Here is a 115,343-nt window from a genome sequence, read left to right as displayed (position 1 = left end):
CCCTCACCGTAAGCTTCAAAAAACAATCTAATTCTTTGTTTTATACGGTTAGCATGCAGTAATGAATTATAATAAACCTTCTCACCTGTTTCAGAAAGATAAAATCTACTTAAGGGGACACAAGTATAAAGAGTATAAGCTATGTCCCAAAGTCTTGGACCAGGTCCAGCAACATCAAAATCAATAATACCTTTTGGTCTACCATGACTAAAAATAATGTTATATATTGCAAAATCATTATGGCATAGTACCTCGAATGGTTGGGGGGTGTTATCTATCGATTGCCAGCTATCATCAAATGGAAAATCACTCACAGAATCATGATAAAGACGGAGCATTTTCGCTATTTCAATTAAGACATCATTAGTCCACATGTATTCTTTTAAAGGATAATTACCAGCTTCTCCTTCAATAAATGATAATATCTCTCTTCCTTTTTCATCAATACCTAAAAACTTTGGTGCATAACTGAAACCCTTGTCCTCCAAATGCTTGAATAGCTTATGAATTTTGGTACTTTCTGGCTTTAATTCTCGTCGCACAGTATCTCCTGAACGATAAACGTTAGAAACATTCCCTCCTGTTAACATTTTTTCATTTTCATGGTTAGACTTCTAAATATCCCCCTTAATAATCGCACCCAGTTCGCATAAGAAACATCAATTATTTTTATATTACTATTTAAAACTTGGTCATCATCTAGACTTTGAAATTCTCTTTTAAAAAGATACAACTGTTGAAATACTAATACCACACAAATCACGGTTAGTATTAACCCTGAAATTGCTATGATTTTCAAAAAGTCTTTACTTCCTATTCTTAACTCTTGCTCCCCGTTGAATCATCTCTTTCCTCCTAAAATAATAATCTACATCATGCCTATTCTATATATTTACAAATAACCCTTCTTTAGAAGGATACCAACATATATTCCGAGGGTGCGATGGATTGATTCTCCTCATTCACGCAAAAGAAAAAACCACCAGCCGTCCCTATGGTTTTCGCCATACCTGAATAAAAGTTGACATAAAGGGTAGTATACATTCATGAGGTGATGGAAATGTCTAACATGTTGAAACAGGAAGAAATGGAAACATTAAGAGAGTTAATCAAAGACGTAGACACGGCCATGTTGACTACGGTCACTGAAGAAGGGCTTGTTTCTCGTCCTATGAAAACACAAGAAGTAGAGTTTGATGGTGACTTATGGTTTTTCACTAAAAAAGAGACTGATAAATATGAAGAAATTTTACATGATCATGATGTCAATGTGGCATATGCAGGTAAATCCTATGTTTCCGTCCGTGGAAGAGCGGAAATCGTTGAGGATTTAGGTAAAAAAAAGGAATTGTGGAGCAAAGCATATGAGAAAATTATGCAAACGTCTTATGATGATCCTAACGTGGTCTTGATAAAGGTAAATGCGGAAGCAGCCGAATATTGGGATACCGGTAATTTTACGAAGAAAATCGCCTTTTTCTACAAACGCATGACAGGGCAAACTTCTAAATCCACTGATGTTAATGAAACGGTTGAAATGAATAAATAACAGCAAAAAAAGGTTGTCAGTCCATTTGCTATGTTGATCCCTTTGGAGCTAACGATGGTATCCGATTTTCAATAGAGTTCTCTGAGTGAAACCGGGACGATTCTCGTAGTCCTTCAGAACACTTCGAAGAAACCAAAATGTTCCCTTGCCATCCTCTTCTACATTTAACTGGGAATATTTTTGTATATAAAGTAAATATAATAAAAAGAGAGAAGTGTTTTAGCACCTCTCTCCATGCAACCTCTACCGTCAGGGTAATGGTTGTCAACCTAGTTTATTTATGAGAATCACCCTATTGCTTGGGGTGGTTTTCTTGTTTTCTAGAAAATAATCTAGTCAAAGTAGCTTGTATTCCTAAAATAATTGCGATGATCAACGTTCGATTTGGTGTAAAGTTATATTCAAAAGAACACTTGTAGGAATTTATCAGCGATTCTGCCAATATATCAGCGATTTTCCACTTTTATCAGCGAATACTACACTATTTTAGCAAAGAGCCTAATTTTATCAAAAGGAGGGCGTAAAAATGGAGCAGCACCATGCACTAACAAAATTAAAAAACTACGCTAGAAAACTAAAACAGAATTTATTCCTACTATATTTATCATATAAAGATAGTAGAGTCCCCTGTTATGCTAAATTGGTGGCTATTTGTGTAGTTGCTTATGCTTTTAGTCCAATAGATCTAATCCCTGACTTCATTCCTATATTAGGCTATCTCGATGACCTTATTATCGTTCCACTGGGAATCTCACTAGCTTTAAAATTAATACCGCCTTTCATTATTGAAGAAAACAGAGCAAAAGCGGAAGAAATTAGACAAAAAGGAAAACCAAAAAATTGGTTTGTTGCCGTACTCTTTATGTTGATATGGCTATTCATTGCCATTTGGATTAGTAAGTATTTCGTTGATAATAAGGGCCGCTAAGATCATAAAGCTACAAATTTCAACTATTTTCCTAATTTGCTATACTAACTAAACGTTTAATTAAAAGAAGCATGAATCGCACCCTATACATGTTCCCAGACAAAAATCATAAAAAGATTGTCGGTGACCTATTTGTTTGCTCCGCTACCAATCCGCAAAATCCTTGTTTTTTCTCTTCAACCGACTCAATTCTGTTACTTTCGCCCTTTTCCGATACTATTCAAACGATTAATTAAAAGAAAGTTACGTCCTAGTAAACATTGATTTCTTGCTTTTAATTCATCAAAAAGAATGTCGACTACTGATGGATGTTTTCCGACGGTGACAGGCACAGGGATTTTTTCTGTTACTTTAAATGGAAATGATCACCTCCCTCCCTAACAATATTTTAAAAAAATCCACATTTTAACCAGACTGTTTGTCCAATTCTTATTACATTTATTGAATACATTAACTTTGTATCTTGTTAGTTTGGAGGTGAAAAAATGCGTATTCAAAACGAACAAAGCAATAGCGAATTTAGGTGGTCCGCACCGATCAGAAACACAAATGATCCTAGTGGTGATCAAACAATTCAGCAATCAATCACTGCTTCACAAAGAGAAATCCAGTCATTAGTGGTCCGCAATTCCCATAACATTAATGTTGTCCAAACTGAAGCTCAGGCATTAGTTGTTGTTCAGGCCGCTTTACAGGCAGCCATCGAAGCAGCTATTGCATTGCTAGGTAGTAACAACAGCGATGTTACTGCACTTCAATCGATTTCACAACGTCTATCAGCGCTCCAATCAGAATCTCAATCAGTCACTATTGACAATTCTAACGCCATTACTGTGACTCAAACTGAGCTAGAAATTACTGCCGTTGTACAAGCTGCTATTAATTTATTAGCTGAATTATCTTTAAGAGTTGGTTAAAGGGACGGTTCTCCTGGTTCTAACTAAGCCCAGCTGACCGTCCCTTCCCCTATCTTCCGTCACTTTTTTATCATTTTCCCTATAAGCTATACTAATTAAACGTTTAGTTAAAACGAGCATAAACTCAATAATCTGGCTAATTCACATCAAAAAAGGCATAAAAAGATTGTCGGCCAACATTCCGAGAGTTCCCCTCTTATTCTACAAAATAGGAGTTAATTTGCTCTAATTGACATCCTTCCCTTTTCTTCAACCTAATTCGATTGTAATCAAACGTTTGGTTAAAAGTAGGATAAATACTTGCTAGCAATGGATCCTTTCAGCGAAAACAATAAAAAAAAGGTCGAGAAAGGGACAGTCCCCCGCTGCTTTAAAGCGCCGGGGGACTGTCCCCAAACATCACAAGTCACCAAAAAGCTGAGGAGAAAAAACCACCAGAACCATCCACTTGGTCTTCCCTTGGTCTTTAGTTTCTCATTCTCACTGCATAAGGATAAATGGGATCCTTTAATTGAAATTCATACGTAACACCATCGACAATGCCAACTACTTTTTCGCTATCATAAAGATCAAGCATAAATCCAGCCATTTCTTTCGCTGTATGGTATTTAAGTAGAAGTCCTTCGAATTTCACATTTTCCTCTAGGTCATTCGATACTTTTGCAAATTCCGTTTCAGTTGCAGCAGGCGCTAATACTTTTGCTTGCATGCTTGCACCTTGTTCTTTTAATTCATGTGCAAGTCCCTCCGTAAAGGCACTTACATAGAATTTAGAAGCACAATAAGTGATGGCATTTCCAACAATCGTATAGCCTCCACCTGAAGAAACGTTAATTACTTGCGTTCCTTCCACGGTTGAATAGTCACGCACATAAAGTGAAGTTAAAATTGTTAGAGATTCAATATTTAAATTAAGCATCGTCTCAATTTTAGTTAAATTTTGATCGCCAACGGATGCGAAATTACCAAACCCTGCATTATTGATCCACGTTTCAATTTTGTATTCCTTTAACTCTTCATATAAGGTATACGCATTTTTCGTATGAGATAAATCCACTGTTTTTATAACCACTTCAAGTTCTGCATTTACTTTCGCGATTTCTGATTTTAGTTTTTCAAGCTCCTCTGTTCTTCGTGCCACAATGACTAAATTTTTTCCACGACCTGCAAATGCAAGTGCTGTTTCATATCCAATCCCGGAACTTGCACCTGTAATAACTGTATATTTCATCATTTCATTTCCTCCTACTATTTTTTAAATACTCATAAAAATGAATTGTTTAACTGATACGGGTTTATTATATTGGTTAGAGTACACTCTAAGGCAAACTATTTTTCATTAGATTAGTATTGGTTAAATATGGAGGTTGTTATGTATACAATTGGAGAAGTGGCACAACTAGTGGGAGTCAGCGCACATACATTACGTTACTATGAAAAAGAGAAAATTATTCTCCCAGATCGGAATGAACACGGAGAAAGAACATATTCTGAAGCCCATCTTCAATGGCTGAAATTTGTCTTATAGTTAAAAGAGACGCAAATGCCGCTCACAAAAATAAAAGAATATGCCTACTTGTATACGGAAGGAGAACATACAGTAATTAATCGATTAAAACTCTTAGAAGATCATAAACGTTCGATCGAAAGCCAGCTAAAGACACTGGAAGAAACAAATAAAATATTAGAACATAAAATTACTTCCTATAAAGAGATGATCCTGAAAAAATAATTTCAAAAAAGGGGACAGTCCCCCGCCGCTTTAAAGCAGTGGGGGACTCTTCCTCTAGGCGCCACAGGTACGGTTCTCGTGGCATTGGCCGGGACCCACGCAACCGTACCTATCCTCCTATCATTCGTCCTTTTTCAATCATTTTCCCTATAAACTATACTAATTAAACGTTTGGTTAAAACAAGCATAAACCCAATAATATCGCTATTTCACATCACAAAAGGCATAAAAAAAATTGTCGGCAAACTTTCCGCGACTTTCCACCCTATTTTACAAAATAGCCCTTATTTCTCTCTGATCGACTTCTTTCCCTCTTCTTCCCCTTTATCCGATACTAATCAAACGTTTGGTTAGTAGAAGGGCAACTCCATGCCAGCAATGGTTTCTTACTGCGAAAACTATAAAAAGAATGTCAAGAATTGGCCCTTAGTATTATTTCTACCATTTAACCCCTTCAAAAATCCTATCAATCTTCCAATCTTCCTTAAATTCGAAAGGTGCCTGGCACTAGAACTCCCCCTACATGCAAAAATCCCGGCGTATAGCCAGGATTAGGTATCTTTCTCTCCAATTACGTGTTGATTACCTCTTGATGACTCGTTAAAATTGCCCTTTTTGTATGATTTCCTTTCTTACTCGTCACTTTCGGTCTTTTACTCGCCAAATGTATAATTTACTCGTCAATTTTCCTATTTTACTCGTCAACTTTCATACTTTACTCGTCAATCCCTCCATTTTACTCGCCAACCACTAAACTACACCCACTCCCCCATAAAAAACACCACAGTTATCAAGGACTGTGGCGGGGCAACTCCAGGTTAATTAAAAATTAAAGTATATTTGATACTTTTCTAAATGAAATGCGTCTTATTACTAAAGGGGCGATGAATCTTGAAAAAATTTACCTATTTAATTGTTTTTATAGGAATCATTTCATTGTTTACAGCGGGTTATTTCGACGGAATGAAGAATGAAGAGCAATATATTGAAGTAAAAAAGCGTGTTGGTGATGAAAATAATTATGAAGCCTTCAAAAAAATCACTACCAATAACCAAGTTCAAAAGGTGAAAGATACATTAGAAGATAGTGATTGGAAAAATGCAAAAGTATCTATGGTACGCCCTCCTGATTACAGATTTGTATTTCAATTTAAGAATCCTGAAATAGAGGCAAAAGCAGTGTTATACGAACTTTGGATCAGTCCCCAAAAGGACCAAGTTGAACTGGTAATAGACGCTGAAAGTAAATATGTTCAATTGGACAAAAATAAATCAGCAGAACTTATCGAAATACTCACTGGCAAGTAATTTTATTTTTACTACCAAATTCAAAGTATTTTTATAATTTCCCTCCCCCATCTTTATATATAATACAATATAAGAATCACAGACCTTAACGAAAAGCAGAAAGGAGATCATAAATGGAGAACATGTATCTGTTTGTCCTTATGTGTATTTTTTTTATCATTTTACCCGGGCCTGATACCGCAATTGCTACAAAAAACACTGTAACCGTCGGGAAAGCCGGGGGTGTTAATACAGTTTTAGGTACTTGTTGTGCGCTTCTTATCCATACCACCGCTGCTGTATTTGGACTTTCCGCCATCATTATGAAATCAGCATTAGTATTTTCTGTCTTCAAATATGTGGGTGCAGTTTACTTAATGTATCTGGGGATCAAGACATTATGGTCTTTAAGGAAAAAGGAAGACGAAGCAGGCGTTGAGTTGAACACAAAAAGCCAGTTTGGAAACACTTCTTGCTTTAAACAAGGGTTCCTTACCAATCTCCTAAATCCCAAAGTGGCGGTCCTTTTCTTAACATTTTTGCCTCAATTCGTTGACCCTGGAAGCAGTACCTTTTTACCGTTTCTTATCATGGGGATCACTTATACTGCAATGACTGCCATGTGGTCTTTTACTTACGTTTATTTAATTAATCGAATCAGCACGTTCATGAAAAAACCGAAAACACAAAATATTATTGAAGGACTAACAGGAACCATACTGATAGGTTTCGGAATAAGACTATTTCTTGAAAAGGCACATGATTAATTGAGTTGCCAGAGGGACAGTTCTCGTGGTTTTTTACCACAAGAACCGTCTTTTTCGCCATAAAGTGACGCTTTTCCGTATATGCTATACTATTTAATCGTTTAGTTAAAACGGGCATAAACTTACTTATAAAGCTATTTAATTCACAAATCGCATAAAAAGATTGTCGACCAACTTTCCGTAAAATTCTGCTCTTAATCTACAAAATAATCCTTATCTCTAATCGACTTCTATCTCTTTTATTCCCCCACATTCGAAAGTAAACAAACGTTTGATGAAAAGAAGGGTGAATACTTGATATCATTGGCCTAAGGCATCAATAACAACAAAAAATTGTCGAGAGTTGGCTACGTCCTCATATAAAAGTGCCACCAGAACCGTCCCCTTGGCTTTTGCTTACTTAGCTGTCACCAGAATCTCCTCATACGAATAAACAATAATAAATTTACTTTTCAGTTCAAACTCTTTTCCCACACGATTAGCTTGGAGGTTCGTAACCGCACTTTTAGGGACGATATTATAGCGCGCTTTAAATGGGGCAGAAAAAATCATTTCCATTCCCCTCTTCATTTGATCCTCTAAATCATGAGAACTAATCTTTAAATCCGAAGTATCAACAACCAAATAATACTCACTTAAGTCTTTCCCTGATAGGTTACTCTCCAATTCTGCTGAGTAAGCGATACTTTCCTCCATATTTAGTGACCCCTCAAGGGTGATCATAAATTGTTTTTTCTCATGATCTACTTCAATCTTATACATACGAATCCCTCCATAGTTAATTTCATTTAAAAGTGTAATATATTACCTATTTACTAGATATAATAATCGTCTTTTCTTAACAAAACCTTAATACGTTTATTAACAATTTTCGACAAAATTCTTAAACCGTAGATTTTCCAATTTAGCATGTATCATTACCCTTCATCCTCTTGCATTCTTGATGTATATCAAGGAAATGCAATTCTCTTTTTGTAAAAATAAACAATATAAAAGAAAAAGGAGATTTCACCCATGGAGATTTTTACGTATGAAGATTTAAAAAAGATTGATAGACCCACCTTAGGCAATATGATTCCCCTCGAATTATTTAGAACCATCCGACTAATTGGGATGTATCAAGGCTTACCGATGAATGGGAAAAACACGACTATGGCTGTAGGAAGAAAAATTGGTCAAAGCCTCCCGGTTCAAACCATCGAGGATGCGTTACAAATATTTAAGGAGCTAAAAATCGGCATTCCAACCATTATCCATGCCACAGAAAATGAGATTCATATTAAGATTGAAGATTGTTTCTGTAAAGGCCTTCCCATTCATGAAGGGAATATGACATGTGATTTAGAAGGGGCTATTCTAGAAGGCGCATTTTCCCTAATTTATGATAAAAAAGTGATTGTTCGTGAAGTGAAATGTAATGTAAATGGCGATGAGCATTGTGAATATATGATAAAAATACTTGGTTAGTGGATAGGAAGTTCTGGGGGAGTGATTAAAAGGGTGTATTTTTACTGCCCTTTTATTAATACTTACACATTTCCCTTTAATAAATCCTTTAACAGCACATTACTTAACGATGTTTTAGAGGTTTATCATCTGGAAAGCGTTTTGTTCTAAACTTGGATAGTACAAGCCGCGGGGACGGTTCTTATGAGTTACATATAATTAGGAAGTAGTAGGACCGTCATGCTGCTCCCCTACTTCCTAAGGATTAATCAAACAAAATATTCTTTAACAGTTCTATTGAGTGCTTGCTCTTTGATTCTAATAAAATCTCTTCTGTTTCATTATCTTCATAGACTACAATAACAGATTTAATTTTACGGCGTTCTTGAACGAACTCCGCTCGACCCTCTGAGGTTATCTCTGTTTTTATGAGCGGGGTAGCTGTATCCAATATTTCAGTCATCTCAGGTTCCTCAATAATCATCGATTGTATATTAACCGATTCTCTAAGGTCGGCAGGTGATTTATCAATTAAATGATTGCTAGACTGATAAGCCAACTTATATTGCTCTAAACATTGCTTAAAATAGTTTTCATAATTACTTATGATGGTATCGCTAATTTGATCAATTCCTTTTTCTTCTCTTTCTTGGTATTCTTTTAATATTTTTTCATGACTCAAATTTTTAATAGGCCCTTTCAAGTCAGATGTTTTTCCATACAGAGCAAACTCTCTGATATGACGGTCTATTGTGTCGATATGTCTTTTTAAAATGCCTACTTTTTCAAAGTTAAGATCCCTCTCAAGAATTCGATATAAACTCGTACATAAATGACGTATTTCATCGTAATCGTAGATCGCAAGTAGACCAGAATTTCTTCTATCGTACTCCTGTATTTCCCTTAAGCCTTTACTTGAAGCCTGCTTCAGCTTCCTACTAATATCATCAAATTTTTCTGTTTCACTGATATCTAAGTCCACAAGCTCAGGCTTTTTGATTTCATGATCCAGATTAGGAAAGGGTTTTCCTTCTAATTGAAAAAGCTCTTGGATTTCACTATGAAAGGCCGTGGTATATAAATCCAACCTTTTATTGATTAAGCTAATATTTCTGGGATTGGCTATCATACTTTTCTTCTGTTTCGTTAAATACTGTGAGACATCGTTTAAGATTTGAGTAAAATCCACTTGATCACCTACATAATCCAAACAATAACATGTTGTTGTTTTTGCTTGGCCTTTTCTAGAAAGTAGGTTAAATTTTTCAACACATTTATTTCCTGCTGCTCCATGAAAACCAGAATTAGTTCTTCCAGCTGCGAATATGCGATAAAATTTGAATTCAGCTGTACTGCCAGCTTTTCATCCATGGACTGAATTTGAGCATGTAGTTCGTCCACTTGCTCCTCCGTTAGAAATCCTAGAATACTCCCTCCTTCTAACAGTTTAGTTTGTATCCATTGTCGCAATTCATCTTTTTTCTGTTTAATGACTAGCTTCTCGTCCCTTGCTAGTTCTTTGTTAAACATCTCTTTTGTGAGTTGAATATATTCCTTTATATATTCCTCTAACTCCTCGAAAAGGATAGAATCAACTCCATAATAGGTTTGTCTCATGTCCACTCAACCTTTCTTATAAGCGAAGACTACTAAATAGCCCCGCACTGATGTCTGTTGAATATACATCTGCCACATAAATATGACTGCCCTTTTCAGCAAGCCTACTCTCAAAATCCGAACGGATATTTGGATTAATATCAAAATAATCCTTCGTCACGACTACTAAGGAATTGCCCTCATGCCCTTCTACTTGCCTTAACATATGCCCCATTTCGCTTCGAATATAGTCTGCTCCTCCACACTTTGCCTCAATAAAAAGATCTTCACCCTTCTTTATTTCCAGGTCTCCAATTTCCATATTTTCCAAAGCACCACGAGCAATGACATCTGGTTTCGTTTCGCCCCAATCAGTTTCAACGATACGCTGTTTATCCTCTACAACCTCAAACTTATCTTTAAGGGTATCCTTTAATTCATGTTCAAAAATCGTCCCTTTATAACGTTCCAGTTTTTCATCGACACGTTGATAATTTAAATCAGAAGGGTCTTCTGTTAAAGATCTTTCATATTCAGATAACACTTGGCCTACCTTTTCATTTTGATCCCTAATCTCATTAATGTATTCAGGATCCCCATATTGAGCAGTTTTTTCACTTAGCTCAATATTATCATTCATATAACTCCCCTCTATAGGCTCCAGTTTTTCCTGCTCAAATGTAATTTCTTGAGGGGGGTGATATCTTTCTACTTCTTCAAATTTCACATCTTCCGTATTTATTTCTTCATTATCTAAGTTACCTAGCTCCGCCCCTGTCTGTTTTACAAACTCTCCCACTTCTTTAGCCTTTGCTACTCCCTCAGCCAATGCTGTGCTGAATTCAATCAAAGTGTCCCGCTCCTAACCTTCTTTGATTTCTTTCTAACAATGTGTATTCCTTCTTATGTGTTTCATAATCTTTAGTAATTAACTCTAAACAGCATTCCAAATAACGTTCCATAAGAATTCTCTTATTAATTTGTTTCCTTATTTTCTCATCTTGCTTGACTAATCTGTTTAACCCTTCCTTTACAAAAGAGTATGTAAACTCATCCGTATCAATACTCATATCAAATCCAGCTTCCAATGCTGAGTATGTGAGATTTTCTTGAGTTGTGCGGTAAATATCCCTTACATTTTTCAATGGCTGCTTTAATAATACTTGATAAAAGTCATTCAGAATCCTTTCCATTTGAGGATACCCATTAGATAAGTTCTGCATAATCACTTCTGTTAAGGGGTGAATATACTTGGTTGTGTAAACGGAACCGTTGTAAGCTTGAGACGATAAACGTAATTCCTGATCAGGTACCGTATGGGTATGTTCTTTCCCATACAGAATTTGCAAATGAGCAGGAGAGCTCATCCCATCTGAAAAGTAGAGGGCGGCACCATTTGTTAATTTGCTAATAAAGTTAACTTTATCATCTGTTAAACCTAACGAATTCGCCACATATTCACAGTCATCTCTTGATACAATTCGGTGAATGATTTTTGTATTGGTATTTTTCAGCACATCCGGAGCAAGCTTTGTTGGTACTTGATCGATTATAATCATGCCTTCTCCGTAAGCACGGATTTCAGAAAGTATATGACTCAGACTTTCTACTGCTTTTCCTTTAATATTCACATCTTCCTGGCTTCCACTTTGTGTCACATTCGTAAAGATTCGATGGGCCTCTTCCAATATCAGAAGATGTTTCAGTTCACCGGTAAAATCAGTTTCATTTGCCTTTAAATATTCGTAAATTGACATCGAGATCAATCCGATAACAAGCGATTTCTCATCATCATCTGCAATAGCCTCTAGCTCTAATACAGTTGGATGTGATAGCAATTCTCCAATATCCATCGTTTCCACCGAATTAAGTAAAAAGCCTTTTCCACCGGTCATTAAGCTCTTTATTCGTGTCAAAAGAGCTGCTCGAATATTTTGCATTTGTTCCTGTGCATATCCTAGTTCTTTTGTATAACTATCAATCTCGTAATACAAATCCTCAATAGTAGGAAAATACTTTTCGTATAAAAGATTATCATGATCGCCCATATAAATATTTTTGGATGTGGTTAAGCTCCAGCCCTTCTTAATATAAACATTAATAAAACACTGCTCCAATATATTGGGCATAGATGCATACATCGTAAAGGAGGCATTAAAAATGACCTTCAAATTATCGATATGCTGCTGGATGCTTACATTTTGCGGAAAATAGAAGGGATTAATCCTTAAAGGTGAAATCTGTTCATTTCCCAATGTGTATACCCGTAAATCTGGAACGATCTTGTTCAATCTTCTGTATTCCTTTTTTGCTGGTTCAATAATTAAAAACGGAACATCAATGCTTTGTATTAAGTTAAAAATGGTATTCGTTTTTCCGCTTCCCGTGATCCCTGCCACGAGCATATGCTTTACCAGCTGGTTTGAATCAAGTTCATAAAGAGTAGGTGTAGTCTTGTCCCCATCATAAATATGACCTAGTGGGATTCCCGATAGACTAGGTGCACTTTGTCCAAAACGAGGAGATTGTGAAAATTCATAGCCCTTATATTCCTCTTTTGGAAAATCAAACACGTAAGAGAGCTCTTTGCTTGTCAGAAAAGAATACTCTCTAAATTGTTCATGGAACAAATCAATGTGTTGACTTGTACGAATTGCCGTTTCATGCACGCCAATCATAGAATAAGCTTGCCTAAGTTTGAACGCTTGATAAGGTTCCAATGACTCTTCTTTATACGTAGACTGATAAACTTCACAAGCTTGAGAAAGCTCCTCTTTGCTCTTTGTATAAATTGAAATAGATGTTTTCCACAAACCGGTGGATAGTGCTTTTTGCATACGGTCTAAATACGTTTCTAAAAAACGGTCCAGCTCGGCTGCTTGATGTTTTGTTTCCTCAATGTTTTTCGTATTCGTTTCCGTTTTCCCATTCGCATCTGAACTGGAACTCGTTCTGCCTTCACTACGATTATTACCTTTATTAACAAAAACCAACCCACCACCGCTGTTTTCACCATCCGTAAAGGTTTCACCTTCATTATAAGTATTGGTCTCTGAGTAAGCGGTACTTTCAGAGTGACTTTTCTTAAGATGAACAGAATTAGCAGTGCGAATGTCAGACAATCTCTCCAAATTCTTCACGATCTGTGTCCGATGAATCGGAGAAGCCACAACTTCTAATATCAAATCCTTGCCTCGTGCTAATCTAACAAATGGCTCTAAATAAGAAAAAAACTTCGTTTCGTTTTCCTTAGGGATTCCCGTAATAAATGCCTGTGACTGAAAGCCCTCAAAAAAATGCTCCATGTTCACTTCATGATAATGAACCCCCTGAAAATACGAGCTAAATCTCTCCGCAATCGATTCTCCTGGTTTCTTTTTAACGCCTATTGAAAAAGAGACACTATTGTCCAATCTGTTACTTTTCAAGCGAAAAATAACAGGTGAGAAAGCATGCGAGAGTGATAACACAAACTGTTCGATCGAACGATTGACATACCGTTGAAGATCCTCTTTCTCCAATTCATCTGATAACGTCAATTTATTTATCTGAATAAATTGATAATCTGTTTCATTAAAATTGTAATTTCGTAAACCTTCTTCTCGTAAAGGTGTTTGATACCGTTTTAAATATAAAAGTTGATCTAACATGGAGTAAAAAACCTTCTTCCTATTTCAAAATAGGCTGACAAACCTCAATTAATTGTTGTAAATATTGTTGAAATAGCTTCGTTACGTTCGCTTTTCTAACTTGTATTACTTTTTCTACTTTACGGCTATTTACCTTCCCGTACGTTTTTGGGGCCATTTGTGGTCGGTTTTCCTGTCGCCGTTGAGTTTGTTGAGGGACAGATTGATTAGCCCTAATCGAATGTCCAACAATTCCCCCTACAACCGCACCACTTACTGTACCAAGAAGAATAAGTGGGATCGATTTGGTGACTACGATGCCGATTCCCAGACCAACTATTCCACCCACCGCTGTTCCTATATTTAGAGCCCCAGAACCTCTCTGGCTTCCCCGGGATACTGGGACAGAGCTAGTTTCTATCGTTACAACATCGACACATTCTTCCTCTTTTAGCTCGTAATGAGGAATCGTAAATTGGCTATGAATTCGATCAAGTTTAGAAACAAGATTGTTTTTTTCTTCCGTTCCCAAGCCTTTATAATAATCAGTTTGTGTTAATTCATTTTTAACTTCTTCTTTTATAGCAAAAGAGTAATTGGACAACCTTCCCGCTTCTAATTGAAAGCTTTTATGATAAACTTGAAAATCACTAATTCTCTTACTGTCTTTGATTAATTTATCGTAAAGTTTTTCCAGATAATTACTGAGGGATTGGTTCATGCTGTTGTAGTTCATGGCTATGATCCTCCTGTTGAAGTTGTTGTAAATTACCCTCAAAACGATGGTTGATTTCAGATACACTTGAGATTTTTTTCTGTTTTTTCAAAATCGAAGCTAGCTTTTCTTCCTTATTGCTATTCATCTCTGCAATTAAGCTATTGAGGACATTGCTCTTAATTTTCACTACATTATTGATAATGGTCGACACTTCTGAGTTAATGTCCTTTACAATGCCTTTAGACATCTCGATGATTGGAGTAGCAACTGCGGTTTCACTATCCATTACTCTCACCTTCATCGTATCTGTCAAATCATTAATCAAGCGATCCAGCTCTTTCTTGTATTGGAATAAGTCAAATCTTTCTTCATATTCTGCAGAGCCAAACAGGCCCTTAAACCAATTAACAAAACCACCTTTTTTAACCTCATAAATCGAATTATCATAGGCCCCCTGTACCTTTTCCTGACAATCCTTTGCAATTGAAACAATGATCGTTGAAAACTCCGTTTCAATTTTCTTCATCGTTGACCCAACCAGGTTTTCCACGTTAAAGCTTCCAATCTTCTCCATTCTAGTTCCTAGGTTTTTCACTTCGGCTGCTTCCAGCTTTTCCGTTACTAGGTTCAATTGTTCTTGAATTTCACTTATGAGACTAGCGATAATCTTCTGGATATCCAAAAATAAGTCTTTTACGAGTTCCTTTACCTTTTGCACTAAATACTCTTCCGCATCTAGAATCGTAGCTTGAACGATCTCCTCCGCATTGTAGCGATCAATCCGTACCTTCGCTCTTGACCATTTCTTGAATACTTCTCTTTCGATATCCATTGAAATATCAACTAGCTTGTCTTCAATTTCCTCTGTTAGCTGGTTATCTAAACTAGCTCCCGTGATACCACCCACAATGGTCTTCGTTACTAAGCTGTTAATCTGCTGAACCGTTCCCTCTTTAATTTCTTCAATTTCTGCTTTTAAGTTATTAATTTTTTGAATATAGACCGCTTTATCTTCATTAATCGATCCGTTGATTTCATGAATTTCAAATTCGAGCTTATGAATTGTATCAGATAGAACACTACGAATGCTTCCAACCACGTCGGAAATTAAGTATTGGTTCTTACTTTGCAAGTACTCGCCAAGTGCGTTTTCTAGCTTTCGAATCTTTGAAAATTTGATAATATCTTGTGCATGTTCTTCTTTAATTTGTTTACCAGCGATCGTGTAGTCTGGATCTTCTGGATCAGGAATGCTGATTTTACGATCCTTTTGAATCGTTTGAATGTCAAGATCCTTCGTTAATAGCTGTTTACCTCTCATTCCAAAATACGCAGAAACCTCATGGATATTAGGCTTTAAAATTAAACCTGAAAGCACCTGTTCCAACTCATGTCTTGCCTTTGCGATGTCTTCTTCATTAAAAACGTCAATTTTGTTTATAACAAAATATATATGACGGCCATCTTCCTCTAAGCTAGAGGTCTTGGCCGAGTTTACATAGTTTCTAATTTTATCAGTAAAGTGCTCTTCCCCAACACTATCTGGGTCAATCATAAAAATAACAGCGTTCACTTGTGGAATAATGTTATTGGTTATTGCTTCATGCTTTTCATGTCTTGAAAATAGCCCTGGAGTATCAATCAATTCAACATTATCGCGGCAAATATCTAATGGACAATATACAATAACCTGTTGAATTTTTTCTTCATTGGTTTGATCACGAACAGTCGTAATTTTTTGTAGAATTTCTTTACATGTATCGTAGGTTAATGCATTGCCCTGCTCGTCTCTTTCGAAAACATCTACTTTGTTATTTTCAAAATAGGTAACTTCAATTCTAATTTCCTCTGAATAAGCAATCTTGGTGATAACAGACGTTTCTGCCCGAATGTCCATACTTAACAAGTCTTTACCGATAATTGAGTTAATAAAGGTAGATTTTCCCGCACTAAAAGGAGCAACTAGCGCAATTTTAAAGTTTCCATTTTCTAAACGAACAATTTCCTGCTCAAGCATGGAGTTTTCAATAATATATGGATCAATATGGCTTGATTTTTCCAATTCCTTCTTTACCTGTAATAGGAACTTTTTCGTTTGGGTGTATCTTTCTAACATCTGTTTGTCACTCCCAGTTTAGTAGTAATGGTTGAAAGCCCGAATGAGTAAGTAATAATTCTGGAAGCTTTCGTTTATTTCTTTCTTTTGATATTGGATAATTAGAGGAATCAACTAAAATAATTTCTGGATTCTCGATAATCTCTTCTATGCTGATTTCTTCATTTTGTAGTTTGAGATATTCCCTAAAGTAATAGGCTGAAATAAAGTAAATCGGATCACTTGTATAACGGCGAATGTCCTTTGTCACTTCCATCGTTAATAAGCTTTGACTATTGTATTCATACATAAAATGATCAATCTTATTGACTAAAATGATTTTCTCCAGGCCCACATAGGTAGAATAAATTTCCTCTAGATATTCCAAACTGCGGTATCTATCTAAATCCAAAACGAGGATCAATCCATCATAATAATCCTCCACTCTACTCTGTTCCGACAGGGATTCCATGACTGAGACACTTTCTCCCAACTGATTCTGGAGTAGCTCTGTAACAGTGCTTCTACCGGATTGCTGTGGGCCGACTACGAGCCAATTCTTCTTTGTAACATCAATTCCTGTACTTTTTATTCCTTCAGAGAAGCTTTGATTTAAATCTACCAAAGAATCTATTCTACTAATCTCATATAAGTAAGATAGATGCTGATGTGTAATCGTTCTTCCCGTAACCCATTCACCTTCTGCATCAAGGAACCTCAATTCACGATTCCGTTGCAATTCTTCTAAAGTAAGGTCTTTCTTCTCATAGCGAAAAGCAAGCTCTGCATAATAAGAAGAAACCAAAAAGATAGTCGGTTGTGAGATCAACGGTTTTACTGCTGTTTTTAACTCTAAAAGGACTTTAGACACTTCATCTTCGCTGAGACGATAATACTCATCAATTGCTAAAAAAATCGTTTTGCTATTCTTTCGTATACGAAGAATTTCATTTAAAGCATCGATGAAAAAACGATTTCCTATTTGTGTAGCTGTGATTAAAAAGAACACCATATCATAAGAAGGTAATGTTTGAATTTCACAATCACTTTGAAGCGTAACTTCCTTATAATGTAGATTTGATTTAAGATAGCATAGGGACTGCAGCTGTCTCTCGTTCTCTACAATCCAAATCGAATTGGTTTGTATGATACTCACCTCTTTCTCTGATAAAAGTCTCTAAAAGATGAATGGAACTAAAATCAATTAACGACTGGGCATGATGTTTTTCCAGCCCACGTCCCATAATAATGTCATCTTCTTCAATAACAAATAAACTTCTATTCCTTCTCACATCTTGGACATCTATTTTCCCTTCGGCTAATAGCTTCCCATAGAGAGCAAAGAACCCTGAAATAAATAGCACCTGACTAAGAGGATAACTAGGCGCAAGATCCTTCAATACATGCTCCATTTCCTTCATAATCACATCGTAATCTTCACTGTGTAAATCCAGTCTCGACAGAATAAAGCCAAATTTTTTGTTTTGCTCCTTAATCTCCTGAAGAAATTCTCTAATTTGCACTGAAAAATTGGCATTTCCAATATGTGATGGATTAATTAAAAAGAGAGCTAAATCACTAAGTTGTAAGGCTTCAAATGCTTTTTCATCATGATCATCATGACGGGAATGTAGCCCCGGAGCATCAATGATGGTGACACCTGGAAGATGGTCAAGCTTACAAAAAATTTGTACCTCAACTGGTGCTTGTGTGCTACGTACACCGGTTAAATCTTTTAACATTTCCCTTAACTGTTCCTCATTCTCATAGGTATACATTACCACCCGCTGGTCGGCGTACTTCACAAACAAACGGGAATCTGGAGCGCTAACTATTTTAGTAAGAATGGCTGTTTCAGCTCGTATGTCCATATTTAACATTTTTGAGCCTATTAGACCATTTATTAAGGTAGACTTCCCATAAGAAAATGGACTTAAGAAGGTGACTTTAAACTGATCATCATACAACTTGTAGAGAGCTTCGTTAATTTCCTGATTATTCTTGTAGCTATATTGGTAGATAGAAGTAAGTTTCTTTAAGGCAGGAAGATCGGTAGTCATTTCTTCGTTAATGACAATAACCTTTGATTGAATTGGATCGACTATCTTCAGTGAAACTTTCGATTTGCCAATTCTCAGTAGTCCATCTATATAAAAAGGAATGTTTAAAAAAATTATTTCATAGATTTTATCGTACAACCCCCCTCTGACTTTCCCACTTCGAATCAATTCATTAGCTATGACTGAGGAAAATGCATTATAGAGATGTTGCTTTAATTCATCAGGCAGGATCCTCCCTGAAATATTTCTACTTTCTTTCACCACAGCAGAAGGTAGGTACTTTTTTATAGGCAGCATTAAATGTTTGCAAAGTGGATCCACATCTACCAAAAAGGATTCCACTTTATACTTGTGAACTAGATACTCTTCTAGCTTTTTAAAAAAGCTGGCTTGCAGCTGTTCATTTTTTTCGAGAAAAACATTATATATGTATTTGTAATATAGATTAATAGAGTCTTGAACTTGTTTCCCAATCACGATACTGTTTTTATTATAGTAAAAATATGGAGGTAAAGTTTCTTTACCTTCATTACTAATAATCAAGATATCTTTGCCTGTAAAAACAACTTGTACTTTCATGATTTTCTCCTTTTAAATAAAGTACCCTAAGAAAATAAAAATGATTAAGAAGATAAACCATTTTCGATGACTCTTTTTAAGTATCTGGTGTTGCTCCAGCATAGCTTTTGTTAATTTATCACTTTCAATCGTCACGGTTGTCCTTAACTCCGTTACTAAGTTTGATAACTTCTTATGATTTTTTTCTGTTTTATCAAAGCCATCTCCTATTCTTTCATTCAGATATAGAATCATATCTTTTTGAGTCTTCATACTTTCCTCGAGCATGCTGTATACCTTTTGGAAGGATTTCACTTGCTCCTTTTGGCTTTGTGAAATAATCTCCTTCGTTTCTTGTATGTTAGCATCTAACTTTTGTCGAAGGTCACTATGTTCATTTTTAAGCGAAAGATTCGTGAAGCTAGATGTTTCCTTCAACTTTTGTTGCAGATTCGTTTCAAGCTTTTGGACTTTAGTAGAAAATTGTGTCTCTATTTTTTTAATCTCTTGTTTTACATCTTCGTTTATTTTAGTAAGTTCCTGAACTCCGTCTATTAAAGCTCTCTTACCCTCATCTGCCGCACGCTTCGTGTCATTCATATTTGAATTCAATAACAATGTTACTTCATTTATTTCTGATAGAGTTTTTTCCGTATCAATCACCATTCACAAGACTCCCCTTTGATTTAATGCCATAACTTGAATACATCTGACAAACTTTAGCTATATATCTACCTAACATAGGAAATCCATTTTTCAAATATTAGGTGAATTCAGAAGGTAATTATTCGTTTACAACACAAAAAAACCTATTTATCCAAAAATAGGTTTACTACATCTAAATCCATCTTTGGTTGTTACCAATCTACCATGCAATTTTTTGCCTGTGTCTTTGAGCCACTACCTATCTGAATTTAGCCCCTATCAATATCCATATTTTTCTTTAGTATTATTTTACTATTTTGTTAATCATGTTTCTACACTATTAGCCATTTTGTTACAATTTTCGAACTTTAAGTAGTTAAAGTGTCATTATTAATTTTCGGAAAAAGCAATTTTATATTTAATTTTATGATTTTGGGTTGAACCGTATCTTCTCCTAGTTTCTAAAATTCCTTTCGGGAGTTCTATAGATATACACTATTTTTCCTAGTTTCGACAAAAATCGAGTGAATCAGACAAAAAGAATATGGTATAAACTAGAAAGATATAGTTAATTTGTCGTATTAATAATAGGGGGAAAATATAAAATGTTCATTTTCATTTTAATCATTATTGGTTTATGGCTTATTTTTTCCTCTAGTTCTGGTTCATCCAGTACTAGTAGAAATCAAAACAGTTATGTTCAAACGACATCATCAAATACAAATTTCATTAATATATACGGGGAATTTGAAACTGGTTCCTATTTGGAGGATGTGAATGTTTATGTAAAGGGGCCGGTGTATAGTTATCCTCTAAGTCAAGGATTTTTTTGGGGATACGGTGCCGGCACACTATCCATCCAAAATTCTAGTGGTCAGTTATCTATCAACCTAGTAAAGTCAACAGATAATAGAATGGTTCCTACTTCCTTTACCATTAATAACGAAAAATTTTCCGTGATTGAAAAGAATGGTCAGTTCTTTAGTCACAAATCTTATCGTGATATTAGCCTTGCAAGAACCATCAATTATATTTTAGACGAGCAAGCCCGATTGAATATGGATGAAAAAAGTCAAAAAACTACCTTTGAATTTTTAATAGGACTTTTGGTATTTAATATGATGCTGAAGAGGAAGATCATCTTCCGGCATGGAAAAGAAGCAATTGAAGTTGGAGAGACTACGAATTTAGAAGTAGAATATGAAAAGATATGGTCCATTGCTGTAGATTTAGTAAATAAATATTCCCACGATTATTTGTTAGAAAGAACGAATAACAATATTGAACAATTACTAACTATACTTGAATTACCTTCAAATGAAAGAGATCTAAACGTCATAAAAAAGCAATACAAAGTGCTGGCTAAAAAATACCACCCGGATGTTTATTTGAAGTCAGATCAAAAGTTCAAAGAAATTAATAGTGCATATGAAGAACTGTGTACATATTTAAATGCCTCCTAAATCCTTAGCTTTTCTCATTCTTAGGACGATCACGAAACTATTAAATATGGGCTCCATGCGGTGTCAAGGATAAGTGTTAAGCGGGTATTTGTGATGGCGAGGATATACTAGACATACCACAGGGACGGTTCTGGTGGCTTTAACTAATGCCACCAGAACCGTCCCCATGGTTTTTGAAAAGCCAAGCGTGCACCCAACTCCCATTCCTGTTATGAGTTCAGCCAGCCTTTGGAACCAACAAATGATTACCGTCATGTTGTCCATATTGATCCTGATCATATCCAAAAGGTCCATTATGATTCCCCTCTTGTCCCCTTCATAAACAGGTCTCCTTATTCAGGCACCCATTCCGAATCAAAGCCTTGATCATCTTTATACACCTTAAAATCCCCCGAATTCACGAATAGCCTGAAATCGCCAGACCCGTCGTCTCTTGTGCAGTAAAAGGCATAATAGGTTTGACCATTGGTATCTAAATCCCCATCATATGCAACAATGCTGGCAATCCCTTCAATCTTCTCATTTACAATCGCCATGGCCTTATTGAGCGCTGCATTCTTCTCATCTTCATCCGTCGTAGTAGGCTCCGTCACAGCAGGCTGCTCCACAATCTCATTGACTGGTGCCTCCGTTTGAAAGTTCGCTTTCATTTCAAGCCCCGAAACAAAGTCAGACACATACTGTTGGAAGTCAGAATTCCTATCAAATTCAAGAATATCCGGGTGATCATTAACCAGTTCAGCCACCACAGCCAGCATCGCTAAACGAGTAGCAATCTCCTCTTCCCTCCACGATTCATCTTCCTTGTCCCCTTTTTCATACTTCTCTCGATACCAGTTGATTTCATCAATGATGGTACATACCTGTCCATGAAAATAGAGATCTTTATTTGAATTTGGAATAACGGATCGAAACCCATTCAACTCATCTTCCAGTTTATCCATCGCCGTAATGGGATCCTTTTTCACTTGAGTGATCGAATTATACCGTTTCTCAAAATCCTTATATAGCTTAAGATAGCCCTTATGTGAAACCTCCTCTTCTGCATGTCTAAGGCTATAAATAAGATCGTGACTGGATATAATCTGTGGCTTTTCCTCCCTAGTATACGGTGTGGTATTAAAGGTAGGATCGATGTGATTCACCATCTCAATCACATCCTCAGGAAATGCATCTCCTTGATCCTCATACACACTCCAAGTCCTTATTGCCTCCACAATATCTGTATTGACCCTGACCATATCTTCCTGCTTGGTACACCCCACTACTAAGCTTAAAAGCAACACAGCGACACTGCACCCTTTTACAAACTTCCTCACTTGCTATTCCCCCCAAAGTTGTCAATCTTCTCTATCTAAACCTAGCTTATTTTAAAGTAATCGAATCAAATGGCGCACCGGAAGACGCTCCATCACTTCTATGAACAAAAAGTGTGTGTTCACCAATCGTGTAATATAACGTGTACGAGGAGTCCGTTTCACTCATTCCTTCCTCATCTGGTTTACCTAAGGCATGAATCACCTCATCATACGATAGATGAATAGGTAGATTAAGAGTATACACCGGAGAGTCAGGATAACCCTCATAATCATAATCCACACCTAACCCGCAATGACAGTTCTTATATAGAAGCACACGCCCACCTTCTGCATCTCCTATCCCATCAGGCGTACCCATGACATTCTCAATCGCCGGTCCAATTGGGTCACCAATGGAAACCTCAATTCCCTTAATCTGCCCCTGGCCAGCAAGGGTCAAAAAATCAGAAGCCATCACCTTTATATTATTGGCTTTCCAATCATCCTTACCAAAATCAACCGCTTCGGTTTCAGCCGTACCCTGAGAGGAAGCCTCGCCTTGATTCTCATCCTTAAACCCATTCTCTAAAAAACTATAAATAGCCGCATTATGAAACTCATAGGAATCATCCAATAAATACTTCCATTTACCATCCTCTAAATGGAAAAACCACTCAAACTTGAACTCTTCCGGCTCATCCAACCCCTCATAGTTCTCCTTATAATAACTGCCTTTGACTCTAATTAATTGGTCATGCATTTCTGGAGAAAGAACATTATCCTCTTCATCGATATGTAAATCATCAGTAATCTCTTTAATCGTATAAGAGACCATGTTTCCTTCAGATTGCGCAAACTGATCACCGATATCTTCAAGCGTTTCTCCCTGCTGCTTATAAAAATTAGAATAGCTTGCCGAAATCGCTTCTGCATCCTGATCCTTTAAAGCTTGGACATAAGCAAGAGCAGCCTCATAGGCATCCGGCTTCCATGTGACACCTTCTTGATTATCCATAGCGAAGAATTTCCATCCTCCTTTTTCCTTATGAAACCAAATCTTCTCACCAGCCCATTTGACATCCGACTTTTCATAAGGAGAATACTCCTCTCGTGTTTCTCCCTTTGAATCAAAAAATAAAGACACGAGATAATATTTCTCCTCTTTATTCGTTTTTGATGTTTCTCTAGGTAACCGATCTCTCACTCCTATAACGCTTATCTTATAACCTTCGAGATTAAGAGTTGATTGATCTATGTCCGATGTAAAGTCATCTATAGTGACACCAGCTTCTTTATATACGTCTGATACCATTTCATATGCCTTTTGATAGTCTTTGCTTTGTATGGCTTTCACATAGGAAACCGCTTGTCTGGCAATCTCTTTCTCCGTCGATGACATATTCGGATTAACATCATCTTTACCTGTCTTCTGAGATGAATGGGAGCATGAAGTTAATATTACTAGTATAATCAAAGCCCCCATACATTCGATCCATCTATTCAACAAAAATCCCCCTAAACTTTTAAAACTTTGTATCCCTTTATTGTGTCGGAAAAAGGTACTAATTGTTTAGAGATCCTATGGGGATGGTTGTCCTTTAATTATCTACCCGGAGCCTGTTGTTCGAATAGCATCCCCTAATTATGTGAGCTCATTAATAAAAGTTTCCAAGTAAAATAGTTAAATTATCAACGTAACAAAAAATGGATATTTTTAATAATACCTATTACAGTAATAAAGGTTTATAATATCAAAGTACTAATTTGAAAAAATTGTAAAATACTTTCGGACCATATATTATTGATAGATTAATATACATCTTGGAGGATTTAAAGGATGAAAACTGAAAAAAAGAAGAGAAAATGGCTTAAAGTAACGGGAATTATCTTACTAATTCTCTTTATCGGTGTTGGAATTTACACTTATTCTGTCTATCATTCTCTTAAAAATGCGGTAGAAACTATGCACCAACCAATTGAGCGTAAACAATCGGAAAAACGTCAGGGGCCTGTTGAGTTATCGAAGAAGGATCCTTTCTCTGTATTAATGTTAGGAGTGGATGAACGCAAAGGTGATCGTGGTCGGTCAGACTCGATTATTGTGTTAACTGTTAATCCGAACAATCATTCTGTTAAGATGCTAAGTATTCCACGTGATACTAGAACAGAGATTGTGGGAAAAGGGAAAGAGGATAAAATTAACCATGCGTATGCCTTCGGAGGCGTTCCAATGGCCATGGATACTGTTGAAAACTTCCTTGATATCCCGATTGACTATTATGTACAAATTAATATGGAAGGCTTTAAAGATATTGTTGATGCGGTTGGCGGAGTATCCGTACAAAATGATTTACAATTTACTGAGGGTGGATATGAATTCCCTAAAGGTGCGATAACTTTAAATGGTTCGAAAGCATTAAGCTACTCAAGAATGAGACATGAAGATCCAAGAGGAGACTTCGGCCGACAAATGAGACAGCGCCAAATTATTCAAGGCGTTATTAAGGAAGGCGCGAGCTTATCTAGCTTAACTAATTACTCAAACATATTCAAAGCACTTGGTAGCAATGTAAAAACGAATCTTACTTTCGAACAGATGCTAGACATTCAAAAGAATTATAAAGACGTAGCAAACGACATTCAGCAAATGGAAATAAAGGAACAAGGAACTAAAATCAATAAAATTTATTATGGAATTGTATCTACAGAGGAAAAACAGCGAGTACAGAGTGTTTTGAAGAAACAATTAGAGATAGAAAATAAATAATAAAAACAAGGGTTCAGTTCACCGCTGCAGTAAAGTAGCGAGGGCTGACCCTTTTTTAGGACCTTAGATGCAGTTACTCTCTTAACACTTAAATATAATGGGATAATCCCTTCATTGCTTTAATAAGATTTTAAATTTATAGTTAGTTAATTTCAGCAATCTATTTATATTGAAATAGGTGTAATTGATAAGCAGGAGTTCTTTAGTTAGGTTATTTTAAGGTAGGCTACCAATATCCCGTTACCCCACCCTTTCACAAAATCATTGTTTCTTCTCTTCAATCGACTTATTCCTATTACATTCGCTCTTTTTCGATACTAATCAAACGTTTGGTTAATAGAAAGGTAAGTCCTAGTAAACATTGGTTTCTTGCTTTGAAATCGTCAAAAATAATGTCTACTACTGACTGTTGTTTTAATCTTTCCATTAATTAAATTGATCCCAAGGTGGTGATTACGACGTTTATTTAACAGAAACAACCACCACAACAATATTAAGCTGCAACTTTATCAATCCCACAGCTTGAAGCCCATTTTACGAACCCCTAACCTCGTTAATTTTCTATAAACCTACAAATTTCTTCTATTTTTATTATCTGCTTTACCAACTAAACGTTTAATTAAAAGTACCATGAATCGCTCCCTGTACATATTACTGACCAAAATTATATAAAAAGAATGTCGATGATCTATCCACGAAATTCCCTACACTTCCACAAAATCCAAGTCTTTTCTCTTCAACCGACTTCATTCTAAAACATTCGCTCTTTTCCGATATTAATCAAACGATTGGTTAATAGAAGGGTAAGTATTAGTAAACATTGGTTTCTTGCTTTGAAATCACCAAAAAGAATGTCGACTACTGACTGTTATTTTGATTTATGCTTTAAAGATGAACTCAAGATGGTGACTGCCATAATTGTTAAGCAAGGATGCCACATGGACGGTTCTCTTGATACATAAAACTGCTCAATGAGGAAAAAAGCCATCAGAACCGTCCCCGTGGTTTCTTCCTTTTTCCGTTAAACACTCTTCTTCCGGCTTCATTTTCACCTGTTTCCACTTTTTAGAGCCTTTTTTGCGAAATTGTGCGATTTCGATGTCAGTTCCATTTGTTAATGTAAAGAATATAAAATGATAATCAGCGCCATCGTTACCGTGAAAATAAATATGCTTAACATACCCATTTTTTATCGTTGGGTATCTTTTCTGTACCAACTTGCACCAATATCCATATTTAATATCAATAACTGCTTCTGCATCATGCTGCCAAAGATGGTACGGTGCGCATAGAAAATCCTCCGGAAACTGCTGCAAATCTGCAATCCGATACCCTTCTTGTCCGTGAACAAGCTGAATAAATCCGTAAGAATAACCAAAATACTCCGCTCTCTTACCATTAAATCCTTCAATTGTCTCAATCTCATAAAAAAAACGTATGCCTCGTTTTCCATCTGGCACCCGACAGAGCTTGATCAAACTCGTATGCCCAATCCCAGCAAACGAATGAAAATAGTCTTCATAAGGTAACTTTTTTTGATACTCTTTAGATAAAAAATTGTAGGCCAGTGGAAATGGAGTTCGTGCATGACCAACCGTTCCGCAGCTTCGCCCTCCCATGTTCTCGGCCTCACGCAAAATACTAAAATAATTGAGAAGAGTGTCTTCAGGGGTTTGAGTCCATTCTGCAGGCACCTGAATTGGGTCGTGTGTTTTTTCAACAAACGGTTGCAAGAACTTCGAAGTGGTAAATCTTAAATTTAAAGCTGGTAAACTAGATGGACGAAAATATTTTTGATGATAGGCAGCTTGGTCCGTTTGATTCCGTAGTAACACATTCATCACCCCACCATCAGTTTATGGGCAAATGAATAATAGGTGAAACAGGGACAGTCCCCCGGCGCGTTAAAGCGCTGGGGGACTGTCCCCACTCTACTTATCTACAGCAGGAAGAGTAACTACAAAGACTGTTCCTTTTCCTACTGTACTTTTAATTTTTATGGTGCCTTTTAGCTCCCGAATAATACTAAATGAGACCATAAGTCCAAGACCTGTTCCTTTTTTCCCTTTTGTAGAAAAATAGGGCTCGCCTAATCGGTTAATCTGTTCTTGTGTCATACCGATCCCAGAATCAGTAATCTGTATTTTCACTTCGTTATTTAATACTTCAGTATCAATACATAACCTTCCGCCATTTGGCATAGCCTCTATACAATTCTTTACTATATTTAGGAAGCATTGACGAAATCGATTTCTATCACCAAGTATTAAGCAAGGTTCAATGGTCTCAATGCTTAGCTCAACTGAATTCATATTTGCCATTGGTTGTAAGGATTTAATAATCTTTCTCAGTCCTTCAGTGGGATCAAACCTCTCAATGGTCTGCAAAGATGGTTGTCCAACTGTTAAATAATCCTTTATCACTTGTTCAGCAGCATGAAGTTCTGTCAACGCGATGTGAATATAACCCCTTGTATTGTCTTCCATTTTCGGATCTTCTAAAGCAAGCTGTAAAAAACCATTAACAGCTGTTAGTGGATTCCGAACCTCATGAGAGATAGCTGCACTCATGTGACTGACCAATTCAATTTTTTGTGACTTCACCATTTGTTCAGTAAGAAACTTATTTTGTTTCATTTCCTCAATTAAGTAGGAAATCATACAGGTGCCGATACACTGAATAATAGTGGTGATCATAACATCCTTAAGCCCATCAGCAGAATGTCCAGTAATCAATAGACCAAAATAAATTAGTATGTTCATAATCACTGCAGTGGTAAGCACGACGCAAAGTCTCTTTTTTGCGTTTTGCTTAAGGAACCACGGGTGAGCATACTTTAAACAAATGGCTAAAAGGATATAAAGCGGTAGAACGCTCCAAAAAGCACTGTCAAATCCAAAAAACACCCCTCTAAAAAAGAGCGAAAAGAAAGTTAATAGTGGCCCAAATCCAAAATAAAACCCACCTATAAGAATGGGAATTTGCCTTAAATCTACCATGACTCCATAATGTCTTGTTGAAAATATTAGACAAATCATGATTGATAAGAGAAACCCAAAAATACCTAAAACCTTTGGAAGGGAATTCTTATAGTACCGTTCAACCCAAAGATTAAAAATAAATAATAGAAGCATGATGATTGCAAGATTGAAGGACAGATCCCTAACCAGTTCCACATAGCCACCGCCTAAAAACGTTGTTATCCCTTTATTTTAAGACTTTCCTATCCTTCCAACAATCTAATTTAATAAGGAATTTAGTGGAATTTTTAATATAATACTCTTTTACTCTTCATTGTTGATTTACGTGAATTCATAGGCGGAGAAATTCCGTCTATTCTATAAAGTGGTAGCTTAAGAGGATCAAATAAGCGGAGAAATTACACTTAACTGCTCTAAATAAGACAAAATACCAACGATTTTGATCATATAAGCGGAAAAACTCCCCTTATTTTTATAGAAATAAGGATATTTCCCAACTTAAGCGGAAATTTTCCGCTTATTTTTCCAAACACAGGTAGAATTTCAAGAAATGTTTCCATGATTATAAATTCCGGGTTTTGCCTGGCACGAAATCTAATACAGCAGCCAGAAATCACCTTCTCAACAAGAATATTTTTTTGTATAATGGATATATAATAAAAAGGAGAAGTGCGTCAACACTTCTCCCTGCAACCTCAACCGTCAGGGTGGTGGTTGTCAAATAGCTTATTGATTTTCTTGAGAACCACCCTTTAGCTTACGACGGCGTTGGGCGGTTTTCTTGTTTTCTAGAATGTTTTTCCGAAAGAAATAAGCGCTCAATTCACGCGTAGCCCCCTTCAGAACTTCTCGTAGAATGTCAAGAAATGTTTCCATGATTATCACCTCCTTTCCTAAAATAGAAAGAAGATTAACAACCAACCACCCCAACAATATTCAGCTGCAACTTTATTCTATCACTTTCCACCACTCTTATAACCTATCAATCTTCGACAAATTCTGAGGCGTGACAGGCACCGGAAATTAATAAATTAATCATTTTTCGAAAAAATTCGGGTGGTGCCTGTCACAGGATTGATTTACAGACTTCACCCTTTTCCCCTATCTGCTATACTAATCAAACGATTGATTAAAAGCCCCACAAACCGCTCCCTGTACACATTCCTAGCCAAAATTACATAAAAACAATGTCGATGATCCATCTTCTACATTTCCCTACAATTCCACAAAACACAAGCCATTTCTCATCAACCGACTCCATTCGATTACATTCACTCTTTTCCGAGACTAAACAAACGTTTGATTAATAGAAGAGTACACCCTAGTAAACATTGGATTACTGCCATGAAATCTTCAAAAACAATGTCGACCACTGACGCATTTTTTTAAAATCTTCTTTTATAAAAATGAACCCAAACCAGTGACTGCGAAGCTTGTTAAGCAGCGACCTTGAAAGGTCACAGTCACCCCATTTCCTCCCAGGTGCGATAGATCAGACTCTCCCCTTATAGCCAATGAGAAGACTAGAATTACCTTCTCACCACTGGTATAATTTTCATATAAATATATTTCTATAAAAATGGTTCTATTAACATTCATTGCTGATTTTTGTATAAGAATGAATTCATAAGCGGAGAATTTTCCGGCTATTGTTTATAGAGGACACCTAAGCAGCAGAAATAAGGGGAGAATTTCCCCTTAACTGCTCTAAATAAGACAAAATCCAGCGCCTTTTGATCAAAGGGGAAAAACTCCCTCTATTTTAAGGGAAATATGGGTATTTCCCTATTTAAGCGGAATTTTTCCCTTTATTTTTCAAACACTTGAAAACATCAGTTATAACTGAGCCCAAATACGATGTAGGAGACCAGACCATCATGCGAAAAAGAACAATGAAACTAATCCAAATTGATTGGGAAGGCCCATTTACATTAGATGAGTTACATCTCTTAACCAATAATTCTCATGACTATGGAATCTATCAAATCTACGGGAAACACTTAGTCTACGGAAAAGATGTTTTATTATATATAGGTAAAGCCGACCAGCAAACCATTGGGAAGAGAGTGTCACAAGAAAATTGGTGGAATACCAACGACTCCAACCACCTTAAGATTTATGCTGGCCGTCTAGCTGGGGAACATACACCCGCGGAGGCCATTTGGTCAAAGGAAATAGATCTGGCCGAAAAACTCCTAATCCATGTACACAAACCAGCCTACAACTCAAAGAGTCTATCACTTATACGGGATGCCGAGCTACAGGATATTCATATTTTGAATTGGGGAGATCACAGAGACCTGCTACCTGAAATTTCGGGTTTACGATGGACAAGCAAATTAGACACGATGACATACGAGATTTATAGCTATACCATTAACGAGTAGCTTTACGATTGGGAACATTTGTGAAGGAGAGCGCCGATTATGCCATCTATGATCATTGGAAAACTGACAATCCCTTATGAGGAAGAACTACTTCAAAGTTGGAAGAAAAGAGACTAATCCATTGTCCCCTCCTTCATGCTTGCATGGAATGGCCCTGGTGTAAGCAACGGCTATGGTTTTGGAGAATGGGTAACGGAGCAATATTTTCGTGATAAGGGGTTTTATACAATCACCAACGAATTTAACCTTTTATCCAGAACCTCTAAATTTAAGAGATACAATGACATCATTTCTCTTATGACCGGTCAGGAAAAACTCAATCAGTTCAAAGATGCCGTTAAAATATTGGTAGAGACGGACTACTCCATTGAAAATCCAGATATGTTCATATTCAATTTGGAAACTTGTTTCTTTGAGGAGGTAAAGAAGGCAAAGGATGTGCTTAGAGTTCCACAGATGCGTTTCATGTACCTGGCTCAGTCTATTTTAGGAATTCATTCAATACTAATCTATTTGTCCGATTACGAAGATACGGAATTTCAACAGTCAATTGAGATAGAGTTTGATATTCCAAAGGTTCTTGAAAACACTATGAATAATTGTTAATTTTGTATCATGAAAAAGGAAACCCTCCAACATCAAAGTGCCATGCGACGGTTCTCTAGGGGATGAAACTGTCCCTATCATTAAAGATCCATCAGATCGGTCCACTTGATGCTAATTCGGGGGGTGCCAGGCATGGAAATACACTGTTATACCATCTAAACGTTTAATCAAAAGTTGATGTATAATGAATAAAAATGGACAACAGGAGGAACATCATGAGCAAATTAATTAAATCTATAGCTTTCGTTATATTCGTAGTTGGGGTTATTTGTCTTATCGTGGCATTTAATACATACAACGACACTACTGCAATTGCATGCTTAATCACCGCATTAAGTAGCCTAATAAGCGGGTTTTTATTCTTAGCATTGGCGAAACTAATCGAACAGAACGAAGATCGTATTGAACAGAGTGAGCAATTAAACAAGCTACTAACAGAAGAATTAAGACGGGTAATGGTAAAATTAACGAACATAGAAAATAAATAATGGAGTCGAATAAAGTAGGTAAACCTCTCTCTCAGGATTCCCCTTATCAACCCGTACATGACCTATGCAGGCATAAGGCTAACGAAGTGTTACATTAGGAATCAAAGAGTGAAGATTCTGAAGGCACTTGGGAGTATGTATTAAAATAAATAAGTCCTATATAGGGCTTTTTATTTTTGTCGTTGTTGGAAAAAAGAGCGACGTAAATGTAATAATGCAGCTCTACATTCCTCTTTAAAACATATCAAACTTTATGTCGTCTTTGGCATGAATTACGATAACTGAACAAAACTCAACTAGTACTGATTATTTCGCAGTCGTTTATCAGCCAAATTATTTAGCAGCAAGCTATGTACAGGATTCCCCATTTTTCCCAACTAACATCTCCATGTGAAACATTTCTGTTAATCAAGATTTTTCAGGCGGTGACAGGCAAGGTATCCAATTCCACAGCTTGAAGCACATTTTCAGAGCCCCTAACCTCGTTAGTTTTCTATAATCCTACAAATTTCTTCTATTTTCATTATCTGCTTTACCAACTAAACGTTTAATTAAAATGGTTACGAATCGCTCCCTTTACATATTCCGAACCAAAATCACATAAAAAGAATGTCGATGATCTATCCACGAAAATTCCCTATCCTTCCACAAAATCCAAGTCCTTTCTCGTCAACCGACTATATTCTATAACTTTCGACCTTTTCCGATACTAATCAAACGATTGGTTAATAGAAGGGAAAGTATTAGTAAACATTGGTTCTTGCTCTGAAATGAACAAAAAGAATGTCGACTATTGACTGTTATTTTGATTTTCATTTATAAAATTGAACTCAAGGTGGAGACAGCGATGATTGGTATGCAGAGATCAGGAATCGTCCCGTTGGTCTTCGGGGCGTGACTAGGCACCAAAACTCCACAAATCCCCCTATATGCTATACTAATCAATAGTTTAGTTAAAAAGGGCATAATCTCCACTATCTTGCGCTTTCCTTCCAGATAGGAATAAAAAAGAATGTCGGTACCCTACTCGCCATTTTCTCCTCTAATCAACAAAATAATGGTCTTTTCTCTTTAAACGACTTTTTTCTCGTTTATCTCCTCTCATCCGATATTAACCAAACGTTTGATAAGAAGTAGCTAAAGTCCTTGAAAGCACTTCATTCTTGCTGCAATAACTGCGAAAAAACTGTCGAGAGCTGGCTGCATCTACTGAGAAAACTTAAACAGAAACCGTCCCCACAGCAACTTTACTCGTCACTTTCAGAGGTTTACTCGTCTAAATTTACGATTACTCGTCTATTTCTCATTTTACTCTTCAACCTTCATACTTTACTCGTCACTATCCCTATTTTACTCGCCAACTACTAAACTATATCCATTCCTCCATAAAAAACACCACAGTATCAATACTGTGGTGGGACAGAATAATATATCTTTCAATGTTACGAAACCACAAAGAGAGGATTCTCTAAGCCCACAAATAAAACCACCAGAACCGTCCCCTTGGTCTTCCTCATTAATGATATGGATTGGTATTTAATAAGGTGGCAACATCTACTAATTCAAACCCCCTCCTTTTTAGTTCCTTTATAATCGTCGGAACTGCTTTTGTGGTTTCTGTTTTGTCATCATCACTATGCATGAGTATGATATCTCCGTTACGTACGTTATCAAAAATATTTTTTTCGATATGTGCTTGTTCTTTCTGTGACCAATCCAAGGTATCAATTGACCAAATAATTACTTTGTATTGTTGTTCCTGCGCAACAGTAATAACCTTTGTATCGGTATCTCCAAATGGTGGCCTTAATAGAGCTGGTGACTTTCCAATAACTCCACGAATAGCCTTAGATGCGTTAATTAAATCTTTTCGGATACCTTCAGTACTTTCTTTTGTCAATTCATGATGACGGTAACTATGACTCCCAATAACATTTCCGTAATCATAAGCTGATTTCACGATATCTGGGTTTTGTTGGACTTTTTGTCCTATGAAGAAAAAGGTTCCCCTCACGTTCTCTTTTTTCAATGCAGCAATAATTTTAGGAGTATTGATTCTATCCGGACCATCGTCAAAGGTAAGAGCCACCATCTTCTTATTAGGACCATTGACAAATACATCATGAGGGTAACTCTTAGGAAAAGAGAGTATTAATTGACGCCAATTTAACATACTTTCCCAAGCAGAAGAGGAAAGATTTTGGGAAGTTCCTTTTATGGATAGAATATAGCTCTCAGGGACATTGGAAAGTTCGACCTGGCTATATACTGAAATATGATCTACTTTATTAGTAGATGTAGGAATAATCCACTTTAACTGATAGCGCTTATTAAGGTTGTAGGTGTAAATTTGGTCATTTTGGAAAGATGTCGTACTTGTCGGGTTTCCCATTGCTTTTTTAATATCAGCTAAAGTAAGGTCTTGAATAGAGGGCTCATTGGTACGTACGTCAAAAATCTGATCTTCACGGGTATAGCCAAATACAGCAAACTTTTTGTAATAGGTTGCGTAATAGCTATTCCCAACCTGGTCTACCTTGTCAGGCTCACCCCAGGCTTTTTTCACTTGAGAAAACGTTGATTGGAGGGAAGCAAAAGGGTTATTAATCACATGGCCAGTAGATGCTAAAGAAACAATTTGTTGAACCGTCACAACGGTTTGCGGCTTCGATGATTGGCTTTGATTTCCCTTACTTTCGTTTTTATTAGGGTCTATATTTTCATCCTGGTGCTGCTGTTCGGCTTTTTGACTATTATTTTTTACGCCATCTGGGTGCCCACAACTAACTAGAAGTAAAAATAACAAAATGATAATTGAGGTTATTTTCATATAATCCCTCCACCTTATTGATCTGCACACTGCAACAACTTTTTTTCCGTTAAAAAGATGATTAGGAGAAAGTTCTTCTTTAATTTTTTATTAAGAAAATCTGCCTTGCTTTCATCAATTATCAACCAAGGTTCATCATTAAGAAAATCTTTTAGTTTATCCTGCATAATAACCACCAATTGTATTATCTTAGGTTAATTTCGATGTTTTATTATAACATTCCTTCTTCAACTCCCTCAGTTTGATACGAAAATCTCTATACCACAGGGACGGTTCCTTTGGCTCATAAAAATCCTCGAAGAGGGTAAAGCCACCAGAACCGTCCCAGCGGTCCATTCCCTATAAACCTACATATTTCACCTATTCTCCCTATCAGCTATACTAACTAAACGATTAATTAAAACAAACATGAACAGCTCCCTATACATATTCCCGGACAAACATACTTAAAAAGAATGTCGGTGATTGATCCGCTTATTACCCTACCATTCCACAAGATCCTTGTCTTTTCTCTTCAACCGACACATTCCTGTTACTTTCACTCTTTTCCGATACTAATCAAACGTTTAGTTAATAGAAGGATAAATCCTAGTAAAGACTAGTTTCTTGCTTTAAAATCACCAAAAAGAATGTCGATTACTGACAGTTTTTTTGATCTTTTCTTTCATTAAAATGAACTCAAAGTGGTGATTGTGACGATTATTAGGCAGGGACCTGGAATGGTTCCCATGGCTCTGTCCACTCCCGATAGCTTAGATAATAATTTATTCCTAAAGCGCCTTACTACTTACGTTTATTTCATCCCTTTCGGGATTTTACTTTAAACCAAAGGAAACCACCAGAACCGTCCCTCTGGTCCAAGTTCATATCAAAACGGTTCAAGTTTGCAAAAAACAGCTTCAAATTTGTTTTTTGTGGCCAAAAGGGACTCTTTTCCTCCGCTTTTCCCTTTCAAAAATGAAAAAGCTCGATTCGATTAAAACTTTTATTCTCGTTATCTTTAAGCTACCTAGGAATAAACCGGAAGCATGCTGTCCCGAAAGGATCCAGCAATGGATAGCTTTAATCAGTTAGTCGAGCAGTATAACCCTATGATTCATAAAATCATGCACTCTCTTCATCTTTACCGCAACCTGGATGAATTCTATCAAGCAGCATTAATTGCCCTTTGGGAGGCAGACAATCGCTTTAACCCAGAAAAAGGAAGCTTCACCAACTATGCGTATACCTATATAAAAGGGAAACTCCTAATGGAGCTGTCACAAAAAAATAAGGATGAGACCATGGTCACTTATCCAAAAGAAGAGTATTGGGAAACTGTACAGGACCAAAATCCTGACATCCCTTTTGATGCTGAGATTCTGCTTTCTTATTGCCATGGACTGACAGAAAAAGAAACAAAATGGGTGGTGGGTGTCATCCTCCATGATCAATCCATGAAGGATCTGGCGGTTGAAGAAAACGTGTCTGTTTCAGCCGTGAAGCAATGGAAGATAGGGGCATTACAGAAATTAAGAAATATGCCTCTGAACTAAACCATTCTTACTTAGGAAACAGTCTATGAAAACGGGGTAAATCTCAGGCTTCAAGAGCTTTACCCATGGTTCTTTTAGAAAAATTCATAAATTTGTAATATTCTACTTTTCTTTCATACCAAACAACTATTGGGGTGATATATGCATTTTCAAAGGATTTAATTGGTCCATTTTAAAATAATTATCCTGTTTACGGGTCAAAACTTTACCTTAGGAAACTATTTTTACCATCACCAAATAATGTAACCGTGGCGACGTGTCTATCTAATCTTATAAACTATTTAATGGTCTTAAAAAGGAGAAATCCAATTGAAGAATCACGAGACCATTGGGGAATTAATCGTAAGGTTACGTATGGGGAAACGTAAAACACAAGATGAAATAGCAGACTGTTCCGGGGTAAGCCGTAAACATTTGAGCAATCTTGAGAATAATAAAGTCTTACCCAATTATGACGCCATTATGAAACTAGCAAGGATTCTAGAAGTTCCTCCTTCTACCTTTACAGATATAGTAGGAAAAATGTTGGACAAACGATACGAAGAGGGGGATTTTCCTGAAATAGGAGATATTTAACTAGAGGCAAGGACGTTTTCATAGTATAGAAGGGTGGTGAATGAAGCTAGTTAGCAATACCTTAAAAAACCCACTACCCGTAGTTCCGTTTAAAAAAATTCCGCAGAATGGCTGCAAAAGGAGCAACCTTGTTTGTTTATGGAAAAACAGTATATTATCACACCAGATTACATGTACATGAGGGGACATAATGACCGCTTTGGGAAAACATGCACGGAGGTTCACGAAACTAATCGGACCTTCCTTGTCGACATGTCCCCGTTAGAAATTCTCGCTCTTAGTATCAAATGTATAGGGTATAATTTAAGCGGAGCCATTGAAACATCTAGAGATCTTCTTGGTGATGTTTATATGTGTCCCATTCTGGTCAATCCCATCGACCGGATCGTCGTGTTTCCAACCAGAACACACAAGCATGAAGATACCATCTGGTTCAACCCCTTCCACATCAAGAGAACGAGAAGCTTAACTCTAAAAACAAACGTTCTACTTAGCAACGGTTCTTCTATACTCGTTCCAACTAAACTCTCATCATTCAACACAAAAATCCAAAACGCAGAGCAGTTACAAGACCTGACCGTTGGCCCACCTAAACATCCGGTCGTCTTTCTTCTTGATCCAAAGAAACGAAAGAAAGGGAGAAAGAAACAGCATTGAACACCACAGGGACGGTTCTCCTGGCTTTTTTAGACATCACGAAAAAGGAAAAAACCACCAGAACCGTCCCCTCGGTCTCCTGCCACTTTTAAATGGGAATGTTTTTGTATATAATGGATATATAATAAAAAAGAGAAGTGCTCTAACACTTCTCCATTGCAACCTCTACCTTCAGGGTGATGGTTGTTTAAGGTTTATTTTTTGTGAGAATCACCCTTTTGCTTCCTACGGCGCAGGGTGATTTTCTTGTGTTCTAGAATTGTTTTCCGAAAGAAATATGCACTAACTTCACGCATAATCCCCTTCAGAACTTCTCGTAGAATTTCAAGAAATGTTTCCAAGATTATCACCTCCCTCCCGAATCGGAAAGAAGCGCAACAATCCACCACCCCAACAATATTCAGTTGCAACTACATTCTATCACTATTAATCCACATAAAGGTCTATCATTCTTCGACAAAATTCGGGCGGTGCCTGGCACGGGAACTACGGGTGGTGCCTGGCACCATAGCCACTGTGGAACAATTTCTGTGAAACAAGATTTTTCGTACTAGGCACCGGAATTCCGCGAAAAAACCCCTTTGTAGAAGACTTGTTTGTTCAGGGAACATAACAAAGGTCTATACCTTCTACAATAGGAGTTTTTTTATGTTCAGTTACTACTTTTTATTACATTTTTGTGTTATTTTTCAATGCGTGCAAAGCCAGTGTTCTGACCCTACTCAGCTTAAACCTTAATTCTCTCCTCAATTTCCTGAATTTCAGGATAGCGATTTTCTTTTCTGGAAACAACAATACTTGCTAAGGCATTACCGCACGCAAGAGAATCCGAGAAACTGCCACCATTCAGAAGTTTGTAAATAAAACCAGCATTAAAGCTATCTCCTGCCCCAGTTGTATCATAGGCTGTCGTCGGATATCCCTCATGGTGAAGTGCTTCATCATCCCTATATAGGGATGCTCCCTTACTGCCACGTTTCACCACAACCTGTTTTGCACCATTAGCCATTAAGAATTTGATTGATTCCTCAATACTATCTAACCCTGTAAGAAATAGTAATTCCTCATCATTCGGCATAAAGTAATCGATATAAGGTAATAGTGAAATGATTTCTTGTCGGCTTTTTTCACTCCAGCCATCAATAGCCGAATTGGCATCAAAGAAAGTAATCTGGCCGCAAGACCTTGCACGTCTTAGGCAATCGGCAGCTGCCTCCACACCGAAATTCGGAATGAGGAAGTATCCATAAAACATCGTAGCTCTTGCCTTCTCAAAACCAGGTGCCTTTTCCACAATCTCTTTAGTAAAATCAAAAAGATTGCCACCATACGTAACAAAATAACGAGACCCTACATGGTTAACCACGGACACAGATAAAGCGGTAGGAATGTCTGTCCTGGTAATGCTATCAACAATGAGGGGCTGTAACTCCTGATAAATCTTTTCGCCGAATTCATCTTTTCCTAATGAAGAAATGACATTTTGCTTAACACCTAATTGTGCCAAGGGGAAAATGGTGTTTGCAAGAGCACCTGGGCGAATGATCATATCATCAACCATGTGCTCCTCCCCAAAGTCTGGTCGATCCTTAACCTGTGCCAAAATTAAATCCGCAGTTAAGCATCCAATTAAATTAATCATAGTCTATTCCTTCCTTGTCACTTTACTAATAAGTTCAGCTTCGCCTGCAACTAATCCACGCTGACTTGAAAGCTCCACTGCCGCAAGCTGTATAACGAACGAATAAGTAATCACGCTGACAAACTCATTAACAGACGGAATGACAATGGAAGAGATATTTTCGTGTTCAAGTGCTTCATCTGAAACATAAAGAACCTTTGCACCTAACTCTGCCATTTCAAGGACATATTTCTGATTAATATCATGAGTGATTCCTTCTGGATTAAAGAAAATAGCTTGTAAATCTTCTTTAATTAATTCAAAAGGACCATGGCGGAATTGTGGGGCTGACAAAGCTTCCACGTACATTCTAGCAGTTTCCTTAAGTGTTAAAGAACCTTGTCTTGCCGTATAAATACTAGGTCCGCGTCCTAATAAAACTAATGGATGATTTGGGTTAATAAATTTTCCAATTTGTTCTTGATATTCGCTTGCTCGGACAAATTGCCCCTCAAGAATATCAACAGCATGATATAAATCTGCCGCTAAATCTCCCCCAACAATTTTGGAACCTAATAAAAGCAGAAGAGCCACAGTAGTCGTAAATGATTTAGATGATGCAATTGCTTCCTCTTTGCCAGCAACCGTGTAAAGCACCCTGGATGCTTTTTCAGCCAATGAACTCCCCGGTGAATTTGTAATCGCAGTAATATTTGGATATCTTTTGGCAAGTTCAATCGCCTCGAAACTCTCACCGCTCTGCGAAATAACAAATACCTGATGTTTATTTAGAAATTCATCGGAATAGTAGTATAGCAGTTCAGAGTTATCGATAGCCGAAGCCTGAATACCAAAATGATTTAAGTAGGATACAAGAAGCTCAGATGCAGCTAAAGAACTGCCCATTCCTGTAAATAGAAATGGCTTTGTTGGTTTTAAGATGACATCTTCATTTAAACGAATCGTCTCACGAATGACACTTGGCTGTTGGTTTACTTCTGCAAAGAATTTACTCATAATAGATTACTCCTTATTTATCTGAGCCTTCTGATAGGCCGTTGATAATAAATTTTTGGAAAAATAATGCTAATAGAATCGGTGGTATTGAAGCTAAGAAACCTCCGGTAATCTGCATACCAAAGTCTACCATTCCCCGTTTCGAGAATTCCGAGATAGCAACTGTAATGGTCTTGGCATCATACGTTGAGGTGAAAATATTTGCAAACATAAATTCATCCCATGATAAGAGGAACACATAGATAGCTGTAGCAACGACCCCCGGAATAGACAATGGAATGACGAAACGAAATAGAATTCCTAATCGAGATACTCCATCGATTAATGCCGATTCTTCAATCGCCTCAGGAATTGCCCTAAAATATCCTTGCATCATCCAGATCACAAAAGGCAGATTTAATGCCGTATAGATCAACACCAATGTTGACCGTTGATTAATCATTTCCATTCTCGCGAAAATGACATACAAAGGGATAAGAAGGACAATCTCTGGAACCATCCGGAACCCTAAAATGGAAATCAATAATGGCTTTTGACCGCGAAAGCGAAACCGTGCATACGCATATGCAGCAAATACTCCAATAAATAGTGATAAAAGTGTAGTAGATAAGGAGATAACCAAACTGTTTTTCATGGCTGTTAAAAATGGTGGTAAACTGCCATCACTTGCTTCCCCAGAGAAAATTTGTGAATAGTTGTCAAATGTCCAATGAGCAGGAAACAAATGCAATGTTCGTTCATTTAAATCTGAACCTGAAGAAAACGTGGCCATGATTAACAGGAATATTGGAGCAAGGGTAAACACCAAGACTGCCATGACACCGACGTATATTAATGCTTGTTGTTTTCTTGTTCTTTTCATAATCTACTCCACATTTCGATATAGGATTTTAATATAAATCAAAGCGAAAATCATTATAAAGACAGACATCATTAAAGCAATGGATGACCCGTAGCTGAATTTCGAAAACATCATCGAAGATTCATAGGTTAAGAAGGATAGAGTTCTCGTTCCTCCTGCCGGACCACCACCAGTCATAATGTAAATGATGTCAAACACCTTAAAGGCTTCCATCGTACGCATCACCAATGCAACCATGATAGCCGGGCTTAAAAGCGGCAAGGTAATTTTGAAGAATCTTCTAAAAACATTCGCCCCATCCACATTTGCCGCCTCGTACACACTTTTCGGAAGGGATTGTAGAGCAGCAAGCAAGATTAAGGAAATGAACGCCGTGTTTTTCCAGACATCCGCCACGATAATTGCATTCATAGCTGAAAAAGAACTGGCAAATACATTGGCATAGCCTTCAGTTAATCCTAGCTTTGCAAATAAGCCTGTAATGGTACCATGATCTGCATCATAAAGCCACTTCCACAAAACAGCATTTACAATGGTTGGAAACGCCCAAGGTATAAGCATTAGGCCTCTGACAATTCCTCTGCCCTTAAACTGTTCATTTAAAATTAGAGCAATGGCAAGACCAATAACAAACTCAAATCCAACAGAAGTTATTGTAAAATAGAAAGTTTTCCATAAAGATGGGAAAAACTCACTGCTAGTCAGCACATTTTTGTAGTTTTCAAAACCGACAAAATTCCATAAATCTGGATTATCTAATTTTCTTACATTCTTCGTTAAATCTATAAAACTTATGAATAATGCATAAAGTAAGGGAATGAAAATAACGCCCAATATGACAAAAAAACTAGGAAACAAGTAATAAAAGGGTCTATTTTTCTTCATAGCTAGCTCCTTCTAATTGAATGGAGATGGACAAAACGGAGCATTTATATTCGCTTTGTCCATCTTTAGTTAAGGATTATTTAGAACTGGTTAATTCTTTCGCTGTTTTCGCTGCTTCATCCAAAGCGGTCTTCGCATCTTTTTTGCCTAGTAATGCTTCTTGAAGCTTTACTTGTAACTCTTTAGAGAACTCATTGTAAGCTTCTATAGAAGGACGTGAAATAGTAGATTCCAATTGTTTACCCATCTCTGACAATGCTCCGTGATTTTGATTCAATTCTTCATCGCTATAAAGATCTGTCCAAATTGGCAGGGAACCAGCAGCCAAGGACTGTTCTTTTTGGATTTCTTTGCTTCCTAAGAAATTGATAAACTTCCACGCTGCTTCTTCATGGTCACTTTGAGGTGTAATCGCTAAATACATGGAACCAGTTGCGGTAGCATGTGGCGCACCATTTACAGCTGGAATGAGACCTACCTTGACTTTTCCTTTTACCTTAGAATCATCCGCATTGATTTCTCCCCAATAGAAAGACCAACCGGAAACAAATGCTGTTTTACCGTTCTTAAAGGCGTCAAGAATTTGGCGGTCGTTAGCGTTTATAGAAGCAGGATCAACAATCTTTTCTTTGTTCATAGAATCTGTCATATACTGGAGAGCCTTTACTCCGGCTTCGCTGTTAAACACTGGTTTTCCTTTATCGTCAAAGAAACTGCCGCCAAAGGAACCTAAAAACTGGGCAAAGTAACAGACAAGACCTTCATTTGAACTCCATCCCCATGAGCTTGCATTACCCGGTACGAGCTTTTTATCTTGAAGAACCTTTGACATTTGCGTAAATTCATCCCATGTTTGTGGCGGATTAGTGAATCCTGCTTGTTTCAACAAATCTTCATTATAATAGAAGAATAAAACATCATTGAACATTGGAACCCCGTAATACTCTTTGTTATAGGAGACAATATTCATACTTGCTGGGACAATACCTTGTTTCATATCCTCTGTATAACGCTCGGTCACTGGGGAAATAAACCCTGCTTCGGCATACTCTGATGTCCAAATTTCATCGACGTCAACCACATCGTATGCTGCACTGCCGCCAGCATTAAATGAAGCCAATTCTTTGTCATGTAATTGGTCGTAAGCAACGTGTTCTAATTCTACTTTAATGTCTGGATATTTTTTATTAAATTCCTTAATTGCATCCTCTCTAAACCCAGCGAAATCATCACTTGATAAAACACGAATGGTTTGTTTTCTGCTGTCGCTGCTCTCATTTTTATCTGAAGAACATCCAGCTAACGCAGATACTGCAAGCATTGCTGATAAAGATAAACCTAAAATTTTCTTCATTTGATTGCCTCCTATAATCTTGCTAATTTTGAAATTAATCATAAAATATTTCTGAATCCTGTAGCTTTGCAAATACATTAGCTACGGCTCCCAGAGCACCAGCATCACTGCCTAGACAAGCTAGTTCTACTTCAGTCGGAATCGGAATTAATTTACAAACCCAATCCCTTATTTGTTCAATAACTACATCTAAGGATTGAGATACTCCACCGCCAATAACCACTTTCTGCGGGTTTAATAGAGTAACAGCATTTGAAATAGCCGTACCTAGATGTAAAATAAAGTTTTCCACAATTGGTTTTACTTCTTCGTTTCCCCGTTTATATTCCGAAAATAGTTCGCTTGGCGGATAGCCAAGTTCACTTAAAGCAGGTCCAGAAACTTGCTGTTCGAATACCCCAACCCCATTCCTTGATCCAGCCCGACCTTTTTTTACATCTTCCCTGTCAATATAATGATTTATTTCCCCAGCAGAAAAACCATGTCCCTCAATCAGGTTACCTTTGGCAATAATTGCACTACCGACACCTGATCCGATGGCAATAAAGAACATATCATCAATCTTTTCTTTTCCCCCAAGCCACCGTTCACCCAGCGCTGCGCAATTTACATCATTATTAATAAAAACAGGAAAAGGAAAAAAGGGTTTAATCCTTTCAATAAAGTTAAATTGCCCCCAATTTAACAAAGGAACTTCAATAATTTCTCCAGTAAGGCTATTAACGATACCAGGCAGGCCAAACCCTAATCCTAATATCCGATTTATATCTACATTTGATTTCTCTATACACCCTTTAATTAGTTGGATAATGCCATCGATACTATTTGTGGAATCAAATCCTTTTCTGTAGACGATTTCACCATCTAAATCTGTGATGACGACCAATATTTTTGTTCTTCCAATATCAACACCTACACCAAAACCGGATTTAGGATTGAAACCGAGCTCAATACCTTTACGACCACCTCCTATGGAATCTCCAAGCCCAAGTTCGATAACAAACTTTTTGGCTAGAAGGTCATTAACCATTAATGTAACCGTTGATCGACTTAAACCTAATTTTTTTGCAACAATCGCTCGGCTAATAGGCTGCTCGTTACGAATCGTTTCTAATACAAGGGATCTGTTTAACCGTTTAATCAGGTCCAAATTTCCTGTTTTACTCATTACCTCAACCTACCATCATCATAGAATGTTTTCACTTCGTACAAACAAATATACTATCATCACTTCTTACAAGTAAAAGGGTTATAGCAAGAAAGCGATTGAAAACTTTAAATAGCACATGAAGACGCTTACAAAATTCCTTTAATACTAGAAGGTCTGTAACCTTTATCCACTTCCATTTCTCCACACTATCCTAAAGTAATTTGTTTGTTCGACGTTAAAACTAATTCATTAAATTTAATTTACTATATTTATTATATTCTGTCAAATCCAAACAGTTTAACAGACCATTTTACTGCAACGCTTTATTGTTTTAAAATTTTATCATAGTTGCCAGGCTTTGATCTAAAATTTTTTAAAAGTCATCGATCGATGGCTTATTTGTCATGCTCTTTTCCATAACGTGGTTGGCGCACAATTTATTTCAGACTTCACCTCCTTCCCCAAACGGAAGAAGCGCAACAATCCACCACCCCAACACAATATTCAGTTGCAACTACATTCTATCACTATTAATCCACATAAAGGCCTATCATTCTTCGACAAAATTCGGGCGGTGACAGGCACCATAGCCATTTGCTTCCTACGGCGCAGGGTGATTTTCTTGTGTTCTAGAATTGTTTTCCGAAAGAAATATGCACTAACTTCACGCATAATCCCCTTCAGAACTTCTCGTAGAATTTCAAGAAATGTTTCCATGATTATCACCTCCTTTCCTAAAACAGAAAGAAGATTAACAACCAACCACCCCAACAATATTCAGTTGCAACTTCATTCTATCATTTTATATCTATCTAAAAACCTATCAATCTTCGAAAAAATTCGGGGCGTGACACCATAGCCATTCTATCACTTTCCACAACTCTAAAAACCTATCAATTTTCGACAAAATCCGGCCATTTACGTTTAATAAGATAAAATTGGAAAAGGAGAGCTCGAGAGCCCTCCTTTTATATTATTTTAGTTTAAAAATGTTAATACGCTTTTTCATGATAGTATGCTTCTAATTGTTGGTCTCCTCTTTTGGCTGCTACCATTAAACTCATAATGAACAGCATAGTAAAAGAACCCATTAGTAAACCGCCAATGAAAAATAACATAAATAGCCCTCCTATTGTATAGTTCATAATTCGCAGGAAGGTGATCATATTCGGTAACTGGCTAGCATAGTCAACACAGACCTTAGCCCCTGTAGTTTTGCGCCACCATCTTTCAATGGCTTTGCCCTTTCGTACGAACTATGTAAATCTACTTACATTATACCAACATTTACTACTAAAAAATAGTATAAAGTCACTTTACAAACGGATAATTACCTTTATTTATATTGGGAAAATGTTGCGTCCTTATCGGGCGGTGCCTGGCACGAGAATGTTAAAAGTTAATGATGCTTCCCCTCTACGATGTATTCGTCTCGATTTACTTTCTCAATATTGCACCTAACATAACGATAGTATATTGTTGTATTGCGTAAAGAAGGGACAAAAAACTTTTATTATATGAATGTACGTAAAGAATTAGGTTTATAAAGAACACTTGTGTTGGATATTGATAAGTTCATGCAGAACTTTTATTGAAATTGTGGAATTTAAACACTCATTATTTGGAGGTATAGGCTATGAAAGCAATGGTTATTGATAGGTATGGGAAAGTGCCAATGCGTCTGGCAGAAATGCTCACACCGGAAATTGGCGAATATGAGGTACTCGCAGAAATTCATGCAGCTAGTATAAATCCTGTTGATTTTAAGATACGCGACGGGAAAGTGAAATTGTTAGTTAAATATAAAATGCCGCTTATCTTAGGGAATGACTTTTCTGGTGTCGTTGCAAAGGTTGGCGCAAAAGTGACTCGTTTTAAAGTTGGTGACGAAATATATGCACGTCCACGTAAGAGTAAAATCGGTACTTTTGCTGAATATATTGCCATTCATGAAGATGACTTCTCCTTAAAGCCAAAAAATTTAAGCTTTGAAGAAGCGGCATCGATCCCGCTGGTTGGGTTAACCTCCTATCAAGCCCTAACAGACAATTTGCAATTACAAAAGGGACAAAAAATTTTAATTCATGCGGGGGCTGGTGGTGTCGGTACCTTTGCTATCCAATTGGCCAAATTAATGGGTGCCACTGTTGCAACAACTGCCAGTGAAGCTGGTGCGAATTTAGTAAAGTCTCTTGGTGCAGATGAAATGATAAATTACAAGACTGAAAAATTTGAAGAGATACTGAAAAACTATGATGCCGTATTTGATACACTTGGGGGCGAGGTACTCGAAAAATCATTCGAAGTGATAAAAAGCGGAGGAAAAATGGTTTCCGTTTCGGGATTACCGAATGCTCGTTTTGGTAAAGAATATGGTTCCGGATTTTTAAAAACGTTGTTGTTTTCAGCTGCAAGTCATAAAATTACTAAGCTTGAAAAAATGCATAATGTTCAATATACGTTTTTGTTTATGAAGCCAAGTGGAGAGCAATTACGTATAATCGCAAACTTTATTGAGACTGGTAAAATCAAACCTATAATTGATAGAGTTTTTCCTTTTGAAGATTCTCAAAAAGCGATAGAATACGCGGAGTCAGGAAGGGCGAAAGGGAAAATAATAGTAAAAATCAGATAGTTGTGAAACGAAGCAAAAAATATATCCTAACTTTCCCTTTTTTCTTTTTAATGGTTCTATAAAAGTCACTCCCTTTACTGAACTATTAACTATTAAATATAAAGTAATCAAAATGAAAAATCCTCGGGCTAATTACCCGAGGAAGGGAAGGAAACATACAATAGGTTGAAGCCTCTTTCCCTAACTCAAAGACTATCAGTATACGAAGATAATGTGAATATATGTAACGAACATACAAATTTGGAATTATGTAACTCAATAAAAAATCTGTCACATATCCCTATGTGATATACCATCAAACGATTATTTAATAAAGGGAAAAACCTAAGTCAACATTGGTTTCTTGCATTGTAAATATCAATAAGAATATCGACTAATGACTTTATCATAGAGCTTTTCATTTATCAAAATGAACTCAAGGTAGTGATTGTGACAATTGGAAAGCAGAGATCTGGTTTGGTCACAGTGGCTCTTTCCAATCCTGATGCCTTAGATAAAAACTCGTACGATAATTCAATATCTTAATTTTCTTAAAGTGGAGAGGATGTAGTTCAATTAGATGCATTCTTATCGCCGATGCATTGATGCATCGGCATTTTACTTTTCTCACTCCATTAACCAACAGATTTCACCATTTTCCCTTATCTGATATACTAATTAAACGATTAATTAAAAAACCTTGAACCACTCCTTATACTTCTTACTGTCCAAAATCACATAAATAGAATGTCGATAATCCATCCCCAAATTTCCTCTACCATTCCACAAAACCCAAGTTATTTCTCTTCAACCGACTCCATTCGATTACTTTCACTCTTTTACAAGACTAAACAAACGTTTGATTAATTGAAGGATACGCCCTAGTAAACATTGGATTCTTGCTTTGAACTCATCAAAAGAATGTCGACGAGTGACGGTAGTTTTCATTCCTCTTTTATGAGAATAAACTCCATTTGTGGACGGTATGTTACGCAGGGACCTAGAAAAGCACGCTACTGCTTTAAAGCACCGGGGGACTGTCCCCATGACAGTATTTTTCTTTCTTCTGTTCTTCGCTTCCTTCGTAATAGTTTAGTAGGCTGCCCATGTTCATGAAAATAGGAACGGTGGAAACCGTGTTTTTGTATAAGGGGTAGCTACTCCATGGATAATATTCTGGCTTGTTTACCATTTTGGCTTTAACAGGGGTTGAATGAATATAACGGCTGACTTCTAGCATCCCTTCCTTATCTGCAATCACCGAATCATGGAAACGCTTTTCAAACACATGACCGGTTAAGCGGTACTTGGTATTGTAGTAGTTCGCGTAGCGCTTATTAATAAGTCCCATGACCTTAGAAAAAGAGACCTCTTGCGAACGGATTTGCAAATGATAATGATTTGTCATCAGACAATAAGCGGCAATTTCGAATGGGTATTTCTTATGAAGTTGATGAAGAATATGTAAAAAGGCTTCGAAGTCGGAGGCGTTGCGAAACAAGGGATCCCGGCGATTCCCCCGACAGACAATGTGGTAAAAACGGTAATTGATCCATACTCTTTTTTCACGTGACATCTACGTTTCCCTCGCGATTGTTTGCTGTTTTTGATGAAATCCCCAACGCCTTAACGTCATCGCTTCCCAAATTGCTGTATCCGTGATTCTCTCTTCCCCAGCAAGGTCCGAGATGGTTCGTGCCAATCGAATAATTTTGATCTGCACGCGGTTACTCCAATTCTGCTTCGCTGCTACCTTCGTAAGCATCACTTGATGTTCAGTGGTTAACGGACTTAGTTGATGAAGCACTTCAAAGGGAACCTTCGCATTACTGACCTCTTGTTGATAGCGATGATATTGGAGGGCTCTAGCCTTTTGCAGCCGTTGGCGGATCTCCTCTGAGGTTTCTACTGCTTTTGCTGGCTGATCTAGGTTGATAGACTGTAAGGATAGCAGGATATCAATCCGATCATACACAGGGCCTGATAACCGGTTTCGATAGGTTTGAAGTTGCTTTTGTGAACAGGTGCAGTAATGATGATTGGCACCAAAGTATCCACATGGACAGGGATTCATGGCAGCAATAAGGATAAACGAGGAGGGATAAGTCACGGTCGAATGGGCTCTGCTAATTGTTACTTGGCCTGTTTCAAGAGGTTGCCGCAGCATATCAAGCGTCTTCTTTGAAAACTCAGCGATTTCATCTAAAAATAGTACCCCTCGATGGGCGAGCGAGATTTCTCCTGGTCTGGGTGATGAACCTCCTCCAATAATGGCTACAGAAGAGGCGGAATGGTGCGGATGCCGAAAGGGGACAGCTTGGGCCAAGCTTCGCTTTTCTCCAGCAAGCTGATAGAGGCTTAACACGTCCAACTGAGACTGAGTAGTTAACGGGGGCAAGATAGATGGAAATGTTTCTGCGAGCAAGCTTTTTCCGCAGCCTGGCGGGCCGCTCATGAGGAGATTATGTTCACCCGCTGCAGCAATTTCAAGTGCACGTTTGGCTTGTTCATGACCGATGACATGGCAGAAATCCTTTTGTGGAGATTCAGATAAATGAGGACTAGGGAGATGATGGGGTAAGGGGATATGAGTAAATAAGCTTTCTTGGCCTTCTAAATGACGAACAACCTCCTCTATATGTTGAACCACTACACATTCAATCCCTTCCAGCATATGAATCGGTATTTCCGGATCATAAGGAAGATAGACCTTCTTCAAACCAAGTCCTTTTGCTGAAATGACCGCTGGCAGTATCCCTTCTGCTGTTACAACCATGCCATCAAGTGAAAGCTCCCAAATAAACGCAGTCTCTAATGGAATCTCCGTCTTAATCACTTTCTGTTCCTTCAATGCCGCAATGTCCATGGCCAAGTCAAACAACGGACCGTTTTTCTTTTGCTCCGATGGGGATAAATTGACCACCACTTTCTGATTCGTCACATCCACAGCAAAGTGGCTAAGTGCCGCTATGACTCGCTCCCTCGACTCCTTAACCGAGGCATCCGGCAGGCCCACAATCACCATCGATTCCGTCCCAGATTTGATTTTCACCTCCACCTGCACACGATAGCCTTCCAGACCTTTTAAACCAATACTGGATACCTTAACAGTCATGACAAAGCCTCCTAAACATGAATTTTGATTTTTATCGTAATTAAGATGGAAACGCAAAAAACGAATGATGAATTCATAAAAAACGATTGAGGAAAATACGTAAATGAGGAATGAGAAGAAGGTAATAATCTAATAGGAAATTTCTACAAAAGTCATCAAAATCCTTCATGGATCTAAAATAAATCTGGAACCAAGCCCAACTGAACTCCTGCAACTTTTAAATGTGAATGTTTTTGTATATAATGGATATATAATAAAAAAGAGAAGTGCTCTAACACTTCTCCATTGCAACCTCTACCGTCAGGGTGATGGTTGTTTAAGGTTTATTTTTTGTGAGAATCACCCTTTTGCTTGCTACGGCGCGGGGTGGTTTTCTTGTTTTTTAGAACGTTTTTCCGAAAGAAATAAGCGCTCAATTCACGCATAACCTCTTTCAGAACTTCTCGTAGAATTTCAAGAAATGTTTCCATGATTATCACCTCCCTCCCGAATCGGAAAGAAGCGCAACAATCCACCACCCCAACAATATTCAGTTGTAACTACATTCATCACTATTAATCCACATAAAGGTCTATCATTCTTCGACAAATTTCGGGCGGTGACAGGCACTGGAATCTAAAAAGCGATAGAATATGCGGAGTCAGGAAGGGCCAAAGGGAAAATAATAGTAAAAATCAGATAGTTGTTAAACGAAGCAAAAAATATATCGCATATAAAAAAGCGTCAAAACATGTGGGGATAGTTTGACGCTTACAGTTATACACTGGCTTTTGGTAAAAAAATCATTAAAAAGAACGTCGAACATTGACTGTTTCTTATTCTTATCACTCTTCGACAAATTTCGGTTGGCGCCAGGCACCATAGCCATTGGTTACTTAAAACTTATCTACTTCTTTACATATTAAGTTTACTTTCTAATTCAATCCTTCGTTCCTTTAAATAGCAATCTAGTATCCTTTCAATTTGCTCGAATTTATCTTTTAATTTAATATCTTGTTTAATGTATATAATTTTTTTTAAGGTTTTAGGTAAATAGTCAATGGATTTCATTCTTTAAATATCCTTAAGTTATCATTATTTATTTCAAGCTACCCCCATATTACTCTCCCCCTCCCCCGAGAATAGTACACCCTGCTTTTAAAATTTATTTATACCTATAAAATTGATTCCCAACCGATTTACAAAAATCCACATAATATCACAAAAGATAATAATTTTTTTCCCATGAAATAACATACATTTTCCACTTTTCTCTTTATGCTTATATTAATAAATAAATAGAGGAGGATATTTCAATGCAGCCAAATTTAAAAATCAGTAATATTTTTACTTTTAAAACATCACTAGAAATAGCATTAGAAGTTACTTTTCCAGTATTACCAAGTGAAGTAAACGAAAATCTAAACAGCTTACTTAAAAGAATACCCAATAAGTCGGGGGCAGATACAATAACAGCTTCCAACGAGGAGAAAAAGCAGTTAAAAGATTGTATAAACGCTTTTAAGCATACAAAAAGTTGCATCTGGCTAAGAGAAGATTTTCTACAAGCATTAAATGACATATCACAACAATGTTAAAAATATTTATAGGTTATTTCAAAGGGTTCATCGATTAAAATCTTCAATTCATTTAAAAAATATTCTGTATCAACTAAATTAATATACTAATAAGATAAACTTTAAATATTTCAATATTAATCCTAAAGTGTATGGCCTAAATATAATTATTCAGAAATATTAACTGCTTTTGAATTACTTCCATTGAAATTTACTTACAGAGAAAAAAGAATAAAAAATGGAAAAAGAGGATTATTCCCTTTTTCCATTTTTTTCATAAAACTATATTAATCTGCTTTGTATTCACGATAATAATTTTTTTAAAATTATAATCTCCAATAACTATATCCTCTTCCCTCAATTTCCTCTCTATTAAGTATACTTTTAACATCCATTATAACCTTTTCTTCATTTTTAAGACTTCCAAACATACCGTCAATCTGATCCAAGTCCATATTTTTAAATTCATTATGTGCTACTGCAAAAACAAGGCAGTCTGCATTAATAACCTCGTCAAGTTCAACTAGGTCTACATCATATTCACTTTTGGCATCATTTTTTATAGCAACAGGATCAACAACTGTCGGTTCAATTCCATATTCTCTTAATCGCTCTATAATATCCGAGACCTTAGAATTTCTAGTATCAGGGCAATTCTCCTTAAAAGTTAATCCAAGGATTACAACATTTGATTTTTTAACTACCTTATTAGTAAGGATCAACTTCTTTATAATAGCATCAGCAATAAATTCTCCCATTCCATCATTAATCTTCCGTCCAGAAAGAATTATTTGACTATGATAACCTAGCTTTTCTGCTTGATATACAAAATAATACGGATCTACTCCAATACAATGTCCTCCTACTAGTCCGGGATAGAACTTCAATGCATTCCATTTAGTATTCATTGCATCAACAACTTCTTTTGTATCGATTCCCATTCTGTCAAATACCATAGCAAGCTCATTCATAAATGCAATATTGATATCCCGTTGACTATTTTCAACAACTTTTGCTGCCTCAGCCACTTTAATAGAACTTGCTTTATGAACGCCGGCTTCAATAACAAGTTCATATACTTTAGATATTTCTTCTAAGCTTTCATTATCCATACCCGAAACAATTTTTATGATATTCTCTAATCTGTGGATTTTATCTCCTGGATTAATTCTCTCCGGAGAATACCCTACTTTAAAGTCGATTCCACATTTAAGCCCCGATTCTTTTTCAAGTATTGGAACACAAATATCCTCTGTTACACCTGGATAAACAGTTGATTCATAAACTACTATTGAACCTTTTGTTAAATTCCTACCTACAATCGTGCTTGCTCCTTCAACTGGTGTTAAATCTGGTGTCTTATCACTATTAATAGGGGTTGGAACAGCAATTATATGGAACCTTGCTTCTTTCAATCTAGTTTCATTAGATGTAAAATCTACCTTAGTTAGTTTAATAAATTCATTTCCCACTTCGTTAGTTGGGTCAATTCCGTTCTTATATTGGTTTATTTTTTCCTCATTTACATCGAATCCAATAACATTAACCTTTTTAGAAAATGCAACAGCTATTGGCATCCCTACATATCCTAAACCAATTATAGATATTTTTTCCTCATGGTTAATAATTTTTTCATAAAGTGACATTTTAATCTCTCCTCTAATAATATCAATTAATTAGTAAATTTTAATCTAAAGATTTTAATTGAAAAAATAAAAGGCAAGCAACCAAATAAATTATATTTTTTTAAGATATATAAATAATTTAAGCTCTTAACTTTAGTTTTTTTATAAAAAAGGTTATTTGTTCACACTTTAGCAGAATCAAAATAATAATATAAGTTAACAAACCAAAAATCGAAACTAAGACAAGACTAACGAAAGTATTTGAAATAATAAAATACTTGCTAAAAATAGTCATCGCTAATAACATTCCCATGCTAGCAAAAATAAATTTTAGTAATGAAGGCAATAATGATGTAGTTCTTATGCTCGGTATCTTTTTCTTAAGACTTACCAACATAAGTATTGCAGATACAATCGCCGAAATGGTTGTTCCTAATGCAATACCCGATATACCTAAATATTTTACAAACATTAAGCTAAAAATTATATTTAAAAATACACCTAGTGCACCATTCAACATTGGTGTCTTAGTGTCTTGAATTGCATAAAATCCCCGAATAATTACTTCTCGTATTGCATAAAATACATATGATAAAGAGTAATAAGTTAAAGCACTAGATGTCAGAGAAATAGCAGCAGCATTAAAACTTCCTCTTCCAAAAACAACTGTTACAATATTGGATGAATTTCTCATTACAATAAGAGATAATGGTAACAAAATCATAGTTAATACAAGTAAACTATTAACTAGACTTTTACTAAAAGACTCTACCTTCCCCTTAGAAAAATCCTCTGCCAATGTTGGATATAGTACAGTTGAAAGAGAAGTAATAAAAATGCTAATAATCATACTATTAATAGAACCTGAGTATGATAATGCCGAAACAGCACCTTCTGATAATTTTGATGCAAGTGCTTTATCGACAATATTGTTCAATTGAATAATACTATTTCCTAACAAAATAGGAAGTGCAAGTACAAAAATATTTTTCACATCTTTATCAAAGGGATTAATTTTAAGTGTTAAAGAAAATTGATTTTTTTTTGTCCAATACATAAGGACCAATACTTGAATTAAATTCCCTATCAAAAATGTTATCGTTAATAACTCAATACCCTGGTTTCTTCCAAGTCCTATAGTAATAAGAATTATTAATATATTGCTTAAAAGTCCAGATACTTGTGAAGCATAAAATAGCTTCCGGGAGTTAAGAATTGCAGATAGCATATATTGAACCATAGTAAGAAAAAAGGCAGCCATTACTAATCTAGTAAGGAAAATTGCAAGAGATAGTGTATCATTATTGAACCCAGGTACTAATAAGGGAACAATATCGGGTGCAATTATAACTGCAAGGATACTTAAAGAAATAGAAATGCCTAGTGAAGCTACCATTGCCTTTGATGCAAACTGATCACTTTCTCTTTTGCTATTATTAATAGTCTTATTTATATAAAGAGAGATAAACGCGGTTGAAAAACTACTGCAAACAGCAGGGAATACCATGGCTGGCATACTTTGAGCAACAAAAAAGGCATCTGTTTCAGAATTTGCTCCATAATAGGACGCAATTATTGCTTCACGAATAAATCCCAGGATTTTACTAGCAATAACTATTATAGAAACCAATACTGTAGCCTTTAGTATACTTTGTGATTTTTTTAAGTTCATTAGCCTCTACCTAACTTCAAAAAATGAATTTATATTTAACTTAATTATCTAGGTAATTGTATCAAACTCCCCATAATTTTATCTGCCTCTGGAAATATATCCGGATCCAAACACCCTCCCGGAGTAAAAGTAAGTTCCCCAAAGATCGTTTTCCCTTCAATTAAATAAAAATCAGCCCTAACAAATGGAAAAGGCCCCGCTAATTTTTCAGCATAATCGAACATCTTATCAATTCCCTCAGGCTTTGGAATAGTAAAACCTTCTGGAACCTCAAGTGCCTCTTGGCTAAAAGGGACCATTTTCCAATCTTTATCAAAGTAAAAATACTGTGGATGACCTTCTTCTCTACCCACACATATCATTACATATTCAGCTTTTCCATTGAAACAATGGAATTTATAGTCTTCTGGTAAAAACCCTGTTCCATCATTTAAATATCTTTCACATATAATTTTTCTATCAATATATCTATAGTTTAGTTCTGCATGGATTCTCCAATACTCTGTATTCATCCATTCATTTAATTTCTTTTTAGCCTCTTCTATGTCAAATTTACTTTTATCATCGCAAATTATGTTATATTTGCATCCATGATTGCATTTAATCGCAAATTGATTTGGTAGAGCATCCCAGTCAATATCTTCCACGTTATCCCAAACACCGATTAAATCATTTAGAATTTCATTACAACCCTTATCTTGAATATACTCACGAACTTTATATTTATCTACACACTTTGTTATAAGAGGGTTTTTATTATATGTGTTAAGCTTTAGCCACATTAATTTTGCATTCATTGTTTGTGGGTTCTTTAAGTCCAATTTCTGCTTTAGTATTAGCCTATATAACATCTTACTAGAAAGTGTTGGTGATATAACAGATAGTGCATTTCTCCCTTTTCTGTACAATCCTAATATTGTTTTATTATTTCTTAATAGATTTAGATTCATCGTAAAGCCCCTTTATACTGATATTAAGATTTAAAAATAAGCAATCTGACTTTATTCCATTTATATGAACTCTGAACTGAAGACCAGAAATTCTCTACACCTAACCAACTTCCGAATTTTGCAAACAGAAATTTTCTTCCTAATTCAACCAAAGAACAAGTTATATAAATAATTATTACAGATAAGAATAGATGTATAACAAGCCAGTTGCTTTCCAGGTATTCGGTTGGCTTAACTAATTCAGACCAAAGTAAATTTTTAAAATTAAAATGAGTATGAATTAAGTAAACTCCAAAAGTATACTTTGAAAAAAATCTAACCAATCCAATTGTATTAGGATTTTTTATATTTATATTTAGGAATAGAATAAAAATGCTGGTAGCTGCAAAAAGGACTATAAGAGAACTGTACTGATAGAAAATACTTGATCCCTCAGGGTGACCCAATATTACTTTTGTTAAATTAGCAATTATGAATTTTGATAAGGCTAACAATAAAGAAAATGCAAAATAACACCAAAACCAAAATTTCCTCTTTCCATTTGGAACATAGTATAGCCTTATATATGCAGCTAGAAAGTACAAACAAATAAACCATATAATCCCATAACCACTATTAACACCAAAGGGATCTGAAAAGAAGAATATATTTGGCAACAGTGAAAAAATAAAAAACATTACAATAAGACAGTATTGTAACTGCTTTTTAGTTAATGATTTTATAGCAATGTTTAGTATAGGAGATATAACATACATTCCAACGTAAATTGTAGCAAACCAATATTTTTGACTAATAAGAGGTATACTTGCCTTAAGAAATTCAAAAAAACTAAATTTTGTAAATCCTACGAGACACAAAACTAAGTAAATTCCAAGTGAATAGAAAAAAACCTCTCCCCATAAACTAACTAATTTTTTTAGTTTAAAATTGGAGTTTATCAGGAAATAACCACTTATCAAAACATAGCAATTTACTGCAACATAACAGAATGCCTCAATAATCCATGATAAGAAATAATTTAGGCTATTATAAAAATTTGACTCATAAATACCTGCAAATAACAAATAATGCGTTGTAACAATCATTAACATTGAAATAATACGTAATAATTCAATATTGTCTTTTCGTTTACTGATCTTAACCTCTTTTTTATTTATAAAATTTCCTTCAGCTCTACTAACAATAGTGGGGCTACTATTCACCACTCAATCACATCCTAAAATAATTAATAGCTTAAGTAGTATTAAATAAGAAATATAGTAATCTAAGTAACGTTTTTTATATTTTTTGGTAACATATATAAAACCAATAGTAGTGCTAAAATACCATGTGTAAGTAATACAGTAGTAAAAAAAGAACTTATGAGGTAAAAAGAAATCGTAATACATGCTATAATGTATATTTTGGGTTCCAAACCTTTAACACATTCATCAAACAGTCTAAATAATACTGCTAAAAGTAACGGCATAATTAATATCCCTAATAACCCAAGATTTGCAATAGCATCACTTATTAATCCACTATTAGCACCAAGATCTGGATTATTATAGTAAATTGCTCCAATTAGATGATCTATACTTGTATAGTTAGATTCTGCACCAAAAAATCTTAAAAAGCCCTGCCGAAAGTAATCTGGTGTATTATTTGTGAAAAAATCAAAATAGCTATAAGTAATACTATTTGTTGAAAACATTACTCTTCTTATAAAGTAAGTAATAATATTGTAGGATCCAAAAACTAGTTTTTCAAACAATCCAACTAAACTTATTAAAGCAAAAAGAATTGCAATTTTCTTTAAATATATATTTTTATAATAATAACTACATAGAGCTGCTAATATAGTTATCATTAAGACAGTTTTCGAGCCATCTATAGAAAATGATAATAACTGAACAAAAACAAATAAAGAAGAAAGCAGGTAATTTTTTTTTGAAAATAAATATACAATTATTATTGGATTAATAGCTTTTGAAGCAGAAAATAAATAAACTAGTAGAGTTGGCATATTAAAGGATGTAGCTTCTGAACGATAGTCATAAATATTTTCTAAACTAAGTGATAATCTAAAGCCTGTGTAAATACCAGATATACCTAAAACTACCACTAAAAAAAACAGGCCAATATACAAAATAAAACTATCAGACTTATTCTGTTTCGAATTATCGGGAAGTATCTTCACCTTTTTCAATACTTTATAAAATATAACAATCATTATCCAATAAAGCATATTTGCTATTATATATTTAAAATCAAAACAACTAAATGCCACCATGGTTGTAAATGGAACAAAATATAATAAAGTAATTAAATTAACTATTATTGAAGAAGGTTGATTTTGAAAATCAATCTTTGGGACTAAAAGTATAATCGTCAATAATAATAACCAAGATGTTATATAGTAACTAATCTCAAATTTCGCAGTGAAACCCTCATATTTAAAAATAGTAGAAATAAAGTTAAAGTAAATACAATCTAATGTTATTCTTGCAATTGTAATTGCAAGTAATCCTTTATTATTTTTAATATTAATTTTTTTTATAGACATCTAATTTTCACTCCAAAATTTAACAACCACTCTATTAATATTAATAAAAAACAATAGCCAACTAACTACTATTGAAAGATCCTTAAAAGGTTTTTCAAAGAAGTTAAATATTTAGTTTATCTTTAAATTTTTTATTCTAAAATATAATTAACGAATAATTCTTTCATATCAATGTTTTCTTTTCTTATAAAATCCCTCTATTGAATTAACAATAGAAATTATATAAAAATTAAAATATAGATAAAGAGTACTTGTTAAGACTACTACTGCTTCTAAAAAAAATAAATCCAATGAATGCCGTATCCATTACTTTATGGGTGGTTCTCAAAATGACACAGTTTAGGATGCAGATAAAATATTTAAATTGATAAAAAGTGAAAATCCTATAAAGTGAATTCCTTTTCTAAATCCTTAATAATCTTTTTTGCATCTTTTAAATCATGGTAAAACCACCCACTATTAACACATAAATCAATTTTCTCAGAAGAAAATCTATACTTAATTATTTTAGCGGGTGCACCAACAACAATAGCATATGGTGGTACGTCATGAGTTACAACAGCGTTAGCACCAATTACAGCACCATTGCCAACTTTAATTCCCTGTTTAATAACAACATTAGCTCCACACCAAACATCGTTACATATTTCGGTTTTTGAAATATTTAAAGAGTGACCTATTAAATTTCCACTAATTTTTTGATATGTTGTTATATATTCCTTACTATGTTCCCCTTGTCCAATCTTTACCCCTGGTCCAAAAGAACAATAATTACCAACTTTGGAGTTATTCACCATTGTATAAGGTCCAAAATAATTATATTTACCAATAGAAGCAGTCTCTTGAATAAGTACTCCTTTGGTAAACTTGTTATTTTTTCCGAGTTCTCTTGCATAAACCCCCATCTTCCCTGTCATTATCCTAGATAATCGATGTATGATTTTCCAAATCAAATCTATCATGTTAATCATACCTATTTTACTCCCTCGTAAATTTCTTTATATATTTTCGATAGGCTAGACCACTTAAATTTATCAACCAAACTTATGCAGTTTTCTGAAATGCTATCATAGGTGTTTATAATTTTTATCACAGTATTACAAATCTCATTTGGATCTGTTGGAGATACATGATAACCTACAGTACCCTCTGCAAATTGCTTATCAAACCCTTGACCTTTAGTATAGATTATCGGAAGACCTTGACTCATAGCTTCAGCATAAACTAAACCAAAAGTCTCATAGTAAGATGGCATTAAAAATATATCGTGATTTCTATAAGTATTTAACAGGTCTTGTTTTGCCTGTGGGTGCATATAACTTACAAATTTATAATTTTTTAGTTTTTCATAGACTGAAAGATCCTCAATTTTTCCTACAACTGTAAAAGTAGCATTTATCCCCTTTTCTCTTAATTGTTTAATAGCTTCTAAACTTGTCTCAATATTTTTACCTTTATTAATTCGACCTGTATAGATTACTTTTATTGTATTTTTGTCCTTAAGTGTCCTCTCACTTGCCTTGTTTTCTAACCAAAAGTTATCAATACCATTAGGTATTACAGTACTTTTGGATTTCACCTGATTTTGGTATTTTACTGGGATGTAATTTTCTATTAACTCTTCCATACATGGTGTTGAGATAAAGATTATTTTGGATGAATTTAGCAGGATATTAATACCTTTCTTTCTTAAATACCTTCTTTTTTTAAAAAATAAGTTAAGATCAGTATTCCTAACAGAAACTATATAAGGAATCTCGTATTTTTCCTTCATCTTTAAAGCTATATTTCCATCGGTGAAAAGAGTATGGGCATGAATTTTATCATATTCACTAGGATTCACTAAGGATATCAGACTCCTGTATATTTTCCGTTGTTTTATATAAAAGAAATACCTATCAAAGTTATTAAAGCATATTGGATAATATATATTTGATTTGGGTTCAATTGCAAAATTAATCTTACCGCTAATAGGCATAAAAACTTGGCTATTTATATTTAATATATCTAGCTCATCATTTAACTTTTCATATAACGTCGTATACAAGTAATTTGAATTAATGTGTAAAATATTCATAGAAGCCCCCAACATTTTTATACGTTTTCAATAATATCAATTAATCTATCAGTTAGATTAGAAAAGTCAAAATCTAATGCAGCATTTCGAGCATTTGCTCCCATATTTGCACGTTTTTCCTCATTATCTGTAACTGATAATATTGTTTCAACAATATCATTTGGGGTCTGTATTAAAGAACTAACTCCACACTTATATTTCTGGAGAACACTATATCCAGTACTATACGTCTGAATAATACATTTACCAGCAGCAAGGTATTCAAAAAATTTATTTTGACTTTGTCCATATTTATCTAGCATTGTACTTTTATTATGCAAAATATTTATGTCAGCCTGCTTTAATATGTTAGGAATATATTTCTTATCAACTCTACCCTTAAATTTCACATTTTGAATACCTTCATTTTTACACCTTTGTTCTAAACTAATTCTCTCATCACCATCTCCAAATATTAAAAATCTAATATTGCTTTTTCCTCTTTCACTCAACTGCTTTGCTACATCGAGTAACATATCAATATTGTTTACTTTTCTAATTGAACCAGTATATACAATGTTTATATATTCTTTTTCTTCTAGATCACTGTCTTTAAAAGTAAAATAATTTGCATTAGAGTCATATTTATTAAGAGCAACACCATTACTTATATGGTATACTTTTGAGACATCTAAATCTGAATCCCAACCATGCTCAATTATATAACTCTTTCCTCCTTCCCAAGTCATAATAATTCTATCTGCTTTTTTATATATCCATTTTTCACCGGCGTACATAAGTTTCGCTATTAAACTCTCTTTTTCAATTGAACCATACGCAATAATACTTTCTGGCCATAAATCACGAACTTCACATATGCATGGTACCTTAAAAATTTTTGCAATGCTTAGCCCTGCTAATAAAGTTAACGGGTGTACAGAAGATGCTAAAATGATATCTGGTTTACCAAATTTTCGAGCATATTCTTTAGCAATTAACCTTAGGTTCGTGTAAAAAGTAAACATGTTTTTTAAACGATTAACACCATTCCCCTTATAATCAGAGGATTTAATAAAAACAAATGGTATATTTTCAATAATATCAGTGACATATTTTTTTTTATTCGGAATCATAGGTTCTGCATTATTGTCAAAATGATTTGTACTAGCACAAAAAATAGTAGGTTGATAATTCTTTTTGTTTAAATAATCTGCAAAAAAATAATGCCTACCACCACTTTCAAAAAACATATTTGTAGCGTAGTGATTCATTATCCAAACATTTTTTTTCATTTCTTTATTCTCCCTACATTAGTTTAATCTTTAAAAATTTTAGCTGGAACCCCCATATAAGTCCCACCCTTTTCAATATCATTAATTACTACAGCTCCCGCCCCGATTTTACAGTTTTTTGTAATACTTACATTGTTACTCACTATACTTCCTATACCTAGCCATGTACCATTTCCTATTTTTACAGTACCAGCTAAATGTGCACCAGGTGAAATATGAACGTAGTCCTCAATCAAATTGTCATGATCAATTGTAGCACCCGAATTTATTATGCAACCCTTCCCGATTAGGGTACTACAGTTCACTACCGCCCCAGGCATAACCACCGTTCCTGGTTTTATCTCTACATTATTTCCAATAATTGCACTAGGATGAATCAATTTAGGTATAGTTGCACCTATTGCCTCAAGACTTTCCTGCAATTTTTCTCTTATAGAGTTGTTACCGACTCCAACAAAAATATCAAAGTCATCAATATATTTAAGAACATCATCTGATGTACCAATGATTTGAAGTCCCATTGATACATCAATTCTTTTATTATCATCAAGAAATGAAATACTCTTCCATTCATTCATTTTCTTTGCAATGTCTGCAACCACTTTTCCATGGCCACTAGCACCAATTATCAGAAGTTTGTTTTTCATGATTTAATTCATTCCTTCTTAGTTCCCTGAAATTGTTCCATCGTTACAGCAGTTTCAGAGTTTATTCCCTCTCTTATCAAGACTTTCTTAAAGGTCAATAAAATAATTTTACAATCACCAAAAAAACTAATATTATCAACATAATTCACATCAAGAATAAATCTATCTTCCCAACATATAGTGTTCCTACCGTTTACTTGTGCTAAACCAGTCAATCCTGGTCTTACTTCATGACGTCTTTTTTGAAAATCATTATATAGTGGTAAATAATGTACAAATAAAGGTCTTGGGCCTACAATCGACATATCTCCCTTTAGTATGTTAAAGAGTTCAGGAAGTTCATCAAGCGATGTAGAACGAAGAATTCTACCGAACTTTGTTAACCTTATATTATCCGGAAATAGTTCACCCTTTTCATCTCTCTCATCTGTCATCGTCCTAAACTTATACATCCTAAAAACTTTATTATTATAACCTAGTCTTTGTTGTTTAAATAAGACGGGACTTCCTAACTTTACTTTTACTAGAATAGCTACTATTAATAATGGAAGGCTAAGAATTACAATAGCAATAAAAGAGAGTACCACGTCCATCTCCCTTTTAATTAATCTCCTATAGAAGCTACCTTTAGAATTGTTCATTTACTTCCACAACCCTTTAATAATATTAACTACTCTTTCCAAATCCTCATCATTCATTTTCGTGTCCGAAGGTAAACATACACCATTCTCAAATAATTTTTCCGATATTCCCGTTCCAATAAAGTCATATTTTCCAAAGAATGGCTGCATATGCATTGGTTTCCAAACTGGTCTTGATTCAATGTTCTCTTTTTCAAGCGCCTGCATAATATCAAGTGGTCTTACTCGACCATTTAAGGTCATAGAACTTAACCAGTAATTGGGTTCATTCCAATCATTGCTAGGCATGAAAAGAATACCTTCAAGATTGCCAAGTTCCCTTTTATAAAATTCAAAAATATAGTTCTTCTTTTCAACCCGTTTATCTAAAACTTTTAGTTGCCCTCTTCCTATTCCTGCAACAACATTACTCATTCTATAATTAAATCCTAATTCGCTATGCTGATAATGTCTTGATTTGTCTCTGCTCTGGGTAGCCCAGAATCTAACTTTAGCAGTTCTCTCTTCATTATCTGAAACTAACATTCCACCACCTGATGTGGTAATAATTTTATTACCATTAAATGAGAAAATACCATAGTCTCCAAAAGTCCCTGTATGCTTTCCTTTATAATAGGTACCTAAACTTTCAGCTGCATCTTCTATTAATGCAACATTATGTTTTCCACAAAGTTCAACTATTTTATCCATATCAGCCGACAAACCGTATAGATGTACAACTATTACAGCTTTTACTTCTGGATATTTCTTAAAGGCTTCTTCTAATGCATTTGAACTCATGTTCCAAGTTTCATAATCACTATCTATAAATACAGGTATTGCATTTTGATATATTATTGGATTAGCAGTAGCAGAGAATGTTAGGGTTTGACAAAAAACAATATCTCCTTCTCCCACTCCTGCTGCTTTAAGCGCTAAATGAATGGCTGCAGTACCAGAAGTAAGTGCCGCAGCAGATTTTGAACCTACCTTGGCAGCCAATTCTCTCTCAAACTGATTTACATTTTCCCCGAGTGGTGCAATCCAATTTGTTTCAAAAGCTTCCTTAACATATTCCTGTTCATAGCCCTCATCACTCATGTGAGGTGAGGAGAGGAAAATTCTATCTCCCATTCTATAAGACTTCCTTCCATTAATAATTATTTTTTTGAGTTTTCTTTGGGATGGAGTCTAAGCAATCAAAAGCATACTTCTTCACTCCAACGGGTTATTACCAACAAATTTAGTGAATAATTATTTCATATTAACATCAAGCCAAAACTTTAAAAATATCAAATCTATTATTAGCTACATCAATCAACGTATCATGCATATCTTTTTCAGAAAGATCTAATAAACTGCTTATCAAGCGGGCTAACTCATCAGAATGAATAACTTTAGCCTTCCCAATATGAATCTTAGGAAACACACTCTCAGGATGCACTTCATTCTCATTAAGAAGCTCCTCATACATCTTCTCCCCAGGGCGTAGCCCAGTATACCGAATCCCAATTTCTTCCACTGAATATCCGGAAAGCTTAATCACATTTTTAGCTAAATCAACAATCTTAACCGGCTCACCCATATCAAGCACAAACACCTCGCCACCACGCGCCAAAGTCCCTGCCTGAATCACAAGTCGCGATGCTTCAGGAATCGTCATAAAGTAACGAGTCATATCTTCATGCGTAACAGTAACCGGCCCTCCGGCTTGAATCTGCTTCTTAAATAACGGAATAACACTTCCTCGACTCCCAAGCACATTACCAAACCGAACTGCAACAAACTTAGTATTACTATTTACCGCTAAACTCTGAATAATCATCTCCGCAAAGCGCTTGGTCGCACCCATGACATTCGGAGGGTTTACCGCTTTATCCGAAGAAATCAAAACAAAAGTATTTACACCGAAAGTGTCAGCCGCCTCCGCCACATTTCGTGTTCCAAAGATATTGTTCTTCACTGCTTCTCTAGGATTGTATTCCATTAAAGGAACGTGCTTATGCGCAGCAGCATGATAAACAACATATGGTTGATGCTGTTCCATCACTTCAAATATTCTATTCCGATCTTGAATATCCCCAATCACAGGGACAATTTCTATATGATTTTGATATTTTCTCCGAAGCTCCATATCTATCAAATAAATACTGTTCTCTCCATGACCCACTAAAACAATTTTACTAGGATTAAACTTACAAATCTGACGACAGATTTCCGATCCAATCGAGCCACCAGCACCTGTAACTAGTACTGTCCTACCCGATACAACCTCTGAAATACTATTAATATCCAACTCTACTGGCTCTCGTCCTAGTAAATCCTCCACCTGGACCTCGCGGAATTGGTTCACAGAGACCTTCCCCGTCATCAAATCTTCTAGCTTTGGGATCATTTGTGTTTTCGCCTTGGTCTTCGCACACTCATCAAAAATACGGTTTAATTCCTTTTTACTTAAAGAGGGAATCGCAATGACGATATTTTCAATTTCATACTTCTCCACCGCTTCAAAAATGTAGCTTGAGCCCCCGATAACTGGTATCCCAAGAATATCTAACTTTAGCTTGTTCGGATCATCATCAATAAACGCAATCGGTTTTAAATCCGAATCATGGCTATAAAACAATTGACGCGCGACCATCCGGCCAGCAGCCCCTGCTCCGATAATTAACGTTCGTTTCGAGTTTTCTTGCTTGTTGATGTAATGATCACGGAAAATGCGCCAAGAAAATCTTGCCCCACCCAGGAATAACACTAAAAACATCCATCTCAGCATGATACCTCTCACGTATACGTCATGCTCTAGAATGAAATGCACGATTGTAGATACCCCAATCGATAAAGTGACGGTTTTAATAATGACAATAAGCTCGCCGATACTTGCGTATTGCCATACCTTATTATAAAGTTTGAAAATAATAGCAAAAACATGATGGCCTACCACAAGTGTTAATGTCGTGATTAAAAACACTGTCGCTTGAAACAATTGCATTTCTGGAGTTAACGTGATAAATCGTATGTAACTAGCAAATAAAATGATGGCCGTGTCAATTAAAGCCAGAGTGAATATTCTTCTTCTATACGTCACTCATTGCTCCCCCTTTTATCTTTCTATCTTCCAAAGCACTTTCACCCACTAAAGCAAATGGGCAAAAAAATAAATACCTAATGGAAATCCAAGTGTCTTGACACTCATTCTTTCATTAGATATTTATTATTTTTACTATTACTTGGGCATTTAACCCAACCTCACATCATGCTTTCGACGACAAGCGTCTAAGAACAGGAAGATCACTCTTCCCTCCCACAGCACAATCGAGTGTCCCCATGGATAACGGACAGGGAAACCTCGCCGTTCAGGCGATTCAACCTGAATTAGATGTATAATACAACCACTTTGTCCTTATCAGCTTGTGCTTTTTAAAATATATTAAAGAATCTTTTCTTTTTAACTCGTTCCGGCACTTCTTTATAGACATGACTACCTGCAATTAACAATTCTGCATTTTCTTCAAACAAATACACCATGTCATTTCCATATTTCGTTTCAATGAGATCAAATGCTTCTCTCATTTTAAATGGCCGGCTGAACGTGTCATGTGCATCAGAGGCAATGAAGTGGGTTAAGTTGGCTTCAATTAATTGGTGGGAAAAGTTCTTTATCTTTTTTCCAAAATCACCGCACACGCTTGAAGCCGTCACTTGGGATAACGCTCCCTTTTGAATCAAATTATATAGAATCTCGGGATTCTCGATGATTTCCTGGTTTCTTTCCGGATGAACAATCACTGGAATCAGCCCTTTATTCTGCAAATCATAAAACATCGTCTCTGTATATCTCGGCACATGGCTTGAAGAAAATTCTACCAATACATATTGCGTATGGTTGACTGGCAGGATTTCTCCCGCGCTGTAGCCTTCTACTAACTCTCCATGAATCCGTACTTCTTGGCCTGGTAACACCTTTAAATTGATCTTCTCATCAAGTAAGACTCGATTTAATTCTTCAACTTTAGCAAGGATACTTTCCTTATCATTTTCATAACGGTTGTTCATATGGTGCGGTGTGGCCACAATGGTATGGATGCCTTGATTTACAGCAACCTTTGCCATTTCGATACTTTCCGACAAATCCCTTGCCCCATCGTCAACACCCGGCAAAATATGACTATGTATATCTACCATTTCTCCACACCCTTACCGGTATTTTAGGACTATTACTATAGTACCACTGTCAAAAAAAAAGAGAAAGGGTGGTATTTTGTCGAAATCTGTCACTTCTCAAAAATCCCAACTAGTAATTTTTACCACCCATTAATCCCTTTATTTTGCACCGTAATAATAGTAATAATCATTGTTCTTTAATTCTTTATGGTTTAGTACCACGCCAAGCAGCTTGCCTTTTGCATTTTCAAGTAGTTCCTTACTCTTCTTCGCTTGATCTATTTCAGTTCTTTCACTATATACTACTAAAATCGAGCCATCACACTGATTAGCAAGAATCTGCGGATCGGCCACAGCTAACAATGGCGGCGTATCGAATATCACATAATCAAAGTTCTGTTTTGCTTCTTCAATAAACAGCTCCATCGATTTCGAGCTTAATAGCTCCGCTGGATTTGGTGGAATCGGTCCACTTGTTAAGATATACAAGTCCTGCTCTTCTGTTTCTACTACTGCTTTTTCAAGTGAAGCCTGTTTCGTTAAAACAGTAGTGAACCCCACCTGATTGTTTACTGCAAACGTATGATGAACGGTTGGTTTACGGAGATCACCATCAACTAAAAGTACTTTTTTTCCAAGCTGAGCAAATGTTACCGCTAAGTTTGCCGCAGTAGTGGACTTTCCTTCTCCTGGTCCGGAAGAAGTAACCATCATCGCTCTTATTTCACTGTCTATCGAGGAGTATTGTATATTAGTCCGAATCGTACGGTATTGCTCAGAAATCGGTGACTTTGGAGCAATCGCTGTAATCAGCTTACGACTAGAGTTGGTGCTTGTTACGTTTTTTTTCTTTTTAAGAGCCAAGGGTCTCACCTCTAACTGTTGTATTTCTTGATGCTCTACGTTTCTTCCATTCATCTAGCTTTTGGTCTTCAATCGCCGCAATAACACCTAGGATTGGAAGCTCTAGTATTTTTTCAATATCCTGCTCATTTTTAATTGTGTTATTAAAGTATTCTAGTAAGAACGCAAGTCCGACACCGGCCATTAAACCAACTACAATGGCAGTCGCAATATTTAATAGTGGACGTGGTTTAATAGGTGATGGATTTTCAGTCACATCTGCTTTCGCTAAAATGCTGACGTTATCCACTTTCATGATGTTCTCAATTTCATTTTTAAACACTTCTGCTGTTTTGTTCGCAATTTGGGCAGCTAATTCTGCATCCGGGTCCTGAACAGATAGGTTCACAACCTGGGAATCCTTTTCACTACCAACGGTAATCTTTTCCTTTAATTGAGCTGCGGTCATATCTAAATTCAGTTCTTTTGATACAATATCTAAGATCGCGGGGCTTGTTATGATGACGTTATAGGTATTAATTAATTGTAGATTGGTTTGTAATTCACCAGAATTGTACATGCTTTGGTCATTTTTCGCTTGGTTCACGAGAATCTGTGTAGAAGCTTGATAAATCGGGGTTAGCACGTAAAAGCTTATAATTCCACTGACTAATCCTGCAATGATTGTTATTGATACGATTAGGAGCAATCGTTTTTTCAACGTTTCAAGTAACTCTTTTAAACTGATAGTCTCTTCCATTTCGTCCTCCTAAATATCTTGATACAAAACATAGAATATTATATCACAATTTGTAAATTTTTACTGATATTTGTCAGATATATTTCAATATTATTTCACTTACTCTATTAAACACCTATTTGTAAGAAATTTGAAGGGGAATTTACTAGTTGGAGTGATTTTCCACAGTTTTATTTTTAAAATCTAAACCTCATTACGATTGAAAACGCATGCATTTATAATACTTGAAACACGCTGAAAATGATGAGAACAAAAAAATATCCGACTCCTATAGAGCCGGACTCACAATACAAATATAATTAAAAGGGGGTCTAGAAAAGTAAGATATGCATCTCGTTTTCTTATACTTACTATACCCCGATTGTATGAACAAACTATGAATAAACCTTTAAAGATGTTTAAAATATGTTTGTTTAGATTGCACAGGTGCATTTTTGCGAGAGAAGAGATAACCTTATTTACTCGTATGCCTTACTCATTACCATTTGTAGCTGATGGATTAACTTTTCCTTTAATTCTAAATGCGTTCCATCCCAATACTGATACTGGCTATCCCGCCACCTGTCAGGTGAATATTGCCATACAGGATACGGCTTCCGTTCCTCCGGCTCCCAGTCGTAACGCGGAAAAATATGTGCATGAAGGAAGGCATCTGTATTTCCATAGATGGAATAGTTGATTCTCCTTGGCTGACAGGCGGCCTGAATCGCGTCCCCAATTATACTCATATCCAGCAAGTAGTCACTCCTCTGCTGGAATGGCAGGTCGTTTAAGGTGTTCACTTCCTCATACGGTAATAGTACGCAATACCCGGCAGGAACTGTGTATCGCCGATGACGGCGAACCCGCTTTTCATCCGCGCTAGGACCATGGGATTTTCCCCTCTATGGGCCGCGCCGATTCGGTCGTTTTTCCAACTCATGTAACTTCCCCCATTAGAAAGTAGCTGCTTTGAAGGCAACTCCCCGTCTTCTATTGTTCTTTGTTATTCGCTTGGACCGCCTTGATTAAGGCATCCAGCTTGTCGTTTCTCTCTTGATCCAATCTGGTTTTGTCGTTCATGAACCGCAGTGTCCGAACGATGAAATAGATTGTGAATCCAAGAATAATCAAATACAATACAATCGGAAAAAGTGCAAATAGGCCAAACCGTAAGTCTCCCATAGGGCTGCCTCCATCATTATGGATTTATACCATTATTATACAATAACCTAATCTTGGTGTATTGCACTATCATCCATCTCTTTTTCAATCCCCTTGAAAAACCATACACAAAACCACCTTGTTGCGGCAAAGGTGAGGAATAGCGTAATCCATGTCCAGTACCAGGCCCAGTTCAGGTAGTGGATTAAATCGGTATATTTTTCGAGAAAGATTTCCGGTACGGTCAAGACGGTGCAGTAAGCACAGTAGTATAGGAACTGGATGAGCTTGCTCCGCGCGTACGGGTAGAACACATTGAACATCGCACAAACAGCCGGATAGACGTAAAACTCATAGGTAAAGCTTGAGCGATTGACGTCTGCAAATAGCCGTACTGGGTACGTTAGCATTCCATACTCAACGACAATTAAACCAAAGATCCATGTGATTCCTTGTTTGAATAAGAAGGCGGTTACAGCTAGGCGAATTTTCTTTTTTGGGATAAAGAAAAGCATTCCGGTCGTTAGGATCCAAACCGCGAGTAAAATCCACCATTCTAGTCTCATTTGACAGCCTCCCTATCCACATGCAAATGGGCCCTGTCTTTAAAGAACCATTGGTAGATGAGGTTCGTGACGGCAAATATACAAAAGAAATCTATCCAGGTCAGGTACCAGCTATACTGGACGTACTCAATGAGGTTCGTATATTTTTCCAGCATGACGTCCATTAGGGTCAGACCTGAGATCCATAGTGACAAATAGAGGGAGCGAATGATGAGTGATCGCTTTGGCTCAAAAATGATATAAAACCCAGATAGAAGTGGGTAAAAGAAATACTCGGTTGTGACAAGTACATCGGTGGCTTTCGGAAGTTCACGGACCGGGAAGGCCAGAAGGTGATATTTCACATGTAATAGCGAGCTCACCCATACAAAGGCCTGACAGAGAATAAGGGCGAATAGGACTTTTCTGTATCGGTTTTTTGGCGTAAGGAATAGGTATGCTAGTATTCCTATTACCCACATTAGAATGATGACTATGTAATCTCTAGACATTGGATGTGACCTCTCTTAGTTTTCCTGGTTCTATTTTACTGGAATGTTGAAGTAGTGAAGCATCAACACGATAACGATAGCCGAGATTCCGTATGTAAGAAGCGGCCTGGTGAAATGCAGGCGCAGCATGGTGTACATCGCTGTGTAGAAAATGGGTTCCATCCAGAAGTGGTACCCATGCTCTAGAAGGAGTCTGTGCATTTTATAAAAAGGGTATTCGACGGCGATTGAGCCGAGGACCCACCATAGCATGTACCGGACTTTTTTCCCGTTGGATGTTTTAATTGGAAAATGTGTCAGATAGATTAGTGTCACCGCAGGGAGATTGATAAAGGTATATACGAGATCAACGATTGCATGGGATTCTGGTAATAGATCCGGGTTCTGTTTCCAGAGCAGATGGTCTCTGCACAGGAAGTTGTAGAGCAGGTTACAGATAACAATATATAGTAGCGTGTGATGGTATTTCCGCCAATGTCGCCAATCCCCCTTCCAGAACGCCGCTAGGAGAAGGATCGCTGTTAGGATTACATGCATGGGTGGGTTTCCTCCGAAAAAGGCTGTTGTTGTCTGTTGGTTGGTTGGTTGGGCTTTTCCATGTTAATGTTTTGCTGGGTTTTGCGATTCGCCGATAGATTGGGCGGATTCGCTGATAGACCTGGCGGATCGCTTCTTACATTAATGCTTTTAAGTTACCTCTTTTTAGATTCGCTCATATTAATGTGAGATTCGCTCATAACTGGCGAAAATTCGCTCATAAATCGTTTGGGGTGACCCGTAGACTTGATGAGTCCCTGGATTCGCGAATAAAGATGATACATTCGCGAATAAGTTATGCGGATTCGCGAATAAAAGTGGAAAATCCGCGAATAACTATCTACAATTCGCGAATACTCATCATTTTCTGCTCTATCTTGGGCTAGTACATATTAAAAAAGGGTAATTTTAACGACTTCGATGAGCAATCTGTTGGTGTTGAAAGCTATTTCTCCGCTTAACAAGCATTTTATTTCTTAATTGGATAACAAGCATCTTTATTTTTCCCACTAGAGTGAAATTTAACCAACAACTACATAGAAAAAGGCTGCAGAGGTTTCCCTCACACAGCCTTTTAGATCTATTATATATATTTAGCAGACTAAATGTCTTAAATCCGCTTTTAGTTCTTCCATTAGTTTTTCAAGCGTAATCTCGTTCTCGTTTACGCCTTTGTCATAAGCCTTTTTCACAATCTCAGAAAAATCGACGGTGTTCGCGCTATTTCCAGCTTTCCTATCCAACTCTCTATTCTCCCTCCTCTTTTCTTCTAATTTTCAATTCTACAAGAATATCAAAAGAATGTAAATATTTTTCCAACTGATTTTTGTGGAAATTATATGAATTTTGTCGAAGATTTGGGTAATAAGGGGGGGAAATGTCCTTTTTGGGGGACAGTCCCCCGGCGCGGTTGTGCGTTACCATGTCGGGGGACTGTCCCCCGACTGGGTAATGCGTAAAAGATTAATGAGTTGAGCCAGTCCCCAAAGTGCGGGGACTGGCTTTTTTATGTGGGGATGGAGCAAATTTTGGCGAGTGGTCGATATCTATACTCAAGCGGTCGATAAAGTTCAAAAAGCGGTTGATAAATCTCAAAAAGTGGTCGATACCTTTACTCAACCGGTTGATAAAGTTCGAAAACTGGTCGATAAATGGTTTTTCATATAAAAAAGTAATTTATTATTCACTCTAGTAGGGCAGTCTAGCTGGAAGTTAGTCTAGATCTACGAAAAGGACAAAAAAATATCCGGCAATATGCCGGACGCAATACAAATATATTTTTAAGGGGTCAGAAAAAGGTGCTTATGCCTTTTCGCTGCATGTATTTATCATACCCTGCAAATATGAACAAACTATTAATAAATAGTAAAATTTTTAATTTATATTTGAAGAACGAAAGATGCATAAAATACCACAATATTTTTCTATCTATTTTCCTATTTATTTGTTAATCTATTAAGTGTATTTGCGAAATTTGTAAATTTTTTGGAGGTCAATGTCGAATGAGGACAGAAAAAAAGAAGAGTAAAAAATGGTTAAAAGTGACTGGCATAGTACTTTTACTATTATTCATTGGTGTAGGTGTTTATGGCTTTACAGTATATAAATCTTTAAAAACTGCGGTTAATACAATGCATGAACCGATTGAACGTAAACAATCTGAGAAGCGTGAACAACCTGTAGCGTTCACAAATAAAGAACCATTCTCTGTTTTAATGCTGGGTGTTGATGAGCGAAAAGGTGATCGTGGTCGTTCAGACACGATGATTGTTTTAACAGTCAATCCTAATAACAACTCTGTCAAAATGCTTAGCATCCCACGTGATACTCGAACAGAGATTGTCGGCAAAGGAAAAGAAGATAAAATTAACCACGCTTACGCATTTGGCGGCGTAACAATGGCCATGGATACAGTGGAAAACTTCCTAGATATTCCGATCGATTATTACATGAAAGTGAATATGGAAGGCTTTAAAGATATTGTAGATGCAGTTGGTGGAATTACTGTCCAAAACAACCTAGATTTCACTCAAGATAAAATTCACTTTGCCAAAGGAGAATTGAACCTAAAAGGTAAAGAGGCTTTAGCCTATTCAAGAATGAGAAAGAAAGATCCTCGCGGAGACTTCGGTCGTCAAGCAAGGCAACGTCAAGTTATCCAAGCTGTAATCAAAGAGGGCGCGAGCATCTCTACTTTAACTAACTACTCGGATATTTTCACTGCACTTGGGAAAAACGTAAAAACAAATCTTACATTTGACCAAATGGTAGATATCCAAAAGAACTACAAAGACGCTGGAAAATCAATTCAGCAAGTTGAAATTGCAGAAAAAGGCGCTAAAATTGGCGGCATCTATTATGGATTAGTAGCTGCAGATGAAAAACAACGGATTCAAAACGAACTAAAATCACAATTAGAGATTAATCAATAAAAATGAAGCTGATTGGGTCATATGAACCTAATCAGCTTTTTTTATTTAAGCAAATTGTTTAACATGCTTATACAAAGGGAAATCTTAATAGTAACAATATCCGTTTTCGACAAACTCTGTCTAAATAATTTACATATCATGACATATTTTTATTATTACTTTTTTTATAATATATAAAAGGGGGAATAGTATGACGTATCTAAAAATGGTTCTTTTACTTCCAGTAATTTTAATCTGCGTGATCTTAGAAGCCTCCATCTCCATAGACATTTAAACAAACCTACAATCGAAAAGTAAAAGAGGCAAGGATTCAATAGATCCTTGCCTCTCATTTTACATTTTAATATCTTTTGTATACTTTGATACTTTTTTATTCGAGCTATCCTTTATAAACACTTTTACTTTATAAGTTCCTGGTTTCGTTACTTTATATTCAAAGTGAGCATCCTTCTTATATGGGAATCTCTTTAGAATTTTATTGTCCTTATACACATAGTACGCATAGCTTAATTGATTACCTTCCGCTGTTGTTGCAACATAAAAGTTCTTTGAATCAACCTTTTTTATTGTAACAGTATCAATTTTAAGCTTGCTTTCTTTAGCTGTACTAGTTGCCTCTTGTTTCGCTGAATCTGGTTTAGCTGCTTCTTCCTTACCACAGCCTGTTACAAGTAATATGGCAGCTAGTAACAAGGTAAGTAATTTTGTTTTCAATGTCTTTCCTCCTCTGATCATACCTATGTAAAAAGTATACACAAATAACTCTTATTATTAAAGCATCCTAAGTTTCAATGTATGGATCATTTGCAGGACTATTGACCCGAAAATCTTATTTAGATTTACTTACATTCTCTTTCAGTGTAAGGGATTTTAATTGGTCTATATCTCCCTTAATAAAAGGACCGTTTTGACCAGAAGCAACATTACCAAACGCCTCTAAGGAGCCATTATATGTTTTTGGAATTAAGATAAATCCACTTATAGAGCTGTTTTGCACGCTAAGATACTTATTATTTATGACTCTTACCTGGTCTCCATAGGAAACAGCGATAAAATTACTGCTAAAGCCCCTTAAAATATTGTCCTCCACAGTAATCTCTCTTCCACGAACTAAGAACGCATAATTAAAATTTTCAATATAGTTATTCTTAAAAGTAATGTATTCTGCTGTTGAATGTGTACCAAACCCGCTATTTCCGCTGGCTAGTGAGCCTTTCTTGTATCCAATTGCCTTGGAATTTTGAACAATCCCATATCTGGAAGGAATGTTGCCTGAGAAATCAACTCCTCTTCGGACTCTTCGAAATTGACTATCCGTAATGAGTGTTCCTGATCCCCCAAAATCTTGTATTCCGTATCCAGTATCAATATCTTTTGTCGTTCCTAAATCAATGTTCGCATGACTCACTTTCGTTTGATACGTATTATTAAGAAGGATACCTATTCGTTTCGAGTTTGTTACTGAGATACGATCAAGTTGTGCATTACTTGCAAAATTCACCTGTAACATAACCGTATTATATGGTTTTGAATGAAGAAAGGAAATATTATCTAGAGTGAATGAAACATTTGGATATGCTGTTACCGATACAAGCTCGCCATTTCCGACTAGATAGTTTTCAACTATAGGACGTTCTAAATATACTTTATTCCCGTCTAGTTTAATAACTTTATGAAGCTCCCCTTTTGTAAGGTAGCCTCTATCATCCCAATACCAGAGTTTACTAGATTTCAACTCCAATAAATCACCAGGTTGTATTCCCTTTGTACTCGCCAAAACAACAAAGGGCTGATTCTTTGGAATATAACTAGTTACGTATGTATTGACTGTCGATTTGTTATCAAATACTAACGCACTTTTCTTTTCCTTTTGTAAAATAGCCGCTGCATGATTACCATCTGTTTTTATTTTTATCGAGTGGTCAATTACTAATGTTTTATCAATTATGTACCTTGCACTACTCTTTAACATCACAGTATCCCCATTATTGATTGCTTTTTGAAGAGCTGCTGTATCGGGCTTTTTATCAAACCCATTTGCTCCATACTGTTCAGGGGTCTGTGTTATGTTATTCGGCTTTTGCACCGTATGATTTATATGTGCTTTTCTTTTCGGTTCCACATCATTAGTGGTCGGGTTTTTCAAAGCCATATAGATTAACACACAGATAACTAAAGTCGTGAGTAGAAAAATAATGATTTTCTTTCGTTTTTTTTGTTTATATTCTTGTCTTCTCATACTATCCAGCCCCTTCAGACATTTCTTTAGACAACGTTTAGGGATGAATTTTGAAAATACCCATAGGAAGACAAATTTATAAATTACTCTGCAGCTTTAATCGTAACTGTTTTATTCTTTAAATTAAAAATAAATTCATTTGTTGTTGTCATAATATCAATTATTTCATGATCCTTACTAATCAATGTCGCATTTTCTATTAATAGATTCGTGTCCATTTTTTGTGGGTCTATTTCACTTACAATTAATTCATCTGAAAGCTTATTAGAGAGAATTCGATATTTCAATTGGCCGAACTCGATATATTTGTTGTCTGATTCATCTAACGATTCGCCAGTTTTACCTCTGATCTTCTTTTCAATTTTTTCCTGATCACTACCTATGAATGCCAAATAATACTGATAGGACCTCACAAATGACTCTGGAAACCCATCAAGGAAACTTTTGATATTGAAGTCTTTTTGTTTTAAAGGAGAATCAGGAATATATAGACTGTCTAAGCCTACATATCCCTTTTTATTATTCATGGTGATTTCAAAGGCATTGTCAATCTTGTTGGTAACATACACTTCTGTTGCAAAGCTTAAGGTATTAAGCTTCTTTTGCAGTCTATCTGTTTGATAAACAGGTTCTATCTCACTGGTTATATAGCCAACCTGATTGATGCTCTCCGTATGCCTTTTTTCCTTCACCGCTGATTTTTTTATCTCCTTTTCATCTAAAGCCTTACTCTCAACTTTGGGATCTGGTTTAAATAATGATTTCACTTCTTTTGCAACTCCGTCGCCCTTCAACATTAAGAATGTGCAAAAGATAAAAAGTGCAAATAGTAAAGCAAGTTCAAACGAAGTTTTAAACGATTTTTTCTCCTTTTTTGGGGACCGATCACTTCTACTTGCTAACTCACTTTTTGAAATATTATTAGTTTTTTGTTCAGTAATCTTATCTTTTTTGTATTTCCTTTTTTCTTCATCATTTAAACCATTAAAATGGTTAATGAATTTATTATAATTTTGTAATACAGTTTTTGTTTCTCCAAATTCAACCATCTCTCCATAATGGATCCACATGGTTCTATCGCAAAAAGATCGAATTTGAGAAACAGAATGACTGATAAAGAAAATGGTTTTTCCTTCTTTTTTAAATTCGTTCATTTTATTAATACATTTAGTATAAAAAGTTTGGTCACCTACAGATAATGCTTCATCGACTACCATGATATCAGGGTTTGTATGAGCTGAAATCGCAAATCCAAGTCTTGATTTCATCCCACTTGAATAGTTCTTTACCGGTTGATCGATAAAGTCACCTATGTCAGCAAAATCAATGATTGAAGGTGTTATTCTTTTTATCTCATCTTTTTTCAAGCCATGCATTAAGCACTTTAATTCAATATTCTCTAGACCAGTTAAATTATTATTTAACCCGACAGATATGGCAATTAGTGAGGTTTCTCCATTAATTTCGATGTCACCCGATGAAGGAGGGACGACCTGTGCAAGTAAATTAGATAGAGTAGATTTACCTGAACCGTTAATCCCAACAATTCCGATGGTTTCTCCCTCATTCACTGTAAAAGAAACATTTCTAAGCGCAGAAAAACTTTTTCCATTCCTTTTTAACAGAATTAAATCTAATAATTTATCTAATTTCTTTTGCTTTAGTGTGTATTGTTTCGAAACATTATTAAAAATTACTTTTGGCCTTGCATTCATTTTAAGCCTCCGGTGTTATATGTTAAATGTAATCAACAAATTGTTTTCTGAATTTGATATGAATTAACGCTCCTATGAATAGTACAAGGAGGGTAGTTACCCAAAAGTAACTCATATAAACCCAATCCTCAAAAAACCACGTCTGAGTAAAAAAAATGGATCTAAACCCAACGATTATATAATAGAAAGGATTTAAACTTAATAAGTCTTGAGCAAACTTAGGCAATTTGCTTGTATCCCAAAGAATCGGGAGGAAGTATAACATCATTCTCATTAATGATTGTAATACCATCTGAAAATCCCTTATTATTGTTGAAATTGTAGAGAAAAGCAAGGTGACAGAGAATATGAGAACATATAAACAAAACAAATAATAAGGTAACTGTAAGATGTATATACCTGGGTTAACACCATAAAGAACCAATATAATACCTAGAAATAAAAGCATGAATATAAAATTAAATGAATTCCCAACGATTGTGATAGATGGGAGGACACTGACAGGAAACTTCATTTTGGATACTAAACTAACCTTTGTATAGATACTGTTTGAACCTTGGATGACCGTAGAACTAATAAAAAACCATGGAATTAACCCCACTAGCAGCCAAATAAAGAAAGGAACATCTCCTACAGGATGCCCGCCTCTTATTCCCAATCCAAAAACAAACCAATAGATTGAAATTTGTAAAAGAGGACTAATAAACTGCCATGCGGCCCCTAAATAATGTGATTGATATTTACTTATTGTGTTATACGATGCTAACCGATATATTAAATTGAAATTTACAATCTGTTCTTTAAGTACTTCTAACACTGCCTTCATATGGTAACGTCCTTTTCAAAATTAATCTCTAGTTTAAAATTAAACAATTATTTACAACAATCTATTATAACACAATAAAAATTTCACATTACTATTAATTAATTTTACCAATAGGATATAATAAAAAAGGGTATATTATACGGCTGGGGGAATTAAAAATAGATACTTCAAATCCATACTACACATTAAAATATAAACGTGGTTATATTATTTCAGACAAACAAATTGAAAAACCACACCCACATTGGGAGCATGTTTCAATTAACAGTTATCAACTATATTACGACCCACTTAATGACACTAAGTACTATGAACAAGGTGATAAATGGGTTTTTTTATTAGGAACTATTCTAGATATTGATACGTTGACAGATGATAAGGAAATGATAGCCCAGAATTTACTTACGGCTCTTTCGAAATCTGAAGAGGACTTTTTCAATTATATTGATCAGCTTTCTGGCCGTCATTTCATTTTTTATGGGGACTCAGAAAATGCAACCATCTTATCTGATGCAACTGGTATGCGAACGATTTTCTATTCTACTACACAAAACATCATTGGTTCTCACTGTGAATTGGTTCAGGAGTATATAAATTCGCCCCATTCAACTACTGTAAATAAAGAATGGTTAAAAGAATATACGAGTGCCTCATTACCAGGTCACTATACTCCGTATGAAGATATTTACTTCTTAATCCCTAATACTTTACTTACGCTCCCAAGCAAACAAGTGAAACGGTTTTTCCCAAGAGAAGAGTTAACTATTGCTCCGATTGAGGATATTGTGGCTAGTATTAGTGAATCAGTAAAAAATCAACTCCAACTACTTAGCAAAAAACATGATCTTCTTTTTTCATTAACCGCTGGTTTAGATAGTAGGACATCCTTAGCGTTATTAAAGGACTATAAAGATCAGTTCCAATACTTTACGTATTCAAAGACTAGTGAGGTAAAATCCTTAGAAATAGATAAGCATGTTGTTAAGGAACTTTCATATAATTTAGGTTTAAATCACAGATTTCTAACCATTGATACCCCATCTACGGATGATATTGATTCTAAAAATATTCGTGAAGTATTAAGAAAGAATACTTTTTCGTCGCATTCCTTTCATTTAGCAAAAATATATTTAGATACATTTTCGCAAAATTCTTTGCATATCCGCTCTAACCTTTATGAAATTGGTAGAATGTATTATAAGTTAAATTACAAAAATTTGCCGAAGGTGTTCGGAAGTGATAGCATGGCACTTTTGTATTCTAAAAAGGCTGTTAATGATCCTAAGGTTAAACAAGCATTTGATCATTATTATAAGCATGTAGAAATGGATAAAATCTATAATTATGATCCATATGATTTATTATATTGGGAGTTCAGAATGGGTGCTTGGCATGCTTTACTTCTATTAGAGAGTGATATTGCTTTTGATAGCTTCATCCTTTTCAACTCCCGAAAGATATTGAAGCTGCTTTTATCAGTTTCAGCTGAAGATAAAAAGGAACATACCGTATTTAAAAAGATTATTGATACGAACTGGCCTGTTCTAAATTATTGGAAAATAAATTCGACCGAAAATTTATCCGATTTTTATGATGAAAAATTTGATGAATTTGGATTACATTTAGACAATTTCCAGTTTTCTAGTGGCTCACAAACAAATTTAGAACGAACGGTCCCTATGAAAATTATCTCCCAACCAAGAAGAGCCAAATTTCATATCGATTTAAGCGCACCATTAGAAGGAGATTTTATAGAGGCCCGATTACCTGTAGTAACTAAGTTCGAAAAAGGTCAATATTGTTCTATCCAGCTCCGTTCACCATATCAGAACCCATCTAATGCGGGAAGATTAAAGTATCAAATACTCTTGGATGAGAAAGTATTGATGGAAGAAGATATTTCACTTTGGAAAGAGAGTAATCAGATTTTAATCAAATGGATTCCTGAAAATGCAATGAGCCATATTTCAATCAGGACCATTGCAATAAAGAATTGTGAAAGTTGGAATTGGGGGAAAGCCTCAACGCTCTTAATTGAAAGGATATCAGTTGGTAAATTGGATACGACCAATAAGGTAGAAGTAACTGCATCTAGTCCTTTTTCAATAATTAAGTAATTTTCATTTTTTCAACTAAGGAGGCTTTTATATTTGTTTAACAGAGAAAAGGTTTATAAAGGGGAAGTAGACATAAAGTATTTATTCTTTAAGTCACACAAACCAACAACAAATTTAGTAGTTGTATTTTCAGGTATACCTCCAATAGGTACCCCACCAAGATACAACTACATTAAAACTCTTGAAGGTTACAATTGCAATAAATTGTTTATTCTAGATGATTTTGGTTCACGAGCGAGCTATTATCTTTGTGAAAACAGGAATTACGCTATTGAACGGTCAGTCATTTCCTTGATTAATCACATATCAAACGAAAATGGAATCACCGAAATTCTATCATGCGGCTCAAGTAAGGGGGGATTTGCTGCATTGTATTTTGGAATTAAATATGGTTTCAAGCACATTATTGCAGGATCACCCCAATTTCTATTGGGAGAATATTTATTAAGATTTACTAATTCCCAAAACATTGCTAACTTTATGGTTGGGGGAAGCGACGATGAGGATTTCGAATACTTAGATTCTATTTTGACAAATTTGATCAATTCTTCTAATCATAAGCCCAATATTCTCATTCATGTAGGTAAGGGAGAATATCATTATAAAACTCATGTTTTGCCTATGATCGATTTATTACAAAAAAGAAATATTCCCTATAAATTAGACTTAGGTAATTATAATAAGCATAGTGAAGTAGCTTTGTATTTTCCAAAAATAATACAGCAATTTGTTAGTGAGGCTTTTCATTTTCCTATTATTAAACACCTTAATGAAAAACGATTAGATCCTAATAAATACCTATATCAAATTGAGACAAAATCACCAAATGACTTATTTGCATTTTATCTATTTCATAACGAAGAAAGGATTGTCTATAAACCCTATTCGTCCGATAATAAATTTGAAATAGTACTTGAAAAAGAAGGTAAATATTCTGTTACCGCCTTTGCAAAGAGTCCCGAAGGAAGGATCGTTGCGATTAAAGGTAAGCCTGTTACGCTGAAATCTCATGCGCCAATTAAATAGAAAAAAAGGCCTGACTCACTGTTGTATTAGTGCATCAGGCTTTTTAAGCATGGAAATGTACACTTTTTGCTTTTTAAAAGTAAAAAAGAGAAATTATGTAGCCCTCCTTTAGCCCAAAACAGCATTCGATTCATAAAAAAGAGCTGAGAATTCAGTTCACCTTGTCTAACATTAGACTTTTTGTTAGTCGCACTAAAAAAGAGCCCTTAAAAGGACCCTTGATGTAATCAATTATTCCGGAAAAACCATTCTCCTTTATTTTTATGAATATTTTCATATTGGTGCTGAATCCCACCAACTTCCCTTTTCATTATATAAGCAATCAATGGAGATATTTTTTTCATCCTCTCAGGTGTAAGGAAAAATGAACTCTTAATAAAAAAATCTTTTTCTATAGAAGGGTAACGCTTTCCATCCTTCTCAGGAACATATTCTGGAATTAAAGTACTTAAAATACTAAGTACCTCCAAAAAAAGATCAATGTCATTTTCAATGTAATTGCGGGACGCCCCATCTCCATTAAAATTATTCGTTAAACTCATTATTTGGCCTCCTCAAAATGTATTCTCTAATATATACAAATTAAGTCGCCAAAATATGACTCTATAATTATGAGGAATGTTGAAATTCATTAACATAGGTCGAACATTGTATAATAAACATATAACTCCAAGTTAGACACTAGGAATTAATTTCTACAGCTCCATTTCCGACTGTAGCATGCTTAATAAGGAGGCTAATAGAGAAGCTTACCACTTCACATACAACAACCTCTTAATAGCCTTCATCAGTTGCACAGGTTTCCTCACGATCGTTCCTTCTTTGCCGTTTATCCACTCCTTTATTGAGGTGACACTAAAAAAAGGGCCGTTTTTGATTTATTAGTATTTGTAGCAACTCCACATCCTTTTCTACTTAACGAAACTTTGGGATCTTAGCTGGTGGTCGGACTGAAGTCAAAAAAAAAGGCTGTTTACGTAAACATTGTTGTTTTGGAAGAAATGCAGAGTTTTATTCATTTAGAATCAGAGCTACACTACGCAAAATTTGTCTAATTGCATTGCCCCCTTAGAAGAGTAACCAATAAACGGAGTTTTTCCGGTTATTTGCAAAATCGAGCTCATTTAGGAATAGATAAGCGGAGTTTTTCCGGTTATTCAAAGAAAAGTGCCCCATTTTTGCGTTTTAAAATCAAATAAGCGGAATATCTCCGTCTATTTTAGCTAATTTTCATCCAATTTCCCAATTAAGCGGAATTCCTCCGTCTATTTATTAGAACGAACCTTAAAAAGATAGACAAAAGCAACAATGTCTTAGAAACGAGCCTAAAAAAGACAACCCATTATAGGTTGTCTTTTTCATTTGACTGGCAACGTAAAGTTGTTATTTTTTGTATCCTAATTTCCCGCCGGTTTAACCAACAAATTGCGCTTCAACTTTATGATAATCTTTTTGTTTAAGTAGTCGACTAAATTCAACCATTTCTGGAGAAGTAAATGCATCATTAATCTCATACATTCCAAGTATTTCACCTAGAATCCTAATCGATTCAAGAGCATCCTCTTCATTCACCAATTTCAACTTCTTTAAATACCAGTTAGTAAAGTAATATTCAAAGCGTTTTTCAATGTAGTCCTGTAAGAGTCCGTTTTCCTTGAGCATGTTCACTCTGTACTTTTCAAGGATGTAGTACTTCTCGAAGAATCGTTTCGAGATCGTGTTAACCGCTGAGCCGCTCACTGCTGCATAATAGATATGAATAGGCAGGTTGATGGCCTTGGTCTTCTTCGAATGTAGCAAGAGCTCTTGGAAGAATATCGTGTCCTGTCCAACTGCACCTTCCACCATTCGAAGAGACTGATCTCCAATTACTTCTCTTTTACAAATCAGTGCTTGGATGCTCATGGCTTTAAACTGACTTTTTACCATGTACTCTTTAATATTCTTTGAAATGACATCACTGCCATTATACTGAACAGCCGTACGATAATAATCAAAGTTTAGCGGCTTTGTATCCAGCCTTAGCATATTTCCTACGACCATATCGTAATTGCCTTTGGCTAGTTGCTTATAAAGTTCGTTATACCCATCGTTGATCGCCTCGTTATCCGGATCTAGATACGTGATATACGGAGCTGTTGATAGTAAGAACCCTTTGTTTCTTGGACGCGAAGCACTACCACTTCCACCATCGTTGTAGAAGAAAGTCTTCACATTTGAATATTTTCTCTCCATACTTTTAATAATTTTTGGCGTGTATCCATCCGTAGAACCATCATCAACCATAATGATTTCCATGTCATTAAACAAGCTGCTTCTACGAAGACTGTTGAAACACTTATTTAACAAATGATCTCCATTGTTATAGGTTGGAATAATCACTGAGAGTTTATACTTTTGCCCAGCTGCCACTTCTTTTTGTACCGGTTGATCATTAAATTCAAATCGATCAATACTATAGCCATTTGGTAAGGTGGCAGGAGAGTTAAAGCCCATTAAGTCTTTAAGCGTGTAAGCTTTACTCCAGAATACTGTTCTGTATTTATCTTTCATGGAGGTTGTATAGTTATGCTCTACTCCCTTGATTAGTGAGTCTCCTGCATAATAGGCATCCTTTGTCACGAAATCTGAATTTGTATATTTAAAGGCGTTAATCATATCCTCTAAATAGAATTCTCCGTACAATTTACTTTCATCGAAGAAAGCCACAAAGTCATAATCCTGGAGTTGTTCTTCTGAAATTTGGCTCTCTAGGAACAGCTCTTTATTTGGATAGGTTTGCTGATTAAACATTTCTTCGATTGTTCCTGATTTAGAAGCTGCGATCACTGCTACTTTTCTTTCTTGCACAGGGAAATCTAAGCCGACCTTTTCCAGTAAATGATGAATTCTATGGAAGCTTGTCTCATGAGTCATCACTCGTCTAATTCCACGCACTTGGTGCTCAAAGACATCCTCTTCAGAAAAGCGATTGATAATGTCATTTACTTCTTTTTGGTCGTTCACCAAGAACACGTTAGGAAACTTATTGTTTACTCCTACACTGTAATTGGAAAGTAAGATATTCCCTAGCGCTTGAAGTTCATAGACACGATTGGCAAACATCGTATTACTTTCTTTCACTGTGTTTAGGTTAATCGCCCAGTCAAAGATCTTGTGGAACTTCTGTAAGTAAGAATGTTCAATGGATGGAGATACATATTTCAAATACTCTTCAGGGAAGAAATATTGCATTAACTTTAATTCATAGTTCCGGTCAATAATTTTTAGATCGCGACCTGCATCAATTACGCCATCAAAGAGCATTCTTGTGTCCACATGTCTGTGTGGATATTTTTCATACCAAGAACCCGTAAATAATACTTCTCTCTGTTTTGGAGCCATTTTGATACCAATCGGATTATGATATCTAGGATTGATTCCGAACTCTAAAACAAACACATTCTCGTTCTGACACTCTCTACGATAATCCTCAAGCTTTTCTTCTGCTGTCGTAAAGATGTAATCACACTTCTTAGCGATATCAATAAAGATATGATAGTTCACTGGATCTTCTTTTGAATAGAAGACGATCTTTGTGCCTTGGGATCTATAGAATTCGATGATCTTATACAAGTCTTCTCTATGCTTCTTAATGTTCGGATTCCCTAAACCTTTCCATTCAAGGTTTAGTCCCTTCCAAGCTGTTACGATTAAAAGAACATCCAGTGAGCCACTGTGTTTCTTATAGTTATCACGTTCAATATATTTAAACTCAGCTACATCCTTAAATGAGTTATATAAAAATTCATCAGCAATAATCCCAATGTTGGCTTTGATTTTATCATAATACCTGCTACCGTTGCTTTCAGGGATTTGGTCAAGCAATGGTTTCACTTTATCGAAGAATGTCGTATCACTTAACTTATCTCTCTTTTTTAGATAAGCGATTTTCTTTGCAAGATCTTCTTCCTCTTTTGCAGTCATTACTTTCGTGTCAGCTTTCACTGCATTGGCTTTTTTCTCATTTTTAACGGGAGTTTTGCCGGAATTTTGCGGTCTAGGAAATAAAAGTCCTGATAACACTGATTCCTTTTCTTCCTTGATTTGCATTTCTAAATTTGCTTTTAATTTCGCTAATGTTTCCAACCGTTGCTTAATTGCCTTTTGATCCAATTTACTTCCCTCCAAAGACATTTCGACGTTTGCGCCAGTAGGATAAAGTAAGACTTCCTAATTTCGATTCACTTAACGCTTTGTATCTTTTCATGAGATTACTATGTGTCTTAAGTAATTTTTCTTCTTTTCCATATGATTCCAATAAGTCTTCTTGAACTTTAATTTTTTCCTTTTTATAAATCGTTGCCTGCTTTTCAAGCTCAGTGATATATTTTTTTAATTTCTTTTCTCTATCCTGAATTTCTTTCATTTCTTTTACTTTCGCAGCTAGTTGTGTCTTAGCTTTTTGAAGTTCATTTTCTTTCGTAGTAAGTTGCGTCTTAGCTTTTTGAAGCTCATTTTCTTTTGTAGTTAGTTGCCAGTTTAAATTTTCTACTTCTTTGTTGCATTCTTCAATCATTTCTAATTCTCGAGAATTATTAGTAAGGCTTTCTGATAGCACCAAACGTTCCTTTACTAACTGATCGATTTCTTCATTTTTCTTATCGATTTCAACATTTTTCTTGTCAATTTCAAAATCCTTCTTGACTAGTTCTTCAATCTTCTCCGTCAACTCTCGATCTTTTCTTGCTAGTTCTTCTTTTTTCTCACTTAAATTTTGGTCTTTCTTCTCTAACTCAAAATCTTTTTTACGAATTTCTTCTTTATTATTCGTTATTTCTTGATTCTTCTTTTTTAAGTCAGTAGTATATTTTTCTTTCTCGGTTGCAGCTGCCTTTACTTTCTCTTGTAGGGTTTTAATTTTTTGGCCTCTATCTCTTATTGTCTGCCAAAGGTCTTTTTCTACAGTAAAAAAGGCATCTTCCAGTCTAGTCAAAAGATGGTCATCCACACTTAGCGTATTTTGCTTAAGGTCTTTCGCTTTAATGATGGCACCTATCCATTTTCCGAAAAACTTTAGTTCATCAACAACCAAATTCTCACTTTGAAATTTCAATAATTCTGAGAGATAGTAGGTCTTTTTATGATCAAAATAATCATTGATTCCAAATGGCAATGTAATAATGATGGAACCACCAGGGTTTAACATTTTAGCAGCCATATTTATGAATCGTTTTGGGTCGGTGATATGCTCTAATATTTCACCAAAAATGATACAATCAAATGTTTGATTCTCATTGGCAAACTCCATAAAATTTGCCGCTTTGAATTGAACATACTTTTTCGTAATTTCTTCCTCAGAAGACAGCAAATTATTCGCGTATTCAATGGATTCTTCTAGTAAGTCAATCCCAATTATACTTTTACCTTCTCGACCAAGTAAAATTGCTGTAATTCCTTGTGAACAGCCAACATCTAGAATGCTTTCGCCTTTTGCATTTTCGCAAACCCAATGTATGCGATTTCTTACCTTGTCTGCAAATTGCTCACCTAATTCGCCAAAATAGGCTTCCGTTATACGATCCAATGGTTTTTTCATGAAATGTTCAGCTCCTATTAAGCTAGTAAACACAGAAGTGTTGCTAAAACTAGAAATCTCTTTTAGCAACACTTCTATGGATTAACAATTAATTTGACAAGACCGCTTGTTTCCCAATGTAATCATATAGATTACCGAAGTTAATATACTCAATATCTTCAGGGAGATTTTTCACAATGTTTCTTGTATCAAAAATTCGCTTATTGTTCATTTTTGCTAATTGATTGAAGTCTAATGCTTTAAACTCATTATGATCTGTTAGGATAACGATTAAGTCAGAGCTATTTACTGCCGCTTCCATATCTTCGATGACAAACTCTTTCTCAACGTGTGGGTCGAAAGCTCTTACTTCGTACTTCCCTTGTGCTAGAAGCTCTTCATAAATCTCCATTGCTGGACTTTCACGAATATCGTCAACGTTTCCTTTATAAGTAAGACCAAATACAGTAATCACTTTGCCATCCACGTTTTCCATAAGAGTGTTTACGTTATTTACTACATATTCAGGCATTGAAGTGTTTACTGAGCGTGATAGATTAATGATTTTTGCTTGTTCAGGTGCCTTTGCCACAATGAAATACGGGTCAACAGCTAGACAGTGTCCACCTACTCCAGGACCTGGATAGTGAAGGTTAACACGTGGATGCTTGTTAGCCATTTCGATTACGTCTAGCGCGTTAATCTCTAGTTCATTACATACCTTTGTTAATTCATTCGCTAGAGCAATATTCACATCACGGAACGTATTTTCCATTAACTTAGACATTTCTGCAGTCTTAGCAGTTGTTTTAATGATTTCGCCTTTTACAAAAGTGCTATAAACCATTGCGCCTGCTTCCGTACATTCTGGAGTGATTCCTCCAACAATACGGTTATTGTAAATTAACTCATGTAAAATTTGTCCCGGTAACACACGTTCTGGACAATGAACAAGGAAGATGTCCTTACCAACAACAAAACCAGCTTTTTCAACAAGTGGTTTCACATAATCATCCATACTTCTTGGAGCGATTGTAGACTCAACAATTAATACATTACCTTTTTCAAGATAAGGAATGACGCTATTTACTGCGCTTAAAACATAAGAAAGGTCACAAGATTTGTATAAATCATCATTATTTGGTGTTGGTACAGCGATAATAAATGCATCCGCCTTTTCAGGTGAAAGTGTCGCACGGAAGGTACCTTTCTCCAGTACTTCATTTAATGCTTCTTGTAAACCAGGTTCTTCAATGTGGATTGTCCCTGAATTCAACAATTCAACTACTTGTGGTCTAATTTCTACACCTACTACATTCACATCATGTTTTGCGAACATGATTGATGTTGGTAATCCAATATATCCTAAACCTACTGTACAAAGTTTCATTATTTATTTCCCCCTAATTAATTCATTTGAAATATATATCCAAAAAACAACTATTTTACAATAAAGTCATTTGGTCTGTCTGTTATATAACCAAAATGGAATAGGATGGCTTCAATAATTCTTTTAGAAGCATTGCCATCTCCATATGGATTTGATGCCTTAGACATCTTATCATGTGCTACCTTATCCGACAACAGGTCATCAGCTAGTGAATAGATGGTATTTTCATCAGTACCTGCCAATTTTAACGTTCCTGCTTTCACTCCCTCAGGACGCTCAGTTGTATCTCTAAGAACCAACACTGGCACACCTAATGACGGTGCTTCTTCTTGAACACCACCTGAATCGGTCAGGATTAAATACGCTCTTGAAGCGAAATTATGAAAATCGATTACATCTAATGGTTCAATGAGGTGAATACGATCATTCTCCCCAAGTATCCGATTCGCAATTTCTCGGACTACAGGATTCATATGAACGGGATATACTACTTGGATATCCTCATGCTTTTCTACCAAGCGGTTGATCGCTCGGAACATATTTTCCATTGGCTCTCCTGTATTTTCACGTCTATGTGCTGTCATTAATACTAAGCGATCATTTCCTACCTTCTCTAAAACTGGATGGGTATAATTCGCTTTAACGGTCGTCTTCAACGCATCGATTGCGGTATTACCTGTAATAAAGATGTTTTCAATGTTTTTACTTTCTGTCTGGAGGTTTGCTTTCGATTGATCGGTTGGCGCAAAATGAAGATCCGCTAACACTCCCGTCAGTTGACGATTCATTTCCTCTGGATAAGGGGAGTATTTATTCCATGTTCTAAGTCCCGCTTCCACATGTCCTACAGGAATGGAATGATAAAATGCCGCTAAACTGGCTACAAAAGTAGTAGTGGTATCACCGTGTACTAAGACAATATCCGGTTTAACCTCCTGGAATACTCTGTTTAACCCTTCTAAACTTCTTATCGTAACATCAACCAATGTCTGTCTGCTTTGCATGATGTTTAGATCAAAGTCGGGAGTTACTTCAAAAATGTTTAAAACCTGATCAAGCATTTCTCTATGTTGCGCAGTTACCGTAACGATAGATTTAATTTTATCTGAATTTTTTTCTAGTTCTTTTACAAGTGGAGCCATTTTTATAGCTTCCGGCCTAGTTCCAAATACTGTCATTACTCTAAGTTGCTTATCCATATTGTCCCCCAAAGGTATCATTTATTTTACCGCAGTCACATTTTGACCTGGTAAATTATAAAACTCCGTTTTGGTGTTGTTATATACATCAAGGAGAGATTTCTTTTCATTTTCCCAATTATATTTACTGCTTGCTTCAAGTGCATTTTTTTGCATTTTACCATGTTCATTTGGGTTAGCTAATAACCAATTAACTCCCTCTGCAATGGAGTTTGAATCGTGAGAATCTACACAAATGCCTGTCCCATCACCTTCAACGACTCTTTTTATTTCAGGGAAGTCACAGGCAATGACCGGTACACCCGCCATCATATATTCAAACAGTTTGTTCGATGAAGCGGAGTAATGATTGAAACATACATTGTTTAATACCTGAAATCCCAGATAGGCATTTCTTGTATATTTCGGCAGCTCAGCTAGTGGTACCTTAGGAAGAAACTTAATTTTGTCATTAAGCTTTAATTCATTCACCTTGTTTTGTAGCTCTTTTTTAATTTTCCCGTCCCCTATTAGGACAAGTACTCCCTCATTAAATAACGGGGCAGCATCAATTAGTTTGTCTAATCCTCTACCTGTTTGGACCCCACCTTGATAAAGAAGAATCTTTTCAGACTTAGGAATGTTCAGGATTTCATGTAAATCCACTTTGTTATCCGATTCACTTGTTTGTGTAAATGGATAATTATGAACCACATTCGGGTAAAATCCATATAATTTCTCGTTGTATCCTGCTCTTGTATGGTTTTCAACAATCATTTCATCGATTTTCTTAATTAAAAAGCCTTCCATCTTCCCATAAATCGGATTATGGTAGCCTGTACGGCTCGTTTGAACTTCATGGGAATCGTAAATGAGCGTTTTGCGTTTAATTCTCCACTTGGAACAGATATAGCCTTGTTGGAGTGTATTTAAATCATTTGAATGATAAATATCATAATTCTTTTTGTATCCCTTCAGAATCATTCCGAGAATGAGACTCCCTCTAACCCAGACAACCTTTAGCTTTGTTTTCAGCAAAAGTACTGCTAATACAGTTAGAATAGAGAAGATGAGCGGAGCTGCATAGATCAACAAACCCCATAAACACAAGAAAAGGGCTCCAAACAATTTATTATGCATGGAGTATTTATAAATTTTTTGAATCATTTCTAATAAGATTGGATACCTTTTCAGTCTATACACTTTAAAATTTTCATTTCTCTGTTCGAATTTAGGTAAAGTAGGATCCTTAGGATCATGGATACACAATAAATCAACTTCATAACCAGCTTCGGATAAAGCAGTACACTCTCGCAATACCCTAGCATCATTTGTGAAGTGATTCCAGACGAACATGCAAACTTTCTTTGACATCTTTTGTATCCTTCCTTTGTTGTGGCTGAGTGTTTTCATTCATATAATCTACTAAACTAGTAATATTCTTTTCCCAGTTAAATTGACTAAGAATTAACTGTTGTTCCTTTTGGGACATTTCTCTTCTTGCTGTATCATCATTTAAGAGCTTCATAATTTGGGTTAATATTTCTTCAGGTGTAGCAGCATGGATCGCTACCCCAACCCCTTCATTGTTGATTATCTCTTTCGAATATCCATCAACAACCCCGACAATGGGAACGCCACATGTCATGTAATCGATTATTTTTCCAGGTAAAACTGTTTTAAAGACTTCCTTATCTTTTAAAGTAACCAGTCCTAAATCATGCTCAGCAATTAATTTTAAACATTGTTTTTTTGTCACTGGATTAATAAGCGTAACGTTTTTATAATTCTTTATAGAACTTATCAGTTGCTTCTTATTCACTCCATAACCAATGATCGTTAGCTGTATTCCTTGCTCTTCTAATAATGGTACAAGTTGATGAATAATTTCAGTGTTTTGAGCAAGTCCAAGATTTCCAGCATAAATAATTTTCTTAGTTCTGAGTTTCTTCTTATTAATTTGTGCTAACTCTTCTTTTACTACACTGTTTGGAATGAACAAAATCTTTGATTCAGGGACTCCAGCTTTCCTTTGAATGTATTCTTGAAAGCCCATGCTATTTATGACAATCTTGTCAGACTTTTTATACAGTACATTTTCTAAAGCACCAAATAGTTTGAGGATCCAGGCATTATCAAATACACCCACACCTTTTAACGACTCAGGCCATAAATCACGTATATCTAAGATAAACTTTGTTTTATATCTATATTTAGCAAAAAGACCTACAAATCCGGTAAAGATCGGTGGTGAAGTAACGAAAATATAATCATACTTCTCCTTGTCTTTAAGGATAAGAAAAATAAATTTGAAGGCAATTTCTAAATAATAAAATAAACGATTAAATATATGGTTTGAATATTTTCTGCTTTTAATACCAATCCTAGTAATACGATCATTTTGGGAATTCAAGGACTCATCATCCCAAAATTCTTCATTTTGATATATCTTTTTATTTGGATAGGAAGGTTCAGTCGTAAGGACCTTTACATCAAATTCATTTTTCCCCAACATCATAAATAGGTGTTTAATACGGTTTGAATGACTACCTATTTCCGGGTAAAAATGCTGAGAGATAATCAATACACGTTTCACATTCATAGCCCCTTTAAAAATCCTTAATTCCAATGACATTTTTTCTCTCTATTATTATCTCTTTCGGAAACGGAAATATCAGTTATTCTAATATAATAATATACGGTATTCGAACTAGTTACTATAGACCTAGTAAATTTACAATCAATTACCAAATGATAACCAAATATTTCTTCTCAAATTGAGAAGGTGCGTCGCATCTAGTTTTTGATGCTCAATGCGTAACAAACCAACTTTTAAGTAAAAAAAATAAATACCTAATGGAAATATAAGAGAATTACACACTTATCCTTTCATTAGATATTTATTAGCATTTTTGTATTTGGGCATCAAACCCCTCCTCACAACATACTATCGACGACATGCGTCTAAGGACAGAGGAAAATATAATAGCTTCCCACAGCATGATTGAGTGCCGCCATCGATAACGGCCAAGGTGACTTTGCCGATCAGTGTATATAACCTGATATGTGTAACATAAATATTATTAGTCTTTAATTATTTAACACACTAAAATATATAAATAAAAAATAGCTATCACTATAATTTCTTATTCTTGGACTCGTCAATTTTTGACAAAGATAGCCAAACTATTGGAAAATAAAATCCATTTTCATGCTATTTTTGTCCTAATCTAGTTTATCACTAATTAGAAGGACGGTAAAGGGGCGTAATTTGTCGAAATTTGTCATATTGTAAAGATAGTCTTTTCGGACCATCTCGAGTCATTAAACCATGTTTAGAAAAACGCAAGTGCCTTGATCATCCCCGGATTAAGAAGACTGATCGATTGGCTAGCGGAGCGCAGACAGAGACCTAGTCGCACTTAAGCGTACAAAAGTCCTTAGCCTTTATTAGTCAGGCCAGCTTGCCGCAGGATTTAGAAACTCCTTCTATTTACCGCTCACCCACTTTTTCGCTTACCACGGGCATTAGAAACTCCTTCTATTTACCGCTCACCCACTTTTTGCTTACCACGGGCATTAGAACCTCCTTCTATTTACCGGTCGCGCTCATTTTCACTTACCACGGGCATTAGAACCTCCTTCTATTTACCGGTCGCGCACTCTTTCACCTTACCACAGGCATTAGAAACTTCTCCTATTTACCGGTCGCGCACTCTTTCACCTTACCACGGGCATTAGAAACTTCTCCTATTTACCGGTCGCGCACTCTTTCACTTACCATGGGCATTAGAACCTCCTTCTATTTACCGGTCGCGCACTTTTTCACTTACCACGGGCATTAAAACTCCTTCTATTTACCGGTCACGCACTTTTTCACTTACCACGGGCATTAGAAACTTCTCCTATTTACTGGTCGGGCTACTTTCCTTTGGATCGGGACATAAAATACCACAGTATCAAGGACTGTGGCTGTGACAAATTTTATACATTCTTATCTTTTAAAAAAAAAAGGCTAACTCATCCGAGTCAGCCTTTCTTCGTTATTCTTTAGTTCCCAGCCAAAACATCCACATTCAACTGATTCGTTCCGTCCACGGTAAATTCCTTTTGGAGGTTATACCAATGTCCTTCGCTATCAAGCCAAATGCCCTCTAGTTTATACGTACCGTTTGGTAGTTTGAAACCAAAGTTTCCGTTTGCGTCTGTTGTGATATCGTACCATTTCTCTTCACCAGTAGTCGTGTGAATACTGAATGTGATATTGGATAAAGCTGTGGTTCCTTTTGTTAGGACACCGGTTACGTTTGGAGTTTCTGCTACTGGTCCGTCAGTTAAGACATCGAAGTTTTGAACAGTCGCGCCGGAAACTGTAAATTCTTTACCAAGAACATACCATTTGCCTTCTGCTGCTGACCAAATTCCTTCTATCTTATACGTACCGTCTGCAAGCTTCATTTCAAAGTTACCGTTTGCATCCGTTGTTGCGTCATACCATTTTTCAGTGCCTGTTGTTGTATGAACACTGAAGACTGTGTTACTGAATACTTTTGTACCATTTTTCAACGTTCCAGTCACATTCAGGTTCACTTGAGCTGGTTTCACATCGATCGTAAGATCTGTTGCACCTTCAAGCTTGCCGTCCTTCACTGTGAACGTTTGGTTTAATTCATACCACTTGTTTTCTGCATCTACCCAAATACCATCTACTACGTAGCTGCCATCCGGTAAATTGAAAGCAAACTTTCCGTTTTTATCAGTTTTTGCATCATACCAGTTGTCACCGGAATGAACACTGAACGTAATGTTTGCTAACGCCTTTGTATCGTTGACTAATGTTCCGCCTACATTCCATTTTCCTTGATCTTGAGTAGGAATCTCGTAGTCTAGAGCATCAATCATGAATTGGCTTGTGCCATTTAATAAGCCATCTTTAATCGTAAACATCTTACCAAGTGGATACCAAGTTGGATCTACCCAAATTCCTTCTACTTTATAGGTGCCATCTGGAAGGTTATGTGTAAATTCACCTTTTGCATCTGTTGTAAAATCGTACCAAACTTCGTTTTCGCCTGTGCTGTGTAAGCTGAAAGTAATCGAAGCTGCTGGCGTGTTGCCAATCACTACTTTACCTGTTCCTGGAGCAATCGGCGCTTTCGTTCCTACTAATTCTCTTGTGTCTCTTACACGGATACGAGTACCCTGTGCAAATGCACCAGATAATCCTACCGCTTCTAACGTGTCACCTTTTTCAAGAGCTGGTACCGGTACATTCGATTGGTTCACGATATAACCATCTGTAAATACTAGTACATCACCAGAACCGTCGTTGATCACGTAAGAGTTATCGTCAAACTTAGATACCACGGTACCTTTTACCTTCACTAGGAATCCTTGGTTAGCAGCTGATGTCGCTTCACCTGTAGGAACTAGTGTTGGTTGTAACGGGTCTCCTGAGCCAGTTTTAATGACATCTTTTTCAAAGCTTGTAAACTCTAACTCAATGTTGTTATCAAACTTCTTAATATGGCCATATACACGGACTTTATCGCCTGGTTTTAGTGCACCATCTGGAATTTCTAGATATGCCATGATACCGCCTGTTTCATCTTGCAGGTTGAATGCGTCAAAGAATACACCGGATCCAGTTGTAACTGTTCCTTCTACTACTACATCCGTGTCTTCAGCTAATTTACGAGCATCAGCGATCTTCGTCACTTTTGTTTCACGGTTTGCTAACCAGTTAACAGAGTTTAGAGCTAATTCGTCGTTGCCTTTTGGCGCAAATGACTCATCCATCTGCTTATCATTGATTAAGTTCATACCAGTTACGATGATACGTCCCTTAGCGCCGATTTCTTCTGAGGCAATTAATGGAATAGCTGAACCGCCTGTTGCATCAGATACGGCGTCATATGTGTAACCACCCTTGACGTTACCTTGATAAGTGGTTTCGTTACCCTTTCCAAGAACGACTAATTTATCATTTGGTACTAACGGCTGATTGTTAGGACCGGATAAGCTAGCGCCACTGAAATATTCCACAATTGATGCTCTATCTGTAACATAGTTAGAGACTAAGCCTAGATGAACCCGTACCGCCCATGGGCTTACTGCCGGATCGGACCAGAAGTTTCCTGTTTTACTATCATCAAAGACTCCATCGTTGTTCATGCGAATGCCAGAGCCTAAATCTGATAGAAGGGTATTATTGATGGTTGGGTCAACACTCTTGTTAGCCTTACCAGCCATTAATAAAGAACCGCCATTATTTACAAACTTTGTTATTGCTGCTCTTTCGTCAGCAGTCAATGCTGAACCATGTGTAAATACTAATACTTTCACACCGCTTAATACTTCATCAGTGATTGCTACTTTATTTTCAGTAACAGTATACCCTTCTTTTTGAAGCATAAGTGTGAAGGCTTTTAAGTTATCCTTGTATGTTCCGCTGTCACCTGTCGTATTTTCGTTTCCGTGAGAGGCGTCGATTAATACTTTAATGCCAAGTGGTTCTTTAATTTTCACCGGTGAAACAAACTTCACATCACCAATAGCTAGACCATCTAAAGAGGTGACAACCGCAATCAACTTGTGATCACCCACTAACGGGCTATTCCAGGTTGCAGTCGCTGTTGCTGAACCTTTTGATAAGATCGATGAAATATTGTTTGTTCCAATAAAGTTTGCTTCTTTTACTTCATCATAATAGAAGTCTACTTTAAGATTTGAAATGGTTTGTGTACCATTATTCGCAACTGTTGCTACTAATTTAGCTGGGTTGCCGCCAACAATAACACCACCGTCTACGTCAATGCTGTTTACTTTTACATCGACTGACTCTTCTTTTGACCAGATTGGAGAAGAATAGATTCTTTCGCCATCCATTTGTGTTACTTTAACCACGAACCATTGCTGTCCGCCTGTTACTGTGTAAGATGGAGACCAAGTGAAATCTTTCGTCATTGGCGTAATAGAATCTACTACGCTTCCATTATTAGAGATTAGTTCTACTTTTGCAATTCTGTCATCTGACTTATAAGAAGTTGGAAGATAGTTATAGTCGCTATCATTATGTGCTTCTGCCACTAAGTCGCTACCAGAAATGCTAAAGTTTAATTTTTTGCTATCAACTGTTGAACCCATGTAGTAACCATTTGCTAAAACATCTAGTGTGAAGTTTGGATCTTCTTCCATGTACACACGCATATTACGCATAGAGTGTAATAATGATGCTTGAGAAAGGTCATCTGCAACGATTACTGTACGAGCATTAATTTGTCCCCAAGTTCCTTCATGGTTATCTTCACCATAAGTTGGAGCCACGTGCCAGCCTAAATCTAGTGCAGAGTAGAACTTACCTTCCGCATTTGCATAGCCATAGTGTCCTGAACCATTACCTACTTCTAACATAGTGAATAACTTATCTACGTCTTTATTGTATGGTTTGAAGTTATTAAATGCATTCGCAGACATGTCTGGGTGGTTGAATTGACCAACGATATCATCGTATGTCATTACCCATGCATAGTACTGATTTAAGTCTTGGTATTGCTTACCATTGATATTTCTGTCTATAAAATTGTCTGTTCCAAAGATATTTGAGTGACCCCAAGTAGTTGAAGTCATTTCAAACGCTGGGAAAACAACATAGTCGCTGTTTGTGTATTGCTTAGCAAGATCTTTTGTTAATTGCCATTGTGCGCCACCAGAACGTTCTGGTACTGCTGCACCTGATGCTGTTTTACGGTCAACTGTGTCTGTCCCTAATTTTTCAGGGTCAATATCATGTGAGTGGTCGGAGAATGCGAACCAATCATAATGATGGGCTTTCCCTGCTTTTAAAGCATCTTCAGGTGTACCCGCACCATCGTGAGAAATGTTTGTGTGGTTGTGCGTTGTACCACGGTAGTGATTACCACCTGTGAAACGAGGCACGATTTCGAATGTCCATTGTTTCTCAGTCAGGTTGCCTTTTACGTCCTTAGCTGTAACCTTCACTGTGTGAATACCTAGTGCAAGGTCTGCTTCTGGCGTATATTTCACCTGTGTTTTGCTAATAGTTGCTGTTGGTGCTAATAACTCTTGTCCGTCTAAGAAGAAATGAACAGTTGTTTCATCCACACCGCTTGGATCGTTGATTAACGCTGAGATTTCAGGTGTTGTACTTTCAACCTTTGTTGTGTCCTGTGGTGTCATACCTGTAATTTCAGGGCCAAAAGTATCTTCTACTAATGTAACAGCGAAAGGTGCTGTGCTAGAGCCCGCTGTTTTGATTTGGCCTGTTGCTGTTGCTTCAATGTAATATTCAAATCCATCTTGAGGCACATTCGCAGCATCCAATGATACTGTGTAACGACCTTGGCTGCCTTTCACCATTTGAAGAGCAGTATATTGGCTTGTGCCTGTTGCACGATAGTAGACAACAACATTTTCTGCCCCATCAGCATTGGCTGCAAACTCTACACTTGCGCCTTTGTATACTTCAGTGATCGGTGTATGTGTGACTGCTAATACTGGAGAAATATCCTTCACGTCACGTGGATATAGTTGGTATCCATTTGTCGCAGAGGCATTCGTTGTGTATTGCCCTAAGACACCTGTTACAGTGTAACTCTTACCTGTTTCAAGGTCTGTGTCTGGCTTAATACCAGTTGCTCCCATGACCCTTAGAGTCGTTGTTTTACTGTTTTCATCTACAAATGTAACATTGTAGTTTGGAGGCGTGCTTGCTGTAGCGGATACTTTACCCGTAACCGTTACAAGGCTGCCTTCTAGTGGCTCAGCCACTGCATACGTATTTAAATCAAGAATAGTTACGCTTTTTGGTACAGGAATGGCATTTCCTTCACTAATTTTCTCAATGGAAATCGGTTCAAATTCTGTTAAACCGTTGTAGTAAAGGACGCTACCCGTGATGCGTAATTTATCGCCTTTTGTTACCTTATATGCTGTCGTGTAAGATGTACTGAAGATATTGATCCCTGCTGTATCGTCTTGAAGATAGAAGTTCTGTTTTTGTGTTCCAAGGATTTGGTTATCAACGGTCGCTACCCCTTCGATCGTGAAGGACTTGCTTAGGTTGACCGGTTGTCCTTTTGAATCCGATACGCGAACGTCTGCAATTTTTGACACTACAGTTGTGTCTGCTTTTGTAACAGATACAGGAACACTTTCAAGCATGATACCCTTTGCAGAGCTCGTAATTTGTGTTACATACACTGTGTCAGGAGCGTTGTTAATCGTTACGGAGAAATCTCCACCAGTGCCTGCTTTTACTTCTTGTGTATTTAATTTTTCAGCTGGTGTGGCTGTGGCATTTGGATATACATTGATTACAGCATTTGCTGCTGCTGCAGTCGCGTTACCAGTTAGCGTTCCAACACCATTTGTTACAACATAGCTTAGTTTCGCTTGTGCAACGAGTGCACTTGCTACTGCTGCATCAATTTGGATAGCAGCACTTTCAGCTAGTCCCGTTTGTGTAGCTGCAACATAGACAGAGGCTACACTTTTATTTAAGTTGATATCGAAAGAGCCATTTGCTGCCGCTGTACCTGTTCCAATCTCCGTTCCTTTGGATGCGCTTTCATATACCTTAATTGTAGAACCGGCTTCAGCTGCATCAGCCTTACCAACTAAATTTGTTGTCGTATCATTTTTTACATATTGAATGTTGTTTCCTTTAGGTTGCAAGCTGATGACCGGAACCATTGGTGCTTCCGTTGGGCTTGCTGTATTTCTAGGAGTTGGAGCGACTAAAGCAAAGTCATTTGCATTATCATCCGTATCCCATGCATTTCCTAAATCTTTTGCTGGTGTTGTATTTGCATACGGTACACGCGTCGCACTTAGTGTTGTCGTAGGAGTTTTAGTTGGACCGGATCCTTCATAACCGACTGTTCCCGTTCCATAACCTACAAAATCTACTACCCCAGTAGGATATTGACCAGATACAGCTGTTTGAGACTTAACTAAAACAACTTTACCTGAGCCGCCACCCATTCCGATTGTTCCTGTCGCATCTGGTGCTAACGGAAGTGGCTTGTCCTTCACTGTTGTACCGGCTGCTTCTTGGATTAAATAGTATCCATGAGATTTGATGGTTCCAGATAAACTGGTACCTGACCAACCTGTACCTGTACTACTAGAATATTGTACAGACCATCCGTCTAGAATGACATCACTGTCGGTAGGGTTGTACAATTCAATGAAATCATTTGTATAAACGGCCCCACTGTTGCCGCCTGCGCCATAGACTTGAGAAATAACGACATGATTCGCCTGATCCGCATAGGCTTTGCCAATTAAACCACTTGGCAAAAAGGTGCTGATCAAAAGGAGCGCTGCCATGAACGTGCTTGTCCAACGCTTAAACTTCCTTTTCCTCGCCTTCATTCACTTACCACCTTTTTTGTGAATTATTGTAAAAATATGTATGACGACCTTTGATATAGGTCTTCTTTCACATACTTACTCTATCATTCTACAAAATTTTCAATCTGAAAGATACAAATTTTTTGTAAATTTACTATATAAATATTTAAAAAATTATCCCGTAATATATATACAAAAACGGACAAAATGTGATTATATTAAGGGTAATTGCATTTTTATTTCGCAGTTGGAAAATTTGGGAAATTATTTTAAAATAATATTAATGAGGAGCGTGAGCCCCCGTGTCAAATTACTACAAATTTTACCAAAGGTTGAATGTCAGACATCTAACCTTGATAGTACTCGCTTTTTCACTTATCACCTGTCTCTCCTTCCCTACGAAATCATCCGCACATGCCTATAGTGCAAGTTATACACAAATAACAATCGACAAACAAAAGACAGAAATGGTCTTTTCGTTCGATACTTTATCCATACTAGAGCTATTTCCAAAAATTGATAAAAACAAAAACTTTGTCCTTGAGAAATCTGAAATCAAAGCGAACGAACATCACCTAGAAGAATTAATTACTGAGGGCCTCACACTCGATAAAGATAACAAAGAACAAACACCTACCGTCAAAAAAATGAAAATCGTAAAAAAAGAAAACAAAGAATTTCTTTCTACTTATATAAGTTTTCCTAGTGTTTCCCCTGGTGAAACGATTGTGTTTAATGATGGGTTTTATTTTCATGACACGGGGACCAATTATGTGGATTTGATTTCCGCTTCTATTTATGGTGAAACAAGCGAAGCGGTTATACAGGGGAAAGAACGTACGTGGACGATCCTCGTTAATGAAGTACAGCAGGAGCAGGGACAAGATCAAACGGCACAACCTAACACCAGTCAGGAACAGCCACAGACGAAAACACCTGTAGAAAAGTCATCGACTTCTTCTTGGTTGTCCTTTTTAAAGCTCGGAGCCATGCACATTCTTACAGGCTATGATCACTTATTATTCCTATTAGCCCTGTTACTTAGAAAGCAAACCTTTAAACAATACGCCGGAATTGTAACCGCCTTCACTATTGCCCATAGCATCACGCTAAGTCTGGCAACATTAGGCTTGGTAACCGTGCCATCTCGGTTTGTAGAAGCAACCATTGCCTTTAGTATTTGTTATGTGGCCTTAGAGAACATTTTTAGAAAAGAAATCCGTCACCGCTGGAGCATTACCTTCCTGTTTGGTTTAATCCATGGTCTTGGGTTTGCGACGTTGTTAAAAGAAATGGCCATTTCAAAAAGCCATCTAGCTGTTGCTCTACTGAACTTCAACCTAGGGATCGAAGCGGTTCAGCTTACGCTTGTGCTATTGCTTCTACCAGTACTATCTATCTTATTCAAGTTAAAGCACTCACGTAAAATGGTGACCTACGGTTCATATGCTATCGTTGCGTTAGGAGCGATTTGGTTAGTAGAAAGACTGGTCTCATAATGGAATAAATAGTGTGTAGCTATGATAGGACTTTCGTATTATAATTTGAAGTAACAAATTTCAAAAATAGACATTTTTCTATAAATTCAAACATGCCTCAAAGTTGCAGGGGGTTACACGATGAACGTACTAGTTACTGGCGGGTCAGGCTTTATTGGCTCACATACTGTTGATTTACTTGTGAAACAGGGCTACACAACCATTGTAGTGGATCAGAATAAAGGGGTTGCCGAAAACCCAAATGCACTCTATTTTTACGGCGATATAACAGACCATAAGCTAATAGAAGATTTATTCACACAACACTCCCTTGATGCTGTCATCCATCTGGCAGCACAAGTGAGTGTGGAAACATCGATGAAGGATCCTGTCCTGGATGTACATGTGAATGTCTTAGGCACACTTAATCTGTTAGAGCAATGTCGAAAACACCATGCCAAAATTGTCTTTGCCTCTTCTGCTGCTGTATATGGGCTGCCAGAAAACCTGCCGATTGCCGAAGACCATCCTGTTCATCCGATTTCGGTGTATGGTCTCTCTAAGTTAACGGTAGAAAAATATATTCAACTCTATCATGAACAGTTTGGCGTAGAATACTGTACCCTTCGTTATTCCAATGTGTACGGACCTCGTCAAGGACATACAGGTGAAGGCGGAGTCATTTCCATCTTCCTTAATAAGTTAACAAACGGACAAGCTCCTTTCCTTTTTGGAGACGGAGAACAAACACGAGATTTTATCTATGTTGAGGATGTGGCTATGGCAAATATCTATGCCCTTCGTGACGGAAAGAATCAAGTATTCAACGTTTCTTCTATGACCGAAACTTCTATTAATAGTATAGTAGACACTTTTACGACTCTTTTAAATAGTGACATCCAACCAATTCAACAGCCTCCTAGAGAAGGAGATATTACAAGAAGTGTACTGGATGCTTCCGCCATCCATTCCATGTTGAACTGGACTCCTGCTGTCGATATTCGATCTGGATTGGCCTCAACGATTCGTTATTTTATAGAGGAAAAGGGACTTTAATTTATTTTAAGGGTGAGCGAGATGAAACTAGTTAATGAACAAGAATTAGTGATTAGTAGTTATAAAACGAAACCGCTATATTCATGGATTAAGCAGATGATTGATACGTTACTATGTCTTTATGCCCTAGTCGCTCTGTTTCCTTTATTTCTTCTAGTCTCTGTGTTGATTAAATTCGATTCACCAGGTTCCATTTTTTATAGGCAGGAACGAATTGGGCTAAACGGAAAAGCATTTCAAGTCATTAAATTCCGCACCATGCGAGCGGACGCCGAGAAGAACGGACCACAGTGGGCCGATCAAAATGATTCAAGGATCACCAGAGTGGGCCATTACTTACGGAAGTATCGACTAGATGAACTCCCTCAGTTAATCAATGTCGTGTTGGGTGATATGTCCCTGATTGGACCTCGTCCAGAACGTCTTGTCTTTATTGAAGAATTCGAAAAGGATCTACCTCATTTTCGCAACCGCTTGCAAGTGAAACCAGGAATTACTGGCTGGGCGCAAATTAACGGTGGCTATGAGTTAACACCAAAGGAAAAATTAGGATTAGATTTATACTATATTAACCATTTTTCTGTTCTGCTAGATTTAAAAATTGCTATGAAATCCGTTCCCGTTATTTTGTTCGCCAAAGGATGGAGATAACCCAGTGAAGCGAATCCTATTTTATGAAAGCCGTCCTGAATGGGGAGGGGCGCAAAAATGTGAGCTTGACCTTTTAGTTTCCCTTGATGATGAATCGATGGAAACTTATTTTTTGACTTCAACTGATGGCCCGATGAACAGTCGGGTACAGGCTGCCGGAAAAATGGTAGCTTTGCTCCCTATTAATCAATCGGTTAATCAGATTCGAAAAGGACAAGTGAAGACGGGGCTTTTCTTTTTGATTCGTCAATTATTGCAGATCCTGCCCCACTTCTTTCAAGTGATGTTTTTTATCTTAAGAAACCGGATTGATATTGTATATACGAGCCAATTTCGCTCCCAGCTGCTTATTGGATGGCTGGCTAAACTTTTAGGCCGGAAAGTCATCTGGCATATCCATGGGGAGGAACAATTAACTAATCTTTTAGGAAAAATCAGCGTCCTGACTGCCGACCGGATCATTGTTGTATCGCAAGCACTTTGTGAAAAATATCGTAGCCAGTTCCCTAAGAGGAAAGAAAAGATTTCCTTTGTCCATAATGGTGTCGAAGTTCCTGCTCTTGACCGGCAAGAAGTCCCTTCTGTTTTTACCATCGTTATGGTTGGAACATTGATCGAAGGAAAAAGACAGGACCTTGCCATTAAGGCTTGTGCAGAGTTGATTAAGCTGGGCTATTCCGTTCAGTTAAAGATTCTCGGTGAAAAGCCGCCATGGCATTCGGATGAATACAAGCTGTCATTGCAACGGCTAGTTGAGGAACATGGGATTTCTAGTGCCGTCTCCTTTCTTGGGTGGATAGAACAACCCTGGGATGAAATTAGTCGATCGTCGGTTTTTGTGTTGCCATCCGATACAGAAGGCATGCCTTTATCCATTATTGAAGCCATGGCATTAGGCCTTCCAAGCATTTCAACGAATGTCGGAGGTGTCCCTGAAGTGATTGAGGATGGAACGACAGGGTTTATTATTCCTCCAGGGAGTGTGGAGGAACTGGTTGAAAAGCTCAGGATTCTCCTCGATCAACCGTCCGTACGTGATGGAATGGCAAAGCAGGCAAGACAACGGTATGAGTCTCATTTTACAAAAGAATCATTTGTTAAAGGAGTTGTCGGTGTGATTCACACCCTTGCATAATGAAAATTCTCTATGTTATTACAGGCGCCGATATTGGTGGTGCACAAAGGCATCTACTCTATTTATCAGAATGGTTTTTGAAAAAGGGCCACGACATTCAGGTCGTCGTCGGCGAAGAGGGTCCATTCATCGAAGCCTTGACAGACCTAGGTATTCAGGTGCGTGTTATTCCGATTCCTCGAACCATTTCAGTTACGGCAGATAGTAAAGCTCTAAGGACATTAATTGCTTTTATTAAAAAAGAAAAGTTCGATATCGTTCACTCGCATAGTTCGATTGCAGGGATTCTGACTAGAGTAGCGGGATATGTGAATCGAGTGGATAAGAACATTTTTACAGCCCACGGCTTTGTATTCACAGATCCAACTCTTTCTAAGAAAAAGAAATGGATGTACCTTTTTTTGGAGAAGGTATGCAGCTGGCTTTCAACAGATATTATCACGGTTTCGAAGTTTGATTTCTTTAAAGGAAAAGAAGTCGGGATTAAGGAACAGAAGATGCATGTGATTCCGAATGGGATTCCGAATAAAGATATCCTGTCCAGGGATGAGTGGAGAGCTAAGCAGGTCCGGTTAATGCAGAGTGAAAAACGAATCATTGGATTTGTCGGCCGCTTTGCATCCGAGAAAAATATTGATATGCTACTAAGGGTAGCTACTCTTTTTAAAGAAAACAACATAGCAAATGTAGAATTCTGGGTGATTGGTGATGGTCCGTTGTTTGACCATTATCAAGCGGAAGTTAGCAGGCAGAAATTGCAGTCCATCATTCAGCTTAAAGGCAACCAAGTTCAGGTGGTTGAATGGATGGATCAGATGCATGTCATGGTGATTACTTCTCATAAAGAGGGGCTTCCTTATGTGTTATTAGAGGCATGCGGCCGTGGACTTCCTGTCGTTAGTACGGATGTGGGCGGGATTAAGGAAGTGATTGATCCTGATGGTACCCAAAATCTATTGGTTCAGGTGAATGATGATCAAGCGATGTACGACCGTCTGGACCTATTGCTTTCAGATGATTCTTATCGTGAAAAACTAGGCATGTATTTTTTAGAGGTGTCTTGTCATTATTCCGTTCATGAGATGTGTGTACGAACAGAAAAAATCTATCTTGGTTAGAGCTAAGGGGAAAAAATCAGAATGTCATCCATTGTAACTAAAAGTAGAATTAGCCGGGATACCATTATTTATATTCCTGTATTTCTAGCTCCTGCTCTTATAAATATTATCTTATTAATGTTCTTTACTAGAGTCTTTTCACCACAGGATTATGGGACTTATACCATTGTTGTGAATGCAACGATCATCCTTTCTTCCTTACTTGCACAGTGGATTGTATTATCGATACAAAGATTTCGTCCCGAATATATGAAACATGGAACGATTCCAGAGTTTAATCGCCATTTAAACCAGTTACTTTTGGTGATATCCATTGCTTTTTTATTAGTGGTTACTCTATTTTATTTGTTTTTGCCAGGGTTTATGAGACCCTATCAACCATATTATTGGTCGTCCGTCCTTCTAGTGATTAGTTCTGTGTACTTTATGTCTTTAGGAAGCGTATATCAGGTCGACCTTCAATCAAAGCAGTATCGGAATCTAAATGTGATGCAATCCCTTTTAAAATTAGTGATGACCTTTGTAATGGTTATGTACCTACAAACGAAGGCTGTTTCCTTTATCTGGGCGACTCTTTTTGCACAAATTGTTGTTTCGATTCCTATGCTTCGTTATGTAAACACAATAGATCTGTTCAAACCATTGAACGCTTCGAAGCACTCCTTTATTAATTTTGTGAAAAAATTCTGGTCGTATGGTTTCCCGCTCATCGGTTGGTATATAGGAACAACAATCATGAATTTGACCGACCGGTTTATGATTGAGTATTTTCGTTCTCCACATGAAGTAGGGATTTATTCCGCAAATTTTACGATTGCTGTACAAGCTATCGCTTTAATTTGTAATCCCTTATTTTTTGCTATTCAACCGCTCTTGATGAATGAAATACAAGAGCAGGATGACAAGGGTCATATTGAAGCGCGAATATCAAAGTTCACCCATTTATTTTTGATCGTTTCCTTGCCTTTTGGAGTGTATTTTTCCATTTACAGAAATGAGGTTAGTGCACTTCTATTAGGACCACAATTTACAAGTGGGGCGTTGATTATCCCTATTCTGATCTTTGGCTTTTTTGCTTGGAATATGGGACTTTACGGACAGCTCACCTATCAAATTGGGAAACGAACAAAAGAAATGTTTTATTTTGTAACCATTGCTGCTCTCACAAATTTTGTGCTCAATCTATTTTTTATTCCTAAATGGGGCTTTCTTGGTGCTTCGATTTCGACAACTATAGGTTTTATTGTCTATTCTGCCCTACTTTATATTTTTTCCATTAACTATATTAAATGGGAGATACCATGGATTACATTTCTTAAGGTCTCTGTTTTAGTGATGATCCTTGCCATACCTTTTGTGATACTAAAAATCAAGCTTCTTGCTGGGGTTTCTCCCCTTATTAGCATGATCATTGGATTACCCTTTTTCCTTCTTTACATAGGCTGGGTGTTTTTCTTCTGGAAGGACTCCATTAAAAAGGTCTTGTTATAACATGGAAAAAGGAGGGAGTGAAATAAATGGGTAGTAAGAACACGTATATTATTTCTGCATCGCTGATTAGTATTATTATAGGAGTTCTTGTCTCCATCCTTACTATTCCTTCTGCTAGCTCCATTGGATTAGTAATTATCGGCCTTTTACTCCTCCCTGTTTTTATTTATAAAAGTTTTTCTCATAGGGGGGCATTAGCTTTATTTCTACTCTTTTGTACCTTTGGGCTCATGAATACAGATATAAAGCTTTTTGATTTACTCTTTGTGTTGGTTGCAGGACTATTTTTCATTTGGAAAAAACAAAAACTGCAAACATTGAAAGAATTGCTTTTTATCAATTTTGCTCTCCTCATATTTATTGTGGTTTCCTTACTTTCGCTGCTATTCAGTAAAAATACCGAACTAGGAATCAGTTACTTTTTTCATACGTTTTTTATGGTAACGATTTTTTACTTTTTAGCTGTTACCATCCAAACAAAGAAGGAATTCAATTCCATTCTTCTTGGATATGTATGCACTGTCCTCCTCTCAGTTATAGCTGTTATTTTGCAGAAAATAGGGGTCGTCGGCGATATAGGAACATGGTTCCAAGGAGTTCGCGCCCAAGGTTTCTTTATGGACCCAAATGACTTTTCCCCTTTTCTAATCTTGGCTATAGTCCTATTGGTTGATAAAGCATTTTCGCACTTTTTTTTATCGGTAAAATATTTGGGTTTTATATCGCTTGCATTACTAGTCATTCTTGTTTTACTAGCCGCTATGTCACGAGCAGCTATCCTTGATTTTGGTATCGTTATGTTATTATATTTCTTCTTTTCTATTTTCTATCGTAAGAAATATGGTCATATCACAGTGTTAGTAAGTTTGATGGTTGTAGCCTGTGTTGTTGCTTGGTTGGTAGCAGGTGACGCGATTGAACATTACCTCTCTATGAGATTTTTAGGCTCGTCCGATGTATTACAGAGTTATGATGTAGACAGATTTTATTATCAACGACAAGGAATATTATTAGGTTCTACACATCTTTTCGGAATTGGCCCCGGTCAATTTGAATATTACTTCGGATATGCCACACACAATTTGTTTGTTCGAATTATTGCTGAAAATGGTTGGATTGCTTTGCTGTCATTTGCCGCGATGAATCTCTATATTCTATCTCTTCTTTTTTATTTTCGAAAAAGTGAAGTGTGGAATTTTCCAGTCTATTTATTTCTATCCGTCTATATTGGTATGATTGTTAATAGTTTCTTTTTGGATACACTGCATTGGCGTTACCTTTGGTTCTTCCTTGGATTATGTACGATCATCATTACCCAAGCTGCAAAAAATAAAAAAGGAAAACGATAGGCGCTTTCGCTAATCGTTTTCCTTTTTTTATTTGTTTACCTATACGATAATTAGTTTGTATTTACCATCTCAAACACTTTCATATCTTTAATCCAGATTTCGCTCTTTTGGCCTCTGGCATCAATTCCTCGTACGAAAAAGAATGGACCTAGGTCCGGGTGCTGTTCATGCACGCGACGGCTAATGTTGAAAATTTTCACTAATTTTGTGTTCTGCAGTACAAAATCACTGATTTCTTTTTCTTCATTCTTAGGTTTTGATGAATTATCCGATTGCTTATTCCCTGTCGTTGTAGTGGTGCCGTTTGTTGTTTTGCTACCGCTTGTTTTTGTTGAAGTGGTGCTGTTTGTTTTTGTTTTAGCTGTTTCTTTTGATGTGGCGGTGTCATTCGTTTTTGTTGTTGCTTTTGTATCGGTAGTCCCATTTGTTTTTGTTGTTTCTTTTGTTGCGGTTGTGCCATTTGCTTTTGTTGTTTCCGTTGTTGTGGTGGTGTCATTAGCTTTTGCTGTTTCTTTTGTTTCGACTGTTTTCTTGCTATCGTCAGTCGCAGCTTTTTCTTTCCCAAAACAGCCGCTTAAACCCACTAAGGCTATCGATAACATGAGAACGAGGAGAATCTTACTTTTTACCTTCACTTTGTTTCCTCCCACAAATATAAACAAGAAGTTTATACAAATTTACCTATCTTACTAGATTATAAACTTTGAATTTACTGACATCAATGGTAAATGATGAAAGGAAAGGGGGGACAGTCCCCCCTTTTTTAGTCGATTAGGTTCCCAAACCAAATGACGTCGCTTTCTGTGTTGTGGGCATTTTGATAGAGATGTAGGCGTTGATCGGTGCTGAAATAAGCAATTGAGTAGCCCTTTAATTTGTTATCTTCGCTCCAAGTGATTAGTACCTTTATGGAGACTTTTCCATTTCCTAGATCAATCGGTGATAATAAGGTAAATTTCGATTTGACGGCTTCAAAGTTCCCATTATCAGGAATAACCATTGAATATTCCCAGTATGAGCCAGTAGGTTCAACGGAATATTGGCTGCCTAGCGAATTAGCAACTTCCTCTTTCGTTTGTCTTGTATTTAAAATTGCCTTTAACACATTCACGTTGTCTTTAATGACTTCACTGCCAGGACTTTGTAAACTGTTGTTCTCATAAAAATATCCGTCCGCGATGACGTTATGCGCCCATCTGCCATCTGGTAAAAGTTTATAGTCTTTCCCTCCATCCTTGATCCAGCCTGTTGCCATGTCCCCTGATGGATTAAAATAGTACCAGCCTTTCGCATAATTATAGGTCATATTTCGCCAGCCTGTTAGCATCGCACCTGATGATTCGAGTAAATACCACTTCCCTTTATCTTTCAACCAACCCGCGTCCATCGCACCAGATTCGCTCAAGTGATACCATTTGCCTTTGTCTAATAGCCACCCTGTTTTCATGGCACCTGATTGATTCAAGAAATACCATTTACCTTTGTCGAGGATCCATCCTGTTTTCATGACGCCATTTCCATCAAAGAAGTACCATTTGGCATTAATAAGTTTCCAACCCTTGGTGTATTGACCCGCACTGTTTATGTAATACCAATGCCCGCTTTTCTGAACCCACTGATTGCTCACTACTGTTGTACTACTTGTCGTACTAGCCCATGAAACCGTTGGTGATACCGTTAAAAGTAAGCCTGTTGCTAAAGTGATTGCTCTTGCCATTTTTTTCATTCTAACACCCCAATTTCTTAAATTATGATTCTATGAAATTTGTTGTTAATACTTATGGTGCTATTAATTCTAATTTTAGTATTAATTGGATAATTATTCTAATAATATAACAACAACATTACAAAACTTCAAAACCTTGTAATATATATGTAATATAATATTTTCATAAGTTTAAATGAAGCGCAAAAAATAGCCAGACCTATACAGGTCTGGCTACTTTTTATGGTGGGGACAGTCCCCCGTTGCGCTAAAGCGCTGGGGGACTGTCCCCTTTATGGAATGTTAGTTTGTTTTTTCCTGTACGCTTGGATACGTAGAGGGCTTCGTCTGCACAGCGGATGATTTCGATTGGTGCTTTTGATTCGTCTTCCCAGACTGCGGCACCAACTGAGCAACCTACCTTGATTTTTTCGTTAACTAAGTCGAACGGTTGGTTCAGGCTCTCGATTACCTTTGTTGCCACTATGGATGCATCGCTTATAGGATCGGTTGCCTCGGTAAACAGCACGATCAAAAACTCATCCCCGCCTAAACGAAACACTTCCCCTTCACTACGGACGCAGCCCTGAAGTCTCCGTGCTGCCTCTTGCAATAGAAGGTCTCCGACTTGGTGCCCAAATGTGTCGTTCACTTTCTTAAAGCCATCTAAGTCTAGGAACAAGAAGGTTAGTTTTTCCCCTAATGGTCTCGTTCGTTCTAAGGCCTTTGGGATATACGAATCGAGCGCAATTCGATTCATTAGCCCGGTCAATTTGTCGTGGTGAGCGAGGTTCTCCATTTTTCCAAGATCGGAAACAGTGCGAACAAGCGAATCTACTAGGTCGCGTAACGATAACGAGAGAATCTCTATGTCTTTAATGCCTCGATAATGAGGAATCTCTACTTTTTCCCCGGCGCGGAGGCGATTGGCTGAATCGGTGATGCTTTGCAACGGCTTCGTAATGTAGCCGGCAATGAACCAGCCAAGAATGGCAAATACGAGTGCTAATAGGATGCCCGTAATGAAGATCGTTTTCTGTAGTTCATCCACTGGAGCGAAGGCTGTTTCCTCTGGTATCCGAACGAGGATGGACCAACCTAATCCGGGATAATTCTGATAGCCGTCCCCTAAGGCATAACCCGTTAAATATTTCTTCCCATCTGGCCATGTTTCAAGTTGCCAGCTGCTCTGACCTTTTTGAGCCTGCTTGATACTATCAATGTTGAGCCGTTTGCCAATCATTGATTTCGGCCCTAAAAGAATAACTTGATCTTTTTGGCTTATCACAAAAATTTCTGCGGCTTTGTTCTTTTCCTTTAGAGGTTTCAGGATTTCCTGCTCGACCTGATGCGACCACTCCCAGCTTAAGTGGGCTGCGAGAACCCCTACTAGTTTCCCGTCCTCGCCATGGACTGGGCGACTAATATCAACGAACTGCAAGGGCTCTCCGCTTGGATTAGGGAGAAGCTTGGCCAACAGGACGGCATCATGGACATCTCCGATAAATTGTCCTTTACTTCCGTTCTGAAAGACCGGTCGTTCAGATATGTCGACGTTCTCCAGTATCCCTTTAGTAGACGCCACCACTTTGCCATTGGCATCGGTTAATCCCACCCAGGAAAAGGTGGGAAAGCTGACCTGCAGCTGGTCTAGTAATTGTTGAACTTTTTCTTTATCGTTTGGTTCTTGTATGTCTTTTAGTTGGCTCACGACATCGATTTCGCCTGAGCGGGACCACATAAAGAAGTCTAATTTATCCGCCATTTGGTAGGCCGTGGCCGACAGGGTATTGCCTATTTCTTTTTCTATTTTTTCGCTGGCCTGGTGCCCGATGGTCAGGCTTAAGATGGCGGCTAGCGCGTTAATTCCTATGGCAAACAAGACGGCCATATAGGTCCGAAGTTTTAGGTTCAAGTTAATTATTCTCCTCAACGAAATATGGGAGGTTTTCCCTTCAGCTATCATAACAAAATTCGACATTTTGAGACATATTTTTTTGGGTATTTGGGGACAGTCCCCCGGAGTGGTAACGTGTTAAAGCATCGGGGGACTGTCCCCCGAAGTGGTAACCATTAAAAGATTAATGAGTTGAGCCAGTCCCCAAAGTGCGGGGACTGGCTTTTTTATGTGGGTTTGGGCTGGATTTTGAGGATGTGGTCGATATTGGGTGGAAAGTGGCCGATATGTGATGAAAAGCGGACGATAAATTTCAAAAGTGGCTGATATCTTCGTCCAAGTGGACGATATCAGTCGCAAAGTGGTCGATATATGGTTTTTCCTATAAAAGGGTAACTGAAAATACTTGCTTGGGAGGGAGTTCTAGGTCTGAAAATAGCCTGAACCTCCGAAAAAGACAAAAAATATCCGGCAAATATGCCGGACATAATTAACCTGAATTTGAAATTTCGTTTACTCGTCTACTTCTCCTGTTTACTCGTCAAAATCACAAAATTACTCGTCAATTTTCCTTATTTACTCGTCAAAACGAACTAAATACTCGTCGCATTCCTAAAGTTACTCGTCGAATCCAAAAATTTCCATCATTTCCTATGTTTAAGGGACAGTCCCCCGGAGTAGTAACGAGTTAAAGCATCGGGGGACTGTCCCCCGAAATGGTAACGCATTAAAGCGCTGGGGGACTGTCCCCCAATATTTGGTCTCTTCTATGTATTGGGTGTAATTTTCCGTTTGTATTTTCGGTAGACTTTATTTTCCAGTTGATGACCCAAAAGACCCAAGAATAGTCCTAGAATTATGCCGTTAAAGACCGGATAGTCCCAAACCTTCGCGGCAGCAAAATAGGTGAGAATATGAGCGTCATGCCAGAAGAGACCGAAGTCCATTCCCACGACCATTCCTAGGAAAAATCCAGAGAAATAGGTCCGCCTCTCCCCTTCTACTCCTGCAAGTCTGTTGTTGTTCACCACGGCGGAATTAAACGCCTGCCATAAGGCAAAGCAATAAATGGAAGGATAAAAAAGACCCCACTGGTAATCAATCACTTGATGAGCAGAGTGTGCATCCCCGTGAAAGGTATTTAACAAAGCGATATTCAAGTGTGATTTCACATTGACCAGGATCTCCCACACCATTAATACAAAGCCAACTATGTAATCTTTATTGTACACCTGTCCGAAGCCTGGTAAAACAAGCGACCACAACATGGCCGCATACGGTGACCGATACTGACGACTTTGCCTCATGGTGGTTTCCCCCTGAATGAATTATACCTATATAATTTCACTAAAATAGGAATAAATCCTCCTATTTTTACAATTTTTAGGAAAAAAGTCACGGAGATTTTTTCACCAGTGTCCAGCTTCCTAAAAAGTCTGACAATTATTTGAACTTATTTACTTTTTCCTTTTCCATACATTCATAAAATTAGAATATAACGGTAATAATATCCACGAGGTGAATATCGTGGATAAAAATCAAATGAAGCTCACATCTTCCGAAATCGGCACGCTGTGGGGAGAGTATGTAAACGGGACAATGACAGATACAGTAAATAGGTATATGGTTACCATTATTGAGGATGCATCCATCAAAGCCATTTTTGAGGATGCTATTGAGACCTTCTCGAGACAAAAGAAACAATTGGTTACTTTTATCGAGAATGAGGGATTTCCTATCCCGAATGGATTTTCTGAGACAGATTTCAACAAAGGTGCGGAGAGGCTGTTTACCGATATATTTTGCTTAAATTATTTACATGTCATGACGTTACATGGATTGCTCGGACACACCACATCCTTAGGAGTTTCCGTTCGTAAGGATTTAAGGGAATTTTACGATTCCTGCGATAATGATGCGAAAAGGATGTATCATCAAACGATTGAACTCTTGCTGGAAAAAGGAAGTTTTCAAAGAGACCCTATGTTTTACCCAAGCAAGCAGACTGAATTTATATCCAGCAAAGATTTTACCGACGGTTTTTTCGGTAAGGGTCGCCGGTTGACTGCGACTGAAATTATCAGTATTTCTTTTAATCTGAAAAAGAGTATTATGGCGAAAACGTTGGCGATTGCCTTCGGTCAGGTAGCTCAAAATAAATTGGTCAAGGAATTTCTCACTGACACGGAGAAAACCTCGGATGACCAAATTAAAATGTTTACTAAAATTATGCAAGAGGATAATTTACCTGTGCCTAAATCATTGGAAACGGAGGTCACCACCTCTACTAACTCTCCTTTTTCCGACAAACTCATGATGTATCATATCGGATTTTTATTCCAGGCTGCCCAAGCCTATCATGGAACGGGTCTCGCATCGGCCATGCGAACGGATTTGGTTGTTGCTTTTGAAGGTGTCATTTTGAAAAATATTCTGGTCACCAAGAAATGGTTTAATATTATGGTGAAATATGGCTGGTTAGAACAGCCCCCTCTTGCCCCTAATCGGGAGGAGCTTGCGAAGGAAAATTGATTTTTATCCTCATATAAACAAAAGGAAGCCGGCTTATCGGGAGCTGGTTTTTTTGCGTCAGAAAACATTCACTATGCCCTCTGCTAGCTGAAATCTATCATTTTTCCGCTAATTTATGTCAGATTTTGCAATTATTTACCCGAAACACTAGCAAACTATGGTAAAATTAATAAAAAAATGAAACTATATGAGGTGATTTTTTTAGATGAAGAAAACCATCGTACGTACTCTATCAACAGCCGCGCTTTTTTCGACACTCTTTGCTGGTTCTGCCCTTGCTGATACATACCAGGTTCAAAAAGGCGATAGCCTATCAAAAATTGCCTCAAAATATCATACTAGTGTGAGTGGCTTGAAGACTTTGAACGGTCTGAAGTCGGATATGATCTACGTCAATCAAATGTTGAAGGTAAGCAACGAGCCAATCAGTGTGCAGGCGCCAAAGACGACGACGTATACCGTTGTGTCGGGTGA

Annotated in this window: 95 protein-coding genes, 3 pseudogenes and 1 riboswitch (2 of these 99 cut by a window edge); of the genes and pseudogenes, 32 read left to right on the top strand and 66 right to left on the bottom strand. The window is 36.7% G+C overall.

Features of this window, described 5'->3' with window-relative positions; translation table 11 throughout:
- Window positions 1–590: the 5' portion of a phosphotransferase gene (locus tag RCG25_RS02440; RefSeq protein WP_308082087.1), read on the bottom strand. Its footprint begins 178 nt before the window's first position; the window shows 590 of its 768 coding nt (coding positions 1–590); the start codon lies at window positions 588–590; its stop codon lies beyond the left edge, outside the window.
- A gap of 470 nt (window positions 591–1,060) precedes the next feature.
- Between RCG25_RS02440 and RCG25_RS02435 the strand changes: the two genes are divergently transcribed.
- The 3 genes from RCG25_RS02435 to RCG25_RS02425 all read left to right on the top strand — a co-directional run bounded on the left by RCG25_RS02435 (window position 1,061) and on the right by RCG25_RS02425 (window position 3,394).
- Entirely contained in the window at window positions 1,061–1,549 is a 489-nt protein-coding gene (locus RCG25_RS02435) for a pyridoxamine 5'-phosphate oxidase family protein (protein ID WP_308082086.1), read from the top strand.
- Window positions 1,550–2,075: 526 nt separating this feature from the next.
- Complete coding sequence (locus tag RCG25_RS02430; RefSeq protein ID WP_308082085.1) at window positions 2,076–2,477, top strand: YkvA family protein; 402 nt, start codon at window positions 2,076–2,078, stop codon at window positions 2,475–2,477.
- A gap of 485 nt (window positions 2,478–2,962) precedes the next feature.
- A complete protein-coding gene (locus tag RCG25_RS02425) occupies window positions 2,963–3,394 on the top strand; it encodes a spore coat protein (RefSeq protein ID WP_308082084.1) in 432 nt (143 codons plus the stop codon).
- Between the two features lie 466 nt (window positions 3,395–3,860).
- Here RCG25_RS02425 and RCG25_RS02420 read toward each other — a convergent pair whose 3' ends face one another.
- Complete coding sequence (locus tag RCG25_RS02420; protein ID WP_308084083.1) at window positions 3,861–4,625, bottom strand: SDR family NAD(P)-dependent oxidoreductase; 765 nt, start codon at window positions 4,623–4,625, stop codon at window positions 3,861–3,863.
- A 141-nt stretch (window positions 4,626–4,766) separates the two neighbouring features.
- Between RCG25_RS02420 and RCG25_RS02415 the strand changes: the two are divergent.
- From RCG25_RS02415 to RCG25_RS02405, 3 genes and pseudogenes are all read left to right on the top strand, one after another.
- A pseudogene (locus RCG25_RS02415) lies at window positions 4,767–5,126 on the top strand (MerR family transcriptional regulator).
- Between the two features lie 891 nt (window positions 5,127–6,017).
- On the top strand, window positions 6,018–6,434 hold the full coding sequence (locus RCG25_RS02410) for a YhfM domain-containing protein (protein WP_308082083.1): 417 nt from the start codon (window positions 6,018–6,020) through the stop codon (window positions 6,432–6,434).
- Window positions 6,435–6,547: 113 nt separating this feature from the next.
- Window positions 6,548–7,180, top strand: a complete 633-nt coding sequence (locus tag RCG25_RS02405; protein WP_308082082.1) for a LysE family translocator — start codon at window positions 6,548–6,550, stop codon at window positions 7,178–7,180.
- A 396-nt stretch (window positions 7,181–7,576) separates the two neighbouring features.
- Here RCG25_RS02405 and RCG25_RS02400 read toward each other — a convergent pair whose 3' ends face one another.
- Entirely contained in the window at window positions 7,577–7,942 is a 366-nt protein-coding gene (locus RCG25_RS02400; protein WP_308082081.1) for a hypothetical protein, read from the bottom strand.
- Between the two features lie 252 nt (window positions 7,943–8,194).
- Here RCG25_RS02400 and RCG25_RS02395 point away from each other — a divergent pair, with 252 nt between their 5' ends.
- Window positions 8,195–8,647 (top strand): V4R domain-containing protein, encoded by a 453-nt coding sequence (locus RCG25_RS02395; protein ID WP_308082080.1) that lies wholly within the window; start codon window positions 8,195–8,197, stop codon window positions 8,645–8,647.
- A 244-nt stretch (window positions 8,648–8,891) separates the two neighbouring features.
- Here the strand turns inward: RCG25_RS02395 and RCG25_RS02390 are convergent, their stop codons facing one another.
- From RCG25_RS02390 to RCG25_RS02350, 9 genes are read right to left on the bottom strand one after another with little or no spacing between them, the layout of a single operon-like run.
- Window positions 8,892–9,815: a hypothetical protein gene (locus tag RCG25_RS02390; RefSeq protein ID WP_308082079.1), complete on the bottom strand. Its 924-nt coding sequence runs from the start codon at window positions 9,813–9,815 to the stop codon at window positions 8,892–8,894.
- 8 nt (window positions 9,816–9,823) lie between these two features.
- Window positions 9,824–10,243, bottom strand: a complete 420-nt coding sequence (locus tag RCG25_RS02385; protein WP_308082078.1) for a hypothetical protein — start codon at window positions 10,241–10,243, stop codon at window positions 9,824–9,826.
- Between the two features lie 16 nt (window positions 10,244–10,259).
- Window positions 10,260–11,072 (bottom strand): hypothetical protein, encoded by an 813-nt coding sequence (locus RCG25_RS02380; protein ID WP_308082077.1) that lies wholly within the window; start codon window positions 11,070–11,072, stop codon window positions 10,260–10,262.
- The gene (locus tag RCG25_RS02375) at window positions 11,065–13,872 is read right to left on the bottom strand and encodes an ATP-binding protein (RefSeq protein WP_308082076.1); all 2,808 of its coding nucleotides are present in this window, start codon (window positions 13,870–13,872) and stop codon (window positions 11,065–11,067) included. The genes RCG25_RS02380 and RCG25_RS02375 overlap by 8 nt, the downstream gene beginning before the upstream one ends.
- A gap of 19 nt (window positions 13,873–13,891) precedes the next feature.
- Window positions 13,892–14,587 carry a hypothetical protein gene (locus RCG25_RS02370; RefSeq protein ID WP_308082075.1) on the bottom strand — a complete coding sequence of 232 codons (696 nt, stop codon included), beginning with the start codon at window positions 14,585–14,587 and terminating at the stop codon, window positions 13,892–13,894.
- Complete coding sequence (locus tag RCG25_RS02365; RefSeq protein WP_308082074.1) at window positions 14,553–16,685, bottom strand: dynamin family protein; 2,133 nt, start codon at window positions 16,683–16,685, stop codon at window positions 14,553–14,555. Before RCG25_RS02365 ends, RCG25_RS02370 begins: the two co-directional genes overlap by 35 nt.
- 7 nt (window positions 16,686–16,692) lie before the next feature.
- Window positions 16,693–17,820: a hypothetical protein gene (locus RCG25_RS02360; protein WP_308082073.1), complete on the bottom strand. Its 1,128-nt coding sequence runs from the start codon at window positions 17,818–17,820 to the stop codon at window positions 16,693–16,695.
- Complete coding sequence (locus RCG25_RS02355; protein ID WP_308082072.1) at window positions 17,747–19,303, bottom strand: dynamin family protein; 1,557 nt, start codon at window positions 19,301–19,303, stop codon at window positions 17,747–17,749. The genes RCG25_RS02360 and RCG25_RS02355 overlap by 74 nt, the downstream gene beginning before the upstream one ends.
- Window positions 19,304–19,315: 12 nt before the next feature.
- Window positions 19,316–19,948, bottom strand: coding sequence for a hypothetical protein (locus tag RCG25_RS02350; RefSeq protein WP_308082071.1), 633 nt, complete (start codon window positions 19,946–19,948; stop codon window positions 19,316–19,318).
- A 584-nt stretch (window positions 19,949–20,532) separates the two neighbouring features.
- Between RCG25_RS02350 and RCG25_RS02345 the strand changes: the two genes are divergently transcribed.
- Entirely contained in the window at window positions 20,533–21,390 is an 858-nt protein-coding gene (locus RCG25_RS02345) for a J domain-containing protein (RefSeq protein WP_374121029.1), read from the top strand.
- A gap of 332 nt (window positions 21,391–21,722) precedes the next feature.
- Here RCG25_RS02345 and RCG25_RS02340 read toward each other — a convergent pair whose 3' ends face one another.
- On the bottom strand, window positions 21,723–22,709 hold the full coding sequence (locus tag RCG25_RS02340; RefSeq protein ID WP_308082070.1) for a hypothetical protein: 987 nt from the start codon (window positions 22,707–22,709) through the stop codon (window positions 21,723–21,725).
- Between the two features lie 46 nt (window positions 22,710–22,755).
- On the bottom strand, window positions 22,756–24,192 hold the full coding sequence (locus RCG25_RS02335) for a hypothetical protein (RefSeq protein WP_308082069.1): 1,437 nt from the start codon (window positions 24,190–24,192) through the stop codon (window positions 22,756–22,758).
- Window positions 24,193–24,525: 333 nt separating this feature from the next.
- On the opposite strand from RCG25_RS02335, the gene RCG25_RS02330 reads away from it, so the two are divergent.
- Window positions 24,526–25,455, top strand: a complete 930-nt coding sequence (locus RCG25_RS02330; protein WP_308082068.1) for a polyisoprenyl-teichoic acid--peptidoglycan teichoic acid transferase TagU — start codon at window positions 24,526–24,528, stop codon at window positions 25,453–25,455.
- 968 nt (window positions 25,456–26,423) lie between these two features.
- On the opposite strand, the gene RCG25_RS02325 is transcribed toward RCG25_RS02330, so the two are convergent.
- The 3 genes from RCG25_RS02325 to RCG25_RS02315 form a co-directional block, all read right to left on the bottom strand.
- On the bottom strand, window positions 26,424–27,296 hold the full coding sequence (locus tag RCG25_RS02325) for a hypothetical protein (RefSeq protein ID WP_308082067.1): 873 nt from the start codon (window positions 27,294–27,296) through the stop codon (window positions 26,424–26,426).
- Between the two features lie 90 nt (window positions 27,297–27,386).
- The gene (locus RCG25_RS02320; protein WP_308082066.1) at window positions 27,387–28,631 is read right to left on the bottom strand and encodes an ATP-binding protein; all 1,245 of its coding nucleotides are present in this window, start codon (window positions 28,629–28,631) and stop codon (window positions 27,387–27,389) included.
- Window positions 28,632–29,162: 531 nt separating this feature from the next.
- The gene (locus tag RCG25_RS02315; protein ID WP_308082065.1) at window positions 29,163–29,312 is read right to left on the bottom strand and encodes a hypothetical protein; all 150 of its coding nucleotides are present in this window, start codon (window positions 29,310–29,312) and stop codon (window positions 29,163–29,165) included.
- A gap of 1,001 nt (window positions 29,313–30,313) precedes the next feature.
- Between RCG25_RS02315 and RCG25_RS02310 the strand changes: the two genes are divergently transcribed.
- The 3 genes from RCG25_RS02310 to RCG25_RS02300 all read left to right on the top strand — a co-directional run bounded on the left by RCG25_RS02310 (window position 30,314) and on the right by RCG25_RS02300 (window position 31,917).
- Complete coding sequence (locus RCG25_RS02310) at window positions 30,314–30,823, top strand: hypothetical protein (protein ID WP_308082064.1); 510 nt, start codon at window positions 30,314–30,316, stop codon at window positions 30,821–30,823.
- Window positions 30,824–30,958: 135 nt separating this feature from the next.
- Entirely contained in the window at window positions 30,959–31,429 is a 471-nt protein-coding gene (locus RCG25_RS02305; RefSeq protein ID WP_308082063.1) for a hypothetical protein, read from the top strand.
- Window positions 31,430–31,644: 215 nt separating this feature from the next.
- Window positions 31,645–31,917 carry a hypothetical protein gene (locus RCG25_RS02300; RefSeq protein ID WP_308082062.1) on the top strand — a complete coding sequence of 91 codons (273 nt, stop codon included), beginning with the start codon at window positions 31,645–31,647 and terminating at the stop codon, window positions 31,915–31,917.
- Window positions 31,918–33,433: 1,516 nt separating this feature from the next.
- Here RCG25_RS02300 and RCG25_RS02295 read toward each other — a convergent pair.
- Window positions 33,434–34,747 (bottom strand): polysaccharide deacetylase family protein, encoded by a 1,314-nt coding sequence (locus RCG25_RS02295; protein WP_308082061.1) that lies wholly within the window; start codon window positions 34,745–34,747, stop codon window positions 33,434–33,436.
- Between the two features lie 14 nt (window positions 34,748–34,761).
- Complete coding sequence (locus tag RCG25_RS02290; RefSeq protein WP_308082060.1) at window positions 34,762–34,914, bottom strand: hypothetical protein; 153 nt, start codon at window positions 34,912–34,914, stop codon at window positions 34,762–34,764.
- Between the two features lie 861 nt (window positions 34,915–35,775).
- Here RCG25_RS02290 and RCG25_RS02285 point away from each other — a divergent pair.
- The 3 genes from RCG25_RS02285 to RCG25_RS02275 all read left to right on the top strand — a co-directional run bounded on the left by RCG25_RS02285 (window position 35,776) and on the right by RCG25_RS02275 (window position 37,515).
- A complete protein-coding gene (locus RCG25_RS02285) occupies window positions 35,776–36,282 on the top strand; it encodes a sigma-70 family RNA polymerase sigma factor (protein WP_308082059.1) in 507 nt (168 codons plus the stop codon).
- A 309-nt stretch (window positions 36,283–36,591) separates the two neighbouring features.
- The gene (locus RCG25_RS02280) at window positions 36,592–36,858 is read left to right on the top strand and encodes a helix-turn-helix domain-containing protein (protein WP_308082058.1); all 267 of its coding nucleotides are present in this window, start codon (window positions 36,592–36,594) and stop codon (window positions 36,856–36,858) included.
- Window positions 36,859–36,996: 138 nt separating this feature from the next.
- On the top strand, window positions 36,997–37,515 hold the full coding sequence (locus RCG25_RS02275; RefSeq protein ID WP_308082057.1) for a competence protein ComK: 519 nt from the start codon (window positions 36,997–36,999) through the stop codon (window positions 37,513–37,515).
- 727 nt (window positions 37,516–38,242) lie between these two features.
- Here RCG25_RS02275 and RCG25_RS02270 read toward each other — a convergent pair.
- The 7 genes from RCG25_RS02270 to RCG25_RS02240 form a co-directional block, all read right to left on the bottom strand.
- Window positions 38,243–39,157 (bottom strand): carbohydrate kinase family protein, encoded by a 915-nt coding sequence (locus tag RCG25_RS02270; protein WP_308082056.1) that lies wholly within the window; start codon window positions 39,155–39,157, stop codon window positions 38,243–38,245.
- A gap of 3 nt (window positions 39,158–39,160) precedes the next feature.
- Window positions 39,161–40,153 (bottom strand): SIS domain-containing protein, encoded by a 993-nt coding sequence (locus RCG25_RS02265; protein ID WP_308082054.1) that lies wholly within the window; start codon window positions 40,151–40,153, stop codon window positions 39,161–39,163.
- Between the two features lie 13 nt (window positions 40,154–40,166).
- Complete coding sequence (locus RCG25_RS02260; protein WP_308082053.1) at window positions 40,167–41,015, bottom strand: carbohydrate ABC transporter permease; 849 nt, start codon at window positions 41,013–41,015, stop codon at window positions 40,167–40,169.
- Between the two features lie 3 nt (window positions 41,016–41,018).
- Entirely contained in the window at window positions 41,019–41,900 is an 882-nt protein-coding gene (locus RCG25_RS02255; RefSeq protein WP_308082051.1) for a carbohydrate ABC transporter permease, read from the bottom strand.
- Between the two features lie 76 nt (window positions 41,901–41,976).
- Entirely contained in the window at window positions 41,977–43,254 is a 1,278-nt protein-coding gene (locus RCG25_RS02250; RefSeq protein WP_308082050.1) for an extracellular solute-binding protein, read from the bottom strand.
- Window positions 43,255–43,288: 34 nt separating this feature from the next.
- Entirely contained in the window at window positions 43,289–44,422 is a 1,134-nt protein-coding gene (locus RCG25_RS02245) for an ROK family transcriptional regulator (RefSeq protein WP_308082049.1), read from the bottom strand.
- Between the two features lie 974 nt (window positions 44,423–45,396).
- Window positions 45,397–45,522 carry a hypothetical protein gene (locus RCG25_RS02240; RefSeq protein WP_308082048.1) on the bottom strand — a complete coding sequence of 42 codons (126 nt, stop codon included), beginning with the start codon at window positions 45,520–45,522 and terminating at the stop codon, window positions 45,397–45,399.
- 49 nt (window positions 45,523–45,571) lie between these two features.
- Window positions 45,572–45,658, bottom strand: a riboswitch (cyclic di-GMP riboswitch).
- A 221-nt stretch (window positions 45,659–45,879) separates the two neighbouring features.
- Between RCG25_RS02240 and RCG25_RS02235 the strand changes: the two are divergent.
- Together RCG25_RS02235 and RCG25_RS02230 are read left to right on the top strand one after the other, a co-directional pair.
- A pseudogene (locus RCG25_RS02235) lies at window positions 45,880–45,951 on the top strand (ArsR family transcriptional regulator); the annotation flags it as partial.
- A gap of 89 nt (window positions 45,952–46,040) precedes the next feature.
- On the top strand, window positions 46,041–47,039 hold the full coding sequence (locus RCG25_RS02230) for an NADP-dependent oxidoreductase (RefSeq protein WP_308082047.1): 999 nt from the start codon (window positions 46,041–46,043) through the stop codon (window positions 47,037–47,039).
- A 1,000-nt stretch (window positions 47,040–48,039) separates the two neighbouring features.
- Here RCG25_RS02230 and RCG25_RS02225 read toward each other — a convergent pair.
- The 3 genes from RCG25_RS02225 to RCG25_RS02215 form a co-directional block, all read right to left on the bottom strand.
- The gene (locus RCG25_RS02225) at window positions 48,040–48,594 is read right to left on the bottom strand and encodes an REP-associated tyrosine transposase (RefSeq protein ID WP_308082046.1); all 555 of its coding nucleotides are present in this window, start codon (window positions 48,592–48,594) and stop codon (window positions 48,040–48,042) included.
- Entirely contained in the window at window positions 48,595–50,133 is a 1,539-nt protein-coding gene (locus RCG25_RS02220) for a YifB family Mg chelatase-like AAA ATPase (RefSeq protein WP_308082045.1), read from the bottom strand.
- Between the two features lie 323 nt (window positions 50,134–50,456).
- Window positions 50,457–50,603: a hypothetical protein gene (locus RCG25_RS02215; RefSeq protein ID WP_308082044.1), complete on the bottom strand. Its 147-nt coding sequence runs from the start codon at window positions 50,601–50,603 to the stop codon at window positions 50,457–50,459.
- 825 nt (window positions 50,604–51,428) lie between these two features.
- Between RCG25_RS02215 and RCG25_RS02210 the strand changes: the two genes are divergently transcribed.
- Window positions 51,429–51,710: a hypothetical protein gene (locus RCG25_RS02210; protein ID WP_308082043.1), complete on the top strand. Its 282-nt coding sequence runs from the start codon at window positions 51,429–51,431 to the stop codon at window positions 51,708–51,710.
- 305 nt (window positions 51,711–52,015) lie between these two features.
- On the opposite strand, the gene RCG25_RS02205 is transcribed toward RCG25_RS02210, so the two are convergent.
- From RCG25_RS02205 to RCG25_RS02115, 19 genes are all read right to left on the bottom strand, one after another.
- Complete coding sequence (locus tag RCG25_RS02205) at window positions 52,016–53,335, bottom strand: nucleotide sugar dehydrogenase (protein WP_308082042.1); 1,320 nt, start codon at window positions 53,333–53,335, stop codon at window positions 52,016–52,018.
- Between the two features lie 118 nt (window positions 53,336–53,453).
- Window positions 53,454–54,986 carry a murein biosynthesis integral membrane protein MurJ gene (gene murJ / locus RCG25_RS02200; RefSeq protein WP_308082041.1) on the bottom strand — a complete coding sequence of 511 codons (1,533 nt, stop codon included), beginning with the start codon at window positions 54,984–54,986 and terminating at the stop codon, window positions 53,454–53,456.
- A 44-nt stretch (window positions 54,987–55,030) separates the two neighbouring features.
- Window positions 55,031–55,936, bottom strand: coding sequence for an ATP-grasp fold amidoligase family protein (locus RCG25_RS02195; RefSeq protein WP_308082040.1), 906 nt, complete (start codon window positions 55,934–55,936; stop codon window positions 55,031–55,033).
- 23 nt (window positions 55,937–55,959) lie between these two features.
- Window positions 55,960–57,141 carry an acyltransferase gene (locus tag RCG25_RS02190; RefSeq protein WP_308082039.1) on the bottom strand — a complete coding sequence of 394 codons (1,182 nt, stop codon included), beginning with the start codon at window positions 57,139–57,141 and terminating at the stop codon, window positions 55,960–55,962.
- A 59-nt stretch (window positions 57,142–57,200) separates the two neighbouring features.
- On the bottom strand, window positions 57,201–58,481 hold the full coding sequence (locus tag RCG25_RS02185) for an O-antigen polymerase (protein WP_308082038.1): 1,281 nt from the start codon (window positions 58,479–58,481) through the stop codon (window positions 57,201–57,203).
- Between the two features lie 383 nt (window positions 58,482–58,864).
- Entirely contained in the window at window positions 58,865–59,452 is a 588-nt protein-coding gene (locus RCG25_RS02180) for a CatB-related O-acetyltransferase (protein ID WP_308082037.1), read from the bottom strand.
- Window positions 59,453–59,454: 2 nt separating this feature from the next.
- Complete coding sequence (locus tag RCG25_RS02175) at window positions 59,455–60,459, bottom strand: glycosyltransferase family 4 protein (RefSeq protein WP_308084082.1); 1,005 nt, start codon at window positions 60,457–60,459, stop codon at window positions 59,455–59,457.
- Window positions 60,460–60,575: 116 nt separating this feature from the next.
- A complete protein-coding gene (locus RCG25_RS02170) occupies window positions 60,576–61,829 on the bottom strand; it encodes a glycosyltransferase family 4 protein (protein WP_308082036.1) in 1,254 nt (417 codons plus the stop codon).
- Between the two features lie 23 nt (window positions 61,830–61,852).
- On the bottom strand, window positions 61,853–62,476 hold the full coding sequence (locus RCG25_RS02165) for an acetyltransferase (RefSeq protein ID WP_308082035.1): 624 nt from the start codon (window positions 62,474–62,476) through the stop codon (window positions 61,853–61,855).
- 8 nt (window positions 62,477–62,484) lie between these two features.
- Window positions 62,485–63,117: a sugar transferase gene (locus RCG25_RS02160; protein WP_308082034.1), complete on the bottom strand. Its 633-nt coding sequence runs from the start codon at window positions 63,115–63,117 to the stop codon at window positions 62,485–62,487.
- Window positions 63,118–64,230, bottom strand: coding sequence for a DegT/DnrJ/EryC1/StrS family aminotransferase (locus RCG25_RS02155; RefSeq protein ID WP_308082033.1), 1,113 nt, complete (start codon window positions 64,228–64,230; stop codon window positions 63,118–63,120).
- A gap of 136 nt (window positions 64,231–64,366) precedes the next feature.
- Window positions 64,367–66,184 (bottom strand): polysaccharide biosynthesis protein, encoded by a 1,818-nt coding sequence (locus tag RCG25_RS02150; RefSeq protein ID WP_308082032.1) that lies wholly within the window; start codon window positions 66,182–66,184, stop codon window positions 64,367–64,369.
- 332 nt (window positions 66,185–66,516) lie between these two features.
- On the bottom strand, window positions 66,517–67,281 hold the full coding sequence (locus RCG25_RS02145; protein ID WP_308082030.1) for a tyrosine-protein phosphatase: 765 nt from the start codon (window positions 67,279–67,281) through the stop codon (window positions 66,517–66,519).
- 138 nt (window positions 67,282–67,419) lie between these two features.
- Complete coding sequence (locus RCG25_RS02140) at window positions 67,420–68,124, bottom strand: CpsD/CapB family tyrosine-protein kinase (RefSeq protein WP_308082029.1); 705 nt, start codon at window positions 68,122–68,124, stop codon at window positions 67,420–67,422.
- A complete protein-coding gene (locus RCG25_RS02135; protein WP_308082028.1) occupies window positions 68,114–68,863 on the bottom strand; it encodes a YveK family protein in 750 nt (249 codons plus the stop codon). Before RCG25_RS02135 ends, RCG25_RS02140 begins: the two co-directional genes overlap by 11 nt.
- 458 nt (window positions 68,864–69,321) lie before the next feature.
- Window positions 69,322–69,600, bottom strand: a complete 279-nt coding sequence (locus RCG25_RS02130) for an HIT family protein (protein WP_308082027.1) — start codon at window positions 69,598–69,600, stop codon at window positions 69,322–69,324.
- 235 nt (window positions 69,601–69,835) lie between these two features.
- Complete coding sequence (locus tag RCG25_RS02125; RefSeq protein WP_308082026.1) at window positions 69,836–70,027, bottom strand: hypothetical protein; 192 nt, start codon at window positions 70,025–70,027, stop codon at window positions 69,836–69,838.
- Window positions 70,028–70,074: 47 nt separating this feature from the next.
- The gene (locus tag RCG25_RS02120; RefSeq protein ID WP_308082025.1) at window positions 70,075–70,572 is read right to left on the bottom strand and encodes a CBO0543 family protein; all 498 of its coding nucleotides are present in this window, start codon (window positions 70,570–70,572) and stop codon (window positions 70,075–70,077) included.
- Window positions 70,569–71,063 carry a CBO0543 family protein gene (locus RCG25_RS02115; RefSeq protein ID WP_308082024.1) on the bottom strand — a complete coding sequence of 165 codons (495 nt, stop codon included), beginning with the start codon at window positions 71,061–71,063 and terminating at the stop codon, window positions 70,569–70,571. The genes RCG25_RS02120 and RCG25_RS02115 overlap by 4 nt, the downstream gene beginning before the upstream one ends.
- A gap of 54 nt (window positions 71,064–71,117) precedes the next feature.
- Between RCG25_RS02115 and RCG25_RS02110 the strand changes: the two genes are divergently transcribed.
- Window positions 71,118–71,249, top strand: a complete 132-nt coding sequence (locus tag RCG25_RS02110) for a hypothetical protein (protein ID WP_308082023.1) — start codon at window positions 71,118–71,120, stop codon at window positions 71,247–71,249.
- Between the two features lie 6 nt (window positions 71,250–71,255).
- On the opposite strand, the pseudogene RCG25_RS26045 reads toward RCG25_RS02110, so the two are convergent.
- Both RCG25_RS26045 and RCG25_RS02105 read right to left on the bottom strand, forming a co-directional pair.
- Window positions 71,256–71,600: pseudogene (locus RCG25_RS26045) on the bottom strand (CBO0543 family protein); the annotation flags it as partial.
- A 593-nt stretch (window positions 71,601–72,193) separates the two neighbouring features.
- On the bottom strand, window positions 72,194–72,343 hold the full coding sequence (locus tag RCG25_RS02105; RefSeq protein WP_308082022.1) for a YwzD family small protein: 150 nt from the start codon (window positions 72,341–72,343) through the stop codon (window positions 72,194–72,196).
- A gap of 292 nt (window positions 72,344–72,635) precedes the next feature.
- On the opposite strand from RCG25_RS02105, the gene RCG25_RS02100 reads away from it, so the two are divergent.
- On the top strand, window positions 72,636–72,767 hold the full coding sequence (locus RCG25_RS02100) for a hypothetical protein (RefSeq protein WP_308082021.1): 132 nt from the start codon (window positions 72,636–72,638) through the stop codon (window positions 72,765–72,767).
- 335 nt (window positions 72,768–73,102) lie between these two features.
- Window positions 73,103–74,032, top strand: coding sequence for a polyisoprenyl-teichoic acid--peptidoglycan teichoic acid transferase TagU (locus RCG25_RS02095; protein ID WP_308082020.1), 930 nt, complete (start codon window positions 73,103–73,105; stop codon window positions 74,030–74,032).
- A 333-nt stretch (window positions 74,033–74,365) separates the two neighbouring features.
- On the opposite strand, the gene RCG25_RS02090 is transcribed toward RCG25_RS02095, so the two are convergent.
- The 4 genes from RCG25_RS02090 to RCG25_RS02075 all read right to left on the bottom strand — a co-directional run bounded on the left by RCG25_RS02090 (window position 74,366) and on the right by RCG25_RS02075 (window position 78,812).
- Entirely contained in the window at window positions 74,366–74,746 is a 381-nt protein-coding gene (locus tag RCG25_RS02090; RefSeq protein ID WP_308082019.1) for a triple tyrosine motif-containing protein, read from the bottom strand.
- Between the two features lie 115 nt (window positions 74,747–74,861).
- Window positions 74,862–76,271: a right-handed parallel beta-helix repeat-containing protein gene (locus RCG25_RS02085; RefSeq protein ID WP_308082018.1), complete on the bottom strand. Its 1,410-nt coding sequence runs from the start codon at window positions 76,269–76,271 to the stop codon at window positions 74,862–74,864.
- Window positions 76,272–76,354: 83 nt separating this feature from the next.
- Complete coding sequence (locus RCG25_RS02080; RefSeq protein WP_308082017.1) at window positions 76,355–77,986, bottom strand: ABC transporter ATP-binding protein; 1,632 nt, start codon at window positions 77,984–77,986, stop codon at window positions 76,355–76,357.
- A gap of 22 nt (window positions 77,987–78,008) precedes the next feature.
- Window positions 78,009–78,812, bottom strand: coding sequence for an ABC transporter permease (locus RCG25_RS02075; RefSeq protein ID WP_308082016.1), 804 nt, complete (start codon window positions 78,810–78,812; stop codon window positions 78,009–78,011).
- 383 nt (window positions 78,813–79,195) lie between these two features.
- On the opposite strand from RCG25_RS02075, the gene RCG25_RS02070 reads away from it, so the two are divergent.
- Together RCG25_RS02070 and RCG25_RS02065 are read left to right on the top strand one after the other, a co-directional pair.
- Window positions 79,196–80,929, top strand: a complete 1,734-nt coding sequence (locus RCG25_RS02070; protein WP_308082015.1) for a hypothetical protein — start codon at window positions 79,196–79,198, stop codon at window positions 80,927–80,929.
- 33 nt (window positions 80,930–80,962) lie between these two features.
- Entirely contained in the window at window positions 80,963–81,955 is a 993-nt protein-coding gene (locus RCG25_RS02065; protein WP_308082014.1) for a Two component regulator three Y domain-containing protein, read from the top strand.
- Window positions 81,956–82,182: 227 nt separating this feature from the next.
- Here the strand turns inward: RCG25_RS02065 and RCG25_RS02060 are convergent, their stop codons facing one another.
- The 8 genes from RCG25_RS02060 to RCG25_RS02025 all read right to left on the bottom strand — a co-directional run bounded on the left by RCG25_RS02060 (window position 82,183) and on the right by RCG25_RS02025 (window position 100,478).
- Window positions 82,183–82,497 (bottom strand): hypothetical protein, encoded by a 315-nt coding sequence (locus RCG25_RS02060; RefSeq protein ID WP_308082013.1) that lies wholly within the window; start codon window positions 82,495–82,497, stop codon window positions 82,183–82,185.
- 871 nt (window positions 82,498–83,368) lie between these two features.
- Complete coding sequence (locus RCG25_RS02055) at window positions 83,369–86,110, bottom strand: glycosyltransferase (protein ID WP_308082012.1); 2,742 nt, start codon at window positions 86,108–86,110, stop codon at window positions 83,369–83,371.
- Window position 86,111: 1 nt separating this feature from the next.
- Window positions 86,112–87,533, bottom strand: coding sequence for a methyltransferase domain-containing protein (locus RCG25_RS02050; protein WP_308082011.1), 1,422 nt, complete (start codon window positions 87,531–87,533; stop codon window positions 86,112–86,114).
- Window positions 87,534–87,621: 88 nt separating this feature from the next.
- Window positions 87,622–88,902 carry a nucleotide sugar dehydrogenase gene (locus RCG25_RS02045; RefSeq protein WP_308082010.1) on the bottom strand — a complete coding sequence of 427 codons (1,281 nt, stop codon included), beginning with the start codon at window positions 88,900–88,902 and terminating at the stop codon, window positions 87,622–87,624.
- Window positions 88,903–88,952: 50 nt separating this feature from the next.
- Window positions 88,953–90,101 carry a non-hydrolyzing UDP-N-acetylglucosamine 2-epimerase gene (gene wecB / locus RCG25_RS02040; RefSeq protein ID WP_308082009.1) on the bottom strand — a complete coding sequence of 383 codons (1,149 nt, stop codon included), beginning with the start codon at window positions 90,099–90,101 and terminating at the stop codon, window positions 88,953–88,955.
- Window positions 90,102–90,122: 21 nt separating this feature from the next.
- Window positions 90,123–91,454: a glycosyltransferase gene (locus tag RCG25_RS02035; protein ID WP_308082008.1), complete on the bottom strand. Its 1,332-nt coding sequence runs from the start codon at window positions 91,452–91,454 to the stop codon at window positions 90,123–90,125.
- Entirely contained in the window at window positions 91,408–92,676 is a 1,269-nt protein-coding gene (locus RCG25_RS02030; RefSeq protein WP_308082007.1) for a glycosyltransferase family 4 protein, read from the bottom strand. Before RCG25_RS02030 ends, RCG25_RS02035 begins: the two co-directional genes overlap by 47 nt.
- A gap of 1,454 nt (window positions 92,677–94,130) precedes the next feature.
- The gene (locus RCG25_RS02025) at window positions 94,131–100,478 is read right to left on the bottom strand and encodes a lamin tail domain-containing protein (protein ID WP_308082006.1); all 6,348 of its coding nucleotides are present in this window, start codon (window positions 100,476–100,478) and stop codon (window positions 94,131–94,133) included.
- A gap of 281 nt (window positions 100,479–100,759) precedes the next feature.
- On the opposite strand from RCG25_RS02025, the gene RCG25_RS02020 reads away from it, so the two are divergent.
- The 7 genes from RCG25_RS02020 (at window position 100,760) to RCG25_RS01990 (ending at window position 108,735) form a co-directional block, all read left to right on the top strand.
- Entirely contained in the window at window positions 100,760–101,956 is a 1,197-nt protein-coding gene (locus RCG25_RS02020) for a HupE/UreJ family protein (protein ID WP_308082005.1), read from the top strand.
- Window positions 101,957–102,076: 120 nt separating this feature from the next.
- Window positions 102,077–102,991, top strand: coding sequence for an SDR family NAD(P)-dependent oxidoreductase (locus RCG25_RS02015; RefSeq protein WP_308082004.1), 915 nt, complete (start codon window positions 102,077–102,079; stop codon window positions 102,989–102,991).
- A 21-nt stretch (window positions 102,992–103,012) separates the two neighbouring features.
- On the top strand, window positions 103,013–103,642 hold the full coding sequence (locus RCG25_RS02010; RefSeq protein WP_308082003.1) for a sugar transferase: 630 nt from the start codon (window positions 103,013–103,015) through the stop codon (window positions 103,640–103,642).
- A gap of 4 nt (window positions 103,643–103,646) precedes the next feature.
- Window positions 103,647–104,777 (top strand): glycosyltransferase family 4 protein, encoded by a 1,131-nt coding sequence (locus RCG25_RS02005; protein ID WP_308082002.1) that lies wholly within the window; start codon window positions 103,647–103,649, stop codon window positions 104,775–104,777.
- Window positions 104,777–105,895: a glycosyltransferase gene (locus tag RCG25_RS02000; RefSeq protein WP_308082001.1), complete on the top strand. Its 1,119-nt coding sequence runs from the start codon at window positions 104,777–104,779 to the stop codon at window positions 105,893–105,895. The genes RCG25_RS02005 and RCG25_RS02000 overlap by 1 nt, the downstream gene beginning before the upstream one ends.
- 21 nt (window positions 105,896–105,916) lie before the next feature.
- Window positions 105,917–107,386 (top strand): lipopolysaccharide biosynthesis protein, encoded by a 1,470-nt coding sequence (locus RCG25_RS01995; RefSeq protein WP_308082000.1) that lies wholly within the window; start codon window positions 105,917–105,919, stop codon window positions 107,384–107,386.
- 26 nt (window positions 107,387–107,412) lie between these two features.
- Window positions 107,413–108,735, top strand: a complete 1,323-nt coding sequence (locus RCG25_RS01990; protein ID WP_308081999.1) for an O-antigen ligase family protein — start codon at window positions 107,413–107,415, stop codon at window positions 108,733–108,735.
- A gap of 50 nt (window positions 108,736–108,785) precedes the next feature.
- Here RCG25_RS01990 and RCG25_RS01985 read toward each other — a convergent pair whose 3' ends face one another.
- From RCG25_RS01985 to RCG25_RS01970, 4 genes are all read right to left on the bottom strand, one after another.
- Window positions 108,786–109,370 (bottom strand): hypothetical protein, encoded by a 585-nt coding sequence (locus RCG25_RS01985; RefSeq protein WP_308081997.1) that lies wholly within the window; start codon window positions 109,368–109,370, stop codon window positions 108,786–108,788.
- A gap of 128 nt (window positions 109,371–109,498) precedes the next feature.
- A complete protein-coding gene (locus RCG25_RS01980; RefSeq protein WP_308081996.1) occupies window positions 109,499–110,461 on the bottom strand; it encodes a PspC-like choline-binding domain-containing protein in 963 nt (320 codons plus the stop codon).
- A 247-nt stretch (window positions 110,462–110,708) separates the two neighbouring features.
- Entirely contained in the window at window positions 110,709–112,355 is a 1,647-nt protein-coding gene (locus RCG25_RS01975; RefSeq protein ID WP_308081995.1) for a diguanylate cyclase domain-containing protein, read from the bottom strand.
- A gap of 749 nt (window positions 112,356–113,104) precedes the next feature.
- A complete protein-coding gene (locus RCG25_RS01970; RefSeq protein ID WP_308081994.1) occupies window positions 113,105–113,644 on the bottom strand; it encodes a DUF5683 domain-containing protein in 540 nt (179 codons plus the stop codon).
- A gap of 220 nt (window positions 113,645–113,864) precedes the next feature.
- Here RCG25_RS01970 and RCG25_RS01965 point away from each other — a divergent pair, with 220 nt between their 5' ends.
- A complete protein-coding gene (locus RCG25_RS01965) occupies window positions 113,865–114,869 on the top strand; it encodes a DUF3231 family protein (protein ID WP_308081993.1) in 1,005 nt (334 codons plus the stop codon).
- Window positions 114,870–115,074: 205 nt separating this feature from the next.
- Window positions 115,075–115,343, top strand: partial view of a C40 family peptidase gene (locus RCG25_RS01960; RefSeq protein ID WP_308081992.1) — the start only. It continues 970 nt past the right edge of the window; the window shows 269 of its 1,239 coding nt (coding positions 1–269); its start codon is at window positions 115,075–115,077; its stop codon lies beyond the right edge, outside the window.

Origin of the sequence: Neobacillus sp. PS2-9, assembly GCF_030915525.1 — a bacterium.
Taxonomy (GTDB): Bacteria; Bacillota; Bacilli; order Bacillales; family Cytobacillaceae; genus Neobacillus.
This window is presented reverse-complemented; position numbering and strand designations above follow the sequence as displayed.

Coding starts and splice junctions, on each gene's coding strand:
- RCG25_RS02435 (WP_308082086.1), top strand. CDS start 1,061: ATGTCTAACATGTTGAAACAGGAAGAAATGGAAACATTAAGAGAGTTA.
- RCG25_RS02155 (WP_308082033.1), bottom strand. CDS start 64,230: ATGGGAGATAGAATTTTCCTCTCCTCACCTCACATGAGTGATGAGGGC.
- RCG25_RS02375 (WP_308082076.1), bottom strand. CDS start 13,872: ATGTTAGATCAACTTTTATATTTAAAACGGTATCAAACACCTTTACGA.
- RCG25_RS02175 (WP_308084082.1), bottom strand. CDS start 60,459: ATGCCTATTAGCGGTAAGATTAATTTTGCAATTGAACCCAAATCAAAT.
- RCG25_RS02205 (WP_308082042.1), bottom strand. CDS start 53,335: ATGTCACTTTATGAAAAAATTATTAACCATGAGGAAAAAATATCTATA.
- RCG25_RS02220 (WP_308082045.1), bottom strand. CDS start 50,133: ATGACTGTTAAGGTATCCAGTATTGGTTTAAAAGGTCTGGAAGGCTAT.
- RCG25_RS02160 (WP_308082034.1), bottom strand. CDS start 63,117: ATGAACAATTCTAAAGGTAGCTTCTATAGGAGATTAATTAAAAGGGAG.
- RCG25_RS02060 (WP_308082013.1), bottom strand. CDS start 82,497: ATGAGTTTAACGAATAATTTTAATGGAGATGGGGCGTCCCGCAATTAC.
- RCG25_RS02070 (WP_308082015.1), top strand. CDS start 79,196: ATGATAGCCCAGAATTTACTTACGGCTCTTTCGAAATCTGAAGAGGAC.
- RCG25_RS01980 (WP_308081996.1), bottom strand. CDS start 110,461: ATGAAAAAAATGGCAAGAGCAATCACTTTAGCAACAGGCTTACTTTTA.
- RCG25_RS02210 (WP_308082043.1), top strand. CDS start 51,429: ATGCAGCCAAATTTAAAAATCAGTAATATTTTTACTTTTAAAACATCA.
- RCG25_RS01995 (WP_308082000.1), top strand. CDS start 105,917: ATGTCATCCATTGTAACTAAAAGTAGAATTAGCCGGGATACCATTATT.
- RCG25_RS02315 (WP_308082065.1), bottom strand. CDS start 29,312: ATGGAAACATTTCTTGACATTCTACGAGAAGTTCTGAAGGGGGCTACG.
- RCG25_RS02420 (WP_308084083.1), bottom strand. CDS start 4,625: ATGAAATATACAGTTATTACAGGTGCAAGTTCCGGGATTGGATATGAA.
- RCG25_RS02010 (WP_308082003.1), top strand. CDS start 103,013: ATGAAACTAGTTAATGAACAAGAATTAGTGATTAGTAGTTATAAAACG.
- RCG25_RS02370 (WP_308082075.1), bottom strand. CDS start 14,587: ATGAACTACAACAGCATGAACCAATCCCTCAGTAATTATCTGGAAAAA.
- RCG25_RS02180 (WP_308082037.1), bottom strand. CDS start 59,452: ATGATTAACATGATAGATTTGATTTGGAAAATCATACATCGATTATCT.
- RCG25_RS02080 (WP_308082017.1), bottom strand. CDS start 77,986: ATGAATGCAAGGCCAAAAGTAATTTTTAATAATGTTTCGAAACAATAC.
- RCG25_RS02230 (WP_308082047.1), top strand. CDS start 46,041: ATGAAAGCAATGGTTATTGATAGGTATGGGAAAGTGCCAATGCGTCTG.
- RCG25_RS02325 (WP_308082067.1), bottom strand. CDS start 27,296: ATGAATGTGTTACTACGGAATCAAACGGACCAAGCTGCCTATCATCAA.
- RCG25_RS02430 (WP_308082085.1), top strand. CDS start 2,076: ATGGAGCAGCACCATGCACTAACAAAATTAAAAAACTACGCTAGAAAA.
- RCG25_RS02115 (WP_308082024.1), bottom strand. CDS start 71,063: ATGTCTAGAGATTACATAGTCATCATTCTAATGTGGGTAATAGGAATA.
- RCG25_RS02165 (WP_308082035.1), bottom strand. CDS start 62,476: ATGAAAAACAAACTTCTGATAATTGGTGCTAGTGGCCATGGAAAAGTG.
- RCG25_RS02300 (WP_308082062.1), top strand. CDS start 31,645: ATGAGCAAATTAATTAAATCTATAGCTTTCGTTATATTCGTAGTTGGG.
- RCG25_RS02050 (WP_308082011.1), bottom strand. CDS start 87,533: ATGAAAAAACCATTGGATCGTATAACGGAAGCCTATTTTGGCGAATTA.
- RCG25_RS02295 (WP_308082061.1), bottom strand. CDS start 34,747: ATGAAAATAACCTCAATTATCATTTTGTTATTTTTACTTCTAGTTAGT.
- RCG25_RS02350 (WP_308082071.1), bottom strand. CDS start 19,948: ATGGTGATTGATACGGAAAAAACTCTATCAGAAATAAATGAAGTAACA.
- RCG25_RS02120 (WP_308082025.1), bottom strand. CDS start 70,572: ATGAGACTAGAATGGTGGATTTTACTCGCGGTTTGGATCCTAACGACC.
- RCG25_RS02285 (WP_308082059.1), top strand. CDS start 35,776: ATGCTGTCCCGAAAGGATCCAGCAATGGATAGCTTTAATCAGTTAGTC.
- RCG25_RS02255 (WP_308082051.1), bottom strand. CDS start 41,900: ATGAAGAAAAATAGACCCTTTTATTACTTGTTTCCTAGTTTTTTTGTC.
- RCG25_RS02085 (WP_308082018.1), bottom strand. CDS start 76,271: ATGAGAAGACAAGAATATAAACAAAAAAAACGAAAGAAAATCATTATT.
- RCG25_RS02365 (WP_308082074.1), bottom strand. CDS start 16,685: ATGTTAGAAAGATACACCCAAACGAAAAAGTTCCTATTACAGGTAAAG.
- murJ (WP_308082041.1), bottom strand. CDS start 54,986: ATGAACTTAAAAAAATCACAAAGTATACTAAAGGCTACAGTATTGGTT.
- RCG25_RS02270 (WP_308082056.1), bottom strand. CDS start 39,157: ATGATTAATTTAATTGGATGCTTAACTGCGGATTTAATTTTGGCACAG.
- RCG25_RS02395 (WP_308082080.1), top strand. CDS start 8,195: ATGGAGATTTTTACGTATGAAGATTTAAAAAAGATTGATAGACCCACC.
- wecB (WP_308082009.1), bottom strand. CDS start 90,101: ATGGATAAGCAACTTAGAGTAATGACAGTATTTGGAACTAGGCCGGAA.
- RCG25_RS02305 (WP_308082063.1), top strand. CDS start 30,959: ATGCTTGCATGGAATGGCCCTGGTGTAAGCAACGGCTATGGTTTTGGA.
- RCG25_RS02275 (WP_308082057.1), top strand. CDS start 36,997: ATGGAAAAACAGTATATTATCACACCAGATTACATGTACATGAGGGGA.
- RCG25_RS02170 (WP_308082036.1), bottom strand. CDS start 61,829: ATGAAAAAAAATGTTTGGATAATGAATCACTACGCTACAAATATGTTT.
- RCG25_RS02025 (WP_308082006.1), bottom strand. CDS start 100,478: ATGAAGGCGAGGAAAAGGAAGTTTAAGCGTTGGACAAGCACGTTCATG.
- RCG25_RS02290 (WP_308082060.1), bottom strand. CDS start 34,914: ATGCAGGATAAACTAAAAGATTTTCTTAATGATGAACCTTGGTTGATA.
- RCG25_RS02425 (WP_308082084.1), top strand. CDS start 2,963: ATGCGTATTCAAAACGAACAAAGCAATAGCGAATTTAGGTGGTCCGCA.
- RCG25_RS02310 (WP_308082064.1), top strand. CDS start 30,314: ATGCGAAAAAGAACAATGAAACTAATCCAAATTGATTGGGAAGGCCCA.
- RCG25_RS01990 (WP_308081999.1), top strand. CDS start 107,413: ATGGGTAGTAAGAACACGTATATTATTTCTGCATCGCTGATTAGTATT.
- RCG25_RS02330 (WP_308082068.1), top strand. CDS start 24,526: ATGAAAACTGAAAAAAAGAAGAGAAAATGGCTTAAAGTAACGGGAATT.
- RCG25_RS02035 (WP_308082008.1), bottom strand. CDS start 91,454: ATGTCAAAGAAAGTTTGCATGTTCGTCTGGAATCACTTCACAAATGAT.
- RCG25_RS02000 (WP_308082001.1), top strand. CDS start 104,777: ATGAAAATTCTCTATGTTATTACAGGCGCCGATATTGGTGGTGCACAA.
- RCG25_RS02245 (WP_308082049.1), bottom strand. CDS start 44,422: ATGAGTAAAACAGGAAATTTGGACCTGATTAAACGGTTAAACAGATCC.
- RCG25_RS02075 (WP_308082016.1), bottom strand. CDS start 78,812: ATGAAGGCAGTGTTAGAAGTACTTAAAGAACAGATTGTAAATTTCAAT.
- RCG25_RS02195 (WP_308082040.1), bottom strand. CDS start 55,936: ATGAATCTAAATCTATTAAGAAATAATAAAACAATATTAGGATTGTAC.
- RCG25_RS02260 (WP_308082053.1), bottom strand. CDS start 41,015: ATGAAAAGAACAAGAAAACAACAAGCATTAATATACGTCGGTGTCATG.
- RCG25_RS02405 (WP_308082082.1), top strand. CDS start 6,548: ATGGAGAACATGTATCTGTTTGTCCTTATGTGTATTTTTTTTATCATT.
- RCG25_RS02215 (WP_308082044.1), bottom strand. CDS start 50,603: ATGGAAACATTTCTTGAAATTCTACGAGAAGTTCTGAAAGAGGTTATG.
- RCG25_RS02125 (WP_308082026.1), bottom strand. CDS start 70,027: ATGGGAGACTTACGGTTTGGCCTATTTGCACTTTTTCCGATTGTATTG.
- RCG25_RS02250 (WP_308082050.1), bottom strand. CDS start 43,254: ATGAAGAAAATTTTAGGTTTATCTTTATCAGCAATGCTTGCAGTATCT.
- RCG25_RS02265 (WP_308082054.1), bottom strand. CDS start 40,153: ATGAGTAAATTCTTTGCAGAAGTAAACCAACAGCCAAGTGTCATTCGT.
- RCG25_RS02145 (WP_308082030.1), bottom strand. CDS start 67,281: ATGGTAGATATACATAGTCATATTTTGCCGGGTGTTGACGATGGGGCA.
- RCG25_RS02135 (WP_308082028.1), bottom strand. CDS start 68,863: ATGGAAGAGACTATCAGTTTAAAAGAGTTACTTGAAACGTTGAAAAAA.
- RCG25_RS02095 (WP_308082020.1), top strand. CDS start 73,103: ATGAGGACAGAAAAAAAGAAGAGTAAAAAATGGTTAAAAGTGACTGGC.
- RCG25_RS02355 (WP_308082072.1), bottom strand. CDS start 19,303: ATGAAAGTACAAGTTGTTTTTACAGGCAAAGATATCTTGATTATTAGT.
- RCG25_RS02015 (WP_308082004.1), top strand. CDS start 102,077: ATGAACGTACTAGTTACTGGCGGGTCAGGCTTTATTGGCTCACATACT.
- RCG25_RS02185 (WP_308082038.1), bottom strand. CDS start 58,481: ATGTCTATAAAAAAAATTAATATTAAAAATAATAAAGGATTACTTGCA.
- RCG25_RS02400 (WP_308082081.1), bottom strand. CDS start 7,942: ATGTATAAGATTGAAGTAGATCATGAGAAAAAACAATTTATGATCACC.
- RCG25_RS02240 (WP_308082048.1), bottom strand. CDS start 45,522: ATGTTATTTTTCATTGGCGGTTTACTAATGGGTTCTTTTACTATGCTG.
- RCG25_RS02345 (WP_374121029.1), top strand. CDS start 20,533: ATGTTCATTTTCATTTTAATCATTATTGGTTTATGGCTTATTTTTTCC.
- RCG25_RS02225 (WP_308082046.1), bottom strand. CDS start 48,594: ATGTCACGTGAAAAAAGAGTATGGATCAATTACCGTTTTTACCACATT.
- RCG25_RS02045 (WP_308082010.1), bottom strand. CDS start 88,902: ATGAAACTTTGTACAGTAGGTTTAGGATATATTGGATTACCAACATCA.
- RCG25_RS02385 (WP_308082078.1), bottom strand. CDS start 10,243: ATGAGACAAACCTATTATGGAGTTGATTCTATCCTTTTCGAGGAGTTA.
- RCG25_RS01970 (WP_308081994.1), bottom strand. CDS start 113,644: ATGAGGCAAAGTCGTCAGTATCGGTCACCGTATGCGGCCATGTTGTGG.